The organism is Pseudomonas sp. TH34 (assembly GCF_016650865.1).
Taxonomy (GTDB): domain Bacteria; phylum Pseudomonadota; class Gammaproteobacteria; order Pseudomonadales; family Pseudomonadaceae; genus Aquipseudomonas; species Aquipseudomonas yamanorum.
Genome location: NZ_JAEKFB010000029.1, coordinates 57155 through 172152, shown reverse-complemented (window position 1 = coordinate 172152; position 114998 = coordinate 57155). Strand labels below are relative to the sequence as shown.

At 58.9% G+C, this 114998-nt stretch carries 99 protein-coding genes, 1 tRNA gene and 2 pseudogenes (1 of these 102 cut by a window edge); 43 read left to right on the top strand and 59 right to left on the bottom strand.

Annotated elements, in window-relative coordinates; genetic code table 11:
* Positions 1 to 97: 97 nt before the first annotated feature.
* The 5 genes from JFU58_RS21810 to JFU58_RS21790 form a co-directional block, all read right to left on the bottom strand.
* Positions 98 to 1258 carry a gamma-butyrobetaine dioxygenase gene (locus JFU58_RS21810; protein WP_093204219.1) on the bottom strand — a complete coding sequence of 387 codons (1161 nt, stop codon included), beginning with the start codon at positions 1256 to 1258 and terminating at the stop codon, positions 98 to 100.
* Between the two features lie 9 nt (positions 1259 to 1267).
* Positions 1268 to 1744, bottom strand: a complete 477-nt coding sequence (locus tag JFU58_RS21805) for a thioesterase family protein (RefSeq protein WP_201142238.1) — start codon at positions 1742 to 1744, stop codon at positions 1268 to 1270.
* 118 nt (positions 1745 to 1862) lie between these two features.
* The gene (locus tag JFU58_RS21800; RefSeq protein ID WP_017476440.1) at positions 1863 to 2828 is read right to left on the bottom strand and encodes an L-carnitine dehydrogenase; all 966 of its coding nucleotides are present in this window, start codon (positions 2826 to 2828) and stop codon (positions 1863 to 1865) included.
* Positions 2829 to 3005: 177 nt separating this feature from the next.
* The gene (locus tag JFU58_RS21795; RefSeq protein WP_003216924.1) at positions 3006 to 3893 is read right to left on the bottom strand and encodes a 3-keto-5-aminohexanoate cleavage protein; all 888 of its coding nucleotides are present in this window, start codon (positions 3891 to 3893) and stop codon (positions 3006 to 3008) included.
* An 87-nt stretch (positions 3894 to 3980) separates the two neighbouring features.
* A complete protein-coding gene (locus JFU58_RS21790) occupies positions 3981 to 4925 on the bottom strand; it encodes a choline ABC transporter substrate-binding protein (protein ID WP_063026634.1) in 945 nt (314 codons plus the stop codon).
* Positions 4926 to 5118: 193 nt separating this feature from the next.
* Here JFU58_RS21790 and JFU58_RS21785 point away from each other — a divergent pair, with 193 nt between their 5' ends.
* Positions 5119 to 6063 carry a GlxA family transcriptional regulator gene (locus tag JFU58_RS21785; protein ID WP_063026636.1) on the top strand — a complete coding sequence of 315 codons (945 nt, stop codon included), beginning with the start codon at positions 5119 to 5121 and terminating at the stop codon, positions 6061 to 6063.
* A gap of 137 nt (positions 6064 to 6200) precedes the next feature.
* Here JFU58_RS21785 and JFU58_RS21780 read toward each other — a convergent pair whose 3' ends face one another.
* Together JFU58_RS21780 and JFU58_RS21775 are read right to left on the bottom strand one after the other, a co-directional pair.
* Positions 6201 to 6617 (bottom strand): DUF3010 family protein, encoded by a 417-nt coding sequence (locus tag JFU58_RS21780; protein ID WP_201142227.1) that lies wholly within the window; start codon positions 6615 to 6617, stop codon positions 6201 to 6203.
* Between the two features lie 42 nt (positions 6618 to 6659).
* Positions 6660 to 7061, bottom strand: coding sequence for a lysozyme inhibitor LprI family protein (locus tag JFU58_RS21775; RefSeq protein ID WP_063026640.1), 402 nt, complete (start codon positions 7059 to 7061; stop codon positions 6660 to 6662).
* A gap of 219 nt (positions 7062 to 7280) precedes the next feature.
* Here JFU58_RS21775 and JFU58_RS21770 point away from each other — a divergent pair, with 219 nt between their 5' ends.
* From JFU58_RS21770 to etfB, 6 genes are all read left to right on the top strand, one after another.
* A complete protein-coding gene (locus tag JFU58_RS21770) occupies positions 7281 to 8258 on the top strand; it encodes a dipeptidase (protein ID WP_003216932.1) in 978 nt (325 codons plus the stop codon).
* A gap of 164 nt (positions 8259 to 8422) precedes the next feature.
* Complete coding sequence (locus JFU58_RS21765; RefSeq protein WP_017476435.1) at positions 8423 to 8953, top strand: DUF5943 domain-containing protein; 531 nt, start codon at positions 8423 to 8425, stop codon at positions 8951 to 8953.
* Positions 8954 to 8968: 15 nt separating this feature from the next.
* Complete coding sequence (dgcA, locus tag JFU58_RS21760) at positions 8969 to 11029, top strand: dimethylglycine demethylation protein DgcA (protein ID WP_063026642.1); 2061 nt, start codon at positions 8969 to 8971, stop codon at positions 11027 to 11029.
* Between the two features lie 155 nt (positions 11030 to 11184).
* Positions 11185 to 13125, top strand: coding sequence for a dimethylglycine demethylation protein DgcB (dgcB, locus tag JFU58_RS21755; protein ID WP_201142225.1), 1941 nt, complete (start codon positions 11185 to 11187; stop codon positions 13123 to 13125).
* A complete protein-coding gene (gene etfA / locus JFU58_RS21750) occupies positions 13125 to 14345 on the top strand; it encodes an electron transfer flavoprotein subunit alpha (protein WP_201142223.1) in 1221 nt (406 codons plus the stop codon). The genes dgcB and etfA overlap by 1 nt, the downstream gene beginning before the upstream one ends.
* A gap of 10 nt (positions 14346 to 14355) precedes the next feature.
* Complete coding sequence (gene etfB, locus JFU58_RS21745) at positions 14356 to 15126, top strand: electron transfer flavoprotein subunit beta (RefSeq protein WP_177070844.1); 771 nt, start codon at positions 14356 to 14358, stop codon at positions 15124 to 15126.
* 863 nt (positions 15127 to 15989) lie between these two features.
* Here etfB and gbcA read toward each other — a convergent pair.
* On the bottom strand, positions 15990 to 17285 hold the full coding sequence (gbcA, locus tag JFU58_RS21740) for a glycine-betaine demethylase subunit GbcA (RefSeq protein ID WP_003216945.1): 1296 nt from the start codon (positions 17283 to 17285) through the stop codon (positions 15990 to 15992).
* A gap of 284 nt (positions 17286 to 17569) precedes the next feature.
* On the opposite strand from gbcA, the gene gbcB reads away from it, so the two are divergent.
* Positions 17570 to 18670, top strand: coding sequence for a glycine-betaine demethylase subunit GbcB (gene gbcB, locus JFU58_RS21735; RefSeq protein ID WP_048722255.1), 1101 nt, complete (start codon positions 17570 to 17572; stop codon positions 18668 to 18670).
* Positions 18671 to 18720: 50 nt separating this feature from the next.
* On the opposite strand, the gene JFU58_RS21730 is transcribed toward gbcB, so the two are convergent.
* Both JFU58_RS21730 and JFU58_RS21725 read right to left on the bottom strand, forming a co-directional pair.
* Positions 18721 to 18921: a hypothetical protein gene (locus tag JFU58_RS21730; protein ID WP_063026652.1), complete on the bottom strand. Its 201-nt coding sequence runs from the start codon at positions 18919 to 18921 to the stop codon at positions 18721 to 18723.
* Between the two features lie 182 nt (positions 18922 to 19103).
* A complete protein-coding gene (locus JFU58_RS21725) occupies positions 19104 to 20144 on the bottom strand; it encodes a threonine aldolase family protein (RefSeq protein WP_010167499.1) in 1041 nt (346 codons plus the stop codon).
* A 90-nt stretch (positions 20145 to 20234) separates the two neighbouring features.
* On the opposite strand from JFU58_RS21725, the gene JFU58_RS21720 reads away from it, so the two are divergent.
* The 8 genes from JFU58_RS21720 (at position 20235) to fdhA (ending at position 30145) form a co-directional block, all read left to right on the top strand.
* Positions 20235 to 20963, top strand: coding sequence for a TraX family protein (locus JFU58_RS21720; RefSeq protein ID WP_201142221.1), 729 nt, complete (start codon positions 20235 to 20237; stop codon positions 20961 to 20963).
* Between the two features lie 187 nt (positions 20964 to 21150).
* Positions 21151 to 22404, top strand: a complete 1254-nt coding sequence (gene glyA, locus JFU58_RS21715) for a serine hydroxymethyltransferase (protein WP_063026656.1) — start codon at positions 21151 to 21153, stop codon at positions 22402 to 22404.
* 22 nt (positions 22405 to 22426) lie between these two features.
* Positions 22427 to 23677, top strand: a complete 1251-nt coding sequence (locus tag JFU58_RS21710) for a sarcosine oxidase subunit beta (RefSeq protein WP_003209185.1) — start codon at positions 22427 to 22429, stop codon at positions 23675 to 23677.
* Between the two features lie 15 nt (positions 23678 to 23692).
* On the top strand, positions 23693 to 23995 hold the full coding sequence (locus JFU58_RS21705) for a sarcosine oxidase subunit delta (protein WP_003209187.1): 303 nt from the start codon (positions 23693 to 23695) through the stop codon (positions 23993 to 23995).
* Positions 23992 to 27009 carry a sarcosine oxidase subunit alpha gene (locus tag JFU58_RS21700; protein WP_017476420.1) on the top strand — a complete coding sequence of 1006 codons (3018 nt, stop codon included), beginning with the start codon at positions 23992 to 23994 and terminating at the stop codon, positions 27007 to 27009. Before JFU58_RS21705 ends, JFU58_RS21700 begins: the two co-directional genes overlap by 4 nt.
* A 132-nt stretch (positions 27010 to 27141) precedes the next feature.
* Positions 27142 to 27774, top strand: a complete 633-nt coding sequence (locus JFU58_RS21695) for a sarcosine oxidase subunit gamma (RefSeq protein WP_093204277.1) — start codon at positions 27142 to 27144, stop codon at positions 27772 to 27774.
* Positions 27775 to 27894: 120 nt separating this feature from the next.
* Positions 27895 to 28752, top strand: coding sequence for a formyltetrahydrofolate deformylase (purU, locus tag JFU58_RS21690; protein ID WP_201142219.1), 858 nt, complete (start codon positions 27895 to 27897; stop codon positions 28750 to 28752).
* Positions 28753 to 28945: 193 nt separating this feature from the next.
* Positions 28946 to 30145 carry a formaldehyde dehydrogenase, glutathione-independent gene (fdhA, locus tag JFU58_RS21685; protein ID WP_003209194.1) on the top strand — a complete coding sequence of 400 codons (1200 nt, stop codon included), beginning with the start codon at positions 28946 to 28948 and terminating at the stop codon, positions 30143 to 30145.
* A 65-nt stretch (positions 30146 to 30210) separates the two neighbouring features.
* Here fdhA and JFU58_RS21680 read toward each other — a convergent pair whose 3' ends face one another.
* The 5 genes and pseudogenes from JFU58_RS21680 to JFU58_RS21665 all read right to left on the bottom strand — a co-directional run bounded on the left by JFU58_RS21680 (position 30211) and on the right by JFU58_RS21665 (position 32861).
* Positions 30211 to 30669 carry an anti-sigma factor domain-containing protein gene (locus JFU58_RS21680; protein WP_063026662.1) on the bottom strand — a complete coding sequence of 153 codons (459 nt, stop codon included), beginning with the start codon at positions 30667 to 30669 and terminating at the stop codon, positions 30211 to 30213.
* 124 nt (positions 30670 to 30793) lie between these two features.
* A complete protein-coding gene (locus JFU58_RS21675) occupies positions 30794 to 31315 on the bottom strand; it encodes a hypothetical protein (protein ID WP_063026664.1) in 522 nt (173 codons plus the stop codon).
* Between the two features lie 123 nt (positions 31316 to 31438).
* Positions 31439 to 31552 (bottom strand): annotated as a pseudogene (locus JFU58_RS32330) (outer membrane lipoprotein carrier protein LolA); the annotation flags it as partial.
* Positions 31552 to 32229, bottom strand: a complete 678-nt coding sequence (locus tag JFU58_RS21670; protein WP_063026666.1) for an anti-sigma factor — start codon at positions 32227 to 32229, stop codon at positions 31552 to 31554. The gene JFU58_RS21670 and the pseudogene JFU58_RS32330, both read right to left, overlap by 1 nt.
* On the bottom strand, positions 32226 to 32861 hold the full coding sequence (locus JFU58_RS21665; protein ID WP_242488309.1) for a sigma-70 family RNA polymerase sigma factor: 636 nt from the start codon (positions 32859 to 32861) through the stop codon (positions 32226 to 32228). The genes JFU58_RS21670 and JFU58_RS21665 overlap by 4 nt, the downstream gene beginning before the upstream one ends.
* Before the next feature lie 153 nt (positions 32862 to 33014).
* Between JFU58_RS21665 and JFU58_RS21660 the strand changes: the two genes are divergently transcribed.
* A complete protein-coding gene (locus JFU58_RS21660; RefSeq protein WP_017476413.1) occupies positions 33015 to 33584 on the top strand; it encodes a DUF2780 domain-containing protein in 570 nt (189 codons plus the stop codon).
* Here JFU58_RS21660 and JFU58_RS21655 read toward each other — a convergent pair.
* The gene (locus JFU58_RS21655; protein ID WP_177025568.1) at positions 33581 to 34468 is read right to left on the bottom strand and encodes an acyltransferase; all 888 of its coding nucleotides are present in this window, start codon (positions 34466 to 34468) and stop codon (positions 33581 to 33583) included. The genes JFU58_RS21660 and JFU58_RS21655 overlap by 4 nt on opposite strands.
* Positions 34469 to 34640: 172 nt before the next feature.
* Between JFU58_RS21655 and rloA2 the strand changes: the two genes are divergently transcribed.
* From rloA2 to creD, 4 genes are read left to right on the top strand one after another with little or no spacing between them, the layout of a single operon-like run.
* Positions 34641 to 35141, top strand: a complete 501-nt coding sequence (gene rloA2 / locus JFU58_RS21650; protein ID WP_063026672.1) for a retropepsin-like aspartic peptidase RloA2 — start codon at positions 34641 to 34643, stop codon at positions 35139 to 35141.
* 9 nt (positions 35142 to 35150) lie between these two features.
* A complete protein-coding gene (gene creB, locus JFU58_RS21645; protein WP_063026674.1) occupies positions 35151 to 35819 on the top strand; it encodes a two-component system response regulator CreB in 669 nt (222 codons plus the stop codon).
* Positions 35819 to 37258, top strand: coding sequence for a two-component system sensor histidine kinase CreC (gene creC, locus JFU58_RS21640; RefSeq protein ID WP_177025566.1), 1440 nt, complete (start codon positions 35819 to 35821; stop codon positions 37256 to 37258). Before creB ends, creC begins: the two co-directional genes overlap by 1 nt.
* Before the next feature lie 52 nt (positions 37259 to 37310).
* The gene (creD, locus tag JFU58_RS21635) at positions 37311 to 38660 is read left to right on the top strand and encodes a cell envelope integrity protein CreD (RefSeq protein WP_201142205.1); all 1350 of its coding nucleotides are present in this window, start codon (positions 37311 to 37313) and stop codon (positions 38658 to 38660) included.
* Positions 38661 to 38861: 201 nt separating this feature from the next.
* Here the strand turns inward: creD and JFU58_RS21630 are convergent, their stop codons facing one another.
* From JFU58_RS21630 to JFU58_RS21595, 8 genes are all read right to left on the bottom strand, one after another.
* Entirely contained in the window at positions 38862 to 39491 is a 630-nt protein-coding gene (locus JFU58_RS21630) for a glutathione S-transferase (RefSeq protein WP_201142202.1), read from the bottom strand.
* A gap of 35 nt (positions 39492 to 39526) precedes the next feature.
* Positions 39527 to 39703 (bottom strand): hypothetical protein, encoded by a 177-nt coding sequence (locus JFU58_RS21625; protein ID WP_017476405.1) that lies wholly within the window; start codon positions 39701 to 39703, stop codon positions 39527 to 39529.
* The gene (locus tag JFU58_RS21620; RefSeq protein WP_093204304.1) at positions 39700 to 40803 is read right to left on the bottom strand and encodes a PepSY-associated TM helix domain-containing protein; all 1104 of its coding nucleotides are present in this window, start codon (positions 40801 to 40803) and stop codon (positions 39700 to 39702) included. Before JFU58_RS21620 ends, JFU58_RS21625 begins: the two co-directional genes overlap by 4 nt.
* A gap of 62 nt (positions 40804 to 40865) precedes the next feature.
* The gene (locus tag JFU58_RS21615; RefSeq protein WP_201142199.1) at positions 40866 to 43295 is read right to left on the bottom strand and encodes a TonB-dependent siderophore receptor; all 2430 of its coding nucleotides are present in this window, start codon (positions 43293 to 43295) and stop codon (positions 40866 to 40868) included.
* 131 nt (positions 43296 to 43426) lie between these two features.
* A complete protein-coding gene (locus JFU58_RS21610) occupies positions 43427 to 44395 on the bottom strand; it encodes a FecR domain-containing protein (protein WP_201142196.1) in 969 nt (322 codons plus the stop codon).
* A complete protein-coding gene (locus JFU58_RS21605; protein ID WP_010167452.1) occupies positions 44392 to 44910 on the bottom strand; it encodes an RNA polymerase sigma factor in 519 nt (172 codons plus the stop codon). The genes JFU58_RS21610 and JFU58_RS21605 overlap by 4 nt, the downstream gene beginning before the upstream one ends.
* 260 nt (positions 44911 to 45170) lie before the next feature.
* Positions 45171 to 45878: an exonuclease domain-containing protein gene (locus JFU58_RS21600; RefSeq protein ID WP_177025560.1), complete on the bottom strand. Its 708-nt coding sequence runs from the start codon at positions 45876 to 45878 to the stop codon at positions 45171 to 45173.
* Positions 45875 to 47797, bottom strand: coding sequence for a putative nucleotidyltransferase substrate binding domain-containing protein (locus tag JFU58_RS21595; RefSeq protein ID WP_177070837.1), 1923 nt, complete (start codon positions 47795 to 47797; stop codon positions 45875 to 45877). The genes JFU58_RS21600 and JFU58_RS21595 overlap by 4 nt, the downstream gene beginning before the upstream one ends.
* A gap of 246 nt (positions 47798 to 48043) precedes the next feature.
* On the opposite strand from JFU58_RS21595, the pseudogene JFU58_RS21590 reads away from it, so the two are divergent.
* A pseudogene (locus tag JFU58_RS21590) lies at positions 48044 to 48484 on the top strand (response regulator); the annotation flags it as partial.
* A 159-nt stretch (positions 48485 to 48643) separates the two neighbouring features.
* Here the strand turns inward: JFU58_RS21590 and JFU58_RS21585 are convergent.
* Entirely contained in the window at positions 48644 to 50821 is a 2178-nt protein-coding gene (locus tag JFU58_RS21585; protein WP_201142194.1) for a malate synthase G, read from the bottom strand.
* A 484-nt stretch (positions 50822 to 51305) separates the two neighbouring features.
* On the opposite strand from JFU58_RS21585, the gene JFU58_RS21580 reads away from it, so the two are divergent.
* Complete coding sequence (locus JFU58_RS21580; RefSeq protein ID WP_177025558.1) at positions 51306 to 51824, top strand: glycine cleavage system protein R; 519 nt, start codon at positions 51306 to 51308, stop codon at positions 51822 to 51824.
* A 222-nt stretch (positions 51825 to 52046) separates the two neighbouring features.
* Here JFU58_RS21580 and rarD read toward each other — a convergent pair whose 3' ends face one another.
* The 5 genes from rarD to JFU58_RS21555 form a co-directional block, all read right to left on the bottom strand.
* On the bottom strand, positions 52047 to 52931 hold the full coding sequence (rarD, locus tag JFU58_RS21575; RefSeq protein WP_063026696.1) for an EamA family transporter RarD: 885 nt from the start codon (positions 52929 to 52931) through the stop codon (positions 52047 to 52049).
* A gap of 107 nt (positions 52932 to 53038) precedes the next feature.
* Positions 53039 to 54013: a serine/threonine protein kinase gene (locus JFU58_RS21570; RefSeq protein WP_017476395.1), complete on the bottom strand. Its 975-nt coding sequence runs from the start codon at positions 54011 to 54013 to the stop codon at positions 53039 to 53041.
* Positions 54014 to 54175: 162 nt separating this feature from the next.
* Positions 54176 to 56074 carry a PhoX family protein gene (locus JFU58_RS21565; protein ID WP_201142191.1) on the bottom strand — a complete coding sequence of 633 codons (1899 nt, stop codon included), beginning with the start codon at positions 56072 to 56074 and terminating at the stop codon, positions 54176 to 54178.
* A 71-nt stretch (positions 56075 to 56145) separates the two neighbouring features.
* Complete coding sequence (locus JFU58_RS21560) at positions 56146 to 56910, bottom strand: TOBE domain-containing protein (RefSeq protein WP_201142189.1); 765 nt, start codon at positions 56908 to 56910, stop codon at positions 56146 to 56148.
* 57 nt (positions 56911 to 56967) lie between these two features.
* Complete coding sequence (locus JFU58_RS21555) at positions 56968 to 57705, bottom strand: ComF family protein (protein WP_201142186.1); 738 nt, start codon at positions 57703 to 57705, stop codon at positions 56968 to 56970.
* 90 nt (positions 57706 to 57795) lie between these two features.
* Between JFU58_RS21555 and bioB the strand changes: the two genes are divergently transcribed.
* The 10 genes from bioB (at position 57796) to JFU58_RS21505 (ending at position 70248) form a co-directional block, all read left to right on the top strand.
* The gene (bioB, locus tag JFU58_RS21550) at positions 57796 to 58851 is read left to right on the top strand and encodes a biotin synthase BioB (protein WP_063026704.1); all 1056 of its coding nucleotides are present in this window, start codon (positions 57796 to 57798) and stop codon (positions 58849 to 58851) included.
* A gap of 154 nt (positions 58852 to 59005) precedes the next feature.
* A complete protein-coding gene (bioF, locus tag JFU58_RS21545; protein WP_063026706.1) occupies positions 59006 to 60184 on the top strand; it encodes an 8-amino-7-oxononanoate synthase in 1179 nt (392 codons plus the stop codon).
* Positions 60177 to 60908: an alpha/beta fold hydrolase gene (locus JFU58_RS21540; RefSeq protein ID WP_063026708.1), complete on the top strand. Its 732-nt coding sequence runs from the start codon at positions 60177 to 60179 to the stop codon at positions 60906 to 60908. Before bioF ends, JFU58_RS21540 begins: the two co-directional genes overlap by 8 nt.
* The gene (gene bioC / locus JFU58_RS21535) at positions 60901 to 61710 is read left to right on the top strand and encodes a malonyl-ACP O-methyltransferase BioC (protein WP_201142184.1); all 810 of its coding nucleotides are present in this window, start codon (positions 60901 to 60903) and stop codon (positions 61708 to 61710) included. The genes JFU58_RS21540 and bioC overlap by 8 nt, the downstream gene beginning before the upstream one ends.
* Positions 61707 to 62387 (top strand): dethiobiotin synthase, encoded by a 681-nt coding sequence (gene bioD, locus JFU58_RS21530; RefSeq protein WP_201142182.1) that lies wholly within the window; start codon positions 61707 to 61709, stop codon positions 62385 to 62387. Before bioC ends, bioD begins: the two co-directional genes overlap by 4 nt.
* Positions 62388 to 62494: 107 nt before the next feature.
* Positions 62495 to 62776 carry a hypothetical protein gene (locus JFU58_RS21525; protein ID WP_010167428.1) on the top strand — a complete coding sequence of 94 codons (282 nt, stop codon included), beginning with the start codon at positions 62495 to 62497 and terminating at the stop codon, positions 62774 to 62776.
* Positions 62777 to 63113: 337 nt separating this feature from the next.
* On the top strand, positions 63114 to 64919 hold the full coding sequence (locus tag JFU58_RS21520; protein ID WP_003211060.1) for a phenylacyl-CoA dehydrogenase: 1806 nt from the start codon (positions 63114 to 63116) through the stop codon (positions 64917 to 64919).
* Between the two features lie 263 nt (positions 64920 to 65182).
* A complete protein-coding gene (locus JFU58_RS21515) occupies positions 65183 to 66472 on the top strand; it encodes a GGDEF domain-containing protein (RefSeq protein WP_063026713.1) in 1290 nt (429 codons plus the stop codon).
* Positions 66473 to 66562: 90 nt separating this feature from the next.
* The gene (locus JFU58_RS21510) at positions 66563 to 68347 is read left to right on the top strand and encodes an acyl-CoA dehydrogenase C-terminal domain-containing protein (RefSeq protein WP_201142180.1); all 1785 of its coding nucleotides are present in this window, start codon (positions 66563 to 66565) and stop codon (positions 68345 to 68347) included.
* A gap of 122 nt (positions 68348 to 68469) precedes the next feature.
* Entirely contained in the window at positions 68470 to 70248 is a 1779-nt protein-coding gene (locus tag JFU58_RS21505; RefSeq protein WP_201142177.1) for an acyl-CoA dehydrogenase C-terminal domain-containing protein, read from the top strand.
* Between the two features lie 226 nt (positions 70249 to 70474).
* On the opposite strand, the gene JFU58_RS21500 is transcribed toward JFU58_RS21505, so the two are convergent.
* Complete coding sequence (locus JFU58_RS21500; protein ID WP_063026719.1) at positions 70475 to 71365, bottom strand: LysR family transcriptional regulator; 891 nt, start codon at positions 71363 to 71365, stop codon at positions 70475 to 70477.
* Between the two features lie 209 nt (positions 71366 to 71574).
* On the opposite strand from JFU58_RS21500, the gene JFU58_RS21495 reads away from it, so the two are divergent.
* The 4 genes from JFU58_RS21495 to JFU58_RS21480 all read left to right on the top strand — a co-directional run bounded on the left by JFU58_RS21495 (position 71575) and on the right by JFU58_RS21480 (position 74014).
* A complete protein-coding gene (locus tag JFU58_RS21495; RefSeq protein WP_063026721.1) occupies positions 71575 to 72855 on the top strand; it encodes an aspartate aminotransferase family protein in 1281 nt (426 codons plus the stop codon).
* A gap of 234 nt (positions 72856 to 73089) precedes the next feature.
* Entirely contained in the window at positions 73090 to 73455 is a 366-nt protein-coding gene (locus JFU58_RS21490) for a type II toxin-antitoxin system RelE/ParE family toxin (protein WP_201142175.1), read from the top strand.
* A complete protein-coding gene (locus tag JFU58_RS21485) occupies positions 73439 to 73759 on the top strand; it encodes a helix-turn-helix domain-containing protein (protein WP_063026725.1) in 321 nt (106 codons plus the stop codon). The genes JFU58_RS21490 and JFU58_RS21485 overlap by 17 nt, the downstream gene beginning before the upstream one ends.
* Before the next feature lie 96 nt (positions 73760 to 73855).
* Positions 73856 to 74014: a YqaE/Pmp3 family membrane protein gene (locus JFU58_RS21480; protein ID WP_003211049.1), complete on the top strand. Its 159-nt coding sequence runs from the start codon at positions 73856 to 73858 to the stop codon at positions 74012 to 74014.
* 7 nt (positions 74015 to 74021) lie between these two features.
* On the opposite strand, the gene pqqE is transcribed toward JFU58_RS21480, so the two are convergent.
* From pqqE to JFU58_RS21430, 10 genes are all read right to left on the bottom strand, one after another.
* A complete protein-coding gene (gene pqqE / locus JFU58_RS21475; RefSeq protein ID WP_201142392.1) occupies positions 74022 to 75161 on the bottom strand; it encodes a pyrroloquinoline quinone biosynthesis protein PqqE in 1140 nt (379 codons plus the stop codon).
* Positions 75154 to 75429, bottom strand: a complete 276-nt coding sequence (pqqD, locus tag JFU58_RS21470; protein WP_201142173.1) for a pyrroloquinoline quinone biosynthesis peptide chaperone PqqD — start codon at positions 75427 to 75429, stop codon at positions 75154 to 75156. Before pqqD ends, pqqE begins: the two co-directional genes overlap by 8 nt.
* The gene (gene pqqC / locus JFU58_RS21465) at positions 75426 to 76178 is read right to left on the bottom strand and encodes a pyrroloquinoline-quinone synthase PqqC (RefSeq protein WP_201142171.1); all 753 of its coding nucleotides are present in this window, start codon (positions 76176 to 76178) and stop codon (positions 75426 to 75428) included. Before pqqC ends, pqqD begins: the two co-directional genes overlap by 4 nt.
* An 11-nt stretch (positions 76179 to 76189) precedes the next feature.
* Positions 76190 to 77101: a pyrroloquinoline quinone biosynthesis protein PqqB gene (pqqB, locus tag JFU58_RS21460; protein ID WP_010167410.1), complete on the bottom strand. Its 912-nt coding sequence runs from the start codon at positions 77099 to 77101 to the stop codon at positions 76190 to 76192.
* A 77-nt stretch (positions 77102 to 77178) separates the two neighbouring features.
* Complete coding sequence (gene pqqA, locus JFU58_RS21455; RefSeq protein WP_003194766.1) at positions 77179 to 77253, bottom strand: pyrroloquinoline quinone precursor peptide PqqA; 75 nt, start codon at positions 77251 to 77253, stop codon at positions 77179 to 77181.
* Positions 77254 to 77408: 155 nt separating this feature from the next.
* Positions 77409 to 79781 carry a pyrroloquinoline quinone biosynthesis protein PqqF gene (pqqF, locus tag JFU58_RS21450; protein WP_201142168.1) on the bottom strand — a complete coding sequence of 791 codons (2373 nt, stop codon included), beginning with the start codon at positions 79779 to 79781 and terminating at the stop codon, positions 77409 to 77411.
* A gap of 50 nt (positions 79782 to 79831) precedes the next feature.
* Positions 79832 to 80626 (bottom strand): carbon-nitrogen hydrolase family protein, encoded by a 795-nt coding sequence (locus JFU58_RS21445; RefSeq protein WP_201142166.1) that lies wholly within the window; start codon positions 80624 to 80626, stop codon positions 79832 to 79834.
* A 10-nt stretch (positions 80627 to 80636) separates the two neighbouring features.
* Positions 80637 to 82319, bottom strand: a complete 1683-nt coding sequence (locus JFU58_RS21440; protein ID WP_201142390.1) for an FAD-dependent oxidoreductase — start codon at positions 82317 to 82319, stop codon at positions 80637 to 80639.
* 167 nt (positions 82320 to 82486) lie between these two features.
* Complete coding sequence (locus tag JFU58_RS21435; RefSeq protein WP_063026735.1) at positions 82487 to 82969, bottom strand: Lrp/AsnC family transcriptional regulator; 483 nt, start codon at positions 82967 to 82969, stop codon at positions 82487 to 82489.
* A 56-nt stretch (positions 82970 to 83025) separates the two neighbouring features.
* On the bottom strand, positions 83026 to 83937 hold the full coding sequence (locus JFU58_RS21430) for a sugar ABC transporter substrate-binding protein (RefSeq protein ID WP_201142164.1): 912 nt from the start codon (positions 83935 to 83937) through the stop codon (positions 83026 to 83028).
* A 193-nt stretch (positions 83938 to 84130) separates the two neighbouring features.
* Here JFU58_RS21430 and JFU58_RS21425 point away from each other — a divergent pair, with 193 nt between their 5' ends.
* On the top strand, positions 84131 to 86491 hold the full coding sequence (locus JFU58_RS21425) for a glucose/quinate/shikimate family membrane-bound PQQ-dependent dehydrogenase (RefSeq protein WP_201142162.1): 2361 nt from the start codon (positions 84131 to 84133) through the stop codon (positions 86489 to 86491).
* Between the two features lie 42 nt (positions 86492 to 86533).
* On the opposite strand, the gene JFU58_RS21420 is transcribed toward JFU58_RS21425, so the two are convergent.
* Positions 86534 to 87400: a LysR substrate-binding domain-containing protein gene (locus JFU58_RS21420; RefSeq protein WP_201142160.1), complete on the bottom strand. Its 867-nt coding sequence runs from the start codon at positions 87398 to 87400 to the stop codon at positions 86534 to 86536.
* Positions 87401 to 87513: 113 nt separating this feature from the next.
* On the opposite strand from JFU58_RS21420, the gene JFU58_RS21415 reads away from it, so the two are divergent.
* Both JFU58_RS21415 and JFU58_RS21410 read left to right on the top strand, forming a co-directional pair.
* Positions 87514 to 87939: a VOC family protein gene (locus tag JFU58_RS21415; RefSeq protein ID WP_003211024.1), complete on the top strand. Its 426-nt coding sequence runs from the start codon at positions 87514 to 87516 to the stop codon at positions 87937 to 87939.
* Positions 87940 to 87949: 10 nt separating this feature from the next.
* Positions 87950 to 89194: an amidase gene (locus tag JFU58_RS21410; protein ID WP_177025547.1), complete on the top strand. Its 1245-nt coding sequence runs from the start codon at positions 87950 to 87952 to the stop codon at positions 89192 to 89194.
* Positions 89195 to 89203: 9 nt separating this feature from the next.
* Here JFU58_RS21410 and JFU58_RS21405 read toward each other — a convergent pair whose 3' ends face one another.
* Complete coding sequence (locus JFU58_RS21405; RefSeq protein ID WP_063026744.1) at positions 89204 to 89716, bottom strand: cupin domain-containing protein; 513 nt, start codon at positions 89714 to 89716, stop codon at positions 89204 to 89206.
* A 404-nt stretch (positions 89717 to 90120) separates the two neighbouring features.
* On the opposite strand from JFU58_RS21405, the gene JFU58_RS21400 reads away from it, so the two are divergent.
* Entirely contained in the window at positions 90121 to 90906 is a 786-nt protein-coding gene (locus JFU58_RS21400) for a helix-turn-helix transcriptional regulator (RefSeq protein WP_201142158.1), read from the top strand.
* An 83-nt stretch (positions 90907 to 90989) separates the two neighbouring features.
* Here the strand turns inward: JFU58_RS21400 and JFU58_RS21395 are convergent, their stop codons facing one another.
* The gene (locus JFU58_RS21395; protein WP_201142156.1) at positions 90990 to 92960 is read right to left on the bottom strand and encodes an ATP-dependent nuclease; all 1971 of its coding nucleotides are present in this window, start codon (positions 92958 to 92960) and stop codon (positions 90990 to 90992) included.
* 752 nt (positions 92961 to 93712) lie between these two features.
* Between JFU58_RS21395 and JFU58_RS21390 the strand changes: the two genes are divergently transcribed.
* Complete coding sequence (locus JFU58_RS21390) at positions 93713 to 95191, top strand: hypothetical protein (RefSeq protein ID WP_201142154.1); 1479 nt, start codon at positions 93713 to 93715, stop codon at positions 95189 to 95191.
* 116 nt (positions 95192 to 95307) lie between these two features.
* Here the strand turns inward: JFU58_RS21390 and JFU58_RS21385 are convergent, their stop codons facing one another.
* From JFU58_RS21385 to JFU58_RS21355, 7 genes are all read right to left on the bottom strand, one after another.
* The gene (locus tag JFU58_RS21385) at positions 95308 to 95901 is read right to left on the bottom strand and encodes a plasmid mobilization protein (protein ID WP_103754737.1); all 594 of its coding nucleotides are present in this window, start codon (positions 95899 to 95901) and stop codon (positions 95308 to 95310) included.
* Between the two features lie 342 nt (positions 95902 to 96243).
* Positions 96244 to 96534 carry an antitoxin VbhA family protein gene (locus JFU58_RS21380; protein ID WP_201142152.1) on the bottom strand — a complete coding sequence of 97 codons (291 nt, stop codon included), beginning with the start codon at positions 96532 to 96534 and terminating at the stop codon, positions 96244 to 96246.
* A 720-nt stretch (positions 96535 to 97254) separates the two neighbouring features.
* Complete coding sequence (locus JFU58_RS21375; protein WP_201142150.1) at positions 97255 to 98331, bottom strand: type IV secretion system protein; 1077 nt, start codon at positions 98329 to 98331, stop codon at positions 97255 to 97257.
* Between the two features lies 1 nt (position 98332).
* Positions 98333 to 98596: an EexN family lipoprotein gene (locus JFU58_RS21370; RefSeq protein WP_201142148.1), complete on the bottom strand. Its 264-nt coding sequence runs from the start codon at positions 98594 to 98596 to the stop codon at positions 98333 to 98335.
* A gap of 806 nt (positions 98597 to 99402) precedes the next feature.
* Positions 99403 to 99657: a hypothetical protein gene (locus JFU58_RS21365; protein ID WP_201142146.1), complete on the bottom strand. Its 255-nt coding sequence runs from the start codon at positions 99655 to 99657 to the stop codon at positions 99403 to 99405.
* Between the two features lie 17 nt (positions 99658 to 99674).
* Positions 99675 to 100703 carry a hypothetical protein gene (locus JFU58_RS21360; RefSeq protein WP_201142144.1) on the bottom strand — a complete coding sequence of 343 codons (1029 nt, stop codon included), beginning with the start codon at positions 100701 to 100703 and terminating at the stop codon, positions 99675 to 99677.
* A 637-nt stretch (positions 100704 to 101340) separates the two neighbouring features.
* Positions 101341 to 101808, bottom strand: a complete 468-nt coding sequence (locus JFU58_RS21355; RefSeq protein ID WP_201142142.1) for a plasmid fertility inhibition factor family protein — start codon at positions 101806 to 101808, stop codon at positions 101341 to 101343.
* Between the two features lie 53 nt (positions 101809 to 101861).
* On the opposite strand from JFU58_RS21355, the gene JFU58_RS21350 reads away from it, so the two are divergent.
* Positions 101862 to 102869 (top strand): hypothetical protein, encoded by a 1008-nt coding sequence (locus tag JFU58_RS21350; protein WP_201142140.1) that lies wholly within the window; start codon positions 101862 to 101864, stop codon positions 102867 to 102869.
* A 367-nt stretch (positions 102870 to 103236) separates the two neighbouring features.
* Here the strand turns inward: JFU58_RS21350 and JFU58_RS21345 are convergent, their stop codons facing one another.
* From JFU58_RS21345 to dnaG, 8 genes are all read right to left on the bottom strand, one after another.
* A complete protein-coding gene (locus JFU58_RS21345) occupies positions 103237 to 103848 on the bottom strand; it encodes a hypothetical protein (protein ID WP_201142138.1) in 612 nt (203 codons plus the stop codon).
* A gap of 253 nt (positions 103849 to 104101) precedes the next feature.
* A complete protein-coding gene (locus JFU58_RS21340; RefSeq protein ID WP_201142136.1) occupies positions 104102 to 105232 on the bottom strand; it encodes a hypothetical protein in 1131 nt (376 codons plus the stop codon).
* A 52-nt stretch (positions 105233 to 105284) separates the two neighbouring features.
* Positions 105285 to 106472 carry a phospholipase D family protein gene (locus tag JFU58_RS21335; RefSeq protein WP_201142134.1) on the bottom strand — a complete coding sequence of 396 codons (1188 nt, stop codon included), beginning with the start codon at positions 106470 to 106472 and terminating at the stop codon, positions 105285 to 105287.
* 340 nt (positions 106473 to 106812) lie between these two features.
* Positions 106813 to 107886, bottom strand: a complete 1074-nt coding sequence (locus JFU58_RS21330; RefSeq protein ID WP_201142132.1) for a site-specific integrase — start codon at positions 107884 to 107886, stop codon at positions 106813 to 106815.
* Positions 107887 to 108011: 125 nt separating this feature from the next.
* Positions 108012 to 108088 (bottom strand) — tRNA-Ile (locus JFU58_RS21325).
* Between the two features lie 15 nt (positions 108089 to 108103).
* Positions 108104 to 111847, bottom strand: a complete 3744-nt coding sequence (locus JFU58_RS21320; protein ID WP_177025545.1) for a bifunctional diguanylate cyclase/phosphodiesterase — start codon at positions 111845 to 111847, stop codon at positions 108104 to 108106.
* 120 nt (positions 111848 to 111967) lie between these two features.
* Positions 111968 to 113818 (bottom strand): RNA polymerase sigma factor RpoD, encoded by a 1851-nt coding sequence (rpoD, locus tag JFU58_RS21315; protein WP_063026748.1) that lies wholly within the window; start codon positions 113816 to 113818, stop codon positions 111968 to 111970.
* A gap of 67 nt (positions 113819 to 113885) precedes the next feature.
* Positions 113886 to 114998: the 3' portion of a DNA primase gene (dnaG, locus tag JFU58_RS21310; protein WP_003211012.1), read on the bottom strand. It continues 849 nt past the right edge of the window; 1113 of the gene's 1962 nt are visible here — the last part of the coding sequence; its start codon lies beyond the right edge, outside the window; its stop codon occupies positions 113886 to 113888.

Genomic DNA, 114998 nt, shown 5'->3' with positions numbered 1-114998 from the left:
TGGGGGCGCAACTGGCCTCATCGCAGGCAAGCCAGCTCCCACATTTGAAGGTATTCACAAATCAAAATGTGGGAGCTGGCTTGCCTGCGATAGCGGTCTACCTCTGCAACACCAATATCCTGGACAGCAGTTCATCGCGGTCGATGTAGCAGCCCTGGAAATGCCGGGCGCCGGACGCCGGGTCGAAGGCATTGCGCGCATGCAGGGTGCGGCGATTATCAAAGCACCACAGCTCGCCCGGATTCAGGCGTTTGACCAGCCGAAAACGCTCCTCACGGGTCATCGCAATAAACCGCCGATAGGCGCGATACAGCAAGGGCATCTGCTCTGCCGGTGCCTCAAATGGCCCGCGCAGAAAGTTGGCCATGCGAATCTCGGCGACCTCCCCCAACGCATCCAGCGCAATGATCGGCGCCAGCCGGCGATAGTCGCTGTGACGGTCCTTGTTGCGAAACTCCACCGGGATCTCGCACAGCGCGCGAAAGGCTTCGGGGTCTTCATCGCGCAACGCCCGGGCGATGGCGAAACCATCAACGAAAATACTCTCGCCACCGTCGGCGTCGTTCACCAGGCAATGCAAAAACTGCAGCCCGGGTTGCAGCTCCCGCGTCGGCAAATCACTGTGCAGCGGCAGGTTGAAAGCGGTGTAGGCGTTGCTGTCGGCATCGGCCTTGGATTGCACGTTGAACAACACACCGAAGTTGCTCTCGCGGATGAACGAAATGCGCTTGGCGATCAGTGCCAGGGAGCCGGGTTCTGTGGGCACGCCGCGCACTTGCGTAAGGCCGCTGTCACGCAGGGCCAGCAGCCAGTGCAGCAGGGCTTTCGGGTCTTCCATCAGTGCTGCGTAGTCGAATACGGGCAGCTCGAAACTACGGTCCCACAGTCTGGATTTCGGCTTGGCCGCCCGGCGTTCAGCGCGGGACTCATCGTCGTAGGCGTGCGCCCGCAGCCAGCCGGGATCGTACTGGCTGTGATGCCCGCCACTCCATTCAACCGTCAGCAAACCCTGGTCGATACGCGCGCTGACAGCCGTGAGGTGTTCGTCCACATCGACGATTTCCAGCACCTGCTCACGGGTCACGCTGTACACACAGGACGGGCACGGGCAGTTGTCCCGCAGCCACTGGTGATGGAACGGGCTGACCCGCCCATCGGCCCATTGCACGCTGAGGTGGTCGTTGTGCACCTGCACCTCGGCCAGGTCGCTGATCAGTGGGTAAGTACGGAAGTCGGCAACAGCAGCGGCGGTTTGCATGGCGATTCCTTATTTTTGGGGTGGCAGTCCAATCACGCGGCCGAGCAAGGCGGGCTTCGGCAGGTCGGTTTGTTCGGCACTGATGCTTGCAAGCTTGCCCAGCACCGCCTCGCTGAACGGCGCCGAATGCGGGCCGGCAAGGTCGACGTGGAGCAACATTTGCTCGTTGCCGGCCAGCTCCTTTTCGTCGCCCACCAGATGCAGGCTGTGATACAGGTGCAGGCGCTTGCGGTCGTGGGCAATGAGCTGGGTGTGCACTTCGACCTCGGCGCCCAGCTTCACTTCGTGCAAGTAGTTGAGGTGCAACTCCAGGGTGAACAGCGAGTGGCCGCTGGCTTCGCGGTTTTCGCTGTCCAGGCCCAGGGTGTCCATCAGCGCATCGGTGGCGTAGCTGAAGATCAGCAGGTAGAACGCATCGCGCAGGTGGCCGTTGTAGTCGACCCAGTCGGGGAGGATTTTGGTGGTGTAGGTGGTCAATGCGGCCATGGTTCGGTTCCCGGTAGGTACTCGGTCAAAATGTGGGAGCTGGCTTGCCTGCGATGGCGGCGGTGAATCCAACATCGCTATCGCAGGCAAGCCAGCTCCCACAGAGAATCAACAGCGGTTATTCGGCGAAGGTCATACCGTGTTTTTCCTTGGTCGTCTTCACTGCTTCCAGCACCGCCAGCAGGCAATCATCACGATAGCGCTCCAGGGCCGAAATGCTGTGTTTGCCCAGCTGATCGCTGGTGCCGTCCACCACATCGTCAATCAACTTGTCGGTCAGTTCCGGGGCCGGCAAATAGGTCCACGGCAACTGCAACGCCGGGCCGAACTGCGCCATGAAGTGCCGCATCCCGGCATCACCGCCGGCCAGGGTGTAGGTCAGGAACGTGCCCATGAATGACCAGCGCAAACCGGCGCCAAAGCGAATCGCATCGTCAATCTCGCCGGTGGTTGCCACGCCATCGTTGACCAAGTGCAACGCCTCACGCCACAAGGCTTCCAGCAGTCGGTCGGCGATAAACCCAGGTACTTCCTTACGCACGTGCAACGGACGCATGCCGAGGGATTCATACACCTTGATCGCTGCCTGAATCGCTTCCGGCGCGGTGTTTTTGCCACCAACCACTTCCACCAGCGGCAACAGGTAAACCGGGTTGAATGGATGGCCTACCACGCAGCGTTCCGGGTGCGTGGAACCTTCATAAAACTCGCTCGGCAACAGCCCCGAAGTACTCGAGCCAATCAACGCGTTCGGCTTGGCCGCCGCGCTGATCTTGCTGTGCAATTCCAGCTTCAATTCCAGGCGTTCCGGGGCGCTTTCCTGGATGAAGTCGGCGTCTTTCACGCACTCTTCAATCGTGGCCACAAAGCGCAAGCGGTCTTGCGAGGCGCCGGGTGCCAGGCCTTGTTTCTCGAGTGCGCCCCAAGCATTCGCGACACGTTTGCGCAGGGCGGCTTCGGCACCAGGCGCCGGGTCCCAGGCCACCACATCCAGGCCGTGGGCCAGGGCGCGGGATACCCAGCCGCTGCCGATAACACCGCTGCCCAGCGCGGCGAAGGTTTTGATTTCAGTGATAAAGCTCATGGCAAATTCCTAAAGAGTTCGGTGATTCTGTGTGAGAGCCAAGATCAAAATGTGGGAGCGGGCTTGCTCGCGAAAGCGGTGTGTCAGTTGATGCATTCGGTGGCTGATCCACCGCATTCGCGAGCAAGCCCGCTCCCACATTTGATTCGGTTCCTGCAGGGCGTCGTGTGGTGAGCCTTAGCCGCGCTTGGTCAGGCCCATCTTCACGCGGCCTTCAGCCGGGGTCATGACCCGCGCACCCAGGCGGCTGAGGATTTCGCTGGCGCGTTCCACCAACTGGCCGTTGGTCGCCAGCACGCCCTTGTCCAGCCACAGATTGTCTTCCAGGCCGACCCGCACGTTGCCGCCCAGCAGTACCGCTTGGGCCGCCATCGGCATCTGCATGCGGCCGATCCCGAAGCCGGCCCACACCGCGTCTGCCGGCAGGTTGTCGACCATGGCTTTCATGGTGGTGGTGTCGGCCGGTGCGCCCCACGGGATGCCCAGGCACAGCTGGAACAGCGGGTTGTCGAGCAAGCCTTCCTTGATCATCTGCTTGGCGAACCACAGGTGACCGGTGTCGAAAATTTCCAGCTCGGCTTTTACGCCCAGCTCTTGAATACGTTTGGCGCCCGCTCGAAGCTGCGCCGGGGTGGAGACGTAAATGGTGTCGCCGTCGCCGAAATTCAGGGTGCCGCAATCGAGGGTGCAGATTTCCGGCAGTAGCTCTTCCACGTGGGCCAGGCGGGTCAGCGGGCCCACCAGGTCGGTGTTGGGGCCGAACTCCATGGGGTTTTCTCCGCCACCGATTTCCAGGTCACCACCCATGCCGGCGGTGAGGTTGACGATGATGTCGACGTCCGCCTCGCGGATGCGCTCCATCACTTCGCGGTACAGCGCCACGTCGCGACTGAACTTGCCGGTTTCGGGGTCACGTACGTGGCAATGCACGACGGTGGCACCGGCCTTGGCCGCTTCCACCGCCGCAGCGGCGATTTGTTTGGGGGTGACCGGCACGTGAGGGCTTCTGGCGGTCGTGTCGCCAGCACCGGTGAGTGCGCAGGTGATGATGACGTCGTGGTTCATGGGGCAGGTTCCTTGCAGGCGTGATTTTCAGGCGTAGTCATACCGTTCGCAGCCAGGAGCGGCTGCGAAACGGTGATTCAAAACGGTTTATTTGCTGGTCAATTGCAGGTTGGCCGCGGCGGGTTTGCCGTCGAAGGTGGTCACGCCTTCCAGCCAGCGCTGCTGGTCTTGCGGGTGGTCCTTGAGCCATTGCTTGGCCGACTCGAAAGCGTCCTTGTGATCCAGCAGCGGCTGCATCATCCGGCTCTCGTCGGCGGCGGTGAAGGTCAGGTTGCTGAGCAACTTGTGCACGTTGGGGCATTGCTCGGCGTAGGTCGGCGACGTGACGGACCACACGGTGGCCATGCCTTCGTTCGGGCCCAGCGCGTCATCACTGCCGGTGAGGTAAGTCATCGCCACGTTGACGTTCATCGGGTGCGGCGCCCAGCCGAAGAACACCACGGCCTCCTTGCGACGCACGGCGCGGTCGACGGCGGCGAGCATGCCGGCCTCGCTGGATTCCACCAATTGGAACTTGCCGAGGCCAAACTGATTCTTGGCGATCATCGCCTTGATCTGGGTGTTGGCGCCCGAGCCCGGTTCAATGCCGTAGATCTTGCCGCCCAGTTCTTTTTCAAACTTGGCGATGTCGGCGAAGGTCTTCAGGCCTTTGTCGGCCAGGTAAGTCGGCACCGCCAACGTAGCGCGGGCGTCTTCCAGCGACGGTTTGTCGAGCACCTTGACCTGCTTGGCCTCGACAAACGGGGTGATGGTCTGGGTCATCAGCGGGTTCCAGTAGCCCAGGAACATGTCCAGGCGCTGGTCGCGAATCCCGGCAAAGATGATTTGCTGGGACGCGCTGGTCTGTTTGGTCTTGTAGCCGAGGCCGTCGAGCAACACTTGGGTCATGGCGCTGGTGGCGATTACGTCGGTCCAGTTCACCACGCCCATGCGCACGTTCTGGCAAGAAGCCGCATCGGCTGCCATGACGTTGGTGCTCAAAATGGCGCTGGCGCTGAGTGCGAGCACGCAGCGGCTGATCAGTCGGTTCATGGTGGTTCCCTCGGCAGGTTGTTATTGTGGGTTCCGGCGTCTTTGTGCACCGTGCAGCCAAGTTACGCAGCTTGGTCCCCGACAAAACGCACGGCGGCGACCAGCTCTTGCACTGCAGCGACCTGCCCCCTTGAATGACCGATTGAACTGGCGTATCACAGTGACCACGCTGTCCGTCCTACGAGAGCGCTCCATGTCCCAGGATTTCTACTTTCTGCTGATGCCGGGCTTCTCCGCCATCGGCTTTATCTCCGCGATCGAGCCGCTGCGGGTTGCCAACCGATTTCGTGGCGAGCTTTACCGCTGGCATGTCTTGAGCGCCGACGGCGGCGCGGTGCTGGCGAGCAATGGCATGTCGGTCAACGCTGACGCCGCACTGGAGCCGCTGAAAAAAGGCGCTACCTTATTGGTGGTGGCCGGCTTCGAACCGCTGAAGTTCGCCACGCCGGCACTGGAGCACTGGCTGCGCCGACTCGATCACGACGGCGTGACCCTCGGCGCCATCGACACCGGGGCTTGCGTCCTCGCTGAAGCCGGCCTGCTCGACGGCCACCGCCTGACCCTGCACTGGGAAGCCATCGACGCCTTCAAGGAGTCTTATCCACAGCTGACAGTGACCCAGGAGCTGTTCGAGATCGACCGCCGGCGCATCACCTCGGCGGGCGGCACCGCCTCCATCGACCTGATGCTCGACCTGATCAGCCAGGCCCACGGGCCCGAATTGGCGATCCAGGTGTCCGAACAGTTCGTGCTCGGCCGCATCCGCCCGCGCAAAGACCACCAACGCATGCAGATCGCCACGCGCTACGGCATCAACAACAAGAAGTTGGTGCAGGTGATTGGGGAGATGGAACAGCACACGGAACCGCCGCTGAGCACACTGGCGCTGGCGGAGGCGATCAAGGTCACGCGGCGGCAGTTGGAGCGCTTGTTTCGGCTGCACCTGAACGACACGCCGAGTAATTTCTACCTGGGCTTGCGCCTGGAGAAGGCCCGGCAGCTATTGCGCCAGAGCGACCTGAGTGTGCTGGAGGTGAGTATTGCGTGCGGGTTTGAATCGCCGTCGTATTTCACCCGAAGCTACCGGGCTCGGTTTGCCAAGTGCCCAAGGGAGGATCGGCGGCGGGAAGCGGTGTGATCACGGCTCTTGAAAACAACACAGATCAAATGTGGGAGCTGGCTTGCCTGCGATAGCGGTCTTTCAGTGCCAGATGTACTGGCTGATACACCGCTATCGCAGGCAAGCCAGCTCCCACAGTAGATATGTGGTGTGACTTACTTCTTCATCAAGGCTGAGCATGCAGCCTTGTAAGCCTCATGCTGATACTTGTTCAGCGTCGCCGGCATTTCAAAGTCGTGTTTCTTGTTTTGCGCATTGATGGTCTGCGGCGACAGCAGCGTCACCTCAACACCCTCCAGCAGTTGAAGTACGCCTTCAATCTTGAACGTGGTCGGGCCACCGGCGAATTCGCCTTTCTTGCTGCGCTTCTTGATGGCGATGCGAGTGATGGCGTTTTCCCGCACAAACGCACTCACCTGGGCGGCAAACGCTTTGACATTGGCCGCCTCATCGTCGTCTTCAAGGGCGATTTTCTTGGTGGCCAGGGCTACATGGCTCAATGCCTGACCGTCCAGCGAGGCGACAGCGATAATGGCTTCACTGCCTTTGATTTCGATGCCGCAGATTGTCATGAGTAGCCTTGATTCTGAGTAAAGAGTGGAGGGGATTGTCGCTTATTCCTGCCCAATCGACTCCAAAAACTCCGACCGTTCATCACTCATCCGCGCCAGGCAATCATTCTGCTGGATCGCATAATCCTTGCTTCCCGCTACCGCCGGGAAGGTATCCACGGCGCAATCCGCGTCGCGTAACTTTTCCCACTTCTGCTGGGCATCCTTCAGACGAGCGGTAATGTCTGCCAGCTGCGTCTTGTTGCTGCCATAGGTCGAACCCATGCGTTCCAGCAAGCCCTGGTAGTTATCCTTGAGCAGTTGCTCGGCGGTGGTTTTGTTGTAGGTGGCGCATTCCAGGGTTTGCTTGTCGTTCTCGATGCCATCGCAAGGCGTGTTATCGGTGTCTTCAGCGGCGTGTACGCCGGTTGCGATGAGTGCCAAAGCCAGGAAAATCGATTTCATTGCGCCGTCTCATATCAGTTAATGGGCAAATTCTGGCTCAAGCGTAAGACAAAGAACAGACACCCGTCAGAGATGTCATGTTGGCCTTTGTCGCGGATTGACGCTTTCGGCAATTCCCTTGTCGTTTTTGCACCCGGCTCCTTCTGCCCCGGGGCATATGCTGGCCCCAAAGCGCCGGCAGACGATTCGGCGCATGAATCGCCAATAAGGGGACGCCTGATGAGCCCAGCCGAATTGCACGCCGACAGCATCGTTATCGACGGGCTGATCATTGCCAAGTGGAACCGCGACCTGTTCGAAGACATGCGCAAGGGTGGCCTCACGGCTGCCAACTGCACGGTGTCGGTCTGGGAAGGGTTCCAGGCCACCATTAACAACATCGTGGCCAGCCAGACCCTGATTCGCGAAAACAGTGACCTGGTGATCCCGGTGAAAACCACCGCCGATATCCGTCGCGCCAAGGAACAGGGCAAGACCGGCATCATCTTCGGCTTCCAGAACGCCCATGCATTTGAAGACCAACTCGGCTATGTCGAGATCTTCAAGCAGCTCGGGGTTGGCGTGGTGCAGATGTGCTACAACACCCAGAACCTGGTGGGCACCGGCTGCTATGAGCGTGACGGCGGCCTGTCGGGCTTCGGTCGCGAGGTCGTCGCCGAGATGAACCGCGTGGGCATCATGTGCGACCTGTCCCACGTGGGTTCCAAGACATCCGAAGAAGTCATCCTCGAATCGAAAAAGCCGGTGTGCTACTCCCACTGCCTGCCGTCGGGCCTTAAAGAGCACCCGCGCAATAAGTCCGATGAAGAGCTGAAGTTCATCGCCGACCACGGCGGCTTTGTCGGCGTGACCATGTTCGCGCCGTTCCTGGCCAAGGGCATCGACTCGACCATCGACGACTACGCCGAAGCCATCGAATACACCATGAACATCGTGGGCGAAGACGCCATCGGCATCGGCACCGACTTCACCCAGGGCCATGGCCAGGATTTCTTCGAAATGCTGACCCACGACAAGGGCTACGCCCGCCGCCTGACCAGCTTCGGCAAGATCATCAACCCGCTGGGCATCCGCACCGTGGGCGAGTTCCCCAACCTCACCGAGACCCTGCTCAAGCGCGGCCATCCTGAGCGCGTGGTGCGCAAGATCATGGGCGAGAACTGGGTCAACGTCTTGAAGGACGTTTGGGGCGAATAAGCCAACCTCTAAACAATGATGCCCCGTAGCAGCTGTCGAGCCCCAGCGAGGCTGCGTCAGGCGCGACTCGGTTCCAGATCAGCGGCGCGCCCTACGCAGCCTCGCTGGGGCTCGACAGCTGCTACGGGACAACAACACAACGAATTTTCCGGAGTTAAGTTTCCATGGCCAAGATCGCCCCTCAATTGCCTATCGAAGTCGACAGCGAAACCGGTGTCTGGACGTCCGATGCCCTGCCGATGCTCTACGTGCCGCGCCATTTCTTCGTCAACAACCACATGGGGATCGAAGAAGTCCTGGGCGCTGACGCCTACGCCGAAATCCTCTACAAGGCCGGCTACAAATCCGCCTGGCACTGGTGTGAAAAAGAAGCTGAATGCCACGGCCTGGAAGGCGTTGCAGTGTTCGAGCACTACATGAAGCGCCTGTCGCAGCGCGGCTGGGGCCTGTTCAAGATCCAGGACATCGACCTCGACAAAGGCACTGCCAGCGTCAAGCTCGAACACTCGGCATTCGTCTACGTGTACGGCAAGGTCGGGCGCAAGGTCGACTACATGTTCACCGGCTGGTTTGCCGGTGCGATGGACCAGATTCTCGAAGCCCGCGGCAGCAAGATCCGCACCGTTGCGCAACAGGTCTACGGCGGCTCCGAAGAGGGCCACGACGACGGCCTGTTCACCGTCAAGCCGTTGTAAGTCGAGGACCCAGCCATGGCTTTCGAAGCAATGTTTGCGCCGATCCAGATCGGCAAACTGACCATCCGCAACCGCGTGCTCAGTACCGCCCACGCCGAGGTGTATGCCACCGACGGCGGGATGACCACCGACCGCTATGTGAAGTACTACGAAGAGAAAGCCAAGGGCGGCATTGGCCTGGCGATCTGTGGCGGTTCCTCGGTGGTCGCCATCGACAGCCCCCAGGAATGGTGGAGTTCGGTGAACCTGTCCACCGACCGCATCATCCCGCACTTCCAGAACCTGGCCGACGCCATGCACAAGCATGGCGCCAAGATCATGATCCAGATTACCCACATGGGCCGTCGCTCGCGTTGGGATGGCTTTAACTGGCCGACCCTGATGTCGCCGTCCGGCGTGCGTGAGCCGGTGCACCGTGCCACCTGCAAGACCATCGAGCCGGAAGAGATCTGGCGTGTGATCGGCAACTACGCCAGCGCTGCCAAGCGCGCCAAGGCGGGTGGCCTGGACGGTGTGGAACTGTCCGCCGTGCACCAGCACATGATCGACCAGTTCTGGAGCCCACGGGTCAACAAACGTACCGACGAGTGGGGTGGCACCTTCGAAGGCCGCATGAAGTTCGGCCTGGAAGTGTTGAAAGCGGTGCGCGCCGAAGTCGGTGACGACTTCTGCGTGGGCATGCGCCTGTGCGGCGATGAGTTCCATCCGGACGGTCTGTCCCACGAGGACATGAAGCAGATCGCCAAGTACTACGACGACACCGGCATGCTCGATTTCATCGGCGTCGTCGGCTCGGGCTGCGACACCCACAACACCCTGGCCAACGTTATCCCCAACATGAGTTATCCACCGGAGCCGTTCCTGCACCTGGCGGCCGGTATCAAGGAAGTGGTCAAGGTCCCGGTGCTGCACGCGCAGAACATCAAGGACCCGAACCAGGCCACGCGCATCCTCGAAGGCGGCTATGTGGACATGGTCGGCATGACCCGCGCCCACATCGCCGACCCGCACCTGATCGCCAAGATCAAGATGGGCCAGATCGACCAGATCAAACAGTGCGTGGGCGCCAACTACTGCATCGACCGTCAGTACCAAGGGCTGGACGTGCTGTGCATCCAGAACGCCGCCACTTCCCGTGAATACATGGGCGTGCCGCACATCATCGAGAAGTCCACCGGGCCGAAACGCAAAGTTGTGGTGGTGGGTGCCGGCCCGGCCGGGATGGAAGCTGCGCGGGTTGCTGCTGAACGCGGCCACGACGTGACGCTGTTCGAGAAGAAAGAATTTATCGGTGGGCAAATCACGACCGCTTCCAAGGCGCCGCAGCGCGACCAGATTGCCGGGATCACCCGCTGGTTCCAGCTGGAACTGGCACGCCTGAACGTCGACCTGCGCCTGGGCGTGGCGGCAGACGCGGCCACTATCCTGGACCTGCGTCCGGACGTGGTGGTGCTGGCGGTGGGCGGTCATCCGTTCCTGGAGCAGAACGAGCACTGGGGCGCGGCTGAAGGCCTGGTGGTCAGCAGCTGGGACGTGCTCGATGGCAAGGTGGCGCCGGGCAAGAACGTGCTGGTGTACGACACCATTTGCGAGTTCACCGGCATGTCGGTGGCGGACTTCCTGGCGGACAAGGGTTGCCAGGTGGAAATCGTCACCGACGACATCAAGCCGGGCGTGGCCATCGGCGGTACGTCGTTCCCGACGTACTACCGCAGCATGTACCCGAAGGAAGTGATCATGACCGGCGACATGATGCTGGAAAAGGTCTACCGCGAAGGCGACAAGCTGGTGGCGGTGCTGGAGAACGAATACACCGGGGCCAAAGAGGAACGGGTGGTCGATCAGGTGGTGGTCGAGAACGGCGTGCGTCCGGATGAAGAGATCTACTACGGGCTCAAGGAAGGTTCGCGCAACAAGGGCCAGATAGACGTCGAAGCCTTGTTCGCGATCAAGCCGCAGCCGTGCCTGAGCGAGCCGGGTGAGGGGTACTTGCTGTTCCGCATCGGTGACTGCGTGGCCCAGCGTAATACCCACGCTGCCATCTATGACGCCCTGCGCCTGTGCAAGGATTTCTGATCCAACACCGAACCAATGTGGACTCGGTCAAAAATGTGGGAGCGGGCTTGCTCGCGAAAGCGGTGTGTCAGTCGATGCATCCGGTGGCTGATTCACCGCCTTCGCGAGCAAGCCCGCTCCCACATTAGACCTGTGTGGTCTTTGGGAGCTTCACCATGCTGAACACCCTTCTTCCCATCCTGCTCTTCGCCGCCCTGGGCCTTGCCGTCCTCGGCGCCCTGCGCCGGGTGAACATGTGGCGCCGCGGCCGCTCCTCCAACGTCGACCTGATCGGCGGCCTGCTGGCCATGCCCAAGCGCTACATGGTCGACCTGCACCACGTCGTCGCCCGCGACAAATACATCGCCAACACCCACGTCGCCACCGCCCTGGGCTTTGTGCTCTCGGCGTTGCTGGCGATCCTGGTGCACGGTTTCGGCCTGCATAACCGCATCCTCGGCTACGCCTTGCTGCTGGCCTCGGTGCTGATGTTTATCGGCGCCACGTTCGTCTACCTGCGTCGTCGCAATCCACCTGCGCGCCTGTCGAAAGGCCCGTGGATGCGCCTGCCGAAAAGCCTGATGGCGTTCTCGGTGAGCTTCTTCCTGGTGACCTTGCCGGTGGCCGGGATTCTGCCGGCGGACTTCGGCGGCTGGCTGCTCGCCGCGCTGCTGAGCCTGGGCGTGTTGTGGGGCGTGTCCGAGATGTTCTTCGGCATGACCTGGGGCGGCCCGATGAAACACGCCTTCGCCGGTGCCCTGCACCTGGCCTGGCACCGCCGCGCCGAGCGTTTCGGCGGTGGCCGTTCCACCGGTTTGAAGCCTCTGGACCTCACCGATAAAACCGCGCCCCTGGGTGTGGAAAAACCGGTGGATTTCACCTGGAACCAACTGCTCGGCTTCGACGCCTGCGTGCAGTGCGGCAAGTGCGAAGCGGCGTGCCCGGCGTTCGCCGCCGGCCAGCCGCTGAACCCGAAAAAACTCATCCAGGACATGGTGGTCGGCCTGGCCGGTGGCACCGACGCCAAGTTCGCCGGCAGTCCTTATCCTGGCAAAGCCATCGGCGAACACAGTGGCAACCCGCACCAGCCAATCGTCAACGGCCTGGTGGATGCGGAAACCCTGTGGTCCTGCACCACCTGCCGCGCTTGCGTGGAAGAGTGCCCGATGATGATCGAGCACGTGGACGCCATCGTCGACATGCGCCGTCACCTCACCCTGGAAAAAGGCGCGACCCCGAACAAGGGCGCCGAAGTCCTGGAAAACCTGATCGCCACCGACAACCCCGGCGGCTTTGCACCCGGCGGGCGGATGAACTGGGCGGCGGATTTGAACCTGCCCTTGCTCAGCGACAAGAAAACCGTCGACGTACTCTTTTGGGTCGGCGACGGTGCCTTCGACATGCGCAACCAGCGCACCTTGCGCTCGTTCGTCAAAGTGCTGAAAGCCGCCAAGGTCGACTTCGCCGTACTGGGCCTTGAAGAGCGCGACAGCGGCGACGTGGCCCGGCGTCTGGGCGATGAAGCCACCTTCCAGCTGCTGGCCGCGCGCAATATCCAGACCCTGGCCAAGTACAGCTTCAAGCGCATCGTCACCTGCGACCCCCACAGTTTCCACGTGCTGAAAAACGAATACGGCGCCTTCGATGGCAACTACCTCGTGCAGCACCACAGCACCTACATGGCCGAGCTGATCGACGCCGGCTCCCTGAACCTGGGCCAGCACAAAGGCAACAGCGTGACCTATCACGACCCGTGCTACCTGGGTCGCTATAACGGCGAATACGAAGCACCGCGCCAAGTGCTACGGGCGCTGGGGATCGAGGTCAAGGAAATGCAACGTTCCGGTTTCCGTTCCCGCTGCTGCGGCGGCGGTGGCGGCGCGCCGATCACCGATATTCCCGGCAAGCAGCGGATTCCCGACATGCGCATGGAAGACATCCGCGAAACCGGCGCCGAGCTGGTGGCCGTGGGTTGTCCACAGTGCACGGCGATGCTTGAGGGCGTGGTTGAGCCGCGTCCGTTGATCAAGGACATCGCCGAGCTGGTGGCCGACGCTTTGCTCGAAGACGCCGCACCGGTCAAGACCCCGAAACGCGAACCTGCGGAGGTGCATTGATGAGCGACATTATCCGCCGCGACCCGCGGGCCGAATGGATCGCCCGTAACCGCCTGCACCCGCTGCACGCGGCGATGCAGCCGGTGCAATACAGCTGGATGGGGCCCAATGGGGTCATCCGCAAGAACGTGCACGGTGTCGGTTTTATCGGCCCCAACGGCATCAAGCGTATTGACCGCAGCGGCGCCCAGCAGGGCGGCGCGGCCAAGCGTACGGCAGCGGTGGAAGTGCAGTTGCCGCTGCATCAGGTACCGGCGCCCGCTTTCTACATCAACGTGGTGCCGGACATGGTCGGCGGCCGCCTGAGCAGCCACGACCGCGACTTGCTGGGCCTGGCCCGGCAGCTGGCCGGCGACGACGGTGCGGTATTGGCCGTGGTGTTCGGCGAACACAAGGAAAACGCCTTCGCCACCGCGGGTGTGGATCGGCTGCTGGTGTTGGACGGGCATGAGTTCGACGGTTATTCACCGGAGCAACGGGTTCACGGCCTGCGGGCTGTGGATAACCAGTTCAACCCGCGCCACTGGTTGCTGCCGGACAGTCGCAGCGGTGGCGGGGAATTGGGCCGGCGCTTTGCCGCAAGCCTCAAGGAGCGCCCGGCCACGCGGGTCTGGCAGATCAAGGGCGAGGAATGTATTGGCCGTGCGGGTGCCGGCCAGCAAGATCTGGCCCGGCCATTGCCACGCATGATCCTGGCCGCGGCGGAATGCGCCGAGCCTGTCAGCGATACCCGTCACGAAGTGTTGCCGGTGGAGTTATCCACAAGCCTGGCCCGCAGCTTGCCGCGCATTGAGGATTTGGGCGCGGTGGCCGTGGACCCGGGGGCAATTCCCATGGCCGAAGCCGAGTTCATCTTCTCGGGCGGCAACGGGGTCAAGGACTGGGCACTGTTCCACAAGACTGCTGCCGCGTTGGGCGCTACAGAAGGCGCCTCGCGGGTGGCGGTGGACGACGGTTTCATGGCCCGGGATCGCCAGGTCGGCGCCAGCGGTACCTGGGTCACCGCGCGGGTTTACGTGGCGGTGGGGATTTCCGGGGCGATCCAGCACCTGCAAGGCATTGGTGCCTGCGACAAGGTGGTGGCCATCAACCTCGACCCGGGTTGCGACATGATCAAGCGTGCCGACTTGTCGGTGATCGGCGAAAGCGCCGCGATTCTGCAAGCCTTGATCGTTGCGGTCGAGGCCTACCGCAACGGCGCCAAGCGCGATGCGGCTTAAGGAAATGGCCATGACGACGAATGTAATCAGCCTGGTGTCCATCGGCGCCCACCCGACTTCAGGCCGCCCACGCCGCGCCGAGCAAGATGCGCGCGCTGTGGAACTGGGCCTGCAACTGGCTGGGGATAACCTCCAGGTGCTGCACGCCGGCGACATCGCTGAACCCACCCTGCGCGCTTACCTGGGCATGGGGTTGCCGCAGTTGCACGTGCTTGAACAACCGGCCGGGGCGGACGTCTTGCCGGTGCTCGGCGACTATCTGCGGGACGCGGGCGCCCAGGTGGTGCTCACCGGCAGCCAGGCGGAAACCGGTGAGGGTTCGGGGATGTTGCCGTTCCTGCTGGCCGAACAACTGGGTTGGCCGCTGATTGTCGGCCTGGCCCAGGTGGAATCCATCGAAGGCGGCGTGGCCCATGTGCTGCAAGCCTTGCCTCGTGGCCAACGGCGGCGCCTGAAGGTGCGCCTGCCGTTTCTGGCCACGGTGGATAACGCCGCGCCCAAGCCTCGGCAAAGCGCCTACGGCCCGGCTCAGCGCGGGGTGCTGGAAGCCCACGACGTTGAGGTGCTGGAGGATGAGTTATTCACAGGTGCTGTGTTGCAGCCCGCCAAGCCTCGACCCAAGCGCCTCAAGGTGATCAAGGCCAAGAGCGGCGCCGACCGCATGAAGGCCGCCACGGCCAAGGCCAGCGGCGGCGGTGGGCAAGTGCTTAAGGGTGTTAGCCCTGAGGCCGGTGCGGAAGCCATTCTCAAGTTGCTCATAGAAGAAGGTGTAGTGCGCTAATCCAATGTGGGAACGGGCTTGCTCGCGAAGGCGGCGTGTCAGTCGGCGCATCTATTGACTGACCCACCGTATTCGCGAGCAAGCCCGCTCCCACACTGTTTTGCGGCGATTGTGGCTTTACCCACAATCCCTGTTAACCCACCTGTGGATAACCTGTTCGCGGCTGTCCACACCCCATGCAAATCAAGCCCTCCAGCTCGCTGTACGAAAAACAACCAACCTAACTGACGGTTTTTCCTTGGTTTTTTCTGTGGATAAGGAAAATGCCAAGTATAGAGTTGCCCCCAAAGTCTGTTGGTGCTTCTGTGGATAAGATGTTCGCTATCCGCTGTAGGCCATATAACGCGTGGCTTACAGTGTTTTGGTTAAAATGTAACCAATATCGCCATTCCGGCTGAGTTCTGCTCTCAAAGCCGCGATTTTCCTCGGTTTAAGCCGGTTTTCCACAGATGGTCTAAAGTTGCCCCCAAAGTCTGTTGGCGCTTCTGTGGATAAGGTGTTTGCGTTCCTCTGTAGCCCACGCAGGACGTGGCTTTCAGGCTTTAGGTCAAAAAACGATCAATGTGGGATAAAACCGGTACCTTTGAATAAGTCACGGATTTTCTTGGTTTTATTTCGACGGGAGAGCGCAGTTGCCCACAATTGCTGTGGGTGGCTTTGTGGATAAGTTGTTGGGCAATGGCTGGAAGTAAGGCGGGCAGCGGCCTGTCGGGGTGTTGGATGAATTTTGTACAGTCACAAACCAGTGTGGGAGCCGGGCTTGCCCGCGATGACGGAGTAACAGCCAACAGAGGGGTTGAATGTTAAATCGCTATCGCGGGCAAGCCCGGCTCCCACATTTTGATCGGCGGCGTGTCGGGCGGTTACTCGTGTACGGCGACGCCTTTCAGATACGGCGCTGGCGCCGCCCCCAGGTTGCTCAGCATCCGCTCGCTGTACCAGTCCACAAAGTTGACCACACCAAACTCATAAGTCTTGGAGTATGGCCCTGGCTGGTACGCGGTGGAGTTGATGCCGCGCTGGTTCTCTTCGGCCAGGCGACGGTCCTGGTCATTGGTGGCGTCCCACACTTTACGCATGCGCTCGACGTCGTAATCCACACCTTCCACGGCGTCCTTGTGCACGATCCACTTGGTGGTAACCATGGTTTCCTGGGCACTGATCGGCCACACGGTGAACACGATGATGTGGTCGCCCATGCAGTGGTTCCACGAGTGAGGCAGGTGCAGGATGCGCATCGAGCCCAGGTCCGGGTTCTTGATGCGGCCCATCAGCTTGTTGCAGCCTTGCTTGCCGTCGAGGGTCATCGACACGGTGCCCTTGAGCAGCGGCATGCGCACGATGCGGTTACGCAGGCCGAAGCTGGCGTGGGCGTAAGGGATCTTCTCGGCATCCCAGGCGGCGGCGGAAGCGGCCACGTGGTCCTTGAAGGCCTGGTCGGCCCGCGGGTCGGTGACGTCGTCCCATTCCAGCAGGGTTTTCAACAGTTCCGGATGCGACGCGTTGCAGTGGTAGCACTCGCGGTTGTTTTCCAGCACCAGCTTCCAGTTGGCTTTTTCAAACAAGGTGGTCTGGATCGCCACCTTGGTGTTTTCCATGTCGTAGGGTTCCATGTAGTGGCTCAGGGTCGACAGGAAGTCGTCGATGGCCGGCGGGTTCTCCGACAGGCTGATAAAGATGTAGCCACCAGCGGTCTTCACGTTCACAGGCTTCAAACCGTACTGCTTCATGTCGAAGTCGGCGCCCATTTCGGTACCGGCGAACAGCAGGCGGCCGTCCAGCTCGTATGTCCACTGGTGGTAATGGCACACCAGCTTGGCGACCTTGCCCTTGTCGCTGGTACACAAGCGCGAACCGCGATGGCGGCACACGTTATGGAACGCATGCACCACGCCGTCGGCGCCACGGATCACGATGATCGGGTTCTTGCCCACTTGCAGGGTGATGTAGTTGCCTTTGGCGGGAATTTCGCAGGTCATGCCGGCGATCAACCACTCTTTCTGGAAAATTTCCTGCATGTCGATATCGAACAGCCGCTCATCAGAGTAAAACGGCTGCGGCAGCGAAAAGGTGCGCTCGCGCTCTTGCAGCATTTGCGCGGTGGCCTTGCGTGCGGGTTCCAGCGGATCGCCCAAGCTTAAGGTTGCGGTGACGTCCATCGTGTGTGTCCTCATGGCCATTCTGTGTGGCCGGCGAATAGTGGCTGATCAGGTTTTGCAGCAAGGCGTAAAGAAAGCGTCTTTGTTGGGAGCGAGTGTGGGCCCCACAACGGCCAGAACCTTATCCATGAACGACATGGCCCACTCTGTTCCCGACGCGCAACCCCCGTGGCATGGGGGCTGGTCGCGATAAGTATGTGAATGTCGCAGATAGGTAAATGGGTGATTCGCGCGTTACGCAGAATCGCCACCATAAGGCCGATCACACGGCTATGGAGAACAGCATGTCCAACAGCTTCCTGAACCCGGTAACAACCCAGACCTGGGCCAATGGTCGGCACATCGTCCGTTGCGTCAAAGTCATCCAGGAAACCTGGGACGTGCGCACCTTCTGCTTTATGGCCGACCAGCCGATCCTGTTCTTTTTCAAGCCTGGGCAGTTCGTCACCCTGGAGCTGGAAATCGACGGCCAGCCGATCATGCGTTCGTACACTATTTCCAGCTCGCCGTCGGTGCCTTACAGCTTTTCGGTGACCATCAAGCGTGTGCCGGGCGGCAAGGTGTCCAACTGGCTGCACGACACGCTGCACGAAGGCCAGGAGCTGGCGGTGCACGGGCCGGTGGGTCTGTTCAACGCCATCGACTTCAGCAACCCGAAAGTCCTGTATCTGAGCGGTGGCGTCGGGATCACGCCGGTCATGTCCATGGCGCGCTGGTACTACGACACCAACGCCAATGTCGACATGACGTTTATCCACAGCGCCCGCTCGCCGAAAGACATCATTTACCACCGCGAGCTGGAGCATATGGCGTCGCGGATTGATAACTTCAGCCTGCACCTGATTTGCGAAAAACACGGCCTGGGTGAGCCCTGGGCCGGTTATCGCGGTTACCTGAACCACAAGATGCTCGAACTGATGGTGCCGGACTTCCTGGAGCGGGAAGTCTTCTGCTGCGGACCGACGCCTTATATGAACGCGGTGAAGCGCCTGCTGGAAGCTGCCGGCTTCGACATGACGCGTTATCACGAGGAATCCTTCGGCGCGACGCCACCGGAAGCCCGGGCCGACGCGGTGGAACAAGCCGAACAAGCAGCGGACGCACCGGAAATCGACCTGGCGGACCTGCACCAGGTGGAATTCATTGCCTCTGGCAAGAGCATCCGCGTGGCACCGGGCGAGACCGTACACGCAGCGGCGGCCAAGCTTGGCCTGCTGATTCCGAAAGCCTGCGGCATGGGGATTTGCGGGACGTGCAAGGTGATGAAACTGGGCGGGGAGGTCGAGATGGACCACAACGGCGGGATCACCGAGGAAGACGAAGCCGAGGGTTACATCCTGTCGTGCTGCAGCGTGCCGAAGGGTGATGTGCGCATCGAGTTCTAATTCCTTGCACTGATCATTCCCACGCATAGCGTGGGAATGATCAGTTAGGGTTATTGGGCGTAGATGTGCACGACGAAGTGCTGGCCTGATGCTGTCAGTTCATAAACTTTGTCAGTGATCTGCAATGTCCTCGTCGGCTCGCTGATGGTGTCACCGATTTTCGCGGATTTTCTGAATTCATCCCAGTCGATGACGGTGGTGCTGATAGTGCCTTCGCCTAGCAGGTTGTTTCCGTAGCGTTGTGCTTCCATGGTATTGCCCTCTGCTGGATTTCCGTTTCCGGCCGACTGTTCGGCTGGCGGTTAGTCCCGAAAGGCGGCCTTTTCCTTTCGGGTTCCAAGAGGCTAGTCAATGAAAGCGGAGTTGGTTGCTGTCAGAAATATCAAAAAACAGTCTCGGCCTTTCGCCATTATCTGAGGGACTGATGCCTACTTCAGGCGCTCATCACTTCCCGAATATCAGCGGCTAATTCTCTTACGCGCTCTTCCTCGGTATCCCACGCACACATGAACCGCGCGCCACCCTTGCCGATGAAGGTGTAGAAGCGCCAGCCCTTGGCCGTCAGCGCGGCAATCGCCGGTTCCGACAGTTGCAGGAACACGCCGTTGGCCTGCACCGGGAACATCAACTCCACACCCGGAATATCCGCCACCAGGCTGCTGAGCAATTGCGCGCAGTGGTTGGCGTGGCGGGCGTGTTTGAGCCATGCGTCGTTTTCCAGCAGGCCCACCCACGGGGCGGAGAGAAAGCGCATCTTTGATGCAAGCTGCCCGGCCTGTTTGCAGCGGTAGTCGAAGTCTTCAGCCAGCTTGTGGTTGAAGAACAGGATCGCTTCACCCACGGCCATGCCGTTCTTGGTACCGCCAAAACACAGCACGTCGACGCCGGCTTTCCAGGTCAGGTCGGCAGGCGAGCAGCCGAGGAATGCGCAGGCGTTGGAGAAGCGGGCGCCGTCCATGTGCAGGTTCAGCCCCAATTCCTTGCAGGTGACGCTGATGGCGCGGATTTCTTCCGGGGTGTAGACGCTGCCGACTTCGGTGGCCTGGGTCAGGGTGACGACGCGGGGTTTCGGGTAGTGGATGTCCTGACGCTTGAGGGCGATCTCGCGGATCGACTCCGGGGTCAGCTTGCCGTTTTCAGTGCGGGCGGTGAGCAGCTTGGAACCGTTGGAGAAAAACTCCGGCGCGCCGCATTCGTCGGTTTCGACGTGGGCGGTTTCCGAGCAAATCACGCTATGGTAGCTCTGGCACAAGGAGGACAGCGCCAGGGAGTTGGCCGCGGTGCCGTTGAAGGCGAAGAACACTTCGCAGTCGGTTTCGAACAGTTTGCGGAAACCGTCGGCGGCGCGGTGGGTCCACTCATCATCGCCATAGGCGCGTTGATGGCCCTGGTTGGCGAGTTCCATGGCGGCCCAGGCTTCCGGGCAGATGCCGGAATAGTTGTCGCTGGCGAATTGTTGGCTCTTGTCGGTCATGGCCCAGTCCTGTGGTCGATGTTGGTGCGCACTTTACCCAAGATTGTCGGGCGGGCGCACGCACTGTTAATGCAAAGTCATTGGGGAATTATGCACGGTTCTGAAAGCGTTCCTGTAAGCCGCGTCCGCGATGGCGCCCTGGACCTGCTCAAGTGGCTGGCGCTACTGAGTATGGTGCTGGACCACCTGCGGTATGTCGGTTTGAGCCTGGACGGGCTGTATGTGCCGGGCCGCCTGGCGTTCCCGTGGTTTTGCCTGGCGATTGCGGCGAATCTGCATCGGGTCAAGGACGCGCCGGTGACGGGGCAGTGGCGCTATCTGGGCTGGTTGCTGCTGTTCAGTGTGATCAGCGAAGTGCCGTACCGGATGTTCATTGACGACGCCGATACGCTCAACGTACTGCCGACCCTGGCGCTGGGGTTGCTGGTTGCCCGGGGATGGCAGCAGAAGGCGGTCATTGATCGAGGATTGGCGTTGATCGCACTGGTTTTGGCGGGGTTGTTTTCGGCGCAGTTGATGTTCGGGTTTTTTGGTGTGCTGCTGCCGCTGGCGATGCTGCTGGTGTTTCGGCGGCCGTGGTATTTCAGCGTGCTGCCGGGTGTGGTGTGCCTGGCTGCCAATCAATGGCAGATCCTGCTCAATAGCGGCACGCTGGTGGCGATGCTGGGAGTGGCGACATGCCTGATTGCGCCACTGGGCGGATTGGTCTTGTTGCGACAGGCCAGGCAGGTGTCGCCGCCGGCCATGCGGCGCTGGGCGTATGCGCTTTATCCTGCGCATTTCTTGCTGCTGCTACTCCTTCGAAAGATCATCGCCTAACCCTTGTGGGAGCTGGCTCCCACATTTGTTCTGTGTTGTTCCGGCCATGTCGTAAACGCACCTTTGCGTGGCGTCCATAGGCATTTGACCTCTCTGCGCCAGCCCTACCATCGCATCAAAGGGCCCCTCCGTCGTGCGGCGGCCCCAACAATACGATTGGCGCACCGCCGCCGCTGGGAGAGACGCGATGTTCAGCAAGCAAGACCAGATCCAGGGTTATGACGATGCACTGCTGGCGGCCATGAATGCCGAGGAGCAGCGCCAGGAAGATCATATCGAGCTGATCGCGTCAGAGAACTACACCAGCAAGCGTGTCATGGAAGCCCAGGGCAGCGGCCTCACCAACAAATACGCCGAAGGTTATCCGGGCAAGCGCTACTACGGCGGCTGCGAGCACGTAGACAAGGTCGAAGTGCTCGCCATCGAACGCGCCAAGCAGCTGTTTGGTGCCGATTACGCCAACGTGCAGCCGCACTCTGGTTCGTCCGCCAACAGCGCGGTGTACCTGGCGCTGCTGAACGCCGGTGACACCATCCTCGGCATGAGCCTGGCCCACGGCGGCCACCTGACCCACGGCGCCAAAGTGTCGTCCTCGGGCAAGCTGTACAACGCGGTGCAATACGGCATCGACACCGCCACCGGCCTGATCGACTACGACGAAGTCGAGCGCCTGGCCGTGGAGCACAAGCCGAAGATGGTCGTGGCCGGTTTCTCCGCCTACTCCAAGACCCTGGATTTTCCGCGCTTCCGCCAGATCGCCGACAAGGTCGGTGCGCTGCTGTTCGTCGATATGGCCCACGTCGCCGGCCTGGTGGCCGCCGGTCTGTACCCGAACCCGCTGCCCTACGCCGATGTGGTCACCACCACCACCCACAAGACCCTGCGCGGTCCACGTGGCGGGTTGATCCTGGCGAAGTCCAATGAAGAAATTGAAAAGAAACTCAACTCTGCGGTATTCCCAGGCGCCCAGGGCGGCCCGTTGATGCACGTGATCGCCGGCAAGGCGGTGTGCTTCAAGGAAGCCCAGGAGCCAGGTTTCAAGGCTTACCAACAGCAAGTGATCGAAAACGCCCAAGCCATGGCCGGCGTATTTATCAAGCGCGGCTACGATGTAGTGTCCGGCGGCACCGATAACCACTTGTTCCTGGTCAGCCTGATCCGTCAGGGCCTCACCGGTAAGGACGCGGACGCAGCCCTCGGTCGTGCCCACATCACCGTCAACAAGAATGCCGTGCCTAACGACCCGCAGTCGCCCTTCGTGACCTCGGGCCTGCGTATCGGCACGCCGGCGGTGACCACGCGTGGCTTCAAAGTGACCCAATGCCTGGAGCTGGCCGGCTGGATCTGCGACATCCTCGACAACCTCGGCGACGCCGATGTGGAGGCCAACGTCGCCAAGCATGTGGCCGCCCTGTGCGCTGATTTCCCGGTTTATCGCTGAGCGCGGTTTTGGAGTAATGACTATGCAACGCTACTCGGGCTTCGGCCTCTTCAAGCACTCACTCAGCCACCACGAAAACTGGCAGAAAATGTGGCGCACGCCGACCCCTAAAAAGGTCTACGACGTGGTCATCGTCGGCGGCGGCGGGCATGGTCTGGCGACGGCTTACTACCTGGCCAAGGAACACGGCATCACTAATGTGGCCGTGGTCGAGAAAGGCTGGCTGGGCGGCGGTAACACCGCGCGCAACACCACCATCGTGCGGTCCAACTACCTGTGGGACGAGTCGGCGCACCTGTACGAACACGCGATGAAACTCTGGGAAGGTCTGTCCCAGGACCTGAACTACAACGTGATGTTCTCCCAGCGTGGCGTCTACAACCTGTGCCACACCCTGCAGGACATCCGTGATTCCGAGCGTCGCGTCAGTGCCAACCGCCTCAACGGCGTGGACGGCGAACTGCTCAACGCCAAGCAAGTGGCCGACGAGATCCCTTACCTCGACTGCTCGAAAAACACCCGCTACCCGGTAATGGGCGCCACCGTGCAACGTCGCGGCGGCGTGGCCCGTCACGATGCCGTGGCCTGGGGCTTTGCCCGCGCCGCTGACGCACTGGGCGTGGATCTGATCCAGCAGACCGAAGTCATCGGTTTCCGCAAGGAAAACGGCGTGTGCATCGGCGTGGAAACCAACAAGGGTTTCATCGGCGCCAAGCGCGTCGGCGTGGTGACCGCCGGTAACTCCGGCCACATGGCTTCGCTGGCGGGCTTCCGCCTGCCGATCGAATCCCACCCGCTGCAAGCACTGGTGTCGGAGCCGATCAAACCCATCATCGACAGCGTGATCATGTCCAACGCCGTGCACGGTTACATCAGCCAGTCCGACAAGGGCGACCTGGTGATCGGCGCCGGTATCGACGGCTACAACGGCTATGGCCAGCGCGGCTCGTACCCGGTGATCGAACACACCATCCAGGCCATCGTCGAGATGTTCCCGGTGCTGTCCCGCGTGCGCATGAACCGCCAGTGGGGCGGCATCGTCGACACCACGCCGGACGCCTGCCCGATCATCTCCAAGACCCCGGTCCCGAACATGTTCTTCAACTGCGGTTGGGGCACCGGTGGCTTCAAGGCCACGCCAGGCTCAGGCAACGTGTTTGCCGCAAGCCTCGCCAAGGGTGAAATGCACCCATTGGCAGCTCCATTCTCCATCGACCGTTTCCACAACGGTGCGCTGATCGACGAACACGGCGCTGCGGCCGTCGCCCACTAACAGGAGAAATTCCCTATGTTGCATATCTTCTGTCCTCACTGTGGCGAACTGCGCTCCGAAGAGGAATTCCACGCGTCCGGCCAAGCGCACATCCCGCGCCCGCTGGACCCGAACACCTGCACCGACGAGGAGTGGGGCGACTACATGTTCTTCCGCGACAACCCGCGCGGCCTGCATCACGAACTGTGGATTCACGCCGCCGGCTGCCGCCAGTATTTCAACGCGACCCGCGACACCGTGACCTACGAAATTCTTGAAACCTACAAGATTGGCACCAAGCCGCAATTCACCGCCAAGGCTTCTGGAGAGAAGGTATGAGCCAGATCAATCGCCTGTCCAACGGTGGCCGCATCGACCGTAACAAAGCCCTGAGCTTCACCTTCAATGGTCAGAGCTACAAAGGCTTTGAAGGCGATACCCTGGCCGCCGCACTGCTGGCCAACGGCGTCGACATCATCGGTCGCAGCTTCAAGTATTCCCGTCCGCGCGGCATCTTTGCCGCCGGTGCCGAAGAGCCGAACGCGGTGCTGCAGATCGGCGCCACCGAAGCCACGCAAATCCCCAACGTGCGCGCCACGCAACAGGCGCTGTACCAGGGTTTGGTCGCCACCAGCACCAACGGCTGGCCGAGCGTGAACAACGACATGATGGGCATTCTCGGCAAGGTCGGCGGCAAGCTGATGCCGCCGGGTTTCTACTACAAAACCTTCATGTACCCGCAATCGTTCTGGATGACTTACGAGAAGTACATCCGTAAGGCTGCAGGTTTAGGCCGCTCGCCGACCGAGAACGATCCGGACACCTACGACTACATGAACCGTCATTGCGACGTGCTGATTGTAGGCGCGGGCCCTGCCGGCCTGGCGGCTGCCTTGGCGGCTGCCCGCAGTGGCGCCCGGGTGATCATCGCGGACGAACAGGAAGAGTTCGGCGGCTCCTTGCTGGATTCCCGCGAAAGCCTCGATGGCAAGCCGGCGGCTGAATGGGTTGCCAGTGTTATTGCGGAACTGAAATCCCTGCCGGACGTGGTGCTGCTGCCTCGCGCCACCGTCAACGGTTACCACGACCATAACTTCCTGACCATTCACGAACGCCTTACCGACCACCTCGGTGACCGTGCGCCGATCGGCCAGGTGCGTCAGCGTATCCACCGTGTTCGCGCCAAGCGCGTCGTGTTGGCCACCGGTGCTTGCGAGCGTCCACTGGTGTACGGCAACAACGACGTGCCGGGCAACATGCTGGCGGGTGCGGTATCGACTTATGTGCGTCGCTACGGCGTGGCACCGGGCAAGAAGCTGGTGCTGTCGACCAACAACGATCACGCCTACCGCGTGGCGCTGGACTGGTTTGACGCCGGTCTTTCCGTAGTTGCAGTGGCCGATGCGCGTCATAACCCACGCGGCGCACTGGTTGAAGAAGCTCGCGCCAAAGGCATTCGCATCCTCACCGGCAGCGCCGTGATCGAAGCCCGTGGCAGCAAGCACGTCACTGGCGCCCGCGTTGCGGCCATTGATGTGAAAGCCCACAAAGTCACCAGCCCCGGCGAATGGCTGGACTGCGACCTGGTCGCCAGTTCCGGCGGCTACAGCCCGGTGGTTCACCTAGCCTCGCACCTGGGCGGCAAGCCGACCTGGCGTGAAGACATCCTCGGTTTTGTGCCGGGCGAAGCACCGCAGAAACGCGTGTGCGTCGGTGGGATCAATGGCGTCTATGGCCTCGGCGATTCCCTGGCTGACGGTTTTGAAGGTGGCGTGCGCGCCGCCAGCGAAGCCGGGTTTGCGCCGGTGGAAGGGACGCTGCCCAAAGCCTTGAGCCGTCTGGAAGAGCCGACCCTGGCGCTGTTCCAGGTGCCTCACGAGAAAGCTACCGCACGGGCGCCGAAGCAATTTGTCGACCTGCAAAACGACGTCACCGCGGCCGCCATCGAACTCGCCACCCGTGAAGGTTTCGAGTCGGTAGAGCACGTCAAACGCTACACCGCACTGGGCTTCGGCACGGACCAGGGCAAGCTCGGCAACGTCAACGGCCTGGCCATCGCGGCCCGTTCGCTGAACGTGACCATCCCGCAGATGGGCACCACCATGTTCCGCCCCAACTACACGCCGGTGACCTTCGGCGCAGTAGCGGGCCGCCACTGTGGGCACATCTTCGAGCCGGTGCGCTACACCGCGCTGCAAGCCTGGCACGTGAAAAACGGCGCCGAGTTTGAAGACGTCGGCCAGTGGAAACGCCCGTGGTACTTCCCGCGCAACGGTGAAGACCTGCACGCCGCCGTGAAACGCGAATGCCTGGCCGTGCGCGACAGCGTCGGCCTGCTGGACGCGTCCACCCTCGGCAAGATCGACATCCAGGGCCCGGATGCCCGCGAGTTCCTCAACCGCATCTACAGCAACGCCTGGACCAAGCTCGACGTGGGCAAGGCCCGCTACGGCCTGATGTGCAAGGAGGACGGCATGGTCTTCGACGACGGCGTCACCGCTTGTCTGGCCGACAACCACTTCCTGATGACCACCACCACCGGCGGCGCAGCGCGCGTACTGCAGTGGCTGGAAATCTACCAGCAGACCGAATGGCCAGACCTCAAGGTGTACTTCACCTCGGTCACCGACCACTGGGCAACCATGACCTTGTCCGGCCCCAACAGCCGTAAGCTGTTGAGCGAAGTCACCGACATCGACCTGGACAAGGACGGCTTCCCGTTCATGACCTGGAAAGAAGGCCTGGTGGGCGGCGTGCCGGCGCGGGTGTTCCGGATTTCGTTTACCGGTGAGCTGTCGTACGAAGTCAACGTGCAGGCCGACTACGCCATGGGCGTGCTCGAGAAAATCGTCGAGGCTGGCAAAAAGTACAACCTGACGCCATACGGCACCGAAACCATGCACGTGCTGCGGGCCGAGAAGGGCTTCATCATCGTCGGCCAGGATACCGACGGGTCGATGACCCCGGACGACCTGAACATGGGCTGGTGTGTAGGCCGCACCAAACCGTTCTCGTGGATCGGCTGGCGCGGGATGAATCGCGAAGATTGCGTGCGTGAAGACCGCAAGCAACTGGTGGGCCTGAAGCCGATTGATCCGAACGTGTGGCTGCCGGAAGGCGCGCAGTTGGTGTTCGACGCCAAGCAGACGATTCCGATGAAGATGGTCGGCCACGTCACCTCCAGTTATGCCCACAACTCCCTCGGCTATTCGTTTGCCATGGGCGTGGTGAAGGGCGGCTTGAAACGCATCGGCGAGCGGGTGTTTGCACCGTTGGCGGATGGCAGCGTGATCGAGGCGGAGATTGTTTCTTCGGTGTTCTTTGACCCTAAAGGCGATCGCCAGAACATCTGACAGACCGAGTCGCCTGCATCGCAGGCAAGCCAGCTCCCACAGTTGGAATGCATTCCCCTGTGGGAGCCGGGCTTGCCCGCGATGAGGCCAGAACAGTCACCGCAAGACCTACAGAATTCAAACAGGTGCTTTATGACAGCAGCCAATGTTTACCAGCAACGCCCCACCTCCGGAGCCAAGGCCGAGTCGTCGCTGCACCATGCCGACCTCGCCAGCCTGGTAGGCAAGGGTCGCAAGAACGCCGGCGTGACCGTGCGCGAAAAGAAACTCCTCGGCCACCTGACCATTCGTGGCGATGGCCACGACGCCGCCTTCGCCGCCGGCGTGCACAAGGCTCTGGGCATCGAATTGCCCGGCGCCCTGGCAGTGATTGTCAAGGGTGAAACCAGCCTGCAATGGCTCGGCCCGGATGAGTGGCTGCTGGTGGTGCCGAGCGGTGAAGAATTCGCCGCCGAGAAAAGTTTGCGCGAGGCGCTGGGTGATTTGCATATCCAGATCGTCAACGTCAGCGGCGGCCAGCAGATCCTCGAACTCAGCGGCCCCAACGTGCGGGATGTGCTGATGAAGTCCACCAGCTACGACGTGCACCCCGACAGCTTCCCGGTGGGCAAGGCGGTGGGTACGGTGTTCGCCAAGTCGCAACTGGTGATTCGCCATACCGCTGAAGACACCTGGGAGCTGCTGATTCGTCGCAGCTTCTCGGATTACTGGTGGCTGTGGTTGCAGGATGCGGCGGCTGAGTATGGTTTAAGCGTCCAGGCCTGATCGTTCCCACGCTCCGCGTGGGAATGCATCCCGGGACGCTCCGCGTCCCAAGAGCGGACGCAGAGCGTCCATTGCGGCGTTCCCACGCAGAGCGTGGGAACGATCAAGGAGTCACGAATAATGAGCCGCGTACCCGATACATGGATTTTGACCGCCGACTGCCCCAGCGTGCTCGGCACGGTGGACGCGGTGACCCGCTATCTGTTCGAGCAGGGCTGCTACGTCACTGAGCACCACTCGTTTGATGACCGGCTTTCGGGCCGTTTCTTCATCCGCGTGGAGTTTCGCCAGCCTGACGGTTTTGACGAGCAAGCTTTCCGCGATGGCCTGGCCACTCGCGGTGAAGCGTTCGGCATGATCTTCGAACTGACCGCGCCGAACTACCGGCCGAAAGTGGTGATCATGGTCTCCAAGGCCGATCACTGCCTCAACGATTTGCTCTACCGCCAGCGCATCGGCCAACTGTCGATGGATGTGGTCGCCGTGGTCTCCAACCACCCGGACCTCAAGCCTCTGGCCGACTGGCACGAGATTCCGTATTACCACTTTCCCCTGGACCCCAACGACAAGCCGTCGCAAGAGCGCCAGGTGTGGCAGGTGATCGAAGAGTCCGGCGCCGAGCTGGTGATTCTTGCGCGCTACATGCAAGTGCTGTCGCCGGAGCTGTGCCGCAAGCTCGATGGTAAAGCCATCAACATCCACCACTCCCTGCTGCCTGGTTTCAAGGGCGCCAAGCCGTATCACCAAGCCTACAACAAGGGGGTGAAACTGGTGGGCGCCACCGCGCATTACATCAACAACGACTTGGACGAAGGCCCGATCATCGCCCAGGGCGTGGAGGTGGTGGACCACAGTCACTATCCGGAAGATTTGATTGCCAAGGGACGGGATATCGAAGGCCTGACCCTGGCACGGGCCGTGGGGTATCACATTGAGCGGCGGGTGTTTTTGAACGCCAATCGGACAGTGGTGCTCTGATGGACGCCTTCGCGAGCAAGCCCGCTCCCACATTCGACCGCATTTCAAAAGTAGAACTCGGTCAACTGTGGGAGCGGGCTTGCTCGCGAAGAGGCCATCACTAACAACGCAAAACAGCATCTGTACCCGAGCACTTAAACGCGCTGCCTGCCTGGGCAACGCGGTTCCATAAAAACAACAGCGAGGTGAAAGCATGTCTGGTAATCGTGGTGTCGTGTATCTCGGCAACGGCAAGGTCGAAGTACAGAAAATCGACTATCCCAAAATGCAGGACCCCCGTGGCAGGAAGATTGAGCACGGCGTCATCCTGCGCGTGGTCTCCACCAACATCTGCGGCTCCGACCAACACATGGTGCGCGGCCGCACCACTGCCCAGACCGGCCTGGTCCTGGGCCACGAAATCACCGGCGAAGTGATCGAGAAGGGCAGCGACGTCGAGAACTTGAAAATCGGCGACCTGGTGTCGGTTCCGTTCAACGTGGCGTGCGGCCGTTGCCGTTCCTGCAAGGAGCAGCACACCGGCGTGTGCCTGACCGTCAACCCGGCCCGTGCCGGTGGCGCCTACGGCTATGTGGACATGGGCGACTGGACCGGCGGCCAGGCCGAATACGTGCTGGTGCCTTACGCCGACTTCAACCTGCTGAAACTGCCGGACCGCGACAAGGCCATGGAGAAAATCCGCGACCTGACGTGCCTCTCCGACATCCTGCCCACCGGCTACCACGGCGCAGTCACTGCGGGCGTTGGCCCGGGCAGCACGGTCTACATCGCCGGTGCCGGTCCGGTGGGCCTGGCGGCTGCCGCCTCCGCTCGCCTGCTGGGCGCCGCAGTGGTCATCATCGGCGACGTCAACCCGATCCGCCTGGCCCACGCCAAGGCCCAGGGTTTTGAAATTGCCGACCTGTCGAAAGACACCCCGCTGCACGAACAGATCGCTGCGTTGCTGGGCGAACCGGAAGTGGATTGCGCCGTCGATGCCGTGGGTTTCGAAGCGCGTGGCCATGGCCATGAAGGGGCCAAGGCGGAGGCTCCGGCCACCGTACTCAACTCGTTGATGGGCGTGGTGCGGGTGGCTGGCAAAATCGGTATCCCGGGCCTGTACGTGACCGAAGACCCGGGTGCCGTGGATGCTGCCGCGAAAATGGGCAGCCTGAGCATTCGTTTTGGCCTGGGCTGGGCCAAGTCCCACAGCTTCCACACCGGGCAAACCCCAGTGATGAAGTACAACCGCCAGCTGATGCAGGCGATCATGTGGGACCGTATCAACATTGCCGATATCGTCGGTGTGGAAGTCATCAGCCTGGATGACGCACCACGCGGGTACGGCGAGTTCGATGCAGGCGTGCCGAAGAAGTTTGTGATCGATCCGCACAAGTTGTTCAGCGCGGCTTAAATCGCGGGCAAATAAAAAGGCGACCTCAGGGTCGCCTTTTTTGCATCTGCGGTTGGGTGGGAGAATCAGCGAATCGCCAAAGCCCCCTGATACACCGTTGGCCCCGTTGGCTGCTTGCTCACCGAGCCGCCCTTGGTTTCCGAGCTGACCATCAGTGTCACCGGCTTGCTGATCGACGCCTGCTGGCGAGGGTTGATGCCGATAATGCCTTTGCCGTCTTCCGGCAACAGGCCCAGTGACACCGGCGTACCGTCAGCCGGAACCGCCCACAGCTCCAGGCTTTGGTCCGGGGCCGGTGCCGTGGCGGCAATCGGCTGCACTTCGAGGTAATCCTTGTGGGCCACGATTTGCGTGGCCGGTTGCTGGGTAGTGTTTACCAGCAGTGCGGCAGCCTTGACGCTGTCCTGGGTGTAGAGGGCGCCGCCGACGCCCGCAACTACCACCAAACAGGCGCCGATGAACAGGCGTGGGCGGTTCCAGAATGAAGGCTTGTGCTCAATCACTTGGGGGTTGATCGCAGTCATTAGGCTCTTCCTGACATGTTTTGTAGTCTTTCATGGACCTAGTTAACGGCGATCGGTTCCTCATCCGTCGTATTGAGCCTTGGGGCTGCGTGATGTCAATTGGCCCTGAACCGCGGAACGAGCGTCAATGGTGCTTGGGTGGGAGGACCAGTTCCTTGTACGTGAATGCGCATTGTTTTTCCGGATGCTGCTCGGTGGAATCTGCATAGCAGTATTGGACCTCCTTGGCTTTTTTGTAGGCCCCGGCCTTGGCTTTGCTCTCATCCGTTTTCGACTCATCCACCCATTTTGTCCCCGGCACGGGTGCCCATCCTTTGAAGGAGTACAGCGTCATCCTCAAAAAGTCGAACCAGCCTTCACCCTCGTAGTCGCAGGACACTACGTACGCATTTCCTTCTGAGCTGATATCCCGGTAAAGCGCCCCCGTGAAGTGGAGCTTTTTGAGCAGGTTTTCATCGCCAAAGGGGTTCTCTCCCACCCAGACGCCCTTATGAGGGCCGGGGGCATAAAAAATATCCCACGGCCCCCATGGCTCTTCCGGTTTGATACTTGCCTTGGGCGGGCACATGGCAATCTCATCTGCCAGGGCATTGCCCACAAGGGTCGAAAGTACCAGTGCGCTCAGCGCGATGTTCATCAGCTTCATGTCGTACTCCCTTACGTGATAGGAGCCTTCATGGTGGGCGTGTGGACGCGTTGCAGATACTGTCAAATTTGACAGCGGGGTAGATCAAGTTCGGATTAAAACAAGAGGGGTTATTTCAAAAGGGCAATCCACTGTAGGCGCGAGCGTGGTCGCGAAAAACCTGAGGGCGCCGTGGGCTTTCAGGTTTCCCGCGTTATCGTTGACGACCTTCGCGAACAAGCTCGCTCCTACAGGAATTAGAGTGAGGCCAACTGGCCTTGATACAACACCGGCCCCGTCGGTTGTCCAGTTGGCGAGCCACCCTGAGGCTCAAGACTCACCGCCAGGGTCAACGGTGCCGTCAGCAGCGCCTGGTGTTCTTTGCTCAACTGGATCCGGCCTTTACCCGACACCGGCAACAACCCCAGGGAGATGGGTTTGCCGCCCGCCGGGATTGCCCACAGTTCCAGCGCGCGGGTCGGCTCCACAGCCGCCAGGGTCAGCGGTTCCACCTGCAGATGATCGTCATACGCCTGAATCTTCAGCGCAGGCTGTTGATTGGCCGCCACCAGCGTAGCGTTGTACTCCACCCCGAGGTCGCGCTGGTACAACACTCCCACCAACACCGCGATCACTACGCCGCATGCCGCTACCAGCAACCGCAGGTTCATCCAGAATGGCCTCTTCGCTGGCATATGCAGCACTTGCGGCTCTATGCGGGCCTTGATCCCTTCCCACACATGGTCCGGCACTGGCCTTTCAGGTAACGGCCCGGTGAGGCTGGCGAGGGCGTCCTGCCAGTGTCCCAGCTCGACGCGCAGGGCGGCATCGTCCAGCAGCAGCGCTTCAAAACGTCGACGGGCGGTGGCGGGCATCAACCCGATGGCGTAATCCGCCGCGAGGGCGCGGCGCAGGGACGTGGTCTGGTAGTTCATGATTCAAGACACCTGCGCAAGCGCTCCATGCCGCGGCGAATCCAGGATTTGACCGAGCCCAGGGGCGCAGCCAGGTGGTCGGCCAACTCCGAGCAGGACAAGCCCTGGAAGTAAGCCACGGTGATCGATTGACGCTGCATGCCTTCTAGGCTGTCGAGGCAGCGGTTCAGGGCGTGGGCTTCGCGCTCGCTGTCGAGCTGTTCGTGGGCGCTGGGGCTTTCGTCGGTCATGGCGTCTTGCTGGCCGTCGCTCAAGGGCTGTTCGCGGTGTTTGCGCAACTGATCGATCGCCAGGTTGCGGGTGATGTTAATCATCCAGGTCAAGGGCGCCGACAGATGGGCCTCATAGCGCGAGGCGTTGAACCAGATGCGCACGAAGCTCTCCTGTAACACTTCCTCGGCCAAGTCCTGGCGGCCCATGAAACGCAGGGCAATACCGTGCAAACGCGGGGAAACACTGCGGTAGAGCGTTTCGAACGCCTGGCGGTTACCCAGGGAGCACTGGGCCAGCAATTGCCGTAGCTGATCTGCATCGTGGGTCGAAATAGGGCTTCTCCAGGCACGTGCAACAGGGCGATGGGACGGCAGACGGTAAAGACGGCAGGCTGAGGTTAGTCCAGCTTGGGTATTCATTCCATCAACCTCCGTGCGGTTCGTGATGGATATACGCAGCGCAGAGCGGTTCGGATGCAGTGGTTTTCTGAACTAATCTGTGAGGTGGGAACAATCTTTCGTAACACCCAGTCAAACTCCTGCTTTTAGCGCTTACTTTCAGAGGTTGTCTTGATGAAGATTTCACGCGGTTTTGCCCTGTCCTGCCTGTTGACCGTGGCGGCCAGCCCGGTGTTTGCGGCAGGTTTCAGCCTCGGCGATGTAGCCAATGCCGTTTCGGGCGCACAGGGTGGCGACAAGGCAGCAGCGGCTGCGCCGACCTCACAGACCGCCGGCTTGCTGGGCGCCCTGACCTCGCAATTGAACGTGACGCCGGAGCAGGCTGTCGGCGGTACCGGCGCAATGCTGGGCCTGGCCAAGAATAAATTGGGCGGCGGTGATTACTCGCAACTGACCAAAAGCGTACCGGGCCTGGACAAGCTCTCCGGCAGCAACTCCCTGGGCAGCCTCGGCGCCCTGAGCGGCATGCTCGGCCAGAGCGGCGGCAGCAAGACCTCGGGTCTGGATGGCGTATTGGGTAACGTGAAGAACACCAACGACCTGAACACCGCGTTCAGCGCACTGGGCATGGACAGTGGGATGGTTGGCCAGTTTGCGCCGGTTATCCTGAAATACCTGGGCGGCCAAGGCGCCAGCGAGTCGGTGCTGGGCAAACTGGCTTCGGCCTGGGGCACTGGCGGCTAAGACCGCTCCGCGCGCAGTTGGGCGATGCGCGCATCCTTCTCCATCCAGAGCTGGTTGACCCAGTTCTGGACGGTCTGGCGAAACGCCGGATCGTTCTCGTAATCCCCTTGCCACAACGCCGGATCCAGCTCACGGGTGCGGATATCCACGATCACCTTCGGCACCGCGCCACTGATCAAGTCCCAGAAGCCCGGAATGTTTTCCTGTGGATAAACCACGGTGACGTCGAGCACCGCATCCAACTGTTCACCCAGCGCCGCGAGCACGAACGCCACGCCTCCCGCCTTGGGCTTGAGCAGACGCTCGAAGGGTGAATCCTGCTGTTTGCGCTTGGCCGGGGTGAACCGCGTGCCTTCCAGGTAATTCACCACCGTGACCGGCTGGCGCTTGAACAGCTCGCAGGCCTCCTTGGTGATTTTCAGGTCCTGCCCTGCCAGCTCAGGGTGCTTGGCCAGGAACGCCTTGGTGTAGCGCTTCATGAACGGGTAATCCAGTGCCCACCACGCCAGGCCCAGGAAGGGTACCCAGATCAGTTCCTTTTTCAGGAAGAACTTGAAGAACGGCGTGCGTCGGTTGAGGGCCTGGATCAAAGCGGGGATGTCGACCCAGGATTGGTGGTTGCTGATCACCAGATAAGACGTGTCACCCCGCAGGTCCTCGCCACCGCGAATATCCCATTGGGTGGGGATGCACAGGGCGAAGATCAGCTTGTCGATCTCGGCCCAGGTTTCGGCGATCCACATGACGGCCCAGGAGGCGTAGTCGCGAAAGCGACCGGGCGCCACCAGCTTGAGCAGGGCAAACACCATCAGCGGTCCGAACAGCACCAAGGTGTTGAGCAATAGCAGCAATGTGACGAAACAGCCGGTGAGCAGGCGGCGCATAAGTAACTCTTGGAATCATTTTGGCCCGCCATGATAAGCAGCTTGGGTCTAGAGGCCAAATCGCAAATAAGCTTACGAATGTTTCACAGCGGGCTGGGTATGCTCTGTGATCTAACTAAGCGGCGATTTTGCAGTCTAGAATTGGCCCATCTATTTCAAGGAAACCTCCTACGTGAAATCCATCCTTGCCCTACTAGCGCTCGTGGCCTTGCCTGTCATGGCCGCTGAGCCGACCCTTTACGGTCGCTACGAATACATTCAACTGCCGGAAATCGGCGAGACCTTCAAGGCCAAGATGGACACCGGCGCGCTGACCGCCTCGCTGTCGGCCCGGGACATCGAGACCTTCACCCGTGATGGCGACGACTGGGTGCGCTTCCGCCTCGGCGGCAAGGACGCCAGCAACAAGGTGTACGAGCATAAGGTCTCGCGCATCAGCAAAATCAAAAGCCGCGCCGACGAAGATGACGACAAGGACGAAGCCACGGTGGCCAAGCGCCCGGTGATCGACCTGGAAATGTGCCTGGGCAACGTCAAACGCACCGTCGAGGTCAACCTCACGGACCGCAGCAGCTTCAACTACCCGCTGCTGATCGGCGCCAAGGCCCTGCGTGAATTCGGCGCTGCGGTAAACCCGGCTCGCCGTTACACTGCGGACAAACCGGACTGCTGACGGACCACCATGCCGCATATCCTGATTGTCGAAGACGAAGCGGCCATCGCCGATACGCTGATTTTCGCCCTGCAAGGCGAAGGCTTCACCACCACCTGGCTGAGCCTCGGCCAGGCGGCGCTGACCCATCAGCGGCAGACACCGGCGGACCTGATCATCCTCGACATCGGCCTGCCGGATATCACCGGCTTTGAAACCTGCAAGCAGCTGCGGCGCTTCAGCGAAGTGCCGGTGATGTTCCTCAGTGCCCGGGACGGCGAGATCGACCGCGTGGTGGGCCTGGAGATCGGTGCTGACGACTATGTGGTCAAGCCGTTCAGCCCGCGCGAAGTGGCAGCCCGGGTGCGGGCGATCCTCAAACGGGTTGGCCCTGGTGTTGCTCCAGCGGTGTTTCAGGTGGACCTGGAGCGCATGCAGATCAGTTATCGCGGGCAGCCTCTTAACCTTACACGCCATGAATTTCGCCTGTTGCAAAGCCTGTTGGAGCAACCCGAGCGGGTGTTCAGCCGCGAGCAACTGCTGGATGCGGTGGGCGTGGCGGCCGATGCAGGGTACGAGCGCAATATCGACAGCCATATCAAAAGCGTTCGCAGCAAATTGCGGACGGTGGCCCCCGAGTCTGAGCCGATCCAGACCCACCGCGGCCTTGGCTACAGCTACAGCCCGGGCAACAGCTGATGCGCCTGGGGATCCGGTTCTTCCTGGTGTATGCGCTGTTTATCGGCCTGACCGGCTACTTCGTACTCAGCACCGTGATGAAGGAAATCCGCCCCGGTGTGCGCCAGTCCACCGAGGAAACCCTGGTGGACACCGCCAACCTGCTGGCAGAAATCCTGCGCAGCGATGTGAAGAACGGCACCCTTGGCCAGAGCCACTGGCCCGAACTGCTCAAGGCCTACGGCGAGCGTCAGCCTGGCGCGAATATCTGGGGCCTGCCGAAAAACCAGGTCAACCACCGCATCTACGTCACCGACGCCAAGGGCATCGTATTGCTGGATTCCACCGGCGAGGCGGTGGGCGAGGATTACTCGAAGTGGAATGACGTGTACCTGACACTGCGCGGCGAATATGGTGCGCGCTCGACCCGCAGCGAACTGGACGACCCCGCTTCGTCGGTGATGCACGTCGGCGCGCCGATCCGCGATAACGGGCAGATCATTGGCGTGGTCACCGTGGCCAAGCCCAACAGCTCGCTGCAGCCGTATGTGGACCGCACCGAAGACCGGCTGCTGTGGTACGGCGCCGGGCTGGTGGGCCTGGGCTTGCTGTTCGGTGCGCTGCTGTCGTGGTGGTTGAGTGTCGCGCTGCGCCGGCTCACGGCGTATGCCCAGGCGGTGAGTGAAGGCCGGCGTGCCGAGTTGCCGCACTATCGCGGCGGTGAGCTGGAGCAGTTGTCCACCGCCGTGGAACACATGCGCACCCAGCTGGAAGGCAAGGCGTACGTCGAGCGTTATGTGCACACCCTGACCCACGAGCTGAAAAGTCCATTGGCGGCGATTCGCGGGGCGGCGGAGCTGTTGCAGGGCGACATGTCCCGGGATCAGCAGCAGCGTTTCGTGGGCAATATCGACAGCGAAAGTGCGCGCTTGCAGCAATTGATCGAACGCCTGCTGAACCTGGCGCAGGTGGAGCAGCGCCAGGGCCTTGAAGACCAGAGCAGCCTGTCGCTGGCAGCGTTGGTAGACGAAGTACTCAAGGCTCAATGCGCGCGCATCGAAGGCGCCGGGTTGCAGGTCCAGCAGGCGATTGCTGCGGATGTACAGGTGTACGGCGAGCCGTTCCTGCTGCGTCAGGCCCTGGGGAATCTGCTGGAAAACGCCCTGGATTTCACCCCGCCCGGTGGCACCTTGCGGTTCAGCGCCAAGGCTGTGAATGACGGCGTCGAATTCACCCTGTTCAACCAGGCCGAGCCGATTCCCGAATACGCCTTGCCGCGCCTCAGTGAGCGCTTCTATTCCCTGCCGCGCCCGGCCAGCGGGCGCAAGAGCACCGGCCTTGGGCTGAATTTTGTCGAAGAGGTGATGAAGCTGCACGGCGGCTCACTGCAGATCGGCAACGTGCCCGGCGGCGTGCAGGTAAAACTGCATCTCCACACAGTCTCCACATTCCCTTCATAAATCCCCCTTAAGCGCCCGCCAGACTCTCCCCCATCCAAACAGGGAGAGCTTCATGAACCGCAATCTGCTTTTCAAACTGGGCGCCATCGCGCTGCTGATCGTGCTGTTGTTGATTCCGTTGCTGATGATCCACGGGGTGATTACCGACCGTCAGCAATTGCGCGACGACGTCTTGCAGGATATCGCCCGCAGTTCCAGCTACAGCCAGCGCCTCAATGGCCCGGTGCTGGTGGTGCCTTATCGCAAGACTGTCCGGGAGTGGAAGCTCAATGAAAAGCTCAACGAACGCTACGAAGAAACCCGTGAGGTGCGCGGTCATCTGTATTTCCTGCCGGAGCAATTTGCCCTCGACGGGCAGGTGCAAACCGAAGTGCGCGCCCGGGGCATTTACCAAGCCCGGTTGTTCCACGCCGACAGCCGGATCAGTGGGCGGTTTGTATTGCCGGAGCAATTGGGCATCAAGGAACACTTTGCCGATTACCGCTTTGACCCGGCGTATCTGGCGGTGGGTATCAGCGACATTCGTGGCATCGAAAACGCGCTGAAGCTGGAGCTGGGCGGTGAGCAACTGGCGTTTTCACCGGGCACCCAAGTGGCGTGGCTGGGGGAGGGTGTGCACGTGATGCTGCCCGAGCAGGACAGCCAGAAGCCGGCACCCTTTGACTTCGCCTTTGACCTGCGCCTGCAAGGCACCGAGCAACTGCAAGTGGTGCCGGTGGGCAAGACCAGCCAGGTCAAGCTGGCGTCCAACTGGCCGCACCCGAGCTTTATCGGCAACTTCCTGCCGACCCAGCGCGAGGTCACCGCACAAGGCTTCAGCGCCCATTGGCAGACCACATTTTTCTCCACCAATTTGGAAGAAGCACTCAGCAGTTGCCTGGCCGAGCGCGGCTGTGACGACTTCAACAGCCGCAGCTTTGGCGTGAGCTTTATCGACCCGGTGGACCAGTACCTCAAGAGTGACCGGGCGATCAAATATGCGCTGTTGTTTATCGCCCTGACGTTTGCCGGTTTCTTCCTGTTCGAGGTGCTCAAGAGCCTGGCGGTGCACCCGATCCAGTACGCGCTGGTGGGGTTTGCCCTGGCGTTTTTCTACCTGCTGTTGTTGTCGTTGTCCGAGCACATCGGGTTTGGTCCGGCGTACCTGATATCGGCGGCGGCCTGTGTGATGTTGATCGGGTTTTATGTCTGCCATGTACTGCGCAGCGTCGCCCATGGCCTGGGGTTTTCGGCAGCGTTGGCGGCGTTGTATGGCTTGCTGTACGGGTTGCTGAGTGCCGAGGATTACGCGTTGCTGATGGGCTCGTTGCTGCTGTTCGGGTTGCTGGGCACGGTGATGGTGCTGACCCGCAAGCTGGATTGGTATGGCGTGGGCAAGCGCAAGGAGGTGGGTGATGAGTAGGTCGTTGGGGTTGCGGGAAGATCAGCAGGTAGGAGCAACGTTGATGATGCGGATCAACGCACTGTTTCCCGAAGCCCGGGAGCTTTTTTTGGCGAGGGAGCTTGCTCCCGCTGGAGTGCGAAGCGCTCCCAGGATTTTTGGGGCCGCTGCGCAGCCCAGTGGGAGCAAGCTCCCTCGCCACAGAGGAACCCTTGCAGCAGGTTAAGCCGGTGGCTGGGTCTGGAGCATCGACGGCCGCTGACTCACCTCGGCATACCACGCCGCCAGCTTCGGATGGCTCGACCGCCACTGCATGCCCGGGTGGCGGAAGTCCAGGTAAGCCAACGCACACGCCACGCTGATCGCGGCCACGTCAAACGGTCCGGTCAGCTCTGCAATGGCGTCCTGTTCCAGCATGTCGAGGGCGCGACGGATCTTGTCGCGTTGGCCTTCCAGCCACAGGTCCCAGTGTTTCTCCTCGGGGCGCATGGCGGTTTCATAGCGCACCAGCACGGCGGCATCCATGATGCCGTCGGCGGTGGAGGCCAGGGTCAGGCGCCGCCAACGGGCCGGGCCGTTCCGGGGGATCAGCGGGGTCCCGGTATGTTGATAGTCGAAGTAATCGAGGATCACCCGGCTGTCATGCAATACGTTGCCATCGGCCAGGCGCAGGGCGGGGATCTTGCCCAGCGGGTTGTCCTGGATCACCTCCGCGTCAGGCTTGACCGGCGTCGGCACGCAGCCGTGCAACGTCACACGGTCCAGTTGGCCGGTCTCGTGCAACAGCACCCGTACTTTGCGAACAAACGGCGAGGCAGGGTTGTGGAACAACGTCATGCTGGAGGTGGACATGGGCATTCCTCGGAAAAGGGCAGCGCTAATCTATCTCAACGCTTGAACAACGCCCAGCTACCAATTACAGCCGGAATGCCCAGCCCCACCCAGCTCAACGAGTCCCACAACCCATCCCCCAGCAACGCCGCAAACAACCCGGCGGCACTCAGCAGCCCGATGGCCAGCGGGATGCCGAACACCTTCCAGAAATTCGACTGCCGTGGCTTCATGACTTGGCCGCCTTGCGCCGCACCAGCCACAAGTACACACCACTGCCCAGAACGATAATGGTCAGCACATCCAGCACCGCCCAGAGAATCTTCATCGGCATGCCGCCGTAGTCACCGAAGTGCAGCGGTTGGGACATGCCCATGGCGTCCATGTACCACGGCCGTTCGGCAATGGCGGTGACCTGCAGGTTGCTGGCGTCGATCAACACCGGTGTCAGCAGGTGCGAGGTCAGGTGTGTGCTGCCTTTCATGAACACCGCGTAGTGATGCTCGCTGGAAAAGCGCGTGCCGGGGAACGCGATAAAGTCCGGCTCCATGCCCGGCGCGGCCTTGGCGGCGATCGTCAGCAGGTCGGTGGCGGGGGCGCGCAAGGTCAGCGGGGGGGCGTCTTTGTAGGGTTCGATCATCGCGCTGAGGCTGTCGGTACGCCAGGCAGCGATGATCAGATCGGCGCAGGCGCTGATCACGCCGGTCACGCCCACCACCAGCGCCCAGGTCAGGGTGACTACGCCGATCAGGTTGTGCAGGTCGAGCCAACGCAGGCGGGTGGATTTGTCCTGGCGCACCGTGGCGAACTTCAGCCGGCGCATGAACGGCAGGTACAACACCGTGCCGGAGATGATCGCCAACACGAACAGAATGCCCATGAACGCCAGCAGCAACTTGCCCGGCAGCCCAGCGAACATATCGACGTGCAGGCGCAGCAGGAACATCGTCAGCCCACCGTTGGCCGACGGCGTTTCCACGGCTTCGCCGGTACGGGCGTCGAGCATGAAGGTGTGGGAGGAATTGGGTTCGGTCCCGGCGGTGGCGGCCATGATCGCGATCACGCCGTTCTTGTCGTCCTCGTCCCAGGCCAGGTATTGCATGGCTTCGCCGGGGCGATGGGCCTGGGCCTTGGCAACAAGTTGTTCGAGGTTCAGCTGCGGGGTGTCGGCGGGCATGTGTGCCAGTTCGGGTTCGTTGCCCAGCAGGTGATCGATCTCGTGGTGGAAGATCAACGGCAGGCCGGTGAGGGCGAGCAGCAGCAGGAACACGGTGCAGACGAGGCTGGTCCAGGTGTGGATGAAGGACCAGCGGCGGATGGTTTTGCTTTTCATTTTCTAGCCTTCAGACACACCGAAGCCGCCCACGGGGGCGGCCTGGTTGTTAGCTCAGTCGATTACCACTGGTAGGTGGCACTGGCGACTACGCTGCGTTGGTCGCCGTAGTAGCAGTAGGAAGCATCACAGGTGGAAATGTAGTCCTTGTCGAACAGGTTGGTGGCGTTCAGTTTCAGCGATGCACCTTTGAGACTGTTGTCCAGGCGGCCGAGGTCGTAATGCACGGAGGCATCGAACACGGTGTAGGCATTGGCCTTACCCAGCCAGGTGTTGCCCTGGTCGCCATAGGTGTTGCCGGTGTAGCGGGCACCCGCGCCAATGCCGAAACCGTCAAGTACACCGGCGTGCCAGGTGTAGTCGGTCCACAGGGACGCTTGCTGGTTCGGCATCAGTTGCAGGCGGTTGCCTTTGTATTGGCCTTTTTGAACTTCGGATTTGGCCAAGGTGTACGCAGCAATGATCTTGAGGTTCTCGGTCACGTCAGATACGGCTTCCAGTTCCAGTCCCTTGACCTTCACTTCGCCGGTCTGGTTGGTGATCGACTGGCCACCGGCACCGAAGCTGGTAACGAGCACGTTCTTTTGGGTCAGGTCGTAGACGGCCGCACTCAGCAGGGTATTTGAGCCGGGCGGCTGGTACTTGACCCCCAGTTCCCATTGCTTGCCTTCGGTGGGTTTGTACGACTCGGTCGGTGAGACGCTGGCGTTACTCGCTGGCTGGAACGATTCGGCGTAGGAAAGGTACGGAACGAAGCCCGAGTCGAACACATAGCTCAGCGCGGCGTTGCCACTGAAATTCTTGCTGCGATCGGTATTGGTTGCATCGTTTTTGTTGAAGTACGTGGTGCCTTGGTGCACCCAGTCTTCACGGCCGCCCAAGGTCAGGCGCCACTTATCCAGAGCCATCTGGTCCTGGGCGTACAGGCCGGTCTGGATGGTTTTCTGGTTGTAGTCGTAATAGGCCGTGGAGCGCGCCGGGCGCACCACCGGCGTGGTGTTGACCGGGTTATAGAGGTTGACCGTTCCGCCGTCACCGAAGATCGACAGGTACGAGGTGTCGGTGCGCTGGTGATCAAGGCCGAGCAGCACGGTGTGGGTGATGTCACCGGTGGCGAAGTCAGCCTGGAAATTGTTGTCGACCGCGAACTGGCCGATGTTCTCGTCCACGTTGGTCGACGAACGGCTGGTATTGCCCTCGGCATCAATCGTCGAGTAACCGTAGGAACCCACGGTCAGTTGCTGGAAAGCCAGCTCCGACTTGGTGTAGCGCAGGTTCTGCTTGAACTGCCAGGTGTCGTTGAAGCGATGCTCAAAGGCATAGCCCAGTGCGTAGTAGGTGCGGTCGTAATACTCGTAGTCCGGGTCACCCAAATTTTTGTGATGGGACACCTCGCCCAATGGCGAGTGGATCTTGGTGCCGACAATCGGCAGGAACTGGCTGGTGGCGCCCGTATCGTCACGAGTGAACTGCGACAGGAAAGTCAGCTTGGTATCGGTGTCGATATTCCAGGTCAGGCTGGGGGCGATGTTGTAGCGCTTGTTGTCGATGTGATCGACCTGAGTGCCGGCATCGCGCACCACGCCGCTGAGGCCGTAGAGAAACTGGCCTTCATCATCGATCTTGCCGGTGCTGGCGAAGTTAATCTGGCGGTAGTTGTCGCTGCCGTATTGCACCTGAATGGCATTGCTCGATTCAGCGCTGGGACGTCGGCTGACCATATCCAGCAGGCCGCCTGGCGGGGTCTGGCCGTAGACGGATGAAGCCGGCCCACGCAGCAGCGCGAGGCGGTCGAGGTTCCAGGTTTCCGCTTTCGGGTTGGCGTACACGCCGCGTGGCAGCGGCAGGCCATCGAGGAACTGGGTAGGTTCGAAGCCACGAACACGCATCCAGTCGTAGCGGGTGTCACTGCCGTAGCTGGCGGACACGATGCCGGGCATGTACTTGACGGCGTCATCCAGGTTCTGGACGTTGCGGTCCTGCATTTGCTGGCGAGTGGCGACGGAAATCGAACGCGGGGCTTCGACCAGTGCGGTATCGGTCTTGGTGCCGGCAGCTGTGCGAGATGCCAAGTAGCCGTCAACTGGGCCCCACGCACTTTCCGCATCCGCCTGCCCGGTAATACTGGTCTCCGGCAACGCCACAACCCCCTCCGGAATCGCTACCAGGCTGAACGTGCCTGCACTGCTTTGCTCCAGTTGCAGCCCGGTCCCACGCAATGCTTCGCGCAACGCTCCCTGCGCATCGAATTGCCCTTTCACCGGCGCGGAAGTCTTGCCCGCCGCCAACCCTGGATTAAGCGTCAACGCCAGACCGGCCTGGCTGGCGATCTGGTTCAGGGTAGTGGCCAGCGGCGCTGCCGGCAGGTTGTAGGCGCGCACGCTGGAGGCCTGTTCGGCGGCGATCAGCTGGGTGCTGGCCAGCGGGGCGCTGAGGGCGATGGCCACGGCTAACAGGCTGGGGCGCAATAGGGTGTCTAGCGTGCGGGACATACGGCGGCTCCTGAATGGAAATATTTCTCAATTGCCTATGTGCCGAGCGAGATGCAAAAAGTGATAGGGCCGGATGAAAATAATTTCTATTAGTGGGTGAGTGCTGTTTTTGAGGGCCTCATCGCAGGAGCCTACGGCTTGGGCACCACCGTCACCCACCACGGCGTGTGTTGTTGAATCTGCACCGGCAAGGTCGGCAGCAGTGCATTCAGCGCCAGGTTGGTGTCGTGCAGCGGGAAGCTGCCGGTGATCCGCAGGTCGGCCACTTGTTTATCCACACCCAGGTACCCGGTGCGATAGCGGCTCAGTTCCTCAACCACGTCGCCGAGGCGCGCGTTGTCTACCACCAGCATGCCGCGTGTCCAGGCGTCGGTGCCGGGGCTGATAGCCAGCATCGGGCCGAGGCCGTCGCGGCGCATCAGGACTTGCTGGCCTTCCTTGAAGATCTGCTCCTGATGCAGCGCTTCAGGCTGCGCGCCGACGGCAGACTGCAACACGCTGAGGCGCGTGCCGTCGTCTTCGCGCTTGACGATAAACCGCGTACCCAAGGCGCGCAGGCTGCCTTCGCGAGTTTCGACAAAAAACGGGCGGGCGTCGTTGTGGCCGGTCTCGATGAGGATTTCGCCCTCCTGCAACACGATCAGCCGGCGTTTTTCGTCGAAGCGCACGTCGATGGCGCTGTGGGTATTGAGGTTGATCACCGTGCCGTCCGCCAGCTTCAGGGTGCGCTGTTCGCCGGTGGCGGTGCGCTGGTCGGCCAGCCAATAGTTGAGCGGCACGTAGCGCTGGCCGGCGAAGAGCACCAGGCCGCACACCAGCACCACACTGGCCAGGCCGCTGCCGAGCTTGCGCACGCGCTTGCGAATGCCTTCGCGCGATTGCAGCAACGCCGCACGGGCCGGGCCTGAGGCCACACTGAAACGCTGATCGAGCATGCCCAGTTGGCGCCAGGCCCGGGCGTGTTCTTCGTTGCTGGCCAGCCATTTGGCGAACTCTTCCTGTTCCACGGCGCTGCCGTCGCCCGAATCGAGGGACAGTTGCCAGGCAATGGCGGCGTCAAGCACCCGTGCCGAGACCGGCTTGGAACTGACCGGGCTCACAGCGGCTCGCCATACAGGGCGATGTAGCACTGGCGAATGCCTTGAGCCAGGTATTGCCGTACCCGAGGCACGGAAACCCCAAGACGCTGGGCGATTTCAGCGTGGCCCATGCCATCGAGGCGGTTATAGAGGAAGGCCGCGCGGGCCTTGCTCGAGAGTTTGCCCAGCAGGCGGTCGATGGCCTTGAGGTCTTCGAGTATCAGTTGCTGCTCTTCCGGGGACGGGTGCTCGCTTTCCGGGATCAGCATCAGCTCTGTGAGATAAGCCTGTTCCAGCGCGGCGCGGCGGAAGTAGTCGAACAGCAGACCCTTGGCGATGGCCACCAGAAATGCCCGCGGCTCGCGGGGCTCACGCAGTTCTTCACGGCCCAGCAGGCGCATGAAGGTGTCCTGGCTCAAGTCTTCGGCACGGCTGGGGCAGGCCACATTGCGTCGCAGCCACGCCAACAGCCAGCTGCGATGGTCGCGGTATAACGCGCCAACAAGCTCACTGTGGGGACTTTGGATGGACGACAAGGCGACACCGATCGGGAAGTTTAAACTAACGAGAATTATTCGCGATTGTGGCAGAGGTGTAAGGCGGGTGCAATTGGCGTTGGTCGGGCGGCGGCGTAATGATATCTATCATGATGATGCCGCTTGCTGTGGCGAGGGAGCTTGCTCCCGCTCGCTGCGCAGCAGTCGTAATCCAGGCAGTGCATTTATTCAGTTGGAAATGGGTTGGCTGATTTTGGGTGCGCTTCGCACCCCGGCGGGAGCGAGCTCCCTCGCCACACTTAGAATGAGGGCGCTTGCTTGCGGCGTTTCCATTGGCCCAGGCGCTGTTGTAACGCGTGCGGGCTGTCGATCTGTTGCTGCCGTGCGCGGCTGAACAAAATCAACATCAACTCCGCCGTCGCCAACGCGTCCGCACTGGCGTGATGGCGCTCGCCCACTTGCAGCTTGAAATGCGTGATCCAGTCATCCAGCCCCGCTTCGCGGATGTTGGCATCAGGGCACAGCAGCGGGGCGATGTCGGCCACGTCCAGGAACGGGTGGTTCAATCGATAGCCCAGGCTGTCCTTGAGCGCCCGGCACAGCATGTGTTGATCGAAGGGCGCATGAAACGCCAGCAGCGGACTGTCGCCGACAAACTCCATGAAGTCCATCAGCGCTTCAGCCGGATCACTGCCCGCCGCGATGGCACTGGGCCCCAGGCCGTGGATCAGCACACTGGGGCTGAGCTTGGTCTCGGCCCGTTGCAGGGTGCGTTCGAACAGCTGGGAGAAGTCCACAGCACCGTCTTCGATCACCACCGCGCCAATGGAAAGCACTTGGTCTCGATTGAGGTTCAGGCCGCTGGTTTCCAGGTCCACCACCACCCAGCGCTGGTCCCGCAGCGAACCGTCACCCAGCTCCCGTGGCTTGGGCAATTGTTCAAGCCGCCGCTGTTGCGCTGCGTCCAGGCCAGGTTTGGGTTTGCGCAGCCAGCCAAACAAGCTCACAGCTGATACCGCAAGGTCAGACTGCTTTGCAGGCGTTGGGCCTGGCGCAGGGATTCACGCAGGATGCGCCGGTCCAGGTGGTTGAGGCTGTCGGGGTCGACACGGTTGGAGTAGGGCAGGTTCTCGCGGGTTTGCAGTTGGTGCTGCTGCATGCGGGTTTGTTGAATGAAGTGGTAGGCCTCTTCATAGGCCGCACCGTCGAGACGTTCGATGACTTCCTTGGCCACCAGCTGGCGCAAGCGCTCCAGGGTGTTGATGGCGCTGATCCCGTTGGCCAATGCCAGCAGGCGAGCACCGTCGACAAAGGGCGTGAGGCCTTGCACCTTGAGGTCGAGTGTCGCCTTGTCGGCGCCTTTTCGCGTCAGCACGAAATCCCGGAAACGCCCCACCGGTGGGCGCTGGCGCAATGCGTTTTCGGCCAGCATGCGTTGGAACAAACGATTGTCCGCCACCTGGTCGAGAATGCCCTGACGCAATTGCTCGCACCCTTGCTCATCGCCCCAGACCACCCGCAAATCAAAATAGATGCTCGAACCCAGCAGGTTCTCTGGCGTTGCCTCGCGAATAAACCCGGCAAAACGCCGCGCCCATTCGGCTCGGGACAGGCACAGCTCAGGGTTGCCGGCCATGATATTGCCCTTGCACAGGGTGAAGCCGCACAGCGCCAGGCTCTGGTTGATCTGCTGTGCCAGGGGCAGTAAGCGGCCACGAATCTCGGCGGCCTCGGCGGCGTCCCTGGCTTCGAACAGAATGCCGTTGTCCTGGTCGGTATACAGCGTCTGCTCGCGGCGGCCCTCGCTGCCGAAACACAACCAACTGAACGGCACGCCGGGGTCGCCCTTGTCAGCCAAGGTCAACTCGATGACGCGGCACACCGTGTGGTCATTGAGCAAGGTGATGATGTGGGTGATCTGCGTGGACGAAGCACCGTGGGCCAGCATGCGTTCCACCAACTGGCCGATTTCGCCACGGATCGCCACCAGGTTTTCGACCCTGGGCGCATTGCGAATGGTGCGCGCCAAGTGCACCAGGTCCACCCGTTGCAGGGAAAACAGATCGCGCTCGGACACCACGCCACACAGGCGCTGATCCTTGACCAGGCACACGTGGGCAATATGCCGTTCGGTCATCGCGATCGCAGCGTCGAAGGCGCTGTGGTCCGGGGTGAGAAAGAACGGCGCCTGGGTCATATGGCGCTCGATGCCCTGGCTGAAATCGCTGGTGCCGTCGGCCACCACCTGGCGCAGGTCCCGCAGGGTGAAAATCCCCAGGGGCGCCTTGTGCTCGTCGACGATCACGATGCTGCCCACTTGCTGCTCGTGCATTTGCGTGACCGCTTCACGCAGCGGCGTCAGCGGGCTGCAGGTCACCGGGTGACGCATGGCCAATTCGCCCAGGCGGGTGTTCAGCGAATATTGCGTGCCGAGGGTTTCTACGGCCTTTTGCTGGACTTGCTGGTTGACCTGGTCCAGCAGGCTGCTCACCCCGCGCAAGGCGAAATCGCGAAATACGCTGGAAAGGGCGAATAGCTTGATAAAGGCCGGTTTGTTCAGTTGCAGGCAGAAGGTGTCTTCGGCGGCTTTATGCTCTGTGCGGGTCGCCCGTTCACCCAGCAGTGCCGCCAGTGGGAAACATTCACCGGTGGTGATTTCAAAGGTGGTTTCGGCTGAATCCGGCCGCTCGCCGACCACGCGGCCCTGCTTGACGATATAGAAGTGTTCCACCGGCCCGCCAGAGGGCTTGAGGATGCTCTCGCCGGGGGCGTAGAAGCGCAATTGGCACTGCTCTACCAGAAACCCCAGGTGGGTGTTCTCCATCTGGTTGAACGGCGGGAAGCGTTGCAGGAATTGCAGGGTGCCGTGGATGTTCTGCAACACAGCGGTTTTCCCCGCTTGTGTGAAAGCATCAGCTTTACTCATACCTATGACCGCAGTTTTTTTGTCGTTATCGTTCCCCATGGTCGACTCCTGCGCTGCGGGTGCCCATTGGACGTAAGTCTAGGTAGCGATTCGCCCTCACTGACTAGGGAAAAACCTTACATGAATATCGTCCAAACCCCGTAGAACGCCCACTAGGCAAACTTTCCGACGAAGTGCACATTGTTCGCCCTTCCGGCGATGTCTGACTTCTGTGCTGGGAGATTGTTTAGAACTGCCGAGAAACGTATGTCCGACCACGATATTTTGAGTGACGCCGAGCGCGAGGCCCTGAGCGCGGTTATGCAGGAGCCTGATTTACCGCCACAACGGGTTTTGATCGTGGATGACGACAAGGACGCGCGGGAACTGTTGGCAGAAATTCTTGGCTTGGACGGTATTCGTTGCATGACCGCCGACAGCGGCGAGGCGGCATGGGACTTGTTGAGCTCCAGCAGCTCCATTGGCTTACTGATCACTGACCTGCGCATGGCACCGAGCAACGGGTTGCAATTGATTCGCCAGGTACGCGAATCCACCCGGGCGGCGCTGCCGATCATCATCATGTCGGGGGACGCTGAAGCGCCCGACGTTATTGATGCGATGCATTTGAGCGTGGTGGATTTTTTGCTCAAGCCCATTGATAGCGTGAAGCTGGCGAAGATGGTGAAGCGGGAGTTGGGAATAGCCCCGTCGCCAGGCAGTGACGAGCCCCACAAGGTGTATCGTCCTACCCCGCATCGTCCCCATACGCCTCAGAAACACTCAATCAGTAAGAAAAAATAGCCTTTAGCACACACAAAAAAGCCCTGATCTTTCGATCAGGGCTTTTTCGTTTCTAGCACTTACTCACAGACCATTCTTGGCCTTGAACTCCCGACGCCGGCGGTGCAACACCGGCTCGGTGTAACCGTTCGGCTGCTTGGTCCCTTCAATCACCAACTCCACCGCCGCCTGGAACGCGATGTTGCTGTCGAAATCCGGAGCCAGCGGGCGATACAGCGCATCCCCGGCGTTCTGACGGTCCACCACCGGCGCCATGCGCTTGAGGCTTTCCATCACCTGGGCTTCATTGACGATGCCATGGCGCAACCAGTTGGCAATATGCTGGCTGGAGATACGCAGGGTGGCGCGGTCTTCCATCAGACCGACGTCGTTGATGTCCGGCACTTTCGAACAACCCACGCCCTGGTCGATCCAACGCACCACGTAACCGAGGATGCCCTGGGCGTTGTTGTCCAGTTCGTTGCGGATTTCTTCGTCGGACCAATCGGTATTCTGGGCCAGAGGAATGGTCAGGATATCGTCGACCGACGCGCGTTCGCGCTTGGCCAGCTCAGCCTGGCGGGCGAATACGTCAACCTTGTGGTAGTGCAGCGCGTGCAGCGCAGCCGCCGTTGGCGAAGGAACCCATGCCGTGTTGGCGCCGGCCAGCGGGTGAGCAATTTTCTGCTCGAGCATGGCGGCCATCAGGTCGGGCATGGCCCACATGCCTTTACCGATTTGTGCGCGGCCTTGCAGGCCGGTGCTCAAGCCGATATCGACGTTCCAGTTTTCGTAGGCGCCGATCCATTTCTCAGCCTTCATGGCGGCCTTGCGCACCATCGCGCCCGCCTCCATGGAGGTGTGGATTTCATCGCCGGTACGGTCGAGGAAGCCGGTGTTGATAAACACCACGCGCTCGCTGGCCGCCTTGATGCAGGCCTTGAGGTTGACCGTGGTGCGGCGCTCCTCGTCCATGATCCCGACTTTGAGGGTGTTGCGTGGCAGGTTCAGCACGTCTTCGATGCGGCCGAACAGCTCGTTGGTGAACGCGGCTTCTTCCGGGCCATGCATCTTCGGCTTAACGATGTACACCGAACCGGTGCGGCTGTTCTTGCGGCTGGTGTTGCCGTTGAGGCTGTCGATCGCCGACAGGCTGGTGAGCAGGCCGTCGAGAATGCCTTCCGGCACTTCGTTGCCGTCTTTGTCGAGGATGGCGTCGATGGTCATCAAGTGGCCAACGTTGCGCACGAACAGCAGCGAACGACCGTGCAGGGTCACTTCCTTACCGTCGGCACCGGTGTAGACGCGGTCGGCGTTCATGGTGCGGGTGAAAGTCTTGCCACCCTTGGCGACTTCTTCCGACAGGTCGCCCTTCATCAGGCCGAGCCAGTTGCGGTAGATCACCACCTTGTCATCGGCATCGACGGCGGCGACGGAGTCTTCGCAGTCCATGATGGTGGTCAGGGCGGCTTCCATCAGCACGTCTTTCACGCCGGCGGCGTCGGTCTGGCCGACCGGGGTGCTGGCGTCGATCTGGATTTCGAAGTGCAGGCCATTGTGCTTGAGCAGGACGGCAGTCGGCTTGGCAGCGTCGCCCTGGTAGCCGATCAGTTGCGCATCGCTGCGCAGGCCGCTGTTGCTGCCGCCCTTGAGGCTGACCACCAGCTTGCCGTCGACGATCTTGTAGCCAGTGGAGTCCACGTGGCTGCCGGCAGCCAATGGCGCGGCTTCGTCAAGGAAAGCGCGGGCGAAGGCGATGACCTTGTCGCCACGCACCTTGTTGTAGCCTTTGCCCTTCTCGGCGCCGTCGGCTTCGCTGATGGCGTCGGTGCCATACAGCGCGTCATACAGAGAGCCCCAGCGCGCATTCGAGGCGTTGAGGGCGAAACGGGCGTTCATTACCGGCACTACCAGCTGCGGGCCGGCCATGTGGGCAATTTCTTCATCGACGTTTTGGGTCGAGGCCTGGAAATCCGCGGCTTCTGGCAGCAGGTATCCGATATCTTGAAGGAAGGCTTTGTAGGCCACAGCGTCGTGTGCCTGGCCGGCGTGGGCCTGGTGCCAGGTGTCGATCCGCGCTTGAAAATCGTCGCGTTTGGCGAGTAGGGCTTTGTTCTTCGGCGCCAGGTCGTGGATGACCTTGTCGGCACCGGCCCAGAACTGGTCGGCGGTAATGCCGGTACCAGGAATGGCTTCGTTGTTCACGAAGTCGAACAGGACTTTGGCGACCTGCAGGCCACCGACTTGAACGTGTTCAGTCATTGCTTGCCTCACTCTGCGGAGCTTATGCGCTTTTCAGCTTTTCAATTTACCAATGAAGCCTCTGGCCATGTAAACCGCGAACATGCCGCACCAGTACATGCCGTTGAAGGCGGCTGGGCGGGCTGCGTCGCGGTGCGTGGTTGCCTTGGCAGACATCGACCTAACGTTATGTAGTGCGCGATTGGGCATACTACATGATGAGTTGCGGTTGTGAAAATTAGACTAAATACGTCGTTTAGCGACCCACTTTGGTCGTACGGTCACAGTGGGGTACAGGATGTTCTCAAAAAACTATTGGATTGTTCCAGATAAATATAAAAATGGTACACGATTTGTTTTCGTGGACGCCTGCGTCCACTTTGTAGGAGCGAGCTTGCTCGCGAGGATCGTTAACGATAACGCGGGATGCCTTACACCCAACGGTGCTCTCACGTTCTTCGCGAGCAAGCTCGCTCCTAAAGAATCATAAGAAGAGGACCACACCATGGACCATCTCGTACTGACTGTCATCGCCCCGGACAAACCCGGCGTGGTCGAACGCATCGCCCAATGCATCGCCGCCCATGGCGGCAACTGGCTGGAAAGCCGCATGGCGCACATGGCTGGGCAGTTTGCCGGGATCTTGCGGGTGAGCGTGCCGGCGGAAAATCGTCTGGATTTGATTGGGGCGCTGGAAGACTTGTCCACCCACGGCATTCGCGTGCTGCAGGGCGAAAGCAGTTCGGTCGCCGCCAGTGAGTCGCAACCGATCGCGATGGCGTTGGTGGGCAATGACCGGCCGGGGATTGTTCGCGACATCACCGCGCTGCTCAGCAAGCAGGGCGTCAACCTGGAGCGCTTGATCACCGACGTGCGACCGGCACCGATGAGCAGCGACCTGCTGTTCCACGCCGAAGCCTTGTTGGCGGTGCCGTTGACGCTGCCACTGGAGACCTTGCAGGCGGCATTAGAAACCCTGGCAGACGACCTGATGGTGGAACTGGAGCTGCGCAGCGAGGAATAGTTGCCCACAAGGTTATGCATGGAAATCTTGCATGGGCCTGTGGATAACCTGTAGAGACCCGCGTCCAGCCCAGGCGGGCCGCGGCTCTTCGCCGGCTGAGCAAAAAACGAGCAGTTTCAAGGGCTTGTGCACAAACGCCGGGGATCAGGCTGTGGATAACCTTGGGGTGAATGCCTGCAAGCCACGCCGGCTGTAGCTTGCAGGAGTCTGTACGTTATTTGATCAGTTTTTCCGCACGGTCAGCCAGGCGTCGAGGCTGTAAACCACCAGGCCGGCCCAGATAAAGCAGAAAGCGATCAACGTGGCCGGCGCCAGATGTTCATTGAACAGCAGCACCGCTTCCAGCAGCACCAATGTCGGCGCCACGTATTGCAGGAAGCCCAGGGCGGTGTAGGGCAAATGCCGCGCGGCGGCGTTGAAACACACCAGCGGGATCAGTGTCACCGGGCCAGCGGCCACCAGCCACCACGCTTCGGAGGTGCCCCAGAATTCCATCTGTGCACTGTGGGCAGACGGGTTGAACAGTAGCCATGCAATGGCAATCGGCACCAGCATCCAGGTTTCCACCACCAGCCCGGGCAATGCCTTGACCGGCGCCTGCTTGCGGATCAAACCGTAGAAACCAAAGGTGGCTGCCAGTACCAGGGACACCCAGGGCAAGCTGCCGACCTGCCACACCTGTTGCGCCACGCCCACTGCCGCCAGGCCCACGGCCACCCATTGCAGGCGGCGCAGGCGCTCGCCCAGAATCACCATGCCCAGCAGCACGTTCACCAGCGGGTTGATGTAGTAACCGAGACTGGCCTCGAGCATGCGGCCACTGTTCACCGACCACACGTAGGTCAGCCAGTTGGCCGCGATCAAGGTGCCGCTCAGGGCGAGGATTGCCAGGCGCTTGGGGTTGTCCCGCAGTTCTCGGAGCCAGCCCGGGTGTTTCCAGACCATCAGCAGCAAACTGCCAAACAGCGCGGACCACAGCACGCGGTTGACGATGATTTCTGCGGCGGGAACGCTGGCGATGGCCTTGAAGTAGATCGGGAACAGGCCCCAGATGACGTAGGCACTCAGGCCCAGGATGTACCCGCGACGGGGGTTGGCGGCTTGCATGCAGAATCCTTGCTTAGGCAGCTAACAAAGCCGCGATTGTAAGGATATTTGTCAGGGTATGTGTGTTGAAAGTGTAGGGCCCAAGGTGAGGGCCCAGACGGTAGGGATCAGAACAGCTTCAACGGTTCTTCGTTGAGCGCCGACAACTGCTCGCGCAACGCCAGCACCTGGTCGCCCCAGTAACGTTCGCTGCCAAACCACGGGAAGCTGTGGGGGAACGCCGGGTCGTCCCAGCGCCGTGCGAGCCAGGCGCTGTAGTGCATCAGGCGCAGGGCGCGCAGCGGTTCGATCAGGGCCAGTTCGCGTGGGTCGAAGTCGTGGAATTCCTGGTAGCCGTCCATCAGCTCCGACAGCTGCCCCAGGCATTCCTGACGGTCGCCGGCGAGCATCATCCACAGGTCCTGAACGGCAGGGCCCATGCGGCAGTCGTCGAGGTCGACGATGTGGAACATCTCGTCGCGGCACATCATGTTGCCGGGGTGGCAATCGCCGTGCATGCGGATGTTCTTGTGGGGCGTGGCCTTGTAGACCTCTTCCACCCGCTTGAGCAGGTCGCGGGCGACGGACTCGTAGGCCGGCAGCAGGCTGCGGGGAATGAAATTGCCTTCCAGCAGGGTGTTCAGCGAGTCGTGACCGAAATTCTTCACGCCCAGGGCTTCGCGGTGTTCGAAGGGGCGGGTGGAACCGACCGCGTGCAGGCGCCCGAGCAGTTGGCCCAGGCGATACAACTGATCGAGGTTGCCCGGCTCCGGCGCGCGGCCACCCCGGCGCGGGAACAGGGTGAAGCGGAAGCCGGCGTGTTCGAACAGGCTTTCGCCGTTGTGAATCATCGGCGCCACCACCGGCACGTCGCACTCGGCCAGTTCGAAGGTGAAGCTGTGTTCTTCGAGGATCGCTTCGTTGGTCCAGCGCTGTGGCCGGTAGAACTTGGCGATCAAGGGCTCGGAGTCTTCGATGCCGACCTGGTACACACGGTTTTCGTAGCTGTTGAGCGCGAGGATGCGGGCGTCGCTGAGGAAACCGATGCTTTCGACAGCGTCGAGCACCAGGTCAGGGGTCAGTGTTTCAAACGGGTGTGCCATGCGAACTCCTGCGCGCAGCAGGGCGCCGCGTCCGGCCGGGTATGGTAACGCACCGGGGTCGAGATAGGTGGTGACTGTTAGTCCGCCATCGCGGGCAAGCCCGGCTCCCACAGGAGTAATCGGTCAACTGTGGGAGCCGGGCTTGCCCGCGATGGCGCCTTATCAGGCGCCGACGATCCCGCCATCGTCTCGACGAATCGCCATCACCGAGGACCGTGGCTTGCCATTCGGCAGGTGCTCCGGCCAGGTCGAACCACCGGTTTCCCCCGGATGCTGAATCCCCACAAACAGGGTTTTCTGGTCCGGCGAGAAGCTGATCCCGGTCACTTCACACGCCACCGGCCCCACCATGAACCGCCGAATCTCTCCGGTCGACGGGTCGGCACACAGCATCTGGTTATTACCCATCCCGGCAAAGTCGCCGCCGTTGCTGTAGTCGCCATCGGTCAGGATCCACAACCGCCCGGCCTTGTTGAAACCCAGCCCATCCGGGCTGTTGAACATGTTCTGCGGGTTGATGTTGGACGAGCCACCCTTTGGCGTCCCGGCATGCACCGCCGGGTTGCCGGCCACCACAAACAGGTCCCAGCTGAAGTCCGGCGCGCCATGGTCATTGGCGTTGGCCTTCCAGCGCAGGATCTGCCCGTAGACGTTTTTCTCCCGCGGGTTCGGGCCGCCGACGGGCTGACCGTCTTCGCCGCGCTTGGCGTTGTTGGTCAGGGTGCAATACACCTGGCCGTCAGTGGGGCTGACCACGATCCATTCCGGGCGGTCCATGCGGGTGGCTTTCACCACGCTGGCGGCCAGGCGTGCGTGGATCAGCACTTCGGCCTGGCTGGCAAAACCGCTGTTGGCGTCGATGCCGTTCTTGCCGTAGGTCAACTCGACCCATTGGCCCTGGCCCTTGGGATGGTCGGCATTGCCGTCGCCTGCGTCGAAAATCGCCACATACAAGGTGCCGTGGTCCAGCAGGTCTTTGTTGGCCTTGGGGTTCTTGTGATTGATCTTGTCGCGGCTGATGAACTTGTAGATGAACTCGCCGCGTTCGTCGTCGCCCATGTACACCACGGCGCGGCCGTCGCGGGTTTCCGCGAGGGCGGCGTTTTCGTGCTTGAAGCGACCCAGGGCGGTGCGTTTGACCGGTGTGGATTGCGGGTCGAACGGGTCGATTTCCACCACCCAGCCATGGCGGTTGAGTTCGTTGGGGTTCTTGGCCATATCGAAGCGCGGGTCATGAGGGTGCCAGTTGATGTCTTTGCTGGCGGCCACCACGCCGTAGCGTTTCTGCCCGGCGTCGAAGGTTTGTTGCGGGTTGCTGCTGCCGAAGCAATCGGTGAAGTTCTCTTCGCAGGTCAGGTAGGTGCCCCACGGGGTCTTGCCGTTGGCGCAATTCTGGAAGGTGCCGAGGACTTTTTTGCCGGTTTTGTCGGCGCTGGTTTTCAGCCAGGCATGGCCCGCTGCGGGGCCACCGAAGCGGATCGGCGAGTTGCCGTGGATGCGCCGGTTGTAGCGCGATTCCTGGACGAACTGCCAGGTGTCGCCTTTGCGCCGCACTTCGATCACCGACACCCCTTCGCTGGCCAGCGCCTTGCGCACGTCTTCCGCCGATTGCGGCGCGCCGCCGTGGGCGAAGAGGTAGCGATAGTTGGTGTATTCGTTGTTGATCGCCATCAGCGCGCGGTTGTCGTCACCGGGGAAAGCAAACAGGCTCATGCCGTCGTTGTTGTCGCCGAACTGTTGTTCCTGGGCCTTGGCGGTGCCGTTGCCGCTAGGGTCGAAGGCCGGCGCGTTTTTGTGCAGTGGCTGGCCCCAGCTGATCAGTACCGAGGCGCTGTAGCCGGGCGGCAGGGTGATGGTGTCGCTGGTGGCTGCGGCGATGCTGGTGAAACCCAGCAATGGGCTGTTCGACGCGGCGTTGACCGCCAGGGCACTGCGGGTCAGCAGGTTGCCGCCGAGGAACATCGCGGCACCGCACAGGGCGCCGGCACCGATAAAACGCCGGCGGGTGAGGCCGACCATCTGTTCCAGATCGGTGGCTTGGTTTTCTTCTAATAGGCTCATTTCAGGCTCCCTGCGGGTTTTTGCAGACACCTTAAGGAGCGGTCGTGACGAAATTGTTGCAGTTTGAAGCGTTACACCGGGGTGCCCAGCAGCACGTTGCTGGGGGAGAACTGCACCTTCACCTGCACGCCTTCGGCGGCACTGATCTGCGCAAGTGCGTCGGGCCGGGCCAGGGCACACAAAACCTGGCCATTGGGCAGAGTGATACGGACCTCGCTCGGGCCGTCTTCGGCGTCGAGAATCGCCTCGACTTTTCCTTCCAAGCAATTGTGTCCTGGTGTTGCTGACTGCGAGACGGCCAGCACTTCCAGCCAGCCAGCCTTGATCAGGGCCACCACTTCGGTGCCGATCTCCAGCTCCAGATGCAAGGTGCTGTCGTGGGTGATCTGTGCATCCAGGCTCAGCCCGCCGGCCAGTTCCAGGCGAATCAGGTCGTTGCGGCCATGGCTGTCGATGGCCATGACCTTGCCGTGCAACTGGTTGCGCGCGCTGGTGCGCAGCATCAGGCGGCCCAACAGGTTGAAGTCGCTGGCGTCTTCGGCGGAATCCAGCACCTGGGCTTGCAGCACTTGCAGACGCTGGTAGAGACGCAACACCCGTTCGCCCTCTGCCGTAAGCTTGGCGCCGCCACCGCCTTTGCCGCCGACACTGCGTTCCACCAAGGGCTTTTGCGCCAGGTTGTTCAACTCGTCGATGGCGTCCCACGCTGCCTTGTAGCTCAAGCCCGCACTCTTTGCCGCGCGGGTGATGGAGCCCTGCTCGGCAATGTGTTGCAGCAGCGCAATGCGCTGGGGGCGACGGACGATGTGTTGGCTCAAGAGGGTAGGCAGGGACATGGGGACACGCTTCGATGGAATGGGCAGACGTTGCGGGCAGGGCGTCTGAGAGTCAAGTCATGTGCCGGGCTTGGGCGTGCGGGCCAGGCAATACACATCCACCTGTCGGGCGCCGGCGTCCGTCAATAGGCTGGCCAGGCTGTTGGCGGTGGCGCCGGTAGTCAGTACGTCATCGATCAGCGCCAGGTGCCGGCCGTTGACTTGCGCACCGTCCGCCAAGGCAAAGGCCTGGAGCAGGTTGCGCTGGCGGGTCCTGGCGTCCAGGTCCTGTTGCGCCACCGTTTCATGAGGCCGTAACAGCAGGTGCTCATCGTAGGGGATATTCAGGTCCTTGCTCAGCCAGCGCGCGAGCATGGCTGACTGGTTGTAACCCCGTTCCCGCAGGCGTTTGCGAGCCAAGGGCACGGGTAGCAGGCAGTCGGGGCGCGTCAGCTCCGCATCGTCATAACGGTGTTGCAGAAACTGCCCCAGCAGGTGCGCGAGCAAATGGCCCAGCGGCCATCGGGCCTGATGCTTGAAGCGGCTGATCAAGCTGTCGATGGGAAAGCTGTAGATCCAGGGGGCAACCACCTGTTTAAACGCCGGTGGTCGCTTCAGGCATTGGCCACACACCAGGCCTGAAATGGGCAATGGCAGCGCGCACACTTCGCATTGATCCATCAACCAAGGCAGTTCGGTTTCGCAGGTGTTGCAGATGGAATGGGCCGTTTCGCTCCTTTCATCACAGATCAAACAGATTTGGTTGCTTTTTAACCAGATGTAAACCTCGTGTTTCTTCTCAAGTTGACAGTGCATGAATCTTCCTTAAATATGCCGAGCATCCGTGTCGTGCCTGTGGGTATTACTGTCCGCAGGGCTTGCCAAAGCATAATCAAGGAATCGCCCATGAGCGCCAGCATCACTGCCAACCTGCGTCACGATTGGTCTTTAGCCGAAGTCAAAGCGCTGTTTGTCCAGCCTTTCAACGACCTGTTGTTCCAGGCGCAGACCGTGCACCGCGCGCATTTCGACGCCAACCGCGTCCAGGTTTCCACGCTGCTGTCGATCAAGACCGGCGCCTGCCCGGAAGATTGCAAATATTGTCCGCAGTCGGGCCACTACAACACGGGCCTCGAAAAAGAGAAGCTGATGGAAGTGCAGAAGGTCCTCGAAGAGGCCGCCCGCGCCAAGGCCATCGGCTCGACCCGTTTCTGCATGGGCGCCGCCTGGAAACACCCGTCGGCCAAAGACATGCCCTACGTGCTGGAGATGGTCAAAGGCGTGAAAGCCATGGGCCTGGAAACCTGCATGACCCTCGGTCGCCTCGACCAGGACCAGACCGAAGCCCTGGCCCAGGCTGGCCTCGATTACTACAACCACAACCTCGACACGTCGCCGGAGTTCTACGGTTCGATCATCACGACTCGTACCTACGCTGAGCGTCTGCAAACCCTGGCGTACGTGCGTGATTCGGGGATGAAGATCTGCTCCGGCGGCATCCTCGGCATGGGCGAGTCCCTGGACGACCGCGCCAACCTGCTGATCCAGCTGGCCAACCTGCCGGAGCATCCGGAATCGGTGCCGATCAACATGCTGGTGAAAGTCGCCGGCACACCGTTGGAAAACGCGGACGACATCGACCCGTTCGACTTCATTCGCATGCTGGCAGTGGCGCGTATCCTGATGCCGCAGTCCCATGTGCGGCTGTCGGCCGGGCGTGAGGCGATGAACGAGCAGATGCAGGCCCTGGCGTTTTTTGCCGGTGCCAACTCGATTTTCTACGGCGACAAACTGCTGACCACCGCCAACCCGCAGGCGGACAAGGACATGCAACTGTTCTCGCGCCTGGGCATCTTGCCGGAGGCTCGCGAAGAGCACGCCGACGAAGTGCACCAGGCGGCGATCGAGCAGGCGCTGGTGGAGCAGAAGAGCAGCGAGCAGTTCTATAACGCGGCTGTTTAAGCCATTTCTCCTGCCGAAGTGCGATCCAGTGTGGGAGCTGGCTTGCCTGCGATAGCGGTCTGTCAGACACATTGATGTTGAATGTGTCGCCGCAATCGCAGGCAAGCCAGCTCCCACAGGGTTGACCGCGTTTAGCCTGCTTAACCGAGGTCTCATGTCTTTCGATCTCGCCGCGCGTCTTGCGGCTCGTCGTGCCGAACACCTGTATCGCCAACGTCCACTGCTGCAGAGCCCGCAAGGCCCTGACGTCGTGGTCGATGGCCAGCCGTTGCTGGCGTTCTGCAACAACGATTACCTGGGCCTGGCCAATCACCCGCAAGTGATTGAAGCCTGGCGCGCGGGCGCGGCGCGTTGGGGCGTCGGTGGCGGTGCTTCGCATCTGGTGATTGGCCACAGCACGCCGCACCATGAGCTGGAAGAAGCCTTGGCCGACCTGACTGGCCGCCCGCGGGCGCTGCTGTTCACCACCGGTTACATGGCCAACCTCGGAGCCGTCACGGCGCTGGTGGGTCAGGGCGATACGGTGCTGGAAGACCGTCTCAATCATGCCTCATTGCTGGATGCCGGTTTGCTCTCCGGGGCGCGCTTCAATCGTTACCTGCACAACGACGCGGCCAGCCTGGCCAAGCGCCTGGAGAAAGCCACCGGCAATACGCTGGTGGTCACCGATGGCGTGTTCAGCATGGACGGCGACCTGGCTGACCTGCCGGCACTGGCCCGTGAAGCCCGAGCCAAAGGCGCATGGCTGATGGTGGATGACGCCCATGGCTTCGGGCCTTTGGGCGCCAACGGTGGTGGGATCGTCGAGCATTTCGGTTTGAGCCAGGAAGACGTTCCGGTGTTGGTGGGCACTCTGGGCAAAGCCTTCGGTACTGCCGGCGCGTTTGTCGCGGGCAGCGAAGAGCTGATCGAAAGCCTGATCCAGTTCGCCCGCCCGTATATCTACACCACCAGCCAACCGCCGGCATTGGCCTGCGCCACGCTGAAAAGCCTGGAATTGCTGCGTACCGAGCATTGGCGGCGTGAGCATCTCAACGGGTTGATCCGCCAGTTCCGCCAGGGCGCCGAGCAGATTGGCCTGGAGCTGATGGACAGTTTCACGCCGATCCAGCCGATCATGATTGGCGACAGTGCCCGTGCCGTGCGTTTGTCGCAGATGCTGCGCGAGCGTGGGCTGATGGTGACTGCGATCCGTCCGCCAACCGTGCCCGCCGGCAGCGCTCGCCTGCGGGTAACCCTGACGGCGGCCCACAGTGAAGCCCAGGTGCAGCTATTGTTAAACGCATTGGAAGAGTGTTTCCGCTTGTTAGGCCAGGAGCCCGACCATGCGTGATCGACTGATATTGCTGCCTGGCTGGGGCCTCGGCATCTCGCCGCTGGAACCGCTGGCGGCGGCGCTGCAAGGGCTGGATGAACACCTGCGGGTGCATATCGAACCCTTGCCGGCGCTGGCTGGCGCGGACCTCGACGAATGGCTGGACGAGCTGGACGCCAGCCTGCCGGACAACGCCTGGCTGGGTGGCTGGTCCCTCGGCGGGATGCTGGCTTCGGAGCTTGCAGCGCGCCGGGGCGATCGTTGCTGTGGCCTGGTGACCTTGGCCAGCAACCCCTGTTTTGTCGCCCATGACGGCTGGCCGAGCGCAATGCCCGGCGAAACCTTCGATGCGTTTCTCGCCGGGTGCAATGCCGATTCCCAGGTCACGCTCAAGCGCTTCGGCCTGTTGTGCGCCAAGGGCGCGGAAGACCCTCGCGGGCTGGCGCGCTTGTTGGTCAGCGGGGCGCCGAATACGCCGTCCCCGGTCCTGATGAATGGCCTTGAGTTACTCGCTCAACTGGATACCCGTGAGGCGTTGCTGGCCTTTCGTGGCCCACAGTTGCACCTGTTTGCCGGCATGGACGACCTGGTGCCGGCCGAGGCGGCCAGCGACCTGCTGACCTTGTTGCCCGATGTTGAAATCGGCCTGATTGAACAGGCCGGTCACGCTTTTCTACTGGAGGACCCCCACGGTGTGGCGGGGGCCATCCAGGCTTTTTTGCATGAGTGCGGTGATGACTGATTTGTCCCATGTGCTACCCGGCGGCTTGCCAGACAAGCGCCAGGTAGCGGCCTCCTTTTCCCGCGCAGCCGCCAGTTACGACAGCGTTGCCGAGTTGCAGCGTGCGGTGGGCAGCGAGCTGTTGCGGCGTTTGCCCGAAGGTCTTTCTCCACAACGCTGGCTGGACCTGGGCAGTGGCACGGGCTATTTCAGTCGTGTGTTGGGCCAGTCATTTCCGGATAGCCAGGGTTTGGCCCTGGATATCGCCGAGGGCATGCTCAACCACGCCCGGCCCTTGGGTGGCGCGCAACATTTTATCGCTGGGGATGCCGAGCGCTTGCCGTTGCAGAACTCCAGTTGCGGGCTGATTTACTCCAGTTTGGCGGTGCAGTGGTGTTCGGACTTTGGCGCAGTGCTCAGTGAGGCGCGGCGAGTGTTGCAGCCGGGTGGCGTGCTGGCGTTTGCCAGTCTCTGCGTGGGTACGCTGGATGAGTTGCGCGAAAGCTGGCGCGCGGCGGATGGTATGGTTCATGTGAACCGCTTCCGGCCGTTCAGTGCTTATGAGCAACTGTGCGCAGCCAGTGGTTTGCGGGTGCGCAGCCTGGAGCAGTGTCCCCACGTGTTGCATTACCCCGACGTGCGCAGCCTGACTCACGAACTGAAAGCATTGGGTGCGCACAATCTGAACCCGGGGCGCCCCGGAGGCTTGACGGGCCGGGCGCGGATTGTTGCACTGGTGCAAGCCTACGAGCAGTTCCGCCAGGTCCAGGGCCTGCCGGCGACTTATCAAGTGGTGTACGCCGTCCTGGAGAAACCTCTATGAATGCCGCTTACTTCATCACGGGGACCGACACCGACGTCGGCAAGACCACCATCGCTGCCGGCCTGCTGCATGCCGCGCGGCAAGCGGGCAAAAGCACGGCGGCGGGCAAACCGGTAGCCTCGGGGTGCCAACTGACCCCCAAGGGTCTGCGCAATTCGGATGCCCTGGCGTTGTTGGCGGAATGTTCACTGCCCTTGACCTATGCCGAGGTCAATCCGGTGGCGTTCGAGCCGGCCATCGCGCCGCATCTGGCAGCCCGCGAAGCCGGTGTGGCACTGACGGTGCAGTCGTTGTTGAAGCTGATGCAGCATGTGCTGGCCAAGCAGGCAGACTTCACCTTGATTGAAGGCGCCGGCGGTTGGCGTGTGCCCTTGGCGGATCAGGACAATCTGTCGGACCTGGCCCAGGCGCTGAAGCTGCCGGTGATCCTGGTGGTGGGTGTGCGACTGGGTTGTATCAGTCACGCGTTGCTGACCGCCGAAGCCATCGCCCGGGACGGTTTGCCGCTGGCGGGTTGGGTAGCCAATATCATCGATCCCAAGACCTCTCGTCTGGAAGAGAACCTTGCAACCCTGGCTGAGCGACTCCCCGCGCCATGCCTGGGAAGGGTGCCCAAGCTCAAGCATCCCAGCGCCGAAGCGGTCGCCGAGTACTTGCAACTGGACCTGCTTGACTAGTTTTACCTATCAATAAGGCATTATGCCATTAGTGTTTTTAACGGGCCTTTTGCCGGTATGTCTGCTTCAATAAGGTTTCACGATTCTCTTTCAGGCAGGTTCACGCCATGGAAATCTCTGGTAGCAGTGCGTTTTACTCGGGACTGAGCGCCATTCAGACCGGGCAGAACCGTGTCGACCAGGCCGCCGGCAAGATCGCCAGCGCCGCCACTACCCAGCCTTCGGACGCGCAAAATGATCGTTTGCGTTCGGTAGATGCCAATCAGGCCAGCAACTCGGCGAGCAATATGGTCGAGATGGCCCAAGGCAAGTTTCAGGTCGAGCTGGGCGCCAAAGTGGCCAAGGCTTCCGACGAAATGCTTGGTACGTTGATCGATACTTACGCATAACCCCCCCTCTTATTGTGCGAGCTGGCTTCTCTGTGGGAGCTGGCTTGTCTGCGATAGCGTCACCTCGATCCTCCTGATACACCGCGGCGCCCGCATCGCAGGCAAGCCAGCTCCCACATTGATCTTCACCGCTCAATAATCTTTTTCCCCCTGAATCGTCATGTGGCATTTCGCTGCAGGCCTTGCCGTGCCTGACGTTGACCTGCGTCATGACAAACGGCATTTGCACGACGCTTGACAAGGATAGGTCGTAAACGTATGTTTCAAACAACTGTTTGACCGCTACAACAATCCACGCGGTTGTTCATCCCAGATACATCAGCAGAGGTTTATCGCTATGCCTGACTACAAGGCCCCCTTGCGTGATATTCGCTTCGTTCGTGACGAACTGCTCGGCTATGAAGCGCACTATCAGAGTCTGCCGGCTTGCCAGGACGCTACCCCGGACATGGTTGACGCCATTCTCGAAGAAGGCGCCAAGTTCTGTGAGCAGGTACTGGCACCGCTGAACCGCGTGGGTGACATCGAAGGTTGCACCTGGAGCGAGTCAGGCGTTAAGACCCCTACCGGCTTCAAAGAAGCCTACAAACAATTCGTTGAAGGCGGCTGGCCAAGCCTGGCCCACGACGTGGCGCACGGTGGCCAAGGCCTGCCGGAGTCCCTGGGCCTGGCAGTCAGCGAAATGGTCGGCGAAGCCAACTGGTCGTGGGGTATGTACCCTGGCTTGTCGCACGGCGCGATGAACACCATTTCCGAGCACGGCACCCCGGAACAGCAAGAGGCTTACCTGACCAAACTGGTGTCGGGCGAGTGGACCGGCACCATGTGCCTGACCGAACCGCACTGCGGCACCGACCTGGGCATGCTGCGCACCAAGGCCGAGCCTCAGGCTGACGGCTCCTACAAGGTTTCCGGCACCAAGATCTTCATCTCGGCCGGCGAACACGACATGGCCGACAACATCGTCCACATCGTTCTGGCCCGCCTGCCGGACGCACCGGCTGGCACCAAAGGCATTTCGCTGTTCATCGTTCCCAAGTTCGTACCGAACGCCGACGGTTCGATTGGCGAGCGCAACGCGGTGTCCTGTGGTTCCCTGGAACACAAGATGGGCATTCACGGCAACGCTACCTGCGTGATGAACTTCGACGCGGCCACCGGTTTCCTGATCGGCCCGGCGAACAAAGGCCTGAACTGCATGTTCACCTTTATGAACACCGCTCGCCTGGGTACCGCGCTGCAAGGTCTGTCCCACGCTGAAATCGGCTTCCAGGGCGGCCTGAAATACGCTCGTGACCGCCTGCAAATGCGCTCCCTGACTGGCCCGAAAGCGCCGGACAAGGCAGCCGACCCGATCATCGTGCACCCTGACGTGCGCCGCATGCTGTTGACCATGAAAGCCTTCGCCGAAGGCAACCGCGCGATGGTGTACTTCACCGCCAAGCAGGTTGACGTGGTCAAGTACGGCACCGACGACGAAGCCAAGAAACAGGCTGACGCACTGCTGGCGTTCATGACCCCGATTGCCAAGGCGTTCATGACCGAAGTCGGTTTTGAATCCGCCAACCACGGCGTGCAAATCTACGGCGGCCACGGCTTCATCGCCGAGTGGGGCATGGAGCAGAACGTTCGCGACAGCCGCATTTCGATGCTGTACGAAGGCACCACCGGCATCCAGGCCCTCGACCTGCTGGGCCGTAAAGTGCTGATGACCCAAGGCGAAGCGCTGAAGGGCTTCACCAAGATCGTCCACAAGTTCTGCCAGGCCAACGAAGGCAACGAAGCGGTACAGGAATTCGTTGCACCGCTGGCGGCACTGAACAAAGAGTGGGGCGAGTTGACCATGAAGGTCGGCATGGCGGCCATGAAAGATCGTGAAGAAGTCGGTGCTGCCTCGGTGGATTACCTGATGTACTCCGGCTACGCCTGCCTGGCCTACTTCTGGGCTGACATGGCCCGCCTGGCCGCCGAGAAACTGGCTGCCGGCACCACCGAAGAAGGTTTCTACACCGCCAAGCTGCAGACTGCGCGCTTCTACTTCCAGCGCATCCTGCCGCGTACCCGCACCCACGTTGCAACCATGCTGTCGGGCGCCAACAACCTGATGGACATGAAAGAAGAGAACTTCGACCTGGGCTACTAAGCCTCGGCGGGTTCATTTCAAAAGCCGCCGCTCCTTAGGGAGCGGCGGCTTTTTTTTCGTTCCCATGCTCCGCGTGGGAATGCAGCCTGGGATGCTCTGCGTCCCGCTCCACGCCAGTCAATAAAAAACCACAGCGCAGCACTCAGGGATTGCGCCGCTCGGCCGTTAAAGTGATGGCAATGTGATACGCATCACATCGAATGTGCTTAACTGTGATCAGTGAAGGCACTGTGCCATCTTTTTAGTGGGTCGGAGCTTTACCCTTGCCACGCGTGTCTGCTTTACGTTTCAGTCATTTTTTACCTTCACTGCTGTTGCTGATGGCGGGGCTCTCGGCTGCGTATGTGAAGGACCTCAATGTGTTCTTCACCTCACTGTTCAATGTGCTGCCGACCCTCGTGTTGCTGCTGGGCGGTTCGTACTGCGCGGTCTACCGCCGCCAGCGCGAGCTGTTCCTGATGATCACGGTGTACGTGGTCTATTTCCTGCTGGACACCCAGACCGATTATTACCGCGACCATGGCCGAGTTCGGGACGACGCGGCGGTGGTTTTCCATCTGTGCTGCCTGTTGTTGCCGCTGCTGTTCAGCATCTACGCGCTCTGGCAGGAAAAAACCCACCTGTTTCGCGACTTCATCGCACGGTGCGCGGTGCTGTTGGCGATCGGCAGCGTGGCGCTGGCCCTTGAGCAAAGTTTCCCCCAGGCCGTGTTGAGCTGGTTGGCCGAGATTCGCTGGCCCGCCTTGCATGGCCGCTGGATGAGCCTGATCCAGCTTTCCTACCCGATGTTCCTGATTGGCTTTGTCACTCTGGCCGCGCAGTACTGGTACCAGCCAAGACCGCTGCACGCCGCGCAACTGGTGGGCTTGCTGGGGTTGTTCTGGATGTTGCCGCAGACCTTCATCCTGCCGTTCACCCTGAACATCATGTGCAGCCAGGTGATGCTGATGATTGCCGCCGGTGTGGCCCACGAGGCTTATCAAATGGCCTTCCGTGACGAGCTGACCGGGCTGCCGGGCCGTCGCGCACTCAACGAACGCATGCAGCGGCTGGGGCGCAACTACGTGCTGGCCATGGGCGACGTCGATCACTTCAAGCGCTTCAACGACACCCATGGGCACGATGTGGGCGATCAGGTACTGCGCCTGGTGGCCAGCAAGCTGTCCAAGGTCAACGGTGGAGGGCGGGCTTATCGGTATGGCGGTGAAGAGTTTGCCGTGGTGTTCGCCGGCAAGACCCTGGATGAATGCCTGCCGCACCTGGAAGAGATCCGCGAAATCATCGCCAACTACGACATCAAGTTGCGTAACCCCGATCGTCCCAACGACGACCAGCAAGGCCGGCAACGTCGTGCAGGCAGTGGCGCGTCCAGCGTGTCGGTGACGGTCAGCATCGGCGTCGCCGAGCGCCAGGCCGAGCAGCGCAGCCCTGAAGAAGTGCTCAAATCCGCCGACCAGGCGCTGTACAACGCCAAGGGCGCGGGGCGTAACTGCGTGGTTGCTTCGGGGCAGACCCGCCGGGGCGCGGTACGAATGGACAGCGCTGCCGGTTGAGTGATGGCGGTGTATTCAGCGGCCCTACAGTGATTGTCCGGTGGGCCGTGGGGCAGTAGGTTGAAGGCATCTGCTGCCGGAGACATCGCCATGCCTGACTATAAAGCTCCCCTGCGCGACATGCGCTTTCTGATCGATCACGTCTTTGATTTCCACGGCCACTACGCGGCGTTGGGTGCGACCGATGCCAGCCCGGACATGGTAGGCGCGATCCTCGAAGAAGGCGCCAAGTTCTGTGAAAACGTCCTCTCGCCGTTGAACCGCTCCGGCGATGAAGAAGGCTGCCATTTCGACAACGGTGTGGTGACCACGCCGAAGGGCTTCAAGGAAGCCTTCGCGCAGTACGTGGAAGGCGGCTGGCACGGTTTGGCGGCAGACCCGGCCTACGGCGGGCAGGGCTTGCCAATGTCCCTCGGCCTGGTACTCGCTGAGATGATCTCCTCCAGCAATACGTCCTGGGGCATGTACCCGGGCCTGACCCACGGTGCGATGTCGGCGATCCGTGCCCATGGCACTGAAGAACAGAAAAACACCTACCTGAGCAAACTCACCGCCGGCCAGTGGACCGGCACCATGTGCTTGACCGAAGCCCATTGCGGCACCGACCTGGGGCTGATCAAGACCCGCGCGGTGCCTCAGGCAGATGGTAGCTACGCGATCACCGGCAGCAAGATTTTCATCTCGGCCGGCGAGCACGACATGAGTGAAAACATCATCCACCTGGTGCTGGCCAAGCTGCCGGACGCGCCGGCCGGGACCAAGGGCATTTCGCTGTTTATCGTGCCTAAGTTTCACGCTGACTCGGGTGAACGCAATGCGATGGCTTGCGGCTCGATCGAACACAAGATGGGCATCAAGGCTTCGGCCACCTGTGTGCTGAACTTCGATGGCGCCCGGGGCTTCCTGATCGGTGAAGCGAACAAGGGCCTGAACTGCATGTTCACCATGATGAACCATGCGCGCCTGGGCACCGGCATGCAGGGCCTTTGTTTGGGCGAAGCGAGCTTCCAGGGTGCGATCAAGTACGCCAACGACCGCTTGCAGATGCGCTCGCTGACCGGTGCCAAGGCTCCGGAAAAAGCCGCCGACCCGATCATCGTCCACCCGGATGTGCGGCGCATGTTGCTGACCATGAAAGCCTTCAACGAAGGCAACCGGGCGCTGACCTACTTCTCCGCGCAGTTGCTCGATACCGCGCACTTGAGTGGCGACGAAGGTCAGCGTCAGGAGGCTGAAGACTTGTTGGCCTTCCTTACGCCGATCTGTAAAGCCTTCATGACCGAAACCGGGCTGGAGGTGACTAACCACGGTATGCAAGTGTTCGGTGGCCATGGCTTTATTCGTGAGTGGGGCATGGAGCAGTTGGTGCGGGATTGCCGGATTGCGCCGATCTATGAAGGGACCAATGGCATCCAGGCGCTGGATTTGCTCGGGCGCAAGGTGCTCGGCAGCCAGGGCAAGCTGCTGCGAGGTTTTACAAAGATCGTCCACAAGTTCTGCGCTGCAAACGCCGAGCATCCGCAACTCAAGGGTCATGTGGCGCAGCTCAACGAGTTGAATCAGCAATGGGGCGAGTTGACCGTCAAGGTCGGCATGGCAGCCATGAAGAACCCGGATGAAGTGGGTGCTGCAGCTCTGGATTACTTGATGTACAGCGGCTACATCATCCTCGCCTATCTGTGGCTGCGCATGGCGCTGGTGGCGCAGGAGCAGTTGGACAGCGGCAGCGGTGATGCCGATTACGCTCGAGGCAAGCTGGCGACATGCGAGTTCTACTTCAAGCGCCTGCTACCGCGCACGTCGGCCCATCGGGCGGCAGTGGAAGCGGGGAGTGAGTGCCTGATGAGTCTGCCGGCGGAGCTGTTTGCGCTTTAGTGACCGTAAAATACTTGTTGGTCACAAGCAGACCCTATGTGTCACAAAAGTTGTTCGGTTACACTCTGGGTCTGTAAAACTGATCCCACCCGAATAACGTTAAAGTTCTCACGAGGTTTGCCATGGCTGACTACAAAGCGCCGCTGCGCGATATGCGCTTCGTCCTCAACGAAGTTTTCGAGGTGGCCAAACTCTGGGCCCAACTGCCTGCGCTGGCGGAGACCGTCGACGCCGAGACCGTTGAGGCAATCCTCGAAGAAGCCGGCAAAGTCACCTCCAGGACCGTCGCCCCGCTTAGCCGTGGCGGCGACGAAGAAGGCTGCCGCTGGGAGAATGGCGCAGTCTTCACCCCGGCCGGCTTCAAGGACGCCTACAAAACCTACGCCGAAGGCGGTTGGGTGGGTGTGGGCGGTGACCCGACCTACGGCGGCATGGGCATGCCCAAGGCGGTATCGGCCCAGGTTGAAGAGATGATCAACTCCTCGGGCCTGGCCTTTGGCCTGTACCCGATGCTGACCTCCGGCGCCTGCGTGTCGATCAACACCCACGCCAGCGAAGAACTCAAAGCCACCTACCTGCCGAATATGTACTCGGGTGTGTGGGCCGGCTCCATGTGCCTGACCGAGCCTCATGCGGGCACCGACCTGGGGATTATTCGGACCAAGGCCGAGCCTCAGGCAGACGGTTCCTACAAGGTCAGCGGCACCAAGATCTTCATCACCGGTGGCGAGCACGACCTCACCGAGAACATCATCCACCTGGTGCTGGCCAAACTCCCGGACGCACCGGCGGGTCCCAAGGGCATCTCGCTGTTCCTGGTGCCCAAGTTCATGGTCAATGCCGACGGCAGCCTGGGGGCGCGCAATCCGGTGACCTGTGGCTCCATCGAACACAAGATGGGCATCCAGGCTTCCGCGACCTGCGTGATGAACTTCGACGAAGCCGTGGGTTACCTGGTGGGCGAGCCGAATCGGGGTTTGGCGGCGATGTTCACCATGATGAACTACGAGCGCCTGGGCGTCGGTATTCAGGGCCTGGCCTCAGGCGAGCGCTCTTATCAGAACGCTATCGAATACGCCCGCGACCGCCTGCAAAGCCGTTCGCCAACCGGTCCGAAAGCCAAAGATAAAGTCGCTGACCCGATCATCGTCCACCCGGACGTGCGGCGTATGCTGCTGACCATGAAAGCCTCGAACGAAGGTGGGCGCGCATTCTCCACCTACGTGGCAATGCAACTCGACACCGCGAAGTTCAGCGAAGACGCCACCACCCGCAAGCGTGCGGACGACTTGGTTGCCTTGCTGACCCCGGTGGCCAAGGCATTCCTGACTGACCTGGGCCTGGAAACCACCGTGCACGGCCAGCAGATTTTCGGCGGCCACGGCTACATTCGCGAATGGGGCCAGGAGCAACTGGTGCGTGATGTGCGCATCACCCAGATCTACGAAGGCACCAACGGCATTCAGGCCCTGGATCTGGTGGGACGCAAGATCGTCGGCAGTGGCGGGGCGTTCTACAAGCTGTTCGCCGACGAGATCCGCCATTTCACCGCTACTGCGGGCGCCGAACTGGCCGAGTTCACCAAACCGCTTAACGCGGCGGTGGATGATCTGGACGAACTGACTGCCTGGCTGCTGGATCGCGCCAAGTCCAACCCGAATGAAATCGGTGCGGCGTCGGTGGAATACCTGCATGCGTTTGGCTACATGGCCTATGCCTACATGTGGGCCCTGATGGCCAAGGCGGCCTTGGGCAAAGAGGCTCAGGAAGATTTCTACGCCAGCAAACTGGGGACTGCGCGCTTCTACTTTGCCCGCTTGCTGCCGAGAATCGCGTCCCTCAGCGCCTCGGTAAAAGCCGGTAGCGAATCGCTGTTTTTGCTGGATGAAGCACTGTTCTAAGGGCTTGGAGGGCGTGTAAGCATTCTCTTACATGACGTGCTGCTATTCGTCCTCTATCGCCACATTGGATCCACGGATAATCTACTTCACATGGACGTCGCGCAGGAAGCGCAAAGCAACAACACGGACACGTAGGATTCTGCCAGGAAGGCGGAGTGAAATGGATGTCAGGGAAACAGTCTGCAAAGCCCCGCTTCGGCGGGGTTTTCTTTTGCCTGCGAAAAAGTCAGACAGGCGCGTTCATCACGTCTTCCAGCAGCGTGCGCAACAATTCCAGCGTCGCCTGCTGACGCTGCACATCCCGGCACACCAATCCCACTTTCAACGGCACCCGTGGTTCACTCAACGGTTTCCACAGCAACGCCTTGCTGTTGTGTTCGTCCTGGGAGCGTCCGGGCAGTACTGTCGCCAGCTTGGTGTAGGGCAGGCTGTCGAGAATCCCCACCATCGTATTCAGCTCTGCCTGCACTTGCGGACGACGGCCCAGGTTGGCCAGTTGCCCTTGCCAGATCTGCCGTACCTGAAACTCTTCCCCCAGCAGCAACATCGGTAGCTCGGCGGCTTGCTTCAAGGAGACTTTCTTGAATTCCCGCAGCGGGTGGTCAGACGGGATGACCACCTTGAGTTCATCTTCATACAGCAGCACACCGTGCAACCCCGGCTGGCGCGGCGGCAGGTAGCTGATGCCGATGTCGAGCGAACCGTTGAGCAGCCGGCGCTCGATCTCCATGCCGGTCAGTTCGTAGATCTGTACCACCAAGTGCGGCTGGGCCTTGCGCACCCGTTCCAGCATCTGTGGTACCAGGCTGGTGTGCACGGTTTGCAGCACGCCGATCGCCAAGGTGCGCAATGCCTGTCCCTTGAAGTTACGTAAGGCTTCCACGGCCTGCTGCATGCCATCGAGCAAGGGCAGGGCGTGGTTGTACAACGTGTGGGCGGCGAGGGTTGGCAGCAGGCGCTTGCTGCTGCGTTCGAACAGGCTCACGTCGAGGTTCTGTTCGAGCTGGCGGATCTGTTGCGACAAGGCCGGCTGGGAGATCGACAGGCGCTCTGCAGCCCGGCCCACGTGGCCTTCTTCATACACCGCGACGAAATAACGCAGTTGCTTGAAATCCATAAGTAACACTTATCGAAAATGCTGGAAAATCGAAATGGCCGAGTGCCCCCGAGGCGCCTAGTCTAGCGCCTATTCACAGGGCTTACAGGGCCGGAAAGTGCGATGAGTAGTGTTTATGTTGACGGTGTTTGCATAGGCAGGGCAAAAAACCTCAGCCATGGGCTGATCGGTAATACCGACCAAGGTGCGATTGCCAGCGGGGTATATCCATGAACCTGTTTAACCTGCGACGCCCGGTCCCCAGTCTTGATGATCTGATCCTCGATGCGAAAACTCCGACACTGCGAGACGACCTTTCCAGCGACTGCCTGATGCCCAGCGTGACGCGTCCGCCTCAGGTGTTTGTACGCGGTCAGGGTTCCTGGCTATGGGACAGCGAAGACCGCACCTATCTCGACTTCAGCCAGGGCGGCGGCGCCAACAGCCTGGGTCACAGCCCACAGGTAGTGACCAAGGCGCTTGCCGATCAGGCCCAATCGCTGATCAACCCCGGCAACGGCCTTTACAACCGCGTTCAACTGAACCTCGCCGATCGCCTGTGCCAACGCACCGGCAGCGACCAGGTCTACCTGCTCAACAGTGGCGCCGAAGCCTGTGAAGCGGCCATCAAGCTGGCGCGCAAATGGGGCCAGCTGCACCGTGGCGGCGCCTATCGCATCATCACCGCGAGCAACGGTTGCCATGGCCGCAGCTTTGCGGCGATGTCGGCATCGGCCGCTGCCAGTGAAAACCGTTTTGAGCCGCAACTGCCGGGATTCAGTCATGTGCCTTTCAACGACCTGCCCGCATTACATGCAGCCGTCGACGCACAGACCGTGGCAATCATGCTGGAACCGATCCAGAACGATGCGGGTGTCATCCCTGCGACCGAGCACTATCTCAAGGGTGTCGAACGCCTGTGCCGCGAGCTGGGCATCCTGTTGATCCTCGACGAAGTGCAAACCGGCACTGGCCGTTGCGGCACGTTGCTCGCCGAACAGCACTACGGCGTACGTGCCGACATCATCTGCCTGGGCAAGGGCTTGGGTGGTGGTGTGCCACTGGCGGCGTTGCTCGCGCGGGGCAAGGCGTGTTGTTTTGAAATCGGTGAGCTGGAAGGCACCCACCATGGCAACGCGCTGATGGCTTCCGCTGGTATAGCGGTGCTCGATACTGTACTGAGCCACGGATTTCTGGAGCACGTTTGCGAGGTTGGCGCTTATCTGGGCGAAGGGCTTGCCCGCCTGGCTCATCGTTATGGCCAGGGCGAACTGCGTGGCCAAGGCCTGCTGTGGGGACTGACCCTGTCGGAAGATTCGGCAGATGCAGTGGTAAAGGCCGCGCTGAGCGAAGGACTGATCCTGAGCGCGCCGCAACCTGACTGTCTGCGCTTCACTCCGGCGCTCACATTGAGCAAAAGCAACGTCGACGAAATGCTCCTGCGCCTGGCGCGAGCGTTCTCCCGGGTGCGCACCGCACAGTTGCAATGCCGCAAGGGCATTGCCGTTTAACCCCCTTATTTCCTGAACCGTCTCGCGGTATACGCGGCGCCTCCAGCCTGATTCTTTTGGCTGGGGGCGTTTTTTTGTCTGCGTAATTTTTGGATTGAAAAGGGTGCTTGAGCATCATTGGGAAAAATGGCCTTTTAGCGGGCGTCGGCAAGGACTGCCGATAGGGCGTGAAGTTTTTTATGCCCTATTTCTAATCTATACCACTGAGTGGTATGTTTTTGGGAAGGGATGCCTATGAGGCTCAGGCTGTTCAAAACGCGGAATTTTGCCAACGCAGCCAGCAAGGCTTGGATATGTGATTCGGAATTGAGGGAAGCATTCAGCGAGATGCTTGGCGGCCAAGCCGACAATTTGGGCGGTGGTGTTTGGAAGAAACGTCTGAATCAGAACCGATATCGTTCAATTGTCTTGGCCAAGGGCAGGCATTACTGGGTATATCAATTGCTATACGCCAAGCAGAACCAAAGCAATATCACTCAAAGCGAGCTGGTTTGGTTTCGGTCGCTGGCTAAGACCTATGAAGGTTTCAGCGAAGCACAGATTCAGCAGATGCTGGATCTCAGGGAGTTTGTGGAGATACATCATGACCAAGAAATATAAAAGTGAGGCGTTTGAGTCCATTCATCAATCCGCCGAAGCGCTTTATGCAATTGGCGCTATTAACAAAACCACCCTTCGTGAGTTCGACGAGGCATGCCTTGCGGATATTCCGGCGCAAATCCCGGCCGAGCAAATCAAACAACTACGCGAGCGCAGTCACGTCAGCCAACCTGTATTTGCCCGTTACTTGAACACCAGCGCCTCCACGGTGAAGCAATGGGAGTCTGGTGAGAAGCGGCCCAGCGGCATGGCGCTCAAGCTGTTGAGCATCGTGCAGAAGCATGGTTTGGAAATCCTGGCCTGAGGATGGCCCCGTGCCAGATCCCACTGAACCCTTACCAACGGCCAAGGTCGATTAGCTTGTACGGCTCACACGAGCCGATTTTCTGGAGCTGAACCCATGGATATCATTCGCATCATCATCGCCATTCTGCTGCCGCCACTGGGTGTGTTCCTGCAAGTGGGTTTCGCTGGCGCGTTCTGGCTGAATATTCTGCTGACCTTGTGCGGTTATATCCCGGGTATCGTGCACGCGGTGTACATCATCGCCAAACGCTAAAATGACCTCAGCCTTTCGCGATAAGCCGTGAGTTTCGCTCGTTGCGAAAGGCCAGTTGCTCGATGGTCTGGGTGGCGTGCTCCGCTTCTTCACGGGCCTGAAGGATCAGCCCGTGGTGCTCCGATTTGCTGCACACCGGGTCGGCATTGCTGGCATCCCCGGTCAGCATGAACGCCTGGCAGCGGCAGCCGCCGAAGTCCTTTTCCTTCTCGTCGCATGAACGGCACGGCTCGGGCATCCAGTCGTAGCCGCGAAAGCGGTTGAAGCCGAACGAGTCGTACCAGATGTGTTGCATGCTGTGGTCGCGCACGTTGGGAAATTGCACCGGCATTTGTCGGGCTCCGTGGCACGGCAGGGCAGTACCGTCCGGCGTTACCGTCAGAAAGATGCTGCCCCAGCCATTCATGCAGGCTTTCGGGCGTTCCTCGTAGTAATCCGGCGTGACGAATATCAGCTTGCACGGGTGGCCTTCGGCTTCGAGCTTGGCGCGGTATTCGTTGGTGATGCGTTCGGCGCTCACCAGCTGTTCCTGGGTCGGCAACAGGCCGACCCGATTGAGCTGGGCCCAGCCGTAGAACTGGCAGGTGGCAAGCTCGACAAAGTCCGCTTCCAAGGCAATGCACAGCTCAATGATGCGGTCGATCTTGTCGATATTGTGCCGATGGGTGACGAAGTTCAGCACCATCGGGTAGCCGTGGGCTTTCACTGCCCGGGCCATTTCGAGTTTTTGCGCGAAGGCTTTTTTCGAGCCGGCCAGCAGGTTGTTCACTTGCTCGTCGCTGGCCTGGAAGCTGATCTGGATATGGTCCAGGCCTGCCTTCTTGAAGTCGCTGATTTTCTGCTCGGTGAGGCCGATGCCGGAGGTGATCAGGTTGGTGTAGAAACCCAACTTGCGCGCCTCGGCGATCAGTTCGGCGAGGTCCTGGCGCACCAACGGTTCACCACCGGAAAAACCCAGTTGCGCGGCGCCCATTTCCCGGGCTTCGCGAAATACCTTGATCCACTGTTCGGTGCTCAGCTCCTTGCCCTGCTCGGCGAAATCCAGCGGATTGGAGCAGTACGGGCATTGCAGCGGGCAGCGATAGGTCAGCTCGGCCAGCAACCAGAGTGGCAGGCCGATCTCCGGTTTCGGTGGCAGGTCAGGCAAGTTCGATCCAGTGCTGAGCACGGGCAACCTCCATGAATTGCTCGATGTCTTCACCGAGCTCGGGTACGCCAGGGAATTGCTTGTCCAGCTCGGCAATGATCGCGCTTACATCGCTTTCGCCATCGATCAAACCACCGATCAGCGCGGCGCTGTCGTTGAGCTTGATCATGCCTTCCGGGTACAACAACACATGGCCTTTCTGCGCCGGTTCGTACTGGAAGCGATAGCCCTGGCGCCAGGTCGGTTTTTTGCTGCGATCGAAGCTCATAGGGTGATCCCCTTATGCCACACACGCTGATCAGTCACGCTGTGATACGGCGGGCGTTTCAGTTCGTAAGCCATGCTCATGGCATCGAGCATGCTCCAAAGAATGTCCAGTTTGAACTGGAGAATTTCCAGCATGCGCTCCTGGCCTTCGCGGGAGGTGTAGTGCTGCAAGGTAATCGCCAAGCCGTGCTCCACATCCCGGCGAGCCTGGCCCAGGCGGGTACGGAAATACTCATAGCCGGCCGGGTCGATCCACGGGTAATGCTCGGGCCAGCTGTCGAGGCGCGACTGGTGGATCTGCGGGGCGAACAATTCGGTCAGGGAACTGCTGGCAGCTTCCTGCCAGCTGGCGCGACGGGCGAAGTTGACGTAGGCGTCTACCGCAAATCGTACGCCGGGCAGTACCAATTCCTGGGAGCGCAGTTGATCCGGGTCGAGGCCGACGGCCTGGCCCAGGCGCAGCCAGGCTTCAATGCCGCCGTCTTCGCCGGGGGCGCCGTCGTGATCCAGCAGGCGCTGGATCCACTCACGACGAATCTCCCGGTCCGGACAGTTGGCCAGGATCGCGGCGTCCTTGAGGGGAATGTTCACCTGGTAATAAAAGCGGTTGGCGACCCAGCCCTGGATCTGCTCGCGGGTGGCCCGGCCTTCATACATCGCCACGTGATACGGGTGATGAATATGGTAGAACGCGCCCTTGGCCCGCAGGGCCTGTTCGAACTCGGCGGTGGACAGCGGTGTGTCAGTCATTTGGCTCACTCCTACAATTCAATGCTCATGCCGTCGTACGCCACTTCCACATTGCGTCGCAGCAGCTCGGCTCGCTCGGGCGAGTCCTCGTCCAGGATCGGGTTGGTGTTGTTGATGTGGATAAGCACCTTGCGCTGCTTGGGCAACTGCTCCAGCACCTCCAGCATGCCGCCGGGGCCGTTTTGCGCCAGGTGGCCCATCTCGCGACCGGTGCGGGTGCCAACGCCACGGCGCTGCATTTCGTCGTCATCCCACATCGTGCCGTCCACCAGCAGGCAATCGCTGCCGGCCATGATCTCCAGCAACGGTCCGTCGACCTTGCCCAGGCCCGGCGCATAGAACAGTTTGCCGCCGGTGCGCAGGTCTTCGACGATCAGGCCGATGTTGTCGCCCGGGTGTGGGTCGAATCGGTGAGGCGAGTAGGGCGGCGCCGCGCTGCGCAGGGGCAGCGGTGTGAAACGCAGGTTGGGGCAGGCGGGAATGGTGAAGCTGGCATCCAGCTCGATGCGGTTCCACGCCAGGCCGCCGTTCCAGTGGGTCAGCATGGTGAACAGCGGGAAGCCGGTGCTCAGGTCCTCATGGACCATGTCGGTGCACCACACCTGGTGCGGGCAGCCTTCGCGCAGGCTGAGCAGGCCGGTGGTGTGGTCGATCTGGCTGTCCATCAGGATGATCGCGCTGATGCCGGTGTCCCGCAGGGCGCGGCCGGGTTGCATCGGGGCGAACCCTTGAAGCTGGGCACGGATGTCGGGTGAGGCGTTGCACAGCACCCAGTTCACGCCGTCATCGGAAATCGCGATGGACGACTGGGTACGCGCTTCGGCCCGCAAGCTACCGTCGCGAAAACCTGCGCAGTTCACGCAGTTGCAGTTCCATTGCGGGAAACCACCGCCCGCGGCGGAACCTAGAATCTGGACAAACATGGCCGCTCCACTACACATAACTCAAAAATAAAAACGCCCCGGGCGAGCCGAGGCGTTGCATTGCGATACAAAGCCAATCAGCGGCTGGCAAAGTACATGGTGACTTCAAAGCCGATACGCAGATCAGTGTAAGCAGGTTTGGACCAGGTCATGTTCTTACTCCTACGGATGGATGGGACATTTACTACCAATACATATAGTCCACCTCCAAGCGGAGATGTTCAGAGGTGTGCATGTGAATGTTACGTACTTCTTGTGAAGATAGCGCTGTCCTGTGGGAAAAAGCTTTTTACCGAAGCGGCAATGATCAGCCAGATCGTTGCCAGGAGCCGGCGGCACAAGCGCCATTAGCCACACAACGCCATCCGCCTGCAGCAGCATTGAGTTGCTGTGCCGCTTTCATTAAATCCTCGCGGGAGCGGGTCTGGATGAAATCTTGCAGCTGCTGGATGTAATCCGACGGGTGGCCTGCCAAGTGCGCGTGCCAGAGCAATTCAGCGGCTTGGGAAGTGGGTAGGGTGTCGAGGGAAAATTGCCGGGCCAGATCGTCCGGCAGTTCGCTGGCGTTGATCAGCGCGGGCAGTTGCTTCAGGAACGCCTGCAGGTGATCAAGTATTTGCGCAAGAGACGCGCTTGGGGATTGCACCCCAAACAGCAGGCCGGTTTGCCCGTTGTACTGTCGGATGCCGCTGAACACCGCGTAGCCCAATTGAAGCTCAACACGCAGTTGCTGGTAGAACGGCGCTTGCACCAGATGCGCGAGTAAACGCCAGCATGCCTCGTCGGCCAGGGGCTGGGTCGGTGTAGGACAGAACAGCAGCAGCGCGCTGTCGCTGGAATCGGTGCTCACTTCATGCCACACCTGCTGGCCGCTGATTGATGGAAGCTTGATGATAGCCGCTTCCGGTTGCCCCGGCAGTTTCCCTGCTGCGCTTTTTATCGCCATCTCGCAGGCGGCTGGCAGTCCGACGGCAAGCCCTTGCCAGCGGGCGGTCGACCACCGATCTTGGCCAGCCGTCTGTTCTGCAGATGGGATGTCGGCGCAATAGCCGGGCAATGCCTTGAGCAACTGCCGAATCGCCATGGTCTGTGCAGCGGCGGGGTGCGTCACGGTCGTTTCATTCAGCTGGGTCAGACCGCGTGCCACTTCCTCTAATATCGCGGGCATGGGTTCGTGCAGCCCGACCATCTTCAACTGCCAGTAACCGCCAATTGTCTCGAAAGACAGCTGGACGCCAGCCTGGCTGGCGTTCTCACGCAATTGTGGGAAAAGCTCTTCATGCAGCGGCGAATCCAGGTGCCAGCGCAGGTAGAGGGCGCCTTCATCCGTGTCGCCTGGCAGTGCCTGGCTGAAGGTCAACGCCGAAAGGTCCTTTCGGCCACGGGAGCGATCCTGGGCGAACGTGCGCAGGCCGCGATGGGCGCTGGTCTGGCCGCGAATCAGTCCCGGGCGCTCTTCCCTGACGGTCGGGCGCAGGAACGGGTTGGGGGGCGGCAGTTGCCAGGCGTGCCGGGACGGTGGCAATTGCAGCGAGTCCAGCAGGACTTTGAGGGAGGCGGCGCCATGTTCTGACAGGGCGGGCTCGTGATTCTGCCGGACCAAGGCCAGGGCACCGCTGACCTGTAGTTTGCGAGCGAGCAGCAGCGCGTACTCTTCCCGCAGCAGGGTCCAGTCGCTGTGTGCGAAAAAGCTTAGCCAGTCTTGCAGCAGCTCTTCGATCAGCGTCGTCTGCGGGGCACCATGAGTGTCCAGAGTGAACTTGATATCCAATATAGCCTGGCCGGCGAACTGATACAGGACAGTTACGTTAATGGCACTGACCAGCTGTTGCGTCTGCAACTCGGCGAGCAATCCGCCTGGTGCCGAAGCGTTCAGCCACAGACAGAGGAAGTCCAACGCGTCAGGGGATGCCTCGCTCACCACGACCTGATGCCAGTGATGCTCATTGGTGTGTAGATAAGTACGTTGATTGCCGGCCAGCAACGCCGGCGCAGGCTTCTGTGGCAGCAGCGGTGCAGTCTTCAATGCAGCGCCAAACTGTTGCGCCAACGCCTCTAGCTCCGCCAGCGACTGAGGGCCCGCAAGGCTCAAGGTCATCTGCCCGGTCTGATAGAAGCCTTCATAAAAGTCCCGCAACGCCTGCTGAAAATCCTCACGCTCTACCGGCAAGCTATCCCGATTGCCCGCATGAAATGCCCGCAACGGATGATCCGCCGCAACACCTTCCAGCAACGCTTGTTGCTGTTGCGCCGTGGCGTCTTGCGACCAGGCGACAAATTCCGCGTGCAGCACTTCTCGCTCGCGCAGCTGGTCTTCGATGGCCAGGCGCGGACGGCCGAGCATATCCCCCAAGCGCTCCAACGCTGCTTCAAATGCCGAAACAGGCACCTCAAAGAAAAAGTCGGTAGTGCGTTCGCGAGTGCTGGCATTGACCTGCCCGCCCTGACGCTGCACGTAGGCCATCAGCCCTTCATTTGCAGGAAAACGCTCGGTGCCCAGGAACAGCAAATGCTCAAGAAAATGCGCCAGTCCCGGCCAGGCCAAGGGCACATCGTGACTGCCCGCCGCAACGCGCAAGGCCGCCGCGCAACGCTTCAAACGCGGCGCATGACGCAAGGAAACCCGCAGGCCGTTGGCCAGGGTCAATTGAAGGTAATGAGGGTGGGCCGGCGCAGGCATGGGCACTTCCGAAACGTAGGAAGTGCCTATGCTAGCGCAAACCTGCCGGATCAGTGCTTGTGCAACGCACCATAAAGCTCGGGGCGACGGTCCAGCAGGTAGCGATTGGCCGCGCGTGAGTCGATCATCAACTGCCGATCCAGAGTGCCGACAATCAACGCCTCATCGAGCCCCGCCTGGGCTATTCGCTGGCCATCCGGTGCGGCAATGCTGCTTTGCCCGCAATACTGGATCTCGCGTTCCTGCCCACAGTAATTGGCGTAGGCCAAATAACACTGGTTTTCAAACGCCCGCGCCCGCACCGTCACATCGGCGACGAAATCGAAGGGCACCATATTGGCCGTCGGTACCAGGATCAACTCCGCCCCGGCCAGCGCCAGGCGACGGGTGTTCTCCGGGAACTCCAGGTCATAGCAAATCAGGAAACCCAGCTTCCACCCGTTCAATTCCACCAGCGGGAAATCATCGTCGCCGGCGCTGAACATCGAGTTGTCGAGATCGCCAAACAGGTGCGTCTTGCGGTAGTTGCACAGGCGCTGGCCGTTGGCGTCGATCAACTGCACGGCGTTGTAGATCTGCCCGTCTGCACCGCGCTCCGGATAGCCATACAGAATCGCCACGCCCGAGTTTTTCGCCAGTGCGGCGATGGATTGGGCAGCGGGGCCGTCCTGGGTTTCAGCCAAGGCGCCGACCGCTTCCACGCCGATGTTATAGCCGGTGAGAAACATCTCCGGCAGTACCAGCAGGTCAGCGTCGGTGGCCTCTTGCGCCAACTGATGCAGGCGCTTGAGATTGCCGGCCACGTCCAGCGGCAAAGGCGGGCATTGATACAGGGCGACACGCATGGGCAACTCCTTATTCGGGCAGAGCGATTGGCCCGATCTCGTCGAACACATCGCCCGGGCCCGGGTTCTGCGGGTGAGTGCTGCCACCGAAGTGAGTCATGATGCCCCACACCGCATTCAGCGAGGTTTGCACGGCGCCTTCAACCCACGCCGGTGTCCACGATACGTCGTCGCCGGCGATGAAAATACCGCGTTGCTCCGCCGGCATGTCTTTCTGCATGAAGTGCGCGTACATCCGTTGGTTGTAGCGATAGTGGCCCGGCAGTGCACCCTTGAAAGCCCCGAGGAAATGCGGGTCGGCTTCCCACGATACAGTGATCGGATCGCCGATGATCCGCGCGGCGATGTCGACTTTCGGGTAGATCTTTTTCAACGCGTCGAGGGCCAGTTTCACCCGCTTCTCGATGGGCTGCGGGAGCATTTTCAGGGCGTCGCTCATCCAGGAATAGGACAGGCAAATCACCCCAGGCTTATCGTCGCCGTTGTCGAACAGGTAGGTGCCACGGGTCAGGCGATCCGTCAGCGTCATGCTCATCAGGTCGCGGCCGGTCTCTGGATCCTTGTCCTTCCAGAATGGCCGGTCGACCATCACGAAGGTTTTCGACGACTGCATGTAGCGGGTACGGTCGAGGGCCATCCACATCTTTTGCGAAAACAGGGTTTCGTCGCACTCGATCTGGGTGGTCAGCAGCCAGCTTTGGCAGGTGGTGAGCACGGCGGCGTATTCGCGGGTGTCGCCATAGTTGTCGGTGACCGCGAAACGGCCGTCCGGCGCGTGAGCAATGCGCTTGACGCCGGCCCGCGGCGCGCCGTTGTGCAGGGAGCTGAGGCTGGTGCCTTCCGGCCAGTGGGCACAACGCTCCGGCACATGGCGCCAGATACCCATAGGCACTTGGGCGACGCCGCCGACTACCAGGTGCTGGTGATCGTCGCAGTTGGTCATCACCACGCGGAAGATTTCCAACATCGAGTTGGGAAAGTCCGAGTCCCAGCCACCGGTACCGAAGCCGACCTGGCCGAACACTTCACGGTGATGGAAGGACAACTTGGCGAACGCTTTGGAGGTCGCTACGAAGTCGTAGAAGGTGCGATCGTCCCACAACGGAACCAGCGTATTCCACAGCTCTTTCAGACGCGGTACGTCACGGTCGCGGATGGCTTGCTGGATATCGCTGAACTGCGAGCCGGCCTCCAGGGCGTCGGCCCAGGCGTCAGCCACTTCCTGGAACAGTGCAGGAAGGTCGGCGAGTTTCTGTGCGTAGTGCGTCTGGCCTTCGAGGTCGATGACCGTGCTGCCGGAAGCGGGCGTCAGCGGGTTGGGGAAGGGTTTGGTCTCCAGCCCGAGCTTGTCCACATAGTGGTAGAACGCGGTGGAGGACACCGGGAAGCGCATGCCGCCCAGTTCCGCGATGATGCCTTCGGCGCCTTCAAACGCCTGGGAGCGCAGGCGGCCACCCATTTTCGAGGCTTCATACACCACGGGTTTCAGGCCGAGCTTCATCAGCTCGTAAGCGGCCACCAGCCCGGCAATCCCGGCGCCGACGATCGCCACTTCGGCGCCGTGGTTGGCCGCCGGAATACTGCCCAGGCCCGCCGGGTGTTCGATCCAGTCATCAAAGGCGAACGGGAAGTCCGGGCCAAAGATGGTGATTGGCTTTTTACCGTTGGCGGGGTGGCGGTTGGGCTTGCTGATGGTGCTGGAAGGAATGCTCATGGCTGACCTTGCTGGCGACTCGGCGGGGCGCGACCCGCTGAGTATAGGAAAAGATGGCAGCCATTTTAGGGAGCGTAGCGCTCGTTAATAAGACGCAATGTGTCGTCGAAATGAATTGTTTTTAGTCAGAGTGACGAAATATGTGATCAGATTGGTTGGCCGCGATCCAATTTGTTACTGAGGATGATCGAGGTGGTAGTCTTCTCCACACCGTCGACACTGCCGATCTGGTCCAGCAGTTGATCCAGCTGTTCCGGCGAATCAGTACGCAGCCAGGCCACGTAATCGAACTCGCCACTGACCGCACACAGTTGCTGAACCTGCGCCATGGCGCTGATCCGGCGCAGCACTTCCTTGCCGGAGCGCGGTTGCACGGTAATCCCCACGTAGGCCTGCAAGCCGCCATTTACCACGCGCTGGCTCAGTCGCACGCCGTAGCCGGTAATCACTTGGGTTTTTTCCAGGCGCGCGAGGCGCGAGGTGACGGTGGTGCGGGCGATGCCCAACTGCCGGGCGAGCATGGCCACACTTTCGCGGGCGTTGATCTGCAAGGCGGCAATCAACTGGCGATCGATTTCATCGAGGACGGGAGGGTGAGAGGCGGGCAAGGTGTTCTCCGGCGCGGGCATCAATGGGCGAGCATGTTACAGGCTCGGTCCCCTCGATGCTCGCGGCGGCGTTTGGCTCAGTTGCGCAAGAACTGCTGGTAGTTTTCCGGGGTGACCAGTTGCGTAGGAATCCATACATCGCCTTGCAGGGCGGCATGCTTGATCAGCATCAGCGCGGCGTCCACTGAGCCGGCGCCGATGGCCACCGGGTCGCGGAAAACGGTCACTGCCAGTTGGCCCTTTTTCAGCGCCTGCAAACCATCCGGCGTACCGTCGATGCCGCCCACCAGAATGTCCTGGCGCCCGGTCTGGCGCAGGGCCATGGCGGCACCGATGCCCATCTCGTCATTGTTGGAGGCCACGGCGTTGATGGTCTGGCCCTTGGTCAGCCAATCATTCATCAGGTTCATGCCTTTTTCCCGCTGCCAGTCGCCGGACTGTTCTTCGACGACTTTGATTCCGGGGTATTTGGCCAGTACATCCTTGACCCCATTGGTGCGCTTGCCGGTATCACTGTGGGCGAGGCGGCCGAGGATGATCGCCAGGTTGCCTTTGCCGCCCATTTTCTCGGCCAGGTACTCCATCTGCATCCGGCCGATGGCGCGCTCGTCGGTGCCGACGAAGACGACGCCGGGTGGGAAGGTTTCGACCTCGGGACGGCTGTTCATGTACACCAGCGGGATACCGGCGGCGTTGGCTTTTTCGGTGATCTTGCGGGTAGCCGCGGTGTCGGCCGGGTTGACGATGATCGCGTCGACTTTCTGGCTGATAAAACTTTCCACCTGGTTCAACTGGCGCACCACGTCACTAGCGGAATCTTCCACCTGCAACTTGACTCCATCAGGCGAGACCTTGGCGCGATCCTGCATGGCCTGCACCAGGTAGGACACGTAGTTATCGAATTGTCCGACGGATACCCCGATGCGCAATTCAGCGTGGGCGGCGGTGGACAACAGCAGGGCACAGGCACAGCCAAGCAGGCGCTTCATGGGAGGTTCCTTTTTATTGTTCTGGTGCGACAAAGATTCTGAAGTAGACACTATTGGAAATAAAATTCCACTTCAAGTAAGCCTCGGAATTTATTTTCGCCGATGATCGAACACATTAATTTGTGCCAGATTGTTAAAAGTAACTGTTTGGTACATTATTTCCCGTTGGGTATACAGGAAGGACGTGTGCGAGATGAATAACTTTGGGGCTGCCACCGGCAGCAGATGGTTGCTGGTTGGGCTGGGCCTGCTGATCGCCTTGATCGGCCTGGGTTTGGCAGGCGGTGGCGGTTACCTCGTAACGTTGGGCGGCAGCTGGTATTTCCTGCTGATGGGCCTGGCGATGCTGGTCTCCGGCGTAATGATCGCCAAGCGCAGGCCTCAGGGCGCCTGGCTATACGCCGTGGCGTTGGTGCTGACCGCGTTCTGGGCGGTGTGGGACACCGGGCTGGAATACTGGCCGCTTGTTTCACGAGTACTGACCTTTTCCGTCATCGGCCTGGTGGTCGCGCTGATTTATCCACAGCTCGCCCGCGCCTCGGGATCGACACCCGGGCGCGGCGCCTATGGTGTCGCCGGGCTGCTGGGCCTTGGCGTGGTCGCCACCCTGGCGTACATGTTTGTGCCGACCCATGTGGTCAAGGCCAGCAGTGAGCCTGCGGTGACGCCGGTGACACCGGGCTCCGAGCAAAAAGACTGGGCCCACTGGGGCAATACCACTGCTGGCAACCGATTTGCCGCGCTGGACCAGATCAACAAAGGCAACATCGACAAGTTACAGGTGGCCTGGACCTTCCACACCGGCGACATCCCCGAGAGCAATGGCGCCGGCGCCGAAGACCAGAACACCCCGCTGCAGATCGGTGACAGCGTTTACGTGTGCACCGCCTACGGCAAAGTCTTCTCCCTGGACGCCGACACCGGCGCCCAACGCTGGAAATTCGACCCCCAGGGCAGCGGCCCCAACTGGCAGCGCTGCCGTGGCCTGGGTTATTTCGACAGCAGCGCCAGCGAGCAACCCGCCAGCGCTAAAGCCTGTGTGAAACGTCTGTTTCTGCCGACCGGCGATGCCCGACTGATTGCGCTCAATGCTGAAACCGGCGCGCCCTGCGACGACTTCGGCGACCACGGCACCGTCGACCTGAAGACCGACATGGGCGAAGTGAAGCCCGGTTATTACCAGCAAACCTCGACGCCACTGGTGGCGGGCAATGTGGTGATCGTTGGCGGACGCGTGGCGGATAACTTCTCCACAGGCGAACCGCCAGGCGTGGTGCGCGCCTTCGACGTGCACAGCGGCGAACTGGTGTGGGCCTGGGACCCGGGTAACCCGAACACCACCAAACGCCCGCCAGCGGGGGAGACCTATACCCGTGGCACGCCGAACGTGTGGTCGGCCATGTCCTACGACGCCAAGCTCGGCCTGGTCTACCTGCCTACCGGTAACGCCACTCCGGATTTCTTCGCCGGTGAACGTACCGCCTATGACGACAAGTGGAGTTCCTCCATCGTCGCCCTCGACGTGAAGACCGGCCAGGTGCGCTGGCACTTCCAGACCACTCACCACGACCTGTGGGACTTTGACCTGCCGGCGCAACCGCTGCTCTACGACATTCCGGACGGCAACGGCGGCGTACAGCCAGCACTGGCTCAAGTCACCAAGCAAGGCGAAATCTTCCTGCTCAACCGCGAAACCGGCGTGCCCATCGCCCGGGTCGAAGAGCGTCCGGTGCCCCAGGGCAATGTGCCCGGCGAGCGTTATTCGCCGACCCAGCCGTTCTCGGTGGACATGCCTTCGATCGGCAATCAGCAGCTGACCGAATCCGACATGTGGGGCGCTACGCCGTTTGACCAACTGATGTGCCGCATCCAGTTCAAGGGCATGCGTCACCAGGGCGTCTATACGCCGCCAGGCCTGGACCGGGCGCTGCAATTCCCGGGTTCGCTGGGGGGGATGAACTGGGGCAGTGTGTCGGTGGACCCGAACACCCACTATATGTTCGTCAACGACATGCGCCTGGGTTTGGCCAACTACATGATCCCGCGCGACAAGATCGCCGCCGGTGCCAGTGGCATCGAAATGGGCGTGGTGCCGCAAGAAGGTACGCCGTTCGGCGCCATGCGCGAGCGCTTCCTCTCGGCGGCGGGCATTCCGTGTCAAAAACCGCCGTTTGGCACCATGTCGGCCATCGACCTGAAAACCCACAAGCTGATGTGGCAAGTGCCGGTGGGCACGGTTGAAGACACCGGCCCGCTGGGTATCCGCATGCACATGCCGATTCCGATTGGCATGCCGACTCTTGGCGCGTCTCTGGCCACGCAGTCTGGCTTGCTGTTTTTCGCCGGCACCCAGGACTTCTACCTGCGCGCCTTCGATACCGGCAACGGTAACGAGATCTGGAAGTCCCGTCTGCCCGTCGGTAGCCAGTCTGGGCCGATGACCTACGTTTCGCCCAAGACGGGAACGCAGTACATCGTGCTCACCGTCGGTGGCGCGCGACAGTCGCCGGACCGTGGGGACTATGTGATTGCCTACGCGTTGCCCAAGAAATAGGGCCTGAAAAAGCCGCACGGATGTGCGGCTTTTTTTTGCGTCTTAGGTCACGTCAGCCAGCAGGCATCGGGCAAAGAGTTGCGGCACGGGAAGGTTGCGCTGGCTGTAGCGGCTGAGCAGGATGATTTCACGGTGAAAGGTCAGCTCGCCCAGCGGGATGACACGGACCTGTGGGGATCGGTCCAGCCACAGACCAGCGTGAGGAACCAGTGACACCCCCAGGCCGCATTCGACCATTTTGACCAGTGCCTCGATCTCGTCCAGTTCCAGCGCCACTTGCACGTCCAGCCGCTGCTCCCGCAGAAAACGGCTGACCAGCCGCCCGCCAAACGAAGCGCGGTCGTAGCGCACGTGGGGATGAGCTTCGAGCAGTTGCAACGGGTCATCACCCCCGACCGCCTGGGGCACGATCAACACAAACGGCTCCTTGCGCAGCACCTGTACGTGCAACTCCTTGGGCAAATCAAAGGGCGGGCGAATGATGATCGCCGAGTCCAGCTCGCCTGCGTCCACCTGGCTGAGCAACTCCAGGGAAACCCCCGGCACCAACTTGCACTCCACCGTCGGCGCTGCCTGGCGCAAACGCACCAGTGCCTGAGGCAGCAGGCCGGTCTGGGCGGTGGTGATGGCGCCGACTTTCAATTCGCCACGGTATTCGTTGGCATCCACCGGCACGGCCATGCGGTTGAACGTCTCGAGAATCTCCCTGGCCAGCGGCAGCGCGCGGATGCCCGCCGCATTCAATGTGGCCTGGCGTCCGGTTCGGTCGAACAGCGGCACGCCGAGCACCTGCTCCAACTGGCGAATCTGCGCGCTCACCGCCGACTGCGTCAGCCCGATATGCATGCCCGCCGCGGCGAACGTGCCATGGCGGGTGACGGCGATAAAGGTTTTCAGTTCCCGCAGCATGGACGTCTCGATTGATCAAAATAATTTGAGCTCGATGCGAAAACTATCGTCTTTCCATCGATGACGGCAAGGCTAGACTCGGAAGGACTTAATACCCATAGAGGTTAGACCTGATGGCACTGGCTCCTTTTCACTTGGCAATTCCGGTATTCGACTTGGCGGCTGCGCGGCAGTTTTACGGTGAGGTGTTTGGATTGGAGGAGGGGCGGGCCAGTGATCACTGGGTCGATTTTGACTTCTTCGGGCATCAACTGGTCATCCATGAACATCCGAAAACCGCTTCTCAAGAAGCGGCGCATACCAATGCGGTAGACGGTCACGACGTGCCGGTGCCGCATTTTGGTGTAGTGCTGAGTTGGGATGATTGGCATGCGTTGGCGGAGCGTTTGCAGGCGCGGAATACCCAGTTTGTGTTGGAACCGCATATTCGTTTCAAAGGCCAGGTGGGTGAGCAGGCGACGTTGTTTCTGTTTGATCCTTGCGGCAACGCGTTGGAGTTCAAGGCGTTCAAGGATATTGGGCAGTTGTTTGCCAAGTGAGGGCGCTTTGATGAATGGCCTCGATGCAACGGGCATCGCCGAGGCGGTTGGCTCTGGTGCAATTACGCCTGCTTTGGTTGCTGAACACTTTCTTGGGCGGATCGGTGTCGACGAGCCAGATATCCAGGCGTTTGCATCCTTCGATGCTGAGGTCGTGAGAAATCAAGCCCGTGGGCTCTGCGCCGGTCTGCTCGCCGGCGTGCCCGTGGGGGTCAAGGACATCTTTGATACGGCTGACCATCCAACGGAATTCTATTCGCCGATTTACCAGGGCAATCGTCCATCGCGAGATGCCCATGTGGTAACGCTATTGCGCCAGGCGGGCGCGATCATCATGGGCAAGACCCACACCACTGAATTTGCCTACATGCACACGGGGCCGACGCGTAATCCGCTCGATCTGGCTCGCACGCCGGGTAGCTCCAGTGCGGGTTCTGCGGCGGGGATGGCGGCCGGGTTTTTCCCGTTGGCGTTGGGTACCCAGACGGCAGGGTCATTGCTCAAGCCTGCGGCTTATTGCGGGTTGTTTGCCTTCAAACCGTCGTTTGGACTGGTCTCGCTGGAAGGCGTGAAACCCCTGGCGCCGAGCTTCGATACGGTGGGGTGGTATGGGCGCTCGGTGCGTGATCTTGAGCGGGTGGCGCAGGTGTTGATTCCGGGGTTTCCGGCTGTTGAGGTCGGTTGTCGGCCTTTGCGGCTTGGTTTCTGCCGTACCTCTCGCTGGTCTGACGTGCAGCCGTTAGTAGCCCAGGCGATTGAGCAAACGGTAGCCAAGTTGGGGCCTCTTGTCAGTGAAGTCGTGTTGCCCGAGGCATTCGACGGAGTATTCGATGATCACCAGTTGATCAACGATTGCGAAGGTGCCCGCTCATTGGCCAAGGAGTTTCAGTCTTATCCCGAATTGCTCAGTGATTCGATGTTGGCCATGATCGAGCGTGCCAAGGCTACCAGCTGGGAACAGGAGTCGGCTGCCAAGGCGCGCCTGGCACAACTGGCTCCGCAGTTGGCGCAAATCTGCCAGCCGTTTGATGCGATGTTGAGTGTTTCCTGCGGGATGTTGGCGCCGGTGGGGTTGGAGACCACGGGCCCGTCGGACTTCATCAAGTTCTGGGGCGCTTTTGGTTTGCCGCAGGTGAATGTGCCGGTGCCACGTGGGGAAGGGGAGCTGCCGGTGGGGTTGCAGGTGATTGGGGCGTTTAGAGGGGATGCGCCGTTGCTAGGTACGGCGCAAGTCATTGTTGATGCGCTGGCGTGATCGACGAGATTAAGACCCCTTGCACACCTTCGCAGCGGCAGGATCGTTCGGGATAAATGAATCCGGCGCGCCCGGCTTCAGCACCACATACCCACGCCGCCACGGTTGATCGTCCACCAGATTCCAGCGATGGCCTGTGCCAGTGTTGTCTTCGGCAATCAGCACTTCACCCGGATGCAACGTGAACTTCTCACCGCCACGAGTCACGAATGCCAGAGTGCCGGACAGCGTCATGACGTACTGAGGCTCCGGGTCGTTATGCCAGCCGTACGAGGAGTGCGCCGCAGTTTGCTTGAAGTGGATGGCAGTCACGTCGTTGCGCATGCTCTGGTCGATAGTGCCTTCCAGTACGTGGGAGGCGTTGTCGGCGCCCGTGCACAGCTTGAATGCCTTGATGGTGTCAGTGGCAGCGGGGGCGGCTTGTGCGCCGCTCAAGGTGGCGAGGGTGATTGCGACGGCGGCTGCGGCACGCATGCCCAGGCGGTGGATAGCGTTTTGCGGCGAACGTTTCTTCGGATGCATGGAACAAGTTTCCCTCGTGCTGGAGTGGCGTTGATTGGGAATCATGGTCTTCGCCGTCGCCGTTTGGGACAACTAACTAATGTTTCATTGCTGCACGCAGAAACGACAAAGCCGCGCAATGCGCGGCTTTCAAGATGGTGGGCCCAGTAGGACTCGAACCTACGACCAAGGGATTATGAGTTTGGATGTAATACGATAAGCCCAGCGTTAGCATCTGAAGTTAACCGTAAAGTAGGAATAGTTAAATTCAATGATATCAGTAGGTTAGCGTATTTTTTAGTAATACTCAAAAACCAGTCTGTGTACTGCCAGTGTACCTGCCAAGGGGACGGTATAGGATACCTTTCTATCAATCTTCCTTGCGCATTGTGATACGGTCAAGGCAGTGAGAGGAAAAGGTTCTGATGGAGATTCCTATGGTCGAGTGGCTATTTTCAGGTATCGGGGCGACTCTCGTATCCGATTGGTTAAAAGAGCGGCGAAGTCGAAAGCAAAATCTACCTTGCTCGCAAAACACACCTGCGCTTGTACTGACGGACTCATCGTATGCACTGTCGATAGGCGAAAAGGTAAGGTTTATCCGTACCGAACTTTTGAATTTGAGCTTGAGACAGTTAAGTGAAATATTAGAGATTGAAAAGGTTTCTAATCTTGAAAGCTATGAGTTAGGCGTTGAAGAATTCCCTCTTCTAGTCTTGAAGAAATTCGAAAGCTATTTTTCTATAAATCCAGGGTATTTGGATGGAGTCAGCGAAGGGGTATTTTCGAGTTTTCATTTATGTAAATTTGAGGTTGAACGTTACCTCTCGCAAGGTTACGAACCCATTATACTATGCAGTCCTAACGACAGAAGTGAGCTATTCTGTAGGGTCGCGTTTAAGAAGAATGATGGCACATTTTTGAAAGTTGTAGTTGGAGATTTGTTATGCTCTTTCGCCTCTAGTGGGGGAGGGCAACTGAATATCCAGATACTGATTCACGCTTTATTGGAGCGGGGCGCTTCTTATAAAGATGTGAGAGTTTTAAAGGTTACGAGCCGTGCTTGGGAGCTAATGAGGCGGGGAACTTATTACAATCAGGAGGATTTTCATCGTTCGGCGGATTGGGAATGTCAAGATGTCTTCATCAAGTGGTTTAAGGACAGCGAAGAATCTAATAAACTATGGAACTTTAGATCTTTGGGTAAATGATTTACGGTAGGTCTTGCCTACAGGTGTAAGGTAAGCTAGTGCACGAGCTTAGGGGGTCGGGCTAGCTTACCTTTAAACATGTCTTAAGTCGGAATTACGCCCGTAAAGCGCACGTTCTCACTTTTACCGTTTTCTTTCGCCCATTTAAGAATTGTAATTTTTAGGTTTTCCAGATAGTCAGGATTAGCGATAAGAGCTTCTCTTGATATGGGGTCGTGCTCGTCCCCATCTATCAGATCGTTGAGCAATTTTTGCACTATTAAACCTTGTTCGGCGTTTTCGGTAATATTTATATAGGCGTTAAGCGGTTTGTCCTTTGACTCGTCTTCACCACCAAGGAATCGTTCGAAATCAGGAATGCTTACTCTGTGGCGGATCGTTATTCCAGATTCCCTGGCGTCTATAATAGCGTCACGAATTTTTTTGTTTTCCGTCCACATGCCATTTTTCGTACCATTGCTTTTGAACGGTGGGTCACAGTCGTGAACTATCCCGAAACTTATCTTAAAGTGCTTCATTACCTTAATAAGTGGTAAGAGTATAGCTTTTCCACGAGCCCGTATCACTGTGATTTTATCCATCAACTCATGTTGCCGCTCGATAATCGAAGCCATAAAAGCGGCATGCTCGGTATCTCCTTCAACGAGGACAGGGTACGACCCGAAGAAAACTTCTGCAAAGCTTGGGTCTATATGCTGCAATGCTTGTAATCTTTGTTTTTCATTTCCATCAAATACGACATTGTCTGAACGGTATGTTTTAGGTGAGATTGGTGAGTCGTCGTTGTGATCTTTACGTTCTAGCCTCACAACGGTTGTATGATCCTCAAACGGATTCACGAAGTAGGGCGAATGGGTTGTCATCAAGACTTGCCAGTCAGGGCTGGCTGCAAGCTTGTAAAGATGCCGCTGTGCCGCGCGGGCCGCCATAGGATGTAGAGCGTTTTCCGGCTCGTCGATTAGGAGTAAATATCCCGGAAGTGATGGATCGTCTGGGCTTTCAGGAATTGGAGCTCCTGCAGTGTGAGCAGCTAAATGGGCTTTGAGTTTTGAGAGCTCTTCATCGATTGCATCTGATTGTTCTTGCGTTATCTTCTTTGCTGCTTTTTTCTTTGTTTCTTCAGTTATATTTCTTTCGAGACGTTTTTGAAATTCCCCACGAATTTCCTTTTCCCGCGTTAGTTCATTGTGAACCTGTAGCATGGACCAGAACAGTGCCCTTCTAGCTCCAGTGCCTTGCTGACTAAGTGAAGTATCAGCCTTTCCATCTGCTATACGTAATCCTGAACCTTTTTTTATAATATCTTCTATCTTAGGGGCGAGAGGGGCTGCTGCGATATTTAGTCTCACTCCAAGAGATGGGAAAACACTTTGAAAGCCGGTTGTTACTTGCATTGCAATCTGGTTAAAGTCCTCTTTGTGTGCTTCGCTCAGGCGATCTATATTTGCAGAGACGCTTTGTATTGCTTTTGACAGATCTGACTCTGCGTTTAGTCGCTCTTTTTCTAATCTTGTCAATAGTGGGGTTAACGCAAGCGTAAGCAACATCTCTTCTGTTTTCTCGGCGTCATCAAGAGACCCAATTCTTAATGGACGAGGTAACCTTGCGGTGAAGACATTATCTAGGCCCGAAGCATTTTTATCTGGGTCCCAGTCGCCAGTACCTTCCGCTCCAGCTTTAGGGTTCCAAGTAGTTCGTGTCTTTTGGTAGGTGGGGCCTGCCCATTGCCATCGGCTCCTAACAATTCTTAGTCCATCATCATCTATTTTCCAATCTTCATGTATATTTCCGATTCCGTCTGGTATATGCACATCAAGAATTACCTCAGAGAATTCTAGCTCCTGAGCATGTTGATGACGGTCTCTTTGTATCTCAAAAGCGGCGGAGCCTTTTGCAAGTTCATAAGCGCGAAGAATAGTTGATTTTCCTGCGTTGTTTCTTCCTACAAGGCAGACTACATTGTCCAGTGCAATTTCTACTCCATCATTTCCGATACACCCAATATTGCGTACGGTCATCCTTACCAGCTTGGATCGGTTTCTCTCATCAGCCACGCTAAATATCCTTTTATTGTTTGCTTGTGCAGTGAATGTCGGCAGGTGTTTAGGCCTTTTGATCTTTTCTCTAACGGTCTTTTTACGTGATGCCCGGGTTAAGGTAGTACAGTATTGTTTTTTCGTCCAATTTGATCGATAGAGTTGGTTTATGTTTTTATATTATGTGTGTTGCATTTATTCTGGTTGTTTGTTTTTGTAGTGAGTTAATTGTGTTTTATAAGTGTAATATCCGTGGTGTGATTTATGCCTTAAATGAATCTGGCTGTATTGAGGATCTCAATGAAAAGTTTTTATGAATATAAAAAGATTGCATTTGTTGAGTGGCAGTTTGTTCGTAATTCAGACTTGTTTTACAGAAAAAGTCAGTTTTTCGCTGTGTATTATTAGTGCTGTAAGTGAGTAGGACATAAAATTTAATAGGGAGGATTCTTAATCAATCCTTTAGTTAGAAGCGCTTCTGTGGTTTCAGTCTGGACGACAGAGCTTTCGTGCCCTTGCGTAGGGGCCGAACATTCTTAAACTATTCAAGTCTGGACCCCGTATGTCCCCTTTCTCCGAGGGAAAACGTCATACGTCAATTCTCATTGGCGTCGAGGGCTTTATCTCCTATAGTGGCATTGTGTCATGCCCGGCTCGGTCGTTTAGTTTTTTGAGCTGATTGACGCAGACGACCGTGACTCCTTTTTGTGGTGGCGATTGCTTCGGGCCTTCACAAAATATAACTCGATCACTTTTGGAGCTTTCAGCGTATGGATACAGGTAAACGTAAACTTAGAATCTATTTCTCGGATTTTTTTGATGTTACACGTGAACAAATTGATTCTTACGGAGCCTTCAACGTCTCCTTAATTAATGACCTCCCATTATTTGTAGACCCTTTTCTTCTATTTAATAGCGATGAAGAGGTTTTTCAAAATCTTCATGCTGAAATTATTAAATATATGTTGTTTTTGAAGGGTAAGTCAGCTCTCGATTTACCGTCGGGTTTAGTGAAGTCGTGGTATATGTTTCCGGAGGTTAAGGAGAACTGGTTTGGATTCAGTAAGTCTGGAAATAGTGGTCGGGGTTTGGGGCCTTCTTTTGCAAAGTCATTGCAAGTAAACTTTAAGGATGTTTTTTCAGATTTTGGTAGTGAGACAGCTGGGGCAACTCATCTTGGTAAGCTTACGCTTGTAAAGCATGGTGTTGGCAAGGATCAGATAAGTGACTTTACCTGTAATTTGATACACGGTTTTTTGGCAAGCTATACTGAGAAGTTTGCATCAAAATATATTTCTCCTAATAAATTGCAAAAATTCTCTATACAGAAAGCCGAGTTCAACTATGTCACTGAAACTTGGAAGGCAAAGCAGTATATTCTGCCACGATATGGTTCTGAGTACGTATTGCTCACCCCTATCGAGATTCTGACTAAAGATGAAGCTTGGATCTCTCATAAGGGATTTATTGAGGATTTCAGTCAGGTTGTGAGTTGTGTGCCCAATGATCAATTACGCGATCAAATAAATTTGTATATCACAAAGGTTATGCCTGCTGACCCTACTAAAGAAGAAAAAGCACTCGCTTTTGAAAAGACGATATTGAAGTACCCTAAACTTATGGATGTTTATGTAGGACTAAGAGAGGCGGATAGGGATGCGGCGAGCACTTCTAGTTTAGAGAAGGTTTCTGTCGCACAAAAGCTTTTCGAAGAGCACTTACGTAAGCTGGTCGACTTATTGGATAAAACCAAGTTTTATGATGCTGAGCCGAACAGTTACGAAGCAGGTATGCAAAGAGTTCAATATCTTAAGCATGTGATTGAGAAGCAAGATGGCTATCGTCTGTTCTACGTAAAAAACATACCGATTTCTCGAGAAAGTGATTTGCAGATCATGTTTAAGTTGACATGGTTTGCTTCAAAGTTTAGTTCTGATGCTGAAGTGAATAACGGTCGGGGTCCCGCTGATTTTCTAGTTTCTTATGGTAGCCAAGACAAATCTATAATTGAATTTAAGCTGGCGAAAAATTCTCATATGGAAAAAAATTTGAGGAATCAGGCTAAAATTTATAGTGATGCCTCCAGGGCTACAAATCCTCCGATCATGGTCATTTTGTATTTTAACTTTTCTGAGCGGGATAAAGTTCAAAGGATAATGACAAAAAATGGGTTGGGTGATACGAAGCATATTGTGCTAATTAATGCGATGCCCAGAGAGTCTGCTTCTAAGGCCGAAAGTAGTGAGTGAGGTCTCATAGATGCGCTTATGAATGAAAATAAGCTACTGTCGTAACCTGGATGCCTATTAATGGTAGAGCTATCTCCACTTAGTAGGCATCGCGAAATCTAGTTCTCAACTCTAGGTCAAGAGTTTTCTACTAGGTTACTCTTTAGTTTCCATCGGCTTAAACTTGCATCTTGCAGCGCTGAAACTATTTCTGTGTGGCAGTAAATATAAGTAGAAAGCTTCTGGATTTCTTTAATGGCCACTTCTTGGCTTCCACCCTCATTCATTTTTTTAGCTATCTGGTTCAGGTTTCTTCCGATTGATCGGAGTTGTCCCGACGACTCCCAAAGCGCCTTTGTGGCCTCCATCGTGAATTGGGGCTGGTTGGTTAAACTTGCTCGAACGCAATTGATTACCCACCGTTGAGGAGAGCATCCCTCGGCCTCTGAGCGTGCCGATAGCTCATGGTGCTCACTCGGTGTGAATCGAACCTCCAGCCTTTGTTTCTGACCTTCGTCCGGCTCGCCTGCGATTTGTCCTGATATCCAACTATGAACGTCTTGGGGCATCTCATCTTGGATGACGTAGCGCATTAGCGCTCGGATCATGCCGTGTTGGGAGCTCCCTTTTTTCTCGCAGTGTGCTTCCCACTCTGATTTCAAATCATCCGGTATGCGTACCCGGTAAACGGCGCTATCCCTCGTGGCGCCGATGCTAGCTTTGCGCGGCATGTGCATTCCTCTTTCGGTATCAACAGCTCACTATATACGTAGTGAACCACAGTTTACCGGCGGGCGCCTATCCTGCACTAGATCTCCACTCACTTCAGTTCTTGTTCATGAACAAGCTTTCTTGGGATGAAGGCAGTAAAAAAGAAAGTCGTGCATTGCAGAATTGGTGTTCGTCACGGGGCCAGGAGGGAGCATTTAAAGCGTCACTGAAATTCTTCAGAGCCGAGTTCGGCGGGGCAATGAGGTTGCTCGTTGTGCGTACAGTCTTCCGGCGTCTGGCCTATCCTGCATTAGATCTCCATGCAATCCGTTCCTTGTTCATGAACAAGCTTTTTGCAAAGCTCACTGCGTTCCTGATGGCTGAGAATCGTCGCTGTCAGGACGCATCTTCTGCGAGAGCATCACAAATTCGTTCAGGTCAATTTCGCCGGTGATGTAACGCTGACCAAGGTGTTTCATTTCTTCTGAGGTTTCGAATCCAGAAAGGCCGATGGATGCGGTGGCAAATGCGACAGCTTTCTTACGCTCGCTCTGCTCTGCCTCAGAAATCTGATGCTCCGGTTCCTTCGTATCAACGGCTTCAATTTTGGTGTTTCCTTGTTGCTGCGTTGGCTCTTGGTTGTTTGAGGTCATGCGGATTTCTCGCTGTTTGGCTGAACGTGGGAACGCGTTAGCGCTATGTATGAGGTGCTGCCAAAGTAGCAAGGTTTTTGCTGAATGTGGTGTCAAGGGCGGCACCGGAAGCCGCATGCGGAGCGGAGCCGAAGGCGAGCACAGAACGGGTGAGGATGCCGGGCGTAGCCGTACCCTTGATGCCACAGTAAGCACTGAGCCTATGGCAAGGGGAAGGTCAAGGGCTCTGCCCGCCGTACCTGCCCCCGCAGCCAGTCCGGCAAGTTCGGACACGGGATGCAACCGAAGGGGTTGCCCAAGCAACGCGCGGAGTTTTCGTAGTCGTGTTGCATCGCCTCCAGTCGGTTGTGTGTCCTGGGCGGTTTCAATGCGCCTTATGACTGAACATGAATCAGAGGCGCGCTGAAACTGTCTTGTTTTTGATATTAGTCGTTTATTTACAATCGGTTAACGGGTTTTAGAGTTGCCCATCCCCCCGCCCTTCCCGCAAGCGGAAAGGGAGCGAGTCGCCCTCTGTCGTCAAGGGTGCAGGGGAGGCCTTCGGCCTTGACCCGCTACACCCATGCCGTGAGCGTTGGTCGCTTCTGCCGCGTCAAGGGGCCGAGTCCTCGTCGCTTCGCTCCTGCGGGCCGCACCTACCCCTTGACCCGCCATACGCTTGTTGAAGGTGCTCAGAAAAAGACCCCGCCGAAGCGAGGTCTGATGAGTCAAAAGTCAGTGCTACTGATTTACTTTGCCGCCGGTAGCGTTCCCCCAGTTTTTGCCCATATTCTGCATTACGTGCTGTCGGTAGGCTGGGTTCCAGGCTGTGTTACCCGCGGCAAGGTGGTTCAAGCGCCCAGCGGTGACCATTTGCCCCGACTGCATGTCTCGGCGCGTGGATTGTCGGTTAAGCCCTCTGGTAATCGGTGAGGCGGCACCGCTTGCGATTCCGCGTAGGGTCAGCCCTGCACTTGATAGTCCACCTGCAAGGCTGCCAGCGACGGCATTGGCTTGCTGCAACATGTACAGCACAACAACCGTTACCACCAGAAGCTCCAGAAATGTGGCAATGGGGTAGTCGGCCGGTGTCGCAAGTATGTCGCTGGTTAACGATGAGAAAAATTTGATTCCGAAGCTGAGCACCGTGACCACCAACGCTATTTGCAGGATGTAGGTGATGACCTGGGCGAACCAGCTATCGAACCATTTAGATGTGAACTGACCGAACAGTAGCATCATGATAAAAATTGGCCCGATCCCCAGCATGATCGACAGCATTCCCTTTGCAACGATGATCATTGCTCCAGCAGGTACCGCGATAATGAGTGTTGCCGCGTAGACGATTATGGCGGTCAGCAAATCAAAAAATATCATTCCCACTTCGTACCAGGCGCGAGTTCCCATTCTCGCCAGTATATCTGCACCTATTGCCCAGCCGTCGGACATGGCTTTATCCACTACCTGAAACACAGACGTTGAAGCGGTTGAATCGCCAGTTGCTGAGAAGGCAGAAGCAACCCCCGTTTCCAGACCATGAAGTGCTTCCACTATCCATGACATGTACGTGTCTGCGTTCATTGCTAGACCGCTGATAAGCAGAAACTTTCCGCAGGTTTTCAGAAAGTGGGATGCGGGTTGCTCGATTGTGCCAGTGATCATCATAAAGCCGACCATGGTCAGATAGAGCGTTCCACATAGCGTAACCGTCAGTGAAAAATCATTGATGACTTGGTTGGAAGTGATGCGTATGAATGTCTGGAGCGTTTGGTCCATGCTCCCCGCGATCCATTCAAATATTCCGGTCGTCGTGGTCATTCTATTTTCCCTGAGAAGAAAAATTGACCGGCTCGCGGCGTTTGTAGCCACGCTGCTCCAGGAGTATTGCATTCGCGGCCGATGATGCGTTGATGCAGTTTGCAGAGATCGATAGCTCTCCAGGGTTGGCTTTGCACCTCTCTAGCGTCTTCAGGCGCTCAGATGTATTAGCCTTATACCAGCCGACGGTTTGAACCGGTTCTTGTCGTTCGCAACCGGTGAGAATTGACGCTGTGATGAGCAGGAGAGCAGGAATCCTTTTCATTTTTTCACCTCATCGCCAATGCTGCTGGTTGGTTCCAGGCTTGTCGCTTTCGCGGCTCGTTTGCTGGGTATATTCATCGCTGCTGCCAGCTCTGCTTGATCAATGATCCGTAGGGCAGCGACTGTGCGCAGAGCGCTTTCCCGCGTTCCTGCCCAACTGCCAGCGAGGCGTTCAAAGGTATTATTGAGAGTGCCTATGCAGGCGCATACACAGCAGACTGAGAGCAATGCAGCAAAACCTGAAGGGATAGGCGCCGACTGCCGGGGAAGCGTTATTCCAAACCAATCAATGGCCGCCATTGCGAATGGCACCATCGCAAGCACTGAGGCTATGAGGTCTCGCTGCAGTAACGTCGGTGCCCGTCTAGAAACCTCTTTCATGTATCCGAGCCGGTCTACGCATATCCAGTATCGGCGGATGGATATGAGAACGAACGTGCAGAACGTGAGAATCGGTAGGTAAAGGTACGAGATCATTTTGTTGCTCCTTGGAGTAGGGGCGAACGCAGTGCTGTCTTTCCAGCCGTCCGGCGACTCTTTTTATCGAGCTACTTTTCCCGCCAGTCAGGGCTTGTTTAAGGCCCGTATCCAGTGCGCTTTTGTGGCGCCCTTGGGATGTGGTCTATACGGCGCGTCTTTCCGCTGCTTGTCCGGTGGCTCTTTCTATCGAGCTACTGTTCCCACCTGTCAGGGACTTTCTTTTCGGTCCCAGCACCCAGTACGCCGAAGCATTCTTAGGGTATTAAATTTACTGCGTTCAATAATAAAATTGCTTGATGAGTGTGCTTCTCCGTTACAGCGTAGAGCTTATGACCAGGATGTGCGGTCTATCATTATTTTGTCTGATATGAAGGGAATATTGGCAAGCTCATCCAATGCCATCTCTACAGTTCTGAACCAATATGGATGGTTTTGCTCATCCGTTACCGGGTGTTCGATTGTGCCGTCCGATACAGTCAGGGCGAAGCCTTTTGCATAATGCGCGTGCAAAATGACCTGGATGTTGCCGGAGTGCTCCAGGCTATCGCAGTAGTTTTCAAGTTCCTTGAATTGTAGCTGCATTGTCGTTGCTCCATTGGTCAATTGATTAGCATCTTTCTTTTTAAAGTTGCTATTGCTTCTTGCCCGACACCGCCGTTCTGCGACCTTTTGTTTGCAATGGCTATTGCACCACTGCTAGGTTGAAGTTTTCCCTGGTGGTAAATTTTTAAAAGCCCGTGGAATAACTGAGTGATGGTTGTCTTTACTTTTTTGGACGCAATCGCTGCCGCCAACTCGTCTAGTAATTTTTGCGCGTCTGTATCTGAAACCTGTAGCAGGGCTTCTTCTATTGATGCCTGTGCTGCCCGAGACAGGTCGTGAGGGAAAATCAGGCGGTCTGTTGTTGTATTGTTATTTTTATAGTTATTGTTAGGGTTATAGTTACCCGCCCCCCTAGGTATATGGGATAGATAGGGTACTGATACCCTGTTTTCTTGGGCATTGCCTTCTGGCTTCCCTCTCCGGCTACCCTCGGCTTCGGGGCGGATGGCAGCCTCGGTGTTTTCTCCACTGGTCTGGGAGCTATAGTCATCCACAAGCCTGTCCATGGGCTGGCGATGGGGTATCGATACCCTATCGGTAGCGTCACCGCGGTGGTTTTCTCCCTGATTACCGCTTTGGCTCGACGCTTGGAATTCCTGGATTAGCATCTCGCGATACTCGTCGGACTCTTGCAGTCTTTCCGCCATGTCATCCAGATAGTCTGATATCCAATGCGCAGGCATTTCTCTGATCTGCTTGATGGACTTCTGACGTAGCGTTGGCGCGAGCGCCATTTTCGGGGAGTTATGCTCCCACCAAATGCGAACCCACACGAAGCTCGTTTCGGCGTCGTATTTTATGAAGTCAGAGTCACAGAGGCGCTTCAGTACTGGCATGAATTGTGACTCTGTGTCCCATCCCATTTCTGCTGCAGCAATCCTTGGGACGATAGAATAACTACCAACAATGTTGCTGGAGGTACATGTTAATAGATAGACGAGAGTTGCTCGGTCTTCTTGAGTGCGCCCAGCCATCTTGGGTGAGTTCCAAAATTTCTTGTCGTTGATCGTCCGTTGCCGACCCATAGTAAATCTCCCTCAGGTCAGTATTATTGGACGTGTGCTTCGCTTTTTGGTGCTTCAAGCTGTAGTACTACATTGACTTGCTGCGTACGAAAGTAGATGCGACGGCCGATCCGTATCATTGTGGGTTTAAGTTTTCTCGATAGGTCGGTGTCCGAGTAGAGTGAAACTCTTAGCCCATCTGTCGAGCGTCCAAGTAACTCGGCCAAATCAGACAGTTGCATTAGTGCGCCAAACTTTCCAACCAAATACGCTTCAGTGTTCATCGTGTTTTTCACCTTTGTTGATGCAGGTTGAGCCGCGCTCGGTAGTCTGCAAGTTCGTGGAGAAGTTAGACGATTATGAGCGTAAGTTAGGTGCTGTCAAACTTGTTGGTGACACGGATTGTCCAAGGTAGATAAGTTTGGTATTCGGTGTGTCGCCATATAACTACCAGCGTGGTATATCTCGGTTTTTTGTGGTCTGCAAAATTGCCAGTAATTCAAGGGGTTATAATTAATTTCATTTTTTTGGCAAAAAGATGGTTTTTTTGATGCTCATGCTGTTCAGAAATGCTCTGAGCAGGGCGGTTTCCTGCATGTCGTAGGCATTCGGTCTTTAATGGCGTGCTTCGGTGAAATCTAGAAGGCCGGCCGCGGATCTAGGGCGCGCAGTGGGCCTTCAATGCGTCGACCTCCGAAATATGGCACATCACTGGTATTCGCTTCGCTCCGGCAAAATACAGGTAGCGCGTGCGATGGCGACCGTTTGTGTACCCGATGTATTTCAAGCGATACACGACGGCCTTCTTAAAAAACCGCCATTTTCGTTCGTATTGAACGACATCCCGCTCGTTGAATGAGATGACCGGCATTTCGACTGGTTGCTCCCGTGGCCCAGGCGGTGCTAAGAAACAAAAGATCCCTTCCCGCTTGGCCGGTTGCCAATCCTCTACTGGTGCAAGCACATACCCCCGTATGTCCTGATTGGAATAGTGGATCAGCTTTTCCGTGTCGACCTCTACCACCTCGTAGTTCACGTAGCCAGGCCTGCGGCGGAGTGCGACGCTTTGGTAGTTAGGATGGTCCTTGCCCAACTGCACATGGAATAGTTCGTCGTCTTGCGACATTGTTGTTCCCTTGTCTAATTGTGGTTGCAGCAGGGAGTGTGCAAGTGAGTGAAATGGCTGACAAGGTAGAGGTTCTGTCCCTTGAGGTCTCTGATCGGATGATGGGAGCCTCACGGGCGTTGTGCTCCATCAAGTTCTCGATGGACATGAGCTCCCGGTATTATTTTGAGCAGGAGTATCAAAACGACTGGATGGACAGTGGTGGTACCTGCGCTTTTTGGGGGCATTCATTTCTACGCATTGTGGTGCCTTTTCTCGACTGGGAGGAATCCCAGTCGGCGCGGTTCAAAGCCCTTGTTGATCCTCGCTATGTCCTTGGGGCTAGCATCAAGGGGAAGCCTCAACACGTCCCTGAAGAGGAGATCGCGGATAGGATTGAGAGCTACTCGACGAACTTTACCTGGTCCAACAAGGCTCTTTACACCTGGTACAAGCCCTTGGGCATATTGACCGCGCATGAAGGTAAGCATCGTGTTGCGTTCATGCGTACTCATGGGAATAAACCGATTGCTGCCTGGGTTGATGAGCAGAATTATCCTGCTGCCAAACGAATTCAGCTCATAGAGCCAGCAAGGCGGCAGGATGAGTGGTTAGCTCTGCTAGACGGGCGATACCTGCAAGTACTCCAGCGACCCTATACCTCGGTAGCACTGTTACGAGAGTATGGTGTGGAGTCCTTCAGATGGCATCAACTGAAGGACCTTCCGCCTGAAGACTTGGTGAGAGACGCCGTTTACCAGCGTCGACTGCACAAAATACAGGAAACGATTAGAGAAGCTGATCGAACCCTGGATCTACTTAAACTTGTTGCTGTGGTCTCGGCCCCGGTACCTGAGAGTAAAAGCGTCCGTCTCAACCTATTGATGCTGGATAATCTGAGGTTCGAAGCGCTCCGGTATGCTCGATGGCCAGGTAGCCTGTTGGTTCTGAGTTTGGCTGCCAAGCTAGTCGACGGTGTGTTTGAGCTTTCCGGGTTTGATGAGGTTGCAAACGGATTATTTTGCTCAGCCTTTGCTATGGCATTCGCACCAATGCTAATGGAGTGGAGGCGGCGGAGATAAACCTAGCCAGCTTGCTTTCGGTGACACGATCTACTGTGACAGAAGTGTGAGCTGGTACGTTTCGGAGAGTTTATATCAGCGATTTCAAACACAAAAAAAGCCGCCTTTTATAGGCGGCTCTTTGCATATTTTACGGTTACGGTGCGCAACTGCATAGACTTGACCACCCCATTTGCATCGCCACTGACCAGTGAATTGCATTCGTGGCGACCAACCGGTTACATTGTATTTACCAACACACGCCGCAGCGACGACCGTAAGAGAACGTCCAGAAGCGGGCTGTAACGCAGTGGGAAATAAATCTATCCCCTTTCTGCTCCTCAAAAATTTCTATCTTTTTTAAAGACTTTTATCGACGAAGTTGACTCTAAGGAAATAGAATGTTTGCAGCATTTCCATGATTGGAGCCAATCAAGTCAATATATTCCAGTTTTGTCGCGGGCGGCACTATCCAGTCAATAACCTCGATGCTGCTGAAATCCCCAATGTATAGTTCGATTATTTCTCCGGGAGTTGCGCCAAGCTGATGCTTTATGGCTCTTCGCATGTGGCCAATCGGCTCAACTTTGAAGCTGCCGTTCTTCACAATGTCGCGAAAGAAGACATCTATATGATGATCGACTTGTCCATGCTCGAACCACTGATATTTTGGTGGGGTAGAATAGTCAACTTCGAATCCGGAGTCAGTTTCTATGTACTCAAAAAAAGCAGTGGCTGGATGGAATTTATTTGGAAACTCCAGGATAGGAGTTGGTCGAGTAATGCGAAATTTTAACAGTGCAAAATAAGTTGTTGGGCTAGGGTTGCGGTAGCAATATTCGCCGGCATAAAAAGCACTTTGAGACATCCATAAGTTGTCGCGGCTTTTTAAGAGCTCATTGATATTTACGATGGGCGACTTTGAACGGATTCCTGAGTATAATATTGTGTCGGTTTCAACAGTGCAGGGTGTCGCACCGATTTTATTCCAGATGTCCATTATGGATCTGTGTGTGTTGGAGAAGTCTGGAATTGATTTTGTTGGAGTTTCCCTGTTTTGTTCTATTTTGCTGGAGGGGGAGTCGTCAGTTTTTCGTAGTTCAGAGGTAGTAGGTGTATTAGATATTTTTGTCTTGAGAAATTTTAGAAAGTTCATTATGCAGACACTACATTGCTGGATGCGGTTATGAAAGAGAAAACTCTATGAAATGGCCACCCCTCCCCTCGGTAGGGTGGCCCGTGGAATGCTGAAGTTAGCGCTCCTCGTCGATAATGATGCCTTCCGGAAATTTTTCTTTTACGCGAATTTTGTCGCGTTCAACCTTTACCGAAAATGCTAGTTTGCGCAGCTCTGGTGCTTGCCTGGCTGGAAAGCTTTCGATCTTCGAAATTTCTTTATCACGCTCAGCGCTTGGCAGCGACTCACAGAGCTTGATCCTTATCTCATCAAAAAGTGAGACGTCGTAGAGGTCAAGGAATTTTATTTCGTGGAAATTCCAGTAGTCGCTTTCTATAAGTTCAAATTTTTCTTTTGACCACCCGCGCACGATTGATGGTGCGAGCCACCAGTTGCCATCACAAATCATACACGTCTCTATGAAGTTTAATGTGTCAATGTCTGTGCGTACCTTGCCGAATAGCCTGTCTGTGTACCTGGGATCACAGACGATAATCATCGTAGGGGAGCTTTCTGACGGAATGACGAATACAAAGGTGTCAAAAAACTCGCCATTTTCCCAAAGAACAAATTTCTTCTGTAGTGCAACCGGGCACGGAAAGTTTATTCTGCGAACGAGAACATGTGCACTCATGCCGGCGACAGTGGAAAATGGCGTGAGCTTTAATCTGTTGCCGGAAGGCAGTTCCTCATCAGCACTTTCATAACCATCTATCAAATCATAAGACAATGCCAATGCGCGAGCGGCACTGATAGGCTTGCTTAATTCAAAGTGCTCATTAAAATTTTCGTTGTCGCCTGCGTGCCGTGCGCTGGTCAAATAAGCTTTGTCTTCGAATACGATGCTTGCAAAAGATCGGTATAGCTGAAGAAAAACGTCGCCGAATGTATTGATGCCTGATTTGTCGAGTGCGGAAAATTTCGAGTCGTGATTCTTGCAGAAGCCTTTGAAGGTGGTCGCTTTTTCGATTCCGACTTCTTCGAACTTGATTTCTTTATATAGCTCTCTGTCGGAGCGAAAGGGCTGGGCATGAATAAGAAGTCCATCCTCTGCGACGGCACGAAGCGCATGCTCTTTAGAAATTGCGTGCGCATGAATTGCCGGCTCGGAACAGTTCGGGTACATGCAGGTATGACGAGTTTTACTCGCTAATAACTTTTGAAGTTTGTTGTGGAACTGAGTAGTCATATCGAGGTGCTTGTCCATTTCATTCCCTTATTAAATGTCAAGATTTCTTCATTGTGGTTGCTGTGGTTTTTTAATGCGGCTTGGGTTCATAGAAGAGTGCATCCATCATCGCCGCTCTTGCCTTCCAAGCCCTCAGATCGGCATCCTTCGTTGGTGGTTTGGACTTCCACCATGGTGCGTCCATTATCCTTTCCACGATCTCGTCCCAGTAACGGTTGTAATCGAGTAGGTCGGCACGGTTGATTCCCACATCTTTGGCTAATCGCTTCAGGTTCGCACTGTCGACGCAAAGAAACTGGTCGGGTCGCTTCATACTGAGCAAACGTGTGGTGGTTCCTATTCCATCACCGCCGTTCGGAAATGCCTTGCGAAATTCTTTGATGAAGCGCTGATATTGCGCTCGAGTGACAGTTCCGGAGCTGGGTACTGCATCCAGCGCGTTCGACAAATGCAGGGGATGTTCGATTACGACATTCTTGAATATGCCTGCACCTTGCATGGAACCAAACCAGGCCGCCGATTCCATAATTTGATTGGGGAGTCCCGCGATTACTCGCCGGCTTTGGGCGTCGATGTCCTTGAATCGGGACGCACTTGCGAATGCTTGTTGAATCCAATCGAGAAGGTCCAAGCGTTCGTTAAAGCCGTGCTGCTTATCCTTTTTGATCTGTGCAAGGTAACTGTCCCAATCCATTCCCATTACGACGGATTCGATAGCAGGCTTGCGCGTAGTCTGTTCGCCATATTGATTGATTAGTTTGCGAAGCTCCGGCTTTTTCGATTCCCAGAGGTGACGGTACCGTTCTGCCTCAGATCCGGTAACAGTTCTGGCGTTTTGTGCGTAGCCACCAATTAGAGCCTGCAGTTCCATAAGGTTGAGGCCATCATCTTTCGTTAGTAATGTACAGAGTTCAGTATTTTGGCCGAAGGCACCTGCCGTAAAGTTGGCGCTGCCGATCAGCGCTTCCCAGTAATCATCGCTCCAGAATAGATACACCTTGGGGTGAAACACACCATTGGTCTGCAATACGAACTTCACGCGATCACAGTCAACGAAGTCATCAAGGACATTCGCGTCGGTTTGATAGAAATGTGTACCGATGACCGCGACGCGAATCTTGTCCCTGTGTTCGAGCAAAAGGTTGTAGGAAGGAGTTGAGGCCGACGCCCAGGCCACACCGAGGGAAATACTGGAGTGGGATTTTATGAGTCGTTGAAACTCCAGCTCCAACGCTTTGGCAGTAGTAATAAGCTTCATAGCTTCCTTTCTAAGCTGCGTCATCGTCGATGAAAGAGGTGTTCACGCGCAGTAGGAAGAAGTTTACCCAACTGAGATGGTGAATTGCCATCATCCTGAATCGCCCCGAGCTTCGTAGACACGTTTGAGTGTCCGCTGTTGGCCGATTTCCGCCGGGTTTTGACTGCCCGTTATGGGTCGATTTCTGCCGGTCACGACCGGCAGCAATACGCAGCTCTCCGCCGCTCACGGTCACGAAACGTGCTGGTCTAAATGCAGTCAGGTGGTCAAGTGGAGTGCAATTTCGCATATAGAAAAGCCCCGAATGCGAGGGGGCGTGGCCAAAATCCTCCGTTTTAAATTAGCAAGCTTCAGCGCCAGGTCTCGTTATTTTGTCCAGTTTACTGACGAGGTCTTCGGCTCTCAGGTGCGTGTAACGCTTAAGCATTTGCATCGATTTATGCCCACTGATAGCTGATACCTCTTGGTCGGACAGTCCGCCTTCGACAAGCCGACTCACTGCTTCATGGCGCAGGTCGTGAAATCTGAAGTCAGGTAGATCAAGCTTCTTTTTCAGCTGACCCCAAACCTTGGTGAAGGTATATGGCCGACGCTTCCCGTCCTTTCCAGGCTCGCCGAAGAACACCAGGCTGCAGTCGATTGGTCGCACCGGGTTATCCATCGCGGCTTTGAATACTTCAGTGGCGCGCTTGCTCAGTGGAACGGTTCGGGCTCCGTCGTTCTTTGTGTCTGAGAGACGAATGACGCGCTTTGCCAAATCCACTTGAGGGCGACGTAGGGATGAGATCTCTGACGAGCGCATACCCGTTTCCAGAGCGATGCAAACAATCCACCCCAGCATAGGGTTGCTGTGTCGATTCACTGCCGCAAGCAGAAGGCGTTCTTCCTCCGGCGACAATCTTCGGTCACGACCATCCCCAGGGCTTGGCTTCCGGATGTTCAGCACTGGGTTGAACGTCAGACCCAACCCCCACTCCTGAATCGCTACCGTGTACAGGTGGCTCAATAAGGCCAGTTCGAGGCGCACGGTGTTGTTGCTGATGGTCCCACCACGGCTAGGTTCGTTCAGGCGCTTGTCACGATAGCCGGCGATGATTTCAGCGGAGAGGGCAGCCATGGAGTATTTGCCCAGGTGCTCGATGAGTTTCTTGGCTTTCGAGGTTTCGCCACGCTGAGTGGTGGGCTTCTTGGTTGGAGTTATGTCGCTCAGGTAGCGCTTGAGTGCAGCCTCTAGCGTCATTTTCTCCGAGCCGCTACGCCGGATGTACACGCCACGCACCATTTCTTCTTCGGTACGCCTCGACCAATCCTCCGCATCACGCTTGGTGCGGAAGGTTTTGGCGACAGTGGGCCAGCCATTTTTACGAATGAGTGCCTTCCAGGTGCCGGAAGGGGTTTTGACGAGAGTAGCCATGAGAGGGTGCTCCTAGGCGGCTGGCGAACCAGCACTGTACCTAAATTGTACCCTTGGACCATAGGACTGCATCGGAGAGGGTTCCGCCAGAACCACGAAAGCCGCGCAGTGCGCGGCTTTGAGTATGGTGGGCCCAGTAGGACTCGAACCTACGACCAAGGGATTATGAGTCCCCTGCTCTAACCAACTGAGCTATAGGCCCTCAGTAGGCCGCGGATTATAGCGATGGTTTCTTCGCTGTGCCATCCGAAAAGTCCGAAACACTCATACGAAGGAAAGTCGCGGCGAAAAGGTCCGGCGGCAGCGGGAGGCTGACGATGTAGCCCTGCATCTGTTCACAACCTTCCGCCGCCAGGAACGCTTGCTGGGCCGGTGTTTCTACGCCCTCGGCAATGATGGTGAATTGCATGCTGTGCCCCAGGGCGATGATGGCGCGCACAATCGCGGCGTCGTGTGGGTCATCGGGCAGGCCGCGCACGAAGGATTGGTCGATCTTCAGGAAGTCCAGCGGCAGGCGTTTCAGGTAGCTGAGGGACGAGTAGCCGGTGCCGAAGTCATCAATGGCCAGTTGCACGCCCAGTCGCTTGAGTTGATGCAGCACCTCCAGCGCTTCTTCGGCCTGGCTCATGATGAAGTTTTCGGTGATCTCCAGTTGCAGGCAGCCAGGCTCCAGGCGGTTGTCCCGGAGCAATTGTTCGATGCGCGCCAGCAGGTTGGGGTGGCGCAGTTGCGCGCCGGCGAGGTTGACGGACAGTGGGCCGAAGTCATCAAACGCTTTTCTCCAGTGGTGCATCTGCCGGCAGGCCTGTTCCAGTACCCAGTCGCCAATCTGCAGGATCATGCCGTTCTCTTCGGCCAGGGCAATGAAGTGCTCGGGCGGCACTTCGCCGAAGGTGGGGTGGCGCCAACGAATCAGGGCTTCGGCGCCGATCAGTTGTTGGGTATCGAGGCTCAGCTTCGGCTGGTAATAGAGAGAAAATTCGTCGCGTTCGATCGCCCGGCGCAGTTCGTGTTCCAGCGCCACGCGTTCGTTGGCCTGGGCGGTGAGGTCCTGGGTGTAGCTTTCGACCCGGTTGCGGCCCTTGGCCTTGGAGCGGTACATGGCGGCGTCGGCGTTTTTCACCAGGGTGGCGACGTCGATGCCGTCCCGTGGATACAGGCTGGTGCCGATGCTGGCGCTGATAAAGAACTCATGCTCGCCCGCCTGGAACGGTGGGGTGAAGCAGGCCAGCAGTTTATTGGCCAGGTGTTCGGCGTCGCTGGCTTGCTGCAGGCCGGGCAGCAGGATGATGAATTCGTCGCCACCCAGGCGGGCGACGGTGTCGACGTCCCGCAGTTGGTCCTTGAGGCGCACGGCGATGTCCTTGAGCAGCAGGTCGCCAATCGGGTGGCCGAGGCTGTCGTTGATGTGTTTGAAGCGGTCGAGGTCGAGGAACAGCACGGCGCCCTGGCTGCCGTTTTCCTGTTGATTGTTGAGGGCGGCCTGCAGGCGGCTTTCGAACAGGGTGCGGTTGGGCAGGCCGGTCAGCGGGTCGTGGTGGGCCTGGTAATCGAGGCGCGCCTGGGCGTGCTTGAGGCTGGAGATGTCGGCAAACACGGCGACGAAGTGAGTGATCGACTCCTCGCGGTTGCGCACCGCGCTGATGGTCAGCCAGCTGGGGTACAGCTCGCCGCTCTTGCGCCGGTTGGAGATCTCGCCTTGCCAGTGGCCGTTGGCGGTCAGTTGGTGCCACATGGCCGCGTAGAAGGCGCTGTCGTGCAGGCCGGAAGCGAGCAGGCGCGGGGTTTGGCCAAGGGCCTCGGCCTCGCTGTAGCCGGTGATCTCGCTGAAGGCGCGGTTCACGGCACTGATGTTTTGCCGGGTGTCGGTGATCAGTACGCCTTCGGCGGTGCTCTCGAACACGGTGGCCGCCTGTTGCAGTTTTTCCTGCATCAGTTGGCGCTCGGTGATGTCCCGGGCGATGGTCAGCATGCAGTCTTCGTCGCCGATGGGCAGCGGTCGGCTGGAGACCTCGCAGAGGCGAATCTCGCCGTCGTTGCGGCGGATGTGGCAGACAAAGTCGCGGACAAATCCGTCCCGTTGCAGTAGCTCCAGCATGTGCTTGCGTTCGTTCAGGTCGACCCAGATGCCGAGGTCCAGGGTCGACTGGTCCAGTGACATGACGCTGTTGAAGCCGGTGATGCGGCTGAATCCCTCGTTGACTTCAATCAGCAAACCGTCGCTCTGACGGCTCAGCAGCAGGCCGTCAGGGGAAGCGTGGAAAGCCTTGGCGAATTTCTCCTCGGAGGTTTGCAGGCGTTGCTGGGTTTCTTTCAGTTGGGTGATGTCGCGCACCACCACCACCAGGGCTTCGGTGGTATCGAGTTGAAAGGGTTCGGCGGAGATCAGCCCAGTGAAGGCCTGGCCGTTACTGCGCAGGAAGGGCATTTCCAGGTTGCGGATGCTGGTGGTTTGTACCCGCTGCAGCAGGCCGGGGCCTACGCCCTGGATGCCCCAGATATTCAGTTCGGTGGCGGTTTTTCCTACGACTTCTTCAGCGCTCAGGCCGATCTGGTCTTCGAATGCCTTATTGACCTCCATCAGACAGCCGTCGGACAGGCGGGCGATTACCAGGATGTCCGGGCATTGCTGGAACACGGAAGCAAACTTCTGCTCCGAAAGCTGCAGCGCTTCCTCGGTGCGCTTGGCTTCGCTGATGTCGATCATCAGGCCGCGCAGCACCGGTTCGTGGCCGTGTTCGATCAGGCTGACGATGTCCCGCACCCACAGACAGCGGCCATCGGCGGTGATTACCCGGTAGTCGACACTGTGGTCGCGGTTGGCCCGGGTTTCGGCGTAGCAATAGGCCTCTGTTCGGGTCAGGTCGGCCGGGTGGATGATGTTGCGCCAGAAGCCCGGGATCAGCCAATGGGCGCGGGGATAGCCGAGCAGCTCCTCGGCATGGGGCGACACGTAGCTGTAGGTGAAATCGCTGATGCTGGCTTCCCAGGCAATCGCGGAAAGGCTCTCGACCAGGCCGCGATAGTGGTATTCGCTGCTGCGCAGTTCCTGTTCGAGGGCGACCCGGCGGGAAATTTCCGAACTGAGCCGACGATTGATCCGGATAACCACGGCCAGCACGATGCTCAGGAGCAGTACGGCTGGCAGCCCGTAGAGCAGCACGTCCGTCCAAAGGGTGCGGTGGTCGATGACATTGCCGACCCAGCGTTGCTGGATGGCTTCGGTCTCTGCCGGGCTGATGTCGGCCAGGACCTTGTCGAGGATGCCCACCAGCATCTTGTCGTCCTTGGGGACGCCCATAGCCAGCTGATAGCGGTAGGGTGTCTCGCCGCTGATGTACAGGCCTTCCAGCTTGAGTTGGCGCAGGCTCCATACGCTGGACGCCAGATCGCCGACTACGGCGTCGACCTTATCAGTGGCCAGGGCTTGCAACGTTGCGCTGACATTGGGCATGGCCACCAGATTGAGGTCTGGGTGGTGAGTGCGCAGCAGTTCGTGGGGCGCATAGTTTTCCACCACGGCGACTTTCAACCCATACAAGTCCTTGAGGCTGCGCGGTTGCGGACCCCCTTCATGGGCGAGGATGACGATGGGGAAGTCGAGATAAGGCCGGGTAAACGACAGGAAACTCTGGCGTTCTGGTGTGGACATGATGCCTGGCAACAGGTCGAGCTGGTTGTTACGGGCCTGTTCCAGCACGGCGCTCCAGTTGACCGGCTCGATCAATTTGATCCTGATGCCAAGACGATCCTGCATCAGCCGCACGTAATCGGCGGCCAGGCCCTGGTAGCGACCGTCTTCATCGCGGTATTCAAAGGGGGGCCAAGAGGCATCGACGCCCAGGCGCAACTCTTGGTGGTCCGCCAGCCAGCCACGCTCTTCATCGGTGAGAGTCAACGCGCCAGCCGTTGCGGTCCAGGTCAGCAGCGACAGCAGTAACACGGTCGGCAATCTGGGCATAACGGTCTCGTTATGGCACGGGGAATGTTTCGAGTGTAGACGGGCATTGCGGGGGAGGGGAGGCAGCGAGGATTTAATCTGTAGAAGCAAAAACCCCGGCCTGGGCCGGGGTTTTTGTGATCACTCGTCGAGGAAGGAGCGCAAATGCTCGCTTCTCGTCGGGTGGCGCAGCTTGCGCAACGCCTTGGCTTCGATCTGACGAATCCGCTCACGGGTAACGTCGAACTGCTTACCGACTTCCTCAAGGGTGTGGTCGGTATTCATGTCGATGCCGAAGCGCATGCGCAGTACCTTGGCTTCACGGGCAGTGAGGCCGGACAGTACGTCGCGAGTCGCTTCTTTCAGGCTCTCAACGGTAGCAACATCGATTGGCGACTGCATGGTCGAGTCTTCGATGAAGTCACCCAGGTGGGAGTCTTCGTCATCACCGATCGGGGTTTCCATGGAGATCGGCTCTTTAGCGATCTTCAATACCTTGCGGATTTTATCCTCAGGCATTTCCATGCGTTCGCCCAGCTCTTCCGGGGTCGGTTCGCGACCCATTTCCTGCAACATCTGCCGGGAAATACGGTTGAGCTTGTTGATCGTCTCGATCATGTGCACCGGAATACGGATGGTGCGGGCCTGGTCGGCGATCGAGCGAGTGATCGCCTGACGGATCCACCAGGTGGCATAAGTCGAGAACTTGTAGCCGCGACGGTATTCGAACTTGTCCACAGCCTTCATCAAGCCGATGTTGCCTTCCTGGATCAGATCGAGGAATTGCAGGCCACGGTTGGTGTACTTCTTGGCAATGGAGATCACCAGACGCAAGTTCGCTTCAACCATCTCTTTCTTCGCGCGGCGGGCCTTGGCCTCACCGATCGACATGCGACGGTTGATGTCCTTGATCTCGGCAATCGTCAGACCGGTTTCGGTCTGCAATGCAGTCAGCTTCTGCTGGCAACGAACGATGTCGGCCTGGAAGCGACCAATGGCTTCAGCGTATTTGCTTTTGCCTTTGGCCAGTGCGTCGGTCCAGCTTTCGTCGACTTCATTGCCCGGGAACTGGCGCAGGAAGTCGGCACGCGGCATGCGCGCATCACGGACACAGAGCTGCATGATCGCACGCTCTTGTGCACGCAGACGCTCAAGGGCGCTACGAACCCGCTCAACCAGGCCTTCGAATTGCTTCGGTACCAGTTTGATCGGCATGAAGAGTTCAGCCAGGGCCAGCAATTCAGCAGTTGCCTGCTTGCTGCCGCGACCGTGCTTCTTCAGGGCCTTGCGAGCCAGTTCCATCTGATCGGAGACCGCACCAAAGCGCTGGGCTGCGATGATCGGATCCGGACCGCTTTCGACTTCTTCTTCGTCGTCGGTGCTGGCTTCAGCTTCTTCATCGTCGGTGTCGTCGTCTGCTTTGGCAGCCTTGGCATCGATCGGTGGAGGAACTTCAGCCGCAGGTGGCGCAATGCCGTCGTCCGGGTCGATATAACCGCTCAGGACGTCGGACAGGCGGCCACCTTCGGTGGTGACGCGAGTGTACTCGGAGAGAATGTGGTCAACCGTGCCTGGGAAGTGCGCGATTGCGCCCATCACTTCACGGATGCCCTCTTCGATACGCTTGGCGATTTCGATTTCGCCTTCACGTGTCAGCAGCTCTACCGTACCCATTTCGCGCATATACATGCGCACTGGGTCAGTCGTGCGACCGATGTCGGTCTCGACCGCTGCCAACGCGGCGGCTGCTTCTTCAGCGGCTGCCTCGTCGGTATCGGCGTCGGCCAACATAAGGGCGTCCGCATCCGGAGCACTCTCGTGTACGGGGATCCCCATGTCATTAATCATGCGGATGATGTCTTCCACCTGCTCTGGATCTGAAATATCCTCAGGCAGGTGGTCGTTGACCTCTGCGTAAGTCAGATACTTCTGCTCACGACCAAGGGTGATCAACTCTTTGATACGAGACTGCTGTTGCGCTTTTCCGGACATAACACCCTATCCACTGAAGGTCTTGGCGGGCAAAAAACAAGCCGAGGATTATACCCGAGCTATGACCTCACACGCCAGCTGAGGTCGGGTTTGATGCGGAAACATTGCGACTTAAAAGGTCGCGCAGTTGATTTTTCTCTTCGGCGGTCAATTCACTCTGACGCGCTTTTCGAAGAAGTTGTTCCAGGTTTCGCTCGCGTTGACGAGCTACCAAGCTAGTAATGGTGTCGAAAAACTGTTGTTCAAGGTTATCGCCATCAATCAGCCATTCCTTTTCTGCCAACGCCTTTAGCAAGCGGCCCTGTTCGGTGCCGTGCCAGCGTGCAATCAGCTGGAATGAGTTTAGCTTAGGATTCTTCTGTACGGCTTCGAGCAGGGCCACCAACAGTTGTGTATTGGTGTGGTCTTCAGCCGCAAAGTGCCCCGCATCTTCGACTTTTTGTGCCAGTTGCGGGTGGTGCAAAAGTGTACGCAGGGCCGCCATCGTAGGTGGCTCTACTGCTGCTGGGACGCGCGGGCCGCGCGGTTCGTCACGGTCACCGCCACGTTTGCCGTTTTTGTCCCAAGGTTTCTTGTCCCATTTCTTGCCGCCGGCGCCGGGTTTCTTCGGTGTCCACTCCTGCTGGGGCGTGTAGGCCTCCTGCGGTTGGTGGAAGTCGGAATAGTCCGGCATCGCGTCGTAATCCATGCCCGGGTCGTAGGCCGGCGGTGCCTCTTGCGGCGCGCTGCGCGCCAGCTGGCTGACGGCCTCGCCACTCAATCCGGTAATTTCCAGCAGTCGCTGGCGCATCAGGGTCCGCAGGTTGGCTCCCGGAACCTTGTCGATCAGCGGTGCCGCGAGGGTGACCATATGGGCCTTGCCTTCGAGGGAGCGCGGGTCGGACTCTTCGGTCAGTTGCTGGAAAAAATAATCGGCCAGCGGTTGTGCGTGCTGGTTGATGCGCGCGCGGAACGCATCGGTACCTTCGGAGCGGACCAGGGTGTCCGGGTCTTCGCCTTCGGGGAGGAACAGGAAGCGTGCGCGGCGTCCGTCCTGCAGGCTCGACAGGGTTGACTCAAGGGCGCGCCAGGCGGCATTGCGGCCGGCCTGGTCGCCGTCGAAGCAGAACAGCACGTTGGGCACTACGCGAAACAGGCGTTTCAAGTGCTCTTCGCTGGTCGCGGTGCCCAAGGTGGCCAC

What these genes read in the sequence shown, in the direction of transcription:
- JFU58_RS21580 (WP_177025558.1), top strand. Translation starts at nt 51,306, where the DNA reads ATGGACCATCTCGTACTGACTGTCATCGCCCCGGACAAACCCGGCGTG.
- JFU58_RS21365 (WP_201142146.1), bottom strand. Translation starts at nt 99,657, where the DNA reads ATGCAGCTACAATTCAAGGAACTTGAAAACTACTGCGATAGCCTGGAG.
- bioD (WP_201142182.1), top strand. Translation starts at nt 61,707, where the DNA reads ATGAATGCCGCTTACTTCATCACGGGGACCGACACCGACGTCGGCAAG.
- JFU58_RS21585 (WP_201142194.1), bottom strand. Translation starts at nt 50,821, where the DNA reads ATGACTGAACACGTTCAAGTCGGTGGCCTGCAGGTCGCCAAAGTCCTG.
- JFU58_RS21680 (WP_063026662.1), bottom strand. Translation starts at nt 30,669, where the DNA reads ATGACTGCGATCAACCCCCAAGTGATTGAGCACAAGCCTTCATTCTGG.
- pqqC (WP_201142171.1), bottom strand. Translation starts at nt 76,178, where the DNA reads ATGACTGACACACCGCTGTCCACCGCCGAGTTCGAACAGGCCCTGCGG.
- JFU58_RS21420 (WP_201142160.1), bottom strand. Translation starts at nt 87,400, where the DNA reads ATGCTGCGGGAACTGAAAACCTTTATCGCCGTCACCCGCCATGGCACG.
- JFU58_RS21380 (WP_201142152.1), bottom strand. Translation starts at nt 96,534, where the DNA reads ATGACCTCAAACAACCAAGAGCCAACGCAGCAACAAGGAAACACCAAA.
- JFU58_RS21790 (WP_063026634.1), bottom strand. Translation starts at nt 4,925, where the DNA reads ATGAACCGACTGATCAGCCGCTGCGTGCTCGCACTCAGCGCCAGCGCC.
- JFU58_RS21565 (WP_201142191.1), bottom strand. Translation starts at nt 56,074, where the DNA reads ATGAGCCTATTAGAAGAAAACCAAGCCACCGATCTGGAACAGATGGTC.
- JFU58_RS21375 (WP_201142150.1), bottom strand. Translation starts at nt 98,331, where the DNA reads ATGACCACGACGACCGGAATATTTGAATGGATCGCGGGGAGCATGGAC.
- JFU58_RS21415 (WP_003211024.1), top strand. Translation starts at nt 87,514, where the DNA reads ATGGCACTGGCTCCTTTTCACTTGGCAATTCCGGTATTCGACTTGGCG.
- JFU58_RS21410 (WP_177025547.1), top strand. Translation starts at nt 87,950, where the DNA reads ATGAATGGCCTCGATGCAACGGGCATCGCCGAGGCGGTTGGCTCTGGT.
- JFU58_RS21770 (WP_003216932.1), top strand. Translation starts at nt 7,281, where the DNA reads ATGAGCCCAGCCGAATTGCACGCCGACAGCATCGTTATCGACGGGCTG.
- JFU58_RS21390 (WP_201142154.1), top strand. Translation starts at nt 93,713, where the DNA reads ATGGATACAGGTAAACGTAAACTTAGAATCTATTTCTCGGATTTTTTT.
- JFU58_RS21595 (WP_177070837.1), bottom strand. Translation starts at nt 47,797, where the DNA reads ATGAGTAAAGCTGATGCTTTCACACAAGCGGGGAAAACCGCTGTGTTG.
- JFU58_RS21360 (WP_201142144.1), bottom strand. Translation starts at nt 100,703, where the DNA reads ATGGGTCGGCAACGGACGATCAACGACAAGAAATTTTGGAACTCACCC.
- creB (WP_063026674.1), top strand. Translation starts at nt 35,151, where the DNA reads ATGCCGCATATCCTGATTGTCGAAGACGAAGCGGCCATCGCCGATACG.
- creD (WP_201142205.1), top strand. Translation starts at nt 37,311, where the DNA reads ATGAACCGCAATCTGCTTTTCAAACTGGGCGCCATCGCGCTGCTGATC.
- dgcB (WP_201142225.1), top strand. Translation starts at nt 11,185, where the DNA reads ATGCTGAACACCCTTCTTCCCATCCTGCTCTTCGCCGCCCTGGGCCTT.
- JFU58_RS21480 (WP_003211049.1), top strand. Translation starts at nt 73,856, where the DNA reads ATGGATATCATTCGCATCATCATCGCCATTCTGCTGCCGCCACTGGGT.
- JFU58_RS21435 (WP_063026735.1), bottom strand. Translation starts at nt 82,969, where the DNA reads ATGCCCGCGCCGGAGAACACCTTGCCCGCCTCTCACCCTCCCGTCCTC.
- JFU58_RS21785 (WP_063026636.1), top strand. Translation starts at nt 5,119, where the DNA reads ATGTCCCAGGATTTCTACTTTCTGCTGATGCCGGGCTTCTCCGCCATC.
- JFU58_RS21350 (WP_201142140.1), top strand. Translation starts at nt 101,862, where the DNA reads ATGGCTGACAAGGTAGAGGTTCTGTCCCTTGAGGTCTCTGATCGGATG.
- bioF (WP_063026706.1), top strand. Translation starts at nt 59,006, where the DNA reads ATGTCTTTCGATCTCGCCGCGCGTCTTGCGGCTCGTCGTGCCGAACAC.
- JFU58_RS21505 (WP_201142177.1), top strand. Translation starts at nt 68,470, where the DNA reads ATGGCTGACTACAAAGCGCCGCTGCGCGATATGCGCTTCGTCCTCAAC.
- JFU58_RS21500 (WP_063026719.1), bottom strand. Translation starts at nt 71,365, where the DNA reads ATGGATTTCAAGCAACTGCGTTATTTCGTCGCGGTGTATGAAGAAGGC.
- JFU58_RS21775 (WP_063026640.1), bottom strand. Translation starts at nt 7,061, where the DNA reads ATGAAATCGATTTTCCTGGCTTTGGCACTCATCGCAACCGGCGTACAC.
- JFU58_RS21560 (WP_201142189.1), bottom strand. Translation starts at nt 56,910, where the DNA reads ATGTCCCTGCCTACCCTCTTGAGCCAACACATCGTCCGTCGCCCCCAG.
- JFU58_RS21370 (WP_201142148.1), bottom strand. Translation starts at nt 98,596, where the DNA reads ATGAAAAGGATTCCTGCTCTCCTGCTCATCACAGCGTCAATTCTCACC.
- JFU58_RS21345 (WP_201142138.1), bottom strand. Translation starts at nt 103,848, where the DNA reads ATGGACATCTGGAATAAAATCGGTGCGACACCCTGCACTGTTGAAACC.
- pqqB (WP_010167410.1), bottom strand. Translation starts at nt 77,101, where the DNA reads ATGTTTGTCCAGATTCTAGGTTCCGCCGCGGGCGGTGGTTTCCCGCAA.
- JFU58_RS21430 (WP_201142164.1), bottom strand. Translation starts at nt 83,937, where the DNA reads ATGAAGCGCCTGCTTGGCTGTGCCTGTGCCCTGCTGTTGTCCACCGCC.
- JFU58_RS21800 (WP_017476440.1), bottom strand. Translation starts at nt 2,828, where the DNA reads ATGAGCTTTATCACTGAAATCAAAACCTTCGCCGCGCTGGGCAGCGGT.
- JFU58_RS21485 (WP_063026725.1), top strand. Translation starts at nt 73,439, where the DNA reads ATGACCAAGAAATATAAAAGTGAGGCGTTTGAGTCCATTCATCAATCC.
- JFU58_RS21570 (WP_017476395.1), bottom strand. Translation starts at nt 54,013, where the DNA reads ATGGCACACCCGTTTGAAACACTGACCCCTGACCTGGTGCTCGACGCT.
- JFU58_RS21385 (WP_103754737.1), bottom strand. Translation starts at nt 95,901, where the DNA reads ATGCCGCGCAAAGCTAGCATCGGCGCCACGAGGGATAGCGCCGTTTAC.
- purU (WP_201142219.1), top strand. Translation starts at nt 27,895, where the DNA reads ATGAGCCGCGTACCCGATACATGGATTTTGACCGCCGACTGCCCCAGC.
- JFU58_RS21335 (WP_201142134.1), bottom strand. Translation starts at nt 106,472, where the DNA reads ATGAAGCTTATTACTACTGCCAAAGCGTTGGAGCTGGAGTTTCAACGA.
- JFU58_RS21400 (WP_201142158.1), top strand. Translation starts at nt 90,121, where the DNA reads ATGGAGATTCCTATGGTCGAGTGGCTATTTTCAGGTATCGGGGCGACT.
- gbcA (WP_003216945.1), bottom strand. Translation starts at nt 17,285, where the DNA reads ATGGACGTCACCGCAACCTTAAGCTTGGGCGATCCGCTGGAACCCGCA.
- JFU58_RS21665 (WP_242488309.1), bottom strand. Translation starts at nt 32,861, where the DNA reads ATGAATACCCAAGCTGGACTAACCTCAGCCTGCCGTCTTTACCGTCTG.
- JFU58_RS21795 (WP_003216924.1), bottom strand. Translation starts at nt 3,893, where the DNA reads ATGAACCACGACGTCATCATCACCTGCGCACTCACCGGTGCTGGCGAC.
- JFU58_RS21320 (WP_177025545.1), bottom strand. Translation starts at nt 111,847, where the DNA reads ATGCCCAGATTGCCGACCGTGTTACTGCTGTCGCTGCTGACCTGGACC.
- glyA (WP_063026656.1), top strand. Translation starts at nt 21,151, where the DNA reads ATGTTCAGCAAGCAAGACCAGATCCAGGGTTATGACGATGCACTGCTG.
- JFU58_RS21705 (WP_003209187.1), top strand. Translation starts at nt 23,693, where the DNA reads ATGTTGCATATCTTCTGTCCTCACTGTGGCGAACTGCGCTCCGAAGAG.
- JFU58_RS21525 (WP_010167428.1), top strand. Translation starts at nt 62,495, where the DNA reads ATGGAAATCTCTGGTAGCAGTGCGTTTTACTCGGGACTGAGCGCCATT.
- JFU58_RS21540 (WP_063026708.1), top strand. Translation starts at nt 60,177, where the DNA reads ATGCGTGATCGACTGATATTGCTGCCTGGCTGGGGCCTCGGCATCTCG.
- JFU58_RS21720 (WP_201142221.1), top strand. Translation starts at nt 20,235, where the DNA reads ATGCACGGTTCTGAAAGCGTTCCTGTAAGCCGCGTCCGCGATGGCGCC.
- JFU58_RS21710 (WP_003209185.1), top strand. Translation starts at nt 22,427, where the DNA reads ATGCAACGCTACTCGGGCTTCGGCCTCTTCAAGCACTCACTCAGCCAC.
- JFU58_RS21445 (WP_201142166.1), bottom strand. Translation starts at nt 80,626, where the DNA reads ATGCGTGTCGCCCTGTATCAATGCCCGCCTTTGCCGCTGGACGTGGCC.
- dgcA (WP_063026642.1), top strand. Translation starts at nt 8,969, where the DNA reads ATGGCTTTCGAAGCAATGTTTGCGCCGATCCAGATCGGCAAACTGACC.
- JFU58_RS21700 (WP_017476420.1), top strand. Translation starts at nt 23,992, where the DNA reads ATGAGCCAGATCAATCGCCTGTCCAACGGTGGCCGCATCGACCGTAAC.
- JFU58_RS21355 (WP_201142142.1), bottom strand. Translation starts at nt 101,808, where the DNA reads ATGTCGCAAGACGACGAACTATTCCATGTGCAGTTGGGCAAGGACCAT.
- JFU58_RS21725 (WP_010167499.1), bottom strand. Translation starts at nt 20,144, where the DNA reads ATGACCGACAAGAGCCAACAATTCGCCAGCGACAACTATTCCGGCATC.
- pqqF (WP_201142168.1), bottom strand. Translation starts at nt 79,781, where the DNA reads ATGCCTGCGCCGGCCCACCCTCATTACCTTCAATTGACCCTGGCCAAC.
- JFU58_RS21340 (WP_201142136.1), bottom strand. Translation starts at nt 105,232, where the DNA reads ATGGACAAGCACCTCGATATGACTACTCAGTTCCACAACAAACTTCAA.
- JFU58_RS21730 (WP_063026652.1), bottom strand. Translation starts at nt 18,921, where the DNA reads ATGGAAGCACAACGCTACGGAAACAACCTGCTAGGCGAAGGCACTATC.
- bioC (WP_201142184.1), top strand. Translation starts at nt 60,901, where the DNA reads ATGACTGATTTGTCCCATGTGCTACCCGGCGGCTTGCCAGACAAGCGC.
- JFU58_RS21615 (WP_201142199.1), bottom strand. Translation starts at nt 43,295, where the DNA reads ATGTCCCGCACGCTAGACACCCTATTGCGCCCCAGCCTGTTAGCCGTG.
- JFU58_RS21520 (WP_003211060.1), top strand. Translation starts at nt 63,114, where the DNA reads ATGCCTGACTACAAGGCCCCCTTGCGTGATATTCGCTTCGTTCGTGAC.
- JFU58_RS21625 (WP_017476405.1), bottom strand. Translation starts at nt 39,703, where the DNA reads ATGAAGCCACGGCAGTCGAATTTCTGGAAGGTGTTCGGCATCCCGCTG.
- JFU58_RS21810 (WP_093204219.1), bottom strand. Translation starts at nt 1,258, where the DNA reads ATGCAAACCGCCGCTGCTGTTGCCGACTTCCGTACTTACCCACTGATC.
- JFU58_RS21490 (WP_201142175.1), top strand. Translation starts at nt 73,090, where the DNA reads ATGAGGCTCAGGCTGTTCAAAACGCGGAATTTTGCCAACGCAGCCAGC.
- rpoD (WP_063026748.1), bottom strand. Translation starts at nt 113,818, where the DNA reads ATGTCCGGAAAAGCGCAACAGCAGTCTCGTATCAAAGAGTTGATCACC.
- JFU58_RS21495 (WP_063026721.1), top strand. Translation starts at nt 71,575, where the DNA reads ATGAACCTGTTTAACCTGCGACGCCCGGTCCCCAGTCTTGATGATCTG.
- creC (WP_177025566.1), top strand. Translation starts at nt 35,819, where the DNA reads ATGCGCCTGGGGATCCGGTTCTTCCTGGTGTATGCGCTGTTTATCGGC.
- JFU58_RS21425 (WP_201142162.1), top strand. Translation starts at nt 84,131, where the DNA reads ATGAATAACTTTGGGGCTGCCACCGGCAGCAGATGGTTGCTGGTTGGG.
- JFU58_RS21765 (WP_017476435.1), top strand. Translation starts at nt 8,423, where the DNA reads ATGGCCAAGATCGCCCCTCAATTGCCTATCGAAGTCGACAGCGAAACC.
- gbcB (WP_048722255.1), top strand. Translation starts at nt 17,570, where the DNA reads ATGTCCAACAGCTTCCTGAACCCGGTAACAACCCAGACCTGGGCCAAT.
- fdhA (WP_003209194.1), top strand. Translation starts at nt 28,946, where the DNA reads ATGTCTGGTAATCGTGGTGTCGTGTATCTCGGCAACGGCAAGGTCGAA.
- JFU58_RS21695 (WP_093204277.1), top strand. Translation starts at nt 27,142, where the DNA reads ATGACAGCAGCCAATGTTTACCAGCAACGCCCCACCTCCGGAGCCAAG.
- JFU58_RS21660 (WP_017476413.1), top strand. Translation starts at nt 33,015, where the DNA reads ATGAAGATTTCACGCGGTTTTGCCCTGTCCTGCCTGTTGACCGTGGCG.
- JFU58_RS21555 (WP_201142186.1), bottom strand. Translation starts at nt 57,705, where the DNA reads ATGCACTGTCAACTTGAGAAGAAACACGAGGTTTACATCTGGTTAAAA.
- JFU58_RS21780 (WP_201142227.1), bottom strand. Translation starts at nt 6,617, where the DNA reads ATGACAATCTGCGGCATCGAAATCAAAGGCAGTGAAGCCATTATCGCT.
- JFU58_RS21805 (WP_201142238.1), bottom strand. Translation starts at nt 1,744, where the DNA reads ATGGCCGCATTGACCACCTACACCACCAAAATCCTCCCCGACTGGGTC.
- pqqD (WP_201142173.1), bottom strand. Translation starts at nt 75,429, where the DNA reads ATGAGCTTCGATCGCAGCAAAAAACCGACCTGGCGCCAGGGCTATCGC.
- JFU58_RS21675 (WP_063026664.1), bottom strand. Translation starts at nt 31,315, where the DNA reads ATGAAGCTGATGAACATCGCGCTGAGCGCACTGGTACTTTCGACCCTT.
- bioB (WP_063026704.1), top strand. Translation starts at nt 57,796, where the DNA reads ATGAGCGCCAGCATCACTGCCAACCTGCGTCACGATTGGTCTTTAGCC.
- JFU58_RS21405 (WP_063026744.1), bottom strand. Translation starts at nt 89,716, where the DNA reads ATGCATCCGAAGAAACGTTCGCCGCAAAACGCTATCCACCGCCTGGGC.
- etfB (WP_177070844.1), top strand. Translation starts at nt 14,356, where the DNA reads ATGACGACGAATGTAATCAGCCTGGTGTCCATCGGCGCCCACCCGACT.
- rarD (WP_063026696.1), bottom strand. Translation starts at nt 52,931, where the DNA reads ATGCAAGCCGCCAACCCCCGTCGCGGGTACATCCTGGGCCTGAGTGCC.
- JFU58_RS21655 (WP_177025568.1), bottom strand. Translation starts at nt 34,468, where the DNA reads ATGCGCCGCCTGCTCACCGGCTGTTTCGTCACATTGCTGCTATTGCTC.
- JFU58_RS21620 (WP_093204304.1), bottom strand. Translation starts at nt 40,803, where the DNA reads ATGAAAAGCAAAACCATCCGCCGCTGGTCCTTCATCCACACCTGGACC.
- etfA (WP_201142223.1), top strand. Translation starts at nt 13,125, where the DNA reads ATGAGCGACATTATCCGCCGCGACCCGCGGGCCGAATGGATCGCCCGT.
- JFU58_RS21330 (WP_201142132.1), bottom strand. Translation starts at nt 107,886, where the DNA reads ATGGCTACTCTCGTCAAAACCCCTTCCGGCACCTGGAAGGCACTCATT.
- JFU58_RS21510 (WP_201142180.1), top strand. Translation starts at nt 66,563, where the DNA reads ATGCCTGACTATAAAGCTCCCCTGCGCGACATGCGCTTTCTGATCGAT.
- JFU58_RS21670 (WP_063026666.1), bottom strand. Translation starts at nt 32,229, where the DNA reads ATGAACTACCAGACCACGTCCCTGCGCCGCGCCCTCGCGGCGGATTAC.
- JFU58_RS21630 (WP_201142202.1), bottom strand. Translation starts at nt 39,491, where the DNA reads ATGTCCACCTCCAGCATGACGTTGTTCCACAACCCTGCCTCGCCGTTT.